The 115,343-nt window shown below is 73.8% G+C and carries 99 protein-coding genes, 2 tRNA genes and 1 riboswitch (2 of these 102 only partly in view); of the genes, 69 read left to right on the forward strand and 32 right to left on the reverse strand.

Annotation, left to right across the window (positions count from 1 at the left end; all coding sequences use genetic code 11):
* From FE634_RS04940 to ettA, 4 genes are all read left to right on the forward strand, one after another.
* On the forward strand, positions 1-1,070 hold the 3' portion of the coding sequence (locus FE634_RS04940; protein ID WP_138875256.1) for a PrsW family intramembrane metalloprotease. Its footprint begins 52 nt before the window's first position; only the last 1,070 of its 1,122 coding nucleotides appear in the window; its start codon lies beyond the left edge, outside the window; the stop codon is at positions 1,068-1,070.
* Positions 1,067-2,935 (forward strand): dynamin family protein, encoded by a 1,869-nt coding sequence (locus FE634_RS04945; RefSeq protein WP_262347582.1) that lies wholly within the window; start codon positions 1,067-1,069, stop codon positions 2,933-2,935. Before FE634_RS04940 ends, FE634_RS04945 begins: the two co-directional genes overlap by 4 nt.
* A complete protein-coding gene (locus FE634_RS20915) occupies positions 2,932-4,593 on the forward strand; it encodes a GTPase (RefSeq protein WP_187366827.1) in 1,662 nt (553 codons plus the stop codon). The genes FE634_RS04945 and FE634_RS20915 overlap by 4 nt, the downstream gene beginning before the upstream one ends.
* A 101-nt stretch (positions 4,594-4,694) precedes the next feature.
* Entirely contained in the window at positions 4,695-6,377 is a 1,683-nt protein-coding gene (ettA, locus tag FE634_RS04955) for an energy-dependent translational throttle protein EttA (protein ID WP_137292551.1), read from the forward strand.
* Between the two features lie 58 nt (positions 6,378-6,435).
* Here ettA and FE634_RS04960 read toward each other — a convergent pair whose 3' ends face one another.
* Both FE634_RS04960 and FE634_RS04965 read right to left on the reverse strand, forming a co-directional pair.
* Positions 6,436-6,933, reverse strand: a complete 498-nt coding sequence (locus FE634_RS04960) for a MarR family winged helix-turn-helix transcriptional regulator (protein WP_137292552.1) — start codon at positions 6,931-6,933, stop codon at positions 6,436-6,438.
* Between the two features lie 89 nt (positions 6,934-7,022).
* Positions 7,023-8,237 (reverse strand): acetyl-CoA C-acetyltransferase, encoded by a 1,215-nt coding sequence (locus FE634_RS04965; RefSeq protein ID WP_138875257.1) that lies wholly within the window; start codon positions 8,235-8,237, stop codon positions 7,023-7,025.
* Between the two features lie 96 nt (positions 8,238-8,333).
* Between FE634_RS04965 and FE634_RS04970 the strand changes: the two genes are divergently transcribed.
* Positions 8,334-9,215 (forward strand): acyl-CoA thioesterase, encoded by an 882-nt coding sequence (locus FE634_RS04970; RefSeq protein ID WP_148240393.1) that lies wholly within the window; start codon positions 8,334-8,336, stop codon positions 9,213-9,215.
* Here FE634_RS04970 and FE634_RS04975 read toward each other — a convergent pair.
* Together FE634_RS04975 and FE634_RS04980 are read right to left on the reverse strand one after the other, a co-directional pair.
* Positions 9,199-9,615, reverse strand: coding sequence for a globin (locus FE634_RS04975; RefSeq protein ID WP_137292555.1), 417 nt, complete (start codon positions 9,613-9,615; stop codon positions 9,199-9,201). The genes FE634_RS04970 and FE634_RS04975 overlap by 17 nt on opposite strands.
* Entirely contained in the window at positions 9,615-10,631 is a 1,017-nt protein-coding gene (locus tag FE634_RS04980; protein ID WP_138875258.1) for a mechanosensitive ion channel family protein, read from the reverse strand. The genes FE634_RS04975 and FE634_RS04980 overlap by 1 nt, the downstream gene beginning before the upstream one ends.
* 64 nt (positions 10,632-10,695) lie before the next feature.
* Here FE634_RS04980 and FE634_RS04985 point away from each other — a divergent pair, with 64 nt between their 5' ends.
* Both FE634_RS04985 and FE634_RS04990 read left to right on the forward strand, forming a co-directional pair.
* Complete coding sequence (locus FE634_RS04985) at positions 10,696-11,082, forward strand: hypothetical protein (protein WP_138875259.1); 387 nt, start codon at positions 10,696-10,698, stop codon at positions 11,080-11,082.
* Complete coding sequence (locus FE634_RS04990; protein ID WP_137292558.1) at positions 11,069-11,449, forward strand: DUF5130 family protein; 381 nt, start codon at positions 11,069-11,071, stop codon at positions 11,447-11,449. The genes FE634_RS04985 and FE634_RS04990 overlap by 14 nt, the downstream gene beginning before the upstream one ends.
* Before the next feature lie 233 nt (positions 11,450-11,682).
* Here FE634_RS04990 and pepN read toward each other — a convergent pair whose 3' ends face one another.
* A complete protein-coding gene (pepN, locus tag FE634_RS04995; RefSeq protein ID WP_138875260.1) occupies positions 11,683-14,250 on the reverse strand; it encodes an aminopeptidase N in 2,568 nt (855 codons plus the stop codon).
* A 180-nt stretch (positions 14,251-14,430) separates the two neighbouring features.
* Between pepN and FE634_RS05000 the strand changes: the two genes are divergently transcribed.
* The 15 genes from FE634_RS05000 to FE634_RS05075 all read left to right on the forward strand — a co-directional run bounded on the left by FE634_RS05000 (position 14,431) and on the right by FE634_RS05075 (position 29,468).
* A complete protein-coding gene (locus FE634_RS05000) occupies positions 14,431-16,107 on the forward strand; it encodes a CHAP domain-containing protein (RefSeq protein WP_187366828.1) in 1,677 nt (558 codons plus the stop codon).
* A gap of 28 nt (positions 16,108-16,135) precedes the next feature.
* Positions 16,136-16,762, forward strand: coding sequence for a mycothiol-dependent nitroreductase Rv2466c family protein (locus FE634_RS05005; RefSeq protein ID WP_138875262.1), 627 nt, complete (start codon positions 16,136-16,138; stop codon positions 16,760-16,762).
* Between the two features lie 84 nt (positions 16,763-16,846).
* Positions 16,847-18,016, forward strand: a complete 1,170-nt coding sequence (locus FE634_RS05010; protein WP_137292562.1) for an N-acetylmuramoyl-L-alanine amidase — start codon at positions 16,847-16,849, stop codon at positions 18,014-18,016.
* A 25-nt stretch (positions 18,017-18,041) separates the two neighbouring features.
* Positions 18,042-18,974 (forward strand): MOSC domain-containing protein, encoded by a 933-nt coding sequence (locus tag FE634_RS05015; RefSeq protein ID WP_222847672.1) that lies wholly within the window; start codon positions 18,042-18,044, stop codon positions 18,972-18,974.
* 9 nt (positions 18,975-18,983) lie between these two features.
* A complete protein-coding gene (gene metG, locus FE634_RS05020; protein ID WP_138875264.1) occupies positions 18,984-20,804 on the forward strand; it encodes a methionine--tRNA ligase in 1,821 nt (606 codons plus the stop codon).
* 343 nt (positions 20,805-21,147) lie between these two features.
* Positions 21,148-21,759: a LysE family translocator gene (locus tag FE634_RS05030; protein ID WP_137292566.1), complete on the forward strand. Its 612-nt coding sequence runs from the start codon at positions 21,148-21,150 to the stop codon at positions 21,757-21,759.
* Between the two features lie 118 nt (positions 21,760-21,877).
* A complete protein-coding gene (locus FE634_RS05035; protein ID WP_148240394.1) occupies positions 21,878-22,447 on the forward strand; it encodes an LURP-one-related/scramblase family protein in 570 nt (189 codons plus the stop codon).
* A gap of 141 nt (positions 22,448-22,588) precedes the next feature.
* Positions 22,589-23,332 (forward strand): alpha/beta hydrolase, encoded by a 744-nt coding sequence (locus FE634_RS05040; RefSeq protein WP_138875265.1) that lies wholly within the window; start codon positions 22,589-22,591, stop codon positions 23,330-23,332.
* 38 nt (positions 23,333-23,370) lie between these two features.
* The gene (locus FE634_RS05045) at positions 23,371-23,874 is read left to right on the forward strand and encodes a ribose-5-phosphate isomerase (protein WP_138875266.1); all 504 of its coding nucleotides are present in this window, start codon (positions 23,371-23,373) and stop codon (positions 23,872-23,874) included.
* Positions 23,867-24,751, forward strand: a complete 885-nt coding sequence (locus FE634_RS05050; protein WP_138875267.1) for an Fpg/Nei family DNA glycosylase — start codon at positions 23,867-23,869, stop codon at positions 24,749-24,751. Before FE634_RS05045 ends, FE634_RS05050 begins: the two co-directional genes overlap by 8 nt.
* 53 nt (positions 24,752-24,804) lie before the next feature.
* Complete coding sequence (locus tag FE634_RS05055) at positions 24,805-25,908, forward strand: PP2C family protein-serine/threonine phosphatase (RefSeq protein WP_262347583.1); 1,104 nt, start codon at positions 24,805-24,807, stop codon at positions 25,906-25,908.
* Between the two features lie 78 nt (positions 25,909-25,986).
* Positions 25,987-26,060: transfer RNA gene (locus FE634_RS05060), tRNA-Gly, on the forward strand.
* Between the two features lie 46 nt (positions 26,061-26,106).
* Positions 26,107-26,179, forward strand: a tRNA-Pro gene (locus tag FE634_RS05065).
* A 38-nt stretch (positions 26,180-26,217) separates the two neighbouring features.
* Entirely contained in the window at positions 26,218-27,654 is a 1,437-nt protein-coding gene (gene tig / locus FE634_RS05070) for a trigger factor (RefSeq protein ID WP_138875268.1), read from the forward strand.
* Between the two features lie 89 nt (positions 27,655-27,743).
* A complete protein-coding gene (locus FE634_RS05075; RefSeq protein ID WP_148240395.1) occupies positions 27,744-29,468 on the forward strand; it encodes a serine/threonine-protein kinase in 1,725 nt (574 codons plus the stop codon).
* Between the two features lie 67 nt (positions 29,469-29,535).
* Here FE634_RS05075 and FE634_RS05080 read toward each other — a convergent pair whose 3' ends face one another.
* From FE634_RS05080 to FE634_RS05120, 9 genes are all read right to left on the reverse strand, one after another.
* Entirely contained in the window at positions 29,536-31,641 is a 2,106-nt protein-coding gene (locus tag FE634_RS05080) for a DUF3488 and transglutaminase-like domain-containing protein (RefSeq protein WP_148240396.1), read from the reverse strand.
* Positions 31,638-32,831: a DUF58 domain-containing protein gene (locus tag FE634_RS05085; RefSeq protein ID WP_138875270.1), complete on the reverse strand. Its 1,194-nt coding sequence runs from the start codon at positions 32,829-32,831 to the stop codon at positions 31,638-31,640. Before FE634_RS05085 ends, FE634_RS05080 begins: the two co-directional genes overlap by 4 nt.
* A 23-nt stretch (positions 32,832-32,854) precedes the next feature.
* On the reverse strand, positions 32,855-33,844 hold the full coding sequence (locus FE634_RS05090; protein ID WP_137295680.1) for an AAA family ATPase: 990 nt from the start codon (positions 33,842-33,844) through the stop codon (positions 32,855-32,857).
* Between the two features lie 64 nt (positions 33,845-33,908).
* Positions 33,909-36,410, reverse strand: a complete 2,502-nt coding sequence (locus tag FE634_RS05095) for an NHL repeat-containing protein (RefSeq protein WP_148240397.1) — start codon at positions 36,408-36,410, stop codon at positions 33,909-33,911.
* Between the two features lie 47 nt (positions 36,411-36,457).
* The gene (locus FE634_RS05100; protein WP_222847673.1) at positions 36,458-40,786 is read right to left on the reverse strand and encodes an FtsK/SpoIIIE domain-containing protein; all 4,329 of its coding nucleotides are present in this window, start codon (positions 40,784-40,786) and stop codon (positions 36,458-36,460) included.
* A 115-nt stretch (positions 40,787-40,901) separates the two neighbouring features.
* Positions 40,902-41,165, reverse strand: coding sequence for a hypothetical protein (locus tag FE634_RS05105; RefSeq protein WP_134764941.1), 264 nt, complete (start codon positions 41,163-41,165; stop codon positions 40,902-40,904).
* Between the two features lie 46 nt (positions 41,166-41,211).
* Entirely contained in the window at positions 41,212-43,029 is a 1,818-nt protein-coding gene (locus FE634_RS20920; protein WP_187366829.1) for a peptidoglycan-binding domain-containing protein, read from the reverse strand.
* Between the two features lie 220 nt (positions 43,030-43,249).
* A complete protein-coding gene (locus FE634_RS05115; RefSeq protein WP_134764939.1) occupies positions 43,250-43,519 on the reverse strand; it encodes a hypothetical protein in 270 nt (89 codons plus the stop codon).
* A 66-nt stretch (positions 43,520-43,585) separates the two neighbouring features.
* Positions 43,586-44,425, reverse strand: a complete 840-nt coding sequence (locus FE634_RS05120; protein ID WP_212721922.1) for a hypothetical protein — start codon at positions 44,423-44,425, stop codon at positions 43,586-43,588.
* A 178-nt stretch (positions 44,426-44,603) separates the two neighbouring features.
* On the opposite strand from FE634_RS05120, the gene FE634_RS05125 reads away from it, so the two are divergent.
* The 5 genes from FE634_RS05125 to clpX all read left to right on the forward strand — a co-directional run bounded on the left by FE634_RS05125 (position 44,604) and on the right by clpX (position 49,106).
* The gene (locus FE634_RS05125; RefSeq protein WP_148240398.1) at positions 44,604-45,806 is read left to right on the forward strand and encodes an esterase/lipase family protein; all 1,203 of its coding nucleotides are present in this window, start codon (positions 44,604-44,606) and stop codon (positions 45,804-45,806) included.
* Positions 45,807-45,829: 23 nt separating this feature from the next.
* Complete coding sequence (locus FE634_RS05130; RefSeq protein ID WP_138875277.1) at positions 45,830-46,318, forward strand: SRPBCC family protein; 489 nt, start codon at positions 45,830-45,832, stop codon at positions 46,316-46,318.
* Positions 46,319-46,439: 121 nt separating this feature from the next.
* Positions 46,440-47,045, forward strand: coding sequence for an ATP-dependent Clp protease proteolytic subunit (locus tag FE634_RS05135; RefSeq protein ID WP_280633633.1), 606 nt, complete (start codon positions 46,440-46,442; stop codon positions 47,043-47,045).
* Between the two features lie 10 nt (positions 47,046-47,055).
* Positions 47,056-47,661, forward strand: coding sequence for an ATP-dependent Clp protease proteolytic subunit (locus tag FE634_RS05140; protein ID WP_137295077.1), 606 nt, complete (start codon positions 47,056-47,058; stop codon positions 47,659-47,661).
* A gap of 143 nt (positions 47,662-47,804) precedes the next feature.
* Positions 47,805-49,106 (forward strand): ATP-dependent Clp protease ATP-binding subunit ClpX, encoded by a 1,302-nt coding sequence (clpX, locus tag FE634_RS05145; protein WP_137295078.1) that lies wholly within the window; start codon positions 47,805-47,807, stop codon positions 49,104-49,106.
* Between the two features lie 195 nt (positions 49,107-49,301).
* Here clpX and valS read toward each other — a convergent pair whose 3' ends face one another.
* From valS to FE634_RS05160, 3 genes are read right to left on the reverse strand one after another with little or no spacing between them, the layout of a single operon-like run.
* Positions 49,302-51,917: a valine--tRNA ligase gene (gene valS / locus FE634_RS05150; RefSeq protein WP_138875278.1), complete on the reverse strand. Its 2,616-nt coding sequence runs from the start codon at positions 51,915-51,917 to the stop codon at positions 49,302-49,304.
* Between the two features lie 56 nt (positions 51,918-51,973).
* Positions 51,974-52,633, reverse strand: a complete 660-nt coding sequence (locus FE634_RS05155; protein ID WP_137295080.1) for a hypothetical protein — start codon at positions 52,631-52,633, stop codon at positions 51,974-51,976.
* Positions 52,630-53,199 carry a SigE family RNA polymerase sigma factor gene (locus FE634_RS05160; RefSeq protein ID WP_137295081.1) on the reverse strand — a complete coding sequence of 190 codons (570 nt, stop codon included), beginning with the start codon at positions 53,197-53,199 and terminating at the stop codon, positions 52,630-52,632. The genes FE634_RS05155 and FE634_RS05160 overlap by 4 nt, the downstream gene beginning before the upstream one ends.
* A 143-nt stretch (positions 53,200-53,342) precedes the next feature.
* Here FE634_RS05160 and FE634_RS05165 point away from each other — a divergent pair, with 143 nt between their 5' ends.
* Together FE634_RS05165 and FE634_RS05170 are read left to right on the forward strand one after the other, a co-directional pair.
* Positions 53,343-54,716, forward strand: coding sequence for a bifunctional folylpolyglutamate synthase/dihydrofolate synthase (locus FE634_RS05165; protein ID WP_137295082.1), 1,374 nt, complete (start codon positions 53,343-53,345; stop codon positions 54,714-54,716).
* The gene (locus FE634_RS05170; RefSeq protein ID WP_246060895.1) at positions 54,713-55,087 is read left to right on the forward strand and encodes a DUF4233 domain-containing protein; all 375 of its coding nucleotides are present in this window, start codon (positions 54,713-54,715) and stop codon (positions 55,085-55,087) included. The genes FE634_RS05165 and FE634_RS05170 overlap by 4 nt, the downstream gene beginning before the upstream one ends.
* Before the next feature lie 4 nt (positions 55,088-55,091).
* Here FE634_RS05170 and pdxR read toward each other — a convergent pair whose 3' ends face one another.
* Positions 55,092-56,426 (reverse strand): MocR-like pyridoxine biosynthesis transcription factor PdxR, encoded by a 1,335-nt coding sequence (gene pdxR, locus FE634_RS05175; RefSeq protein ID WP_138875279.1) that lies wholly within the window; start codon positions 56,424-56,426, stop codon positions 55,092-55,094.
* Positions 56,427-56,495: 69 nt separating this feature from the next.
* Here pdxR and FE634_RS05180 point away from each other — a divergent pair, with 69 nt between their 5' ends.
* The 11 genes from FE634_RS05180 (at position 56,496) to FE634_RS05230 (ending at position 67,783) form a co-directional block, all read left to right on the forward strand.
* The gene (locus tag FE634_RS05180) at positions 56,496-57,191 is read left to right on the forward strand and encodes a pyridoxamine 5'-phosphate oxidase family protein (protein ID WP_262347584.1); all 696 of its coding nucleotides are present in this window, start codon (positions 56,496-56,498) and stop codon (positions 57,189-57,191) included.
* A gap of 214 nt (positions 57,192-57,405) precedes the next feature.
* On the forward strand, positions 57,406-57,816 hold the full coding sequence (gene ndk / locus FE634_RS05185) for a nucleoside-diphosphate kinase (RefSeq protein WP_137295084.1): 411 nt from the start codon (positions 57,406-57,408) through the stop codon (positions 57,814-57,816).
* A 148-nt stretch (positions 57,817-57,964) separates the two neighbouring features.
* Positions 57,965-58,996, forward strand: a complete 1,032-nt coding sequence (locus FE634_RS05190; RefSeq protein ID WP_137295085.1) for a rod shape-determining protein — start codon at positions 57,965-57,967, stop codon at positions 58,994-58,996.
* A complete protein-coding gene (gene mreC / locus FE634_RS05195; protein ID WP_137295086.1) occupies positions 58,993-59,922 on the forward strand; it encodes a rod shape-determining protein MreC in 930 nt (309 codons plus the stop codon). Before FE634_RS05190 ends, mreC begins: the two co-directional genes overlap by 4 nt.
* Positions 59,919-60,437 (forward strand): rod shape-determining protein MreD, encoded by a 519-nt coding sequence (mreD, locus tag FE634_RS05200; RefSeq protein WP_137295087.1) that lies wholly within the window; start codon positions 59,919-59,921, stop codon positions 60,435-60,437. The genes mreC and mreD overlap by 4 nt, the downstream gene beginning before the upstream one ends.
* Positions 60,434-62,566, forward strand: coding sequence for a penicillin-binding protein 2 (gene mrdA / locus FE634_RS05205; protein WP_148240399.1), 2,133 nt, complete (start codon positions 60,434-60,436; stop codon positions 62,564-62,566). Before mreD ends, mrdA begins: the two co-directional genes overlap by 4 nt.
* Before the next feature lie 52 nt (positions 62,567-62,618).
* The gene (gene rodA / locus FE634_RS05210) at positions 62,619-63,782 is read left to right on the forward strand and encodes a rod shape-determining protein RodA (protein WP_138875280.1); all 1,164 of its coding nucleotides are present in this window, start codon (positions 62,619-62,621) and stop codon (positions 63,780-63,782) included.
* A gap of 81 nt (positions 63,783-63,863) precedes the next feature.
* Complete coding sequence (locus FE634_RS05215) at positions 63,864-64,412, forward strand: hypothetical protein (protein ID WP_138875281.1); 549 nt, start codon at positions 63,864-63,866, stop codon at positions 64,410-64,412.
* A gap of 88 nt (positions 64,413-64,500) precedes the next feature.
* Complete coding sequence (locus tag FE634_RS05220) at positions 64,501-65,265, forward strand: YcnI family copper-binding membrane protein (protein ID WP_138875282.1); 765 nt, start codon at positions 64,501-64,503, stop codon at positions 65,263-65,265.
* A complete protein-coding gene (locus FE634_RS05225; RefSeq protein WP_187366830.1) occupies positions 65,262-66,923 on the forward strand; it encodes a copper resistance CopC/CopD family protein in 1,662 nt (553 codons plus the stop codon). Before FE634_RS05220 ends, FE634_RS05225 begins: the two co-directional genes overlap by 4 nt.
* Complete coding sequence (locus FE634_RS05230; RefSeq protein WP_138875284.1) at positions 66,923-67,783, forward strand: hypothetical protein; 861 nt, start codon at positions 66,923-66,925, stop codon at positions 67,781-67,783. The genes FE634_RS05225 and FE634_RS05230 overlap by 1 nt, the downstream gene beginning before the upstream one ends.
* Positions 67,784-67,833: 50 nt before the next feature.
* On the opposite strand, the gene FE634_RS05235 is transcribed toward FE634_RS05230, so the two are convergent.
* The 3 genes from FE634_RS05235 to FE634_RS05245 form a co-directional block, all read right to left on the reverse strand.
* A complete protein-coding gene (locus FE634_RS05235; protein WP_137295094.1) occupies positions 67,834-68,190 on the reverse strand; it encodes a VOC family protein in 357 nt (118 codons plus the stop codon).
* A gap of 56 nt (positions 68,191-68,246) precedes the next feature.
* Positions 68,247-68,699: a hypothetical protein gene (locus FE634_RS05240; protein ID WP_138875285.1), complete on the reverse strand. Its 453-nt coding sequence runs from the start codon at positions 68,697-68,699 to the stop codon at positions 68,247-68,249.
* 68 nt (positions 68,700-68,767) lie between these two features.
* Positions 68,768-69,331, reverse strand: coding sequence for a mycothiol transferase (locus FE634_RS05245; RefSeq protein ID WP_148240400.1), 564 nt, complete (start codon positions 69,329-69,331; stop codon positions 68,768-68,770).
* Between the two features lie 239 nt (positions 69,332-69,570).
* Here FE634_RS05245 and FE634_RS05250 point away from each other — a divergent pair, with 239 nt between their 5' ends.
* The 7 genes from FE634_RS05250 (at position 69,571) to FE634_RS05280 (ending at position 77,975) form a co-directional block, all read left to right on the forward strand.
* Positions 69,571-72,414: a Na+/H+ antiporter subunit A gene (locus FE634_RS05250; RefSeq protein WP_262347585.1), complete on the forward strand. Its 2,844-nt coding sequence runs from the start codon at positions 69,571-69,573 to the stop codon at positions 72,412-72,414.
* Entirely contained in the window at positions 72,414-72,848 is a 435-nt protein-coding gene (locus FE634_RS05255) for a Na(+)/H(+) antiporter subunit C (protein ID WP_137295098.1), read from the forward strand. The genes FE634_RS05250 and FE634_RS05255 overlap by 1 nt, the downstream gene beginning before the upstream one ends.
* Before the next feature lie 64 nt (positions 72,849-72,912).
* On the forward strand, positions 72,913-74,598 hold the full coding sequence (locus FE634_RS05260; RefSeq protein WP_262347586.1) for a Na+/H+ antiporter subunit D: 1,686 nt from the start codon (positions 72,913-72,915) through the stop codon (positions 74,596-74,598).
* Positions 74,595-75,173 carry a Na+/H+ antiporter subunit E gene (locus FE634_RS05265; protein ID WP_138875287.1) on the forward strand — a complete coding sequence of 193 codons (579 nt, stop codon included), beginning with the start codon at positions 74,595-74,597 and terminating at the stop codon, positions 75,171-75,173. Before FE634_RS05260 ends, FE634_RS05265 begins: the two co-directional genes overlap by 4 nt.
* Positions 75,170-75,511 (forward strand): monovalent cation/H+ antiporter complex subunit F, encoded by a 342-nt coding sequence (locus FE634_RS05270; RefSeq protein WP_222847674.1) that lies wholly within the window; start codon positions 75,170-75,172, stop codon positions 75,509-75,511. The genes FE634_RS05265 and FE634_RS05270 overlap by 4 nt, the downstream gene beginning before the upstream one ends.
* Positions 75,508-75,897, forward strand: a complete 390-nt coding sequence (gene mnhG / locus FE634_RS05275; RefSeq protein WP_138875288.1) for a monovalent cation/H(+) antiporter subunit G — start codon at positions 75,508-75,510, stop codon at positions 75,895-75,897. The genes FE634_RS05270 and mnhG overlap by 4 nt, the downstream gene beginning before the upstream one ends.
* A gap of 92 nt (positions 75,898-75,989) precedes the next feature.
* Entirely contained in the window at positions 75,990-77,975 is a 1,986-nt protein-coding gene (locus FE634_RS05280) for a TIGR03960 family B12-binding radical SAM protein (RefSeq protein WP_138875289.1), read from the forward strand.
* Positions 77,976-78,005: 30 nt separating this feature from the next.
* On the opposite strand, the gene FE634_RS05285 is transcribed toward FE634_RS05280, so the two are convergent.
* Both FE634_RS05285 and FE634_RS05290 read right to left on the reverse strand, forming a co-directional pair.
* Positions 78,006-78,743: an SDR family NAD(P)-dependent oxidoreductase gene (locus tag FE634_RS05285; protein ID WP_148240402.1), complete on the reverse strand. Its 738-nt coding sequence runs from the start codon at positions 78,741-78,743 to the stop codon at positions 78,006-78,008.
* Between the two features lie 133 nt (positions 78,744-78,876).
* On the reverse strand, positions 78,877-79,587 hold the full coding sequence (locus FE634_RS05290; RefSeq protein ID WP_137295104.1) for a DUF4190 domain-containing protein: 711 nt from the start codon (positions 79,585-79,587) through the stop codon (positions 78,877-78,879).
* Positions 79,588-79,692: 105 nt separating this feature from the next.
* On the opposite strand from FE634_RS05290, the gene FE634_RS05295 reads away from it, so the two are divergent.
* The 10 genes from FE634_RS05295 to FE634_RS05340 all read left to right on the forward strand — a co-directional run bounded on the left by FE634_RS05295 (position 79,693) and on the right by FE634_RS05340 (position 92,588).
* A complete protein-coding gene (locus tag FE634_RS05295) occupies positions 79,693-80,877 on the forward strand; it encodes a winged helix DNA-binding domain-containing protein (RefSeq protein WP_137295105.1) in 1,185 nt (394 codons plus the stop codon).
* Positions 80,878-80,884: 7 nt separating this feature from the next.
* Positions 80,885-81,628, forward strand: a complete 744-nt coding sequence (locus tag FE634_RS05300; protein WP_138875291.1) for a TIGR03936 family radical SAM-associated protein — start codon at positions 80,885-80,887, stop codon at positions 81,626-81,628.
* 325 nt (positions 81,629-81,953) lie between these two features.
* Entirely contained in the window at positions 81,954-85,613 is a 3,660-nt protein-coding gene (locus tag FE634_RS05305; protein WP_187366831.1) for an Rne/Rng family ribonuclease, read from the forward strand.
* 177 nt (positions 85,614-85,790) lie between these two features.
* A complete protein-coding gene (gene rplU, locus FE634_RS05310) occupies positions 85,791-86,093 on the forward strand; it encodes a 50S ribosomal protein L21 (RefSeq protein ID WP_134765405.1) in 303 nt (100 codons plus the stop codon).
* Between the two features lie 34 nt (positions 86,094-86,127).
* On the forward strand, positions 86,128-86,382 hold the full coding sequence (rpmA, locus tag FE634_RS05315; protein WP_134764904.1) for a 50S ribosomal protein L27: 255 nt from the start codon (positions 86,128-86,130) through the stop codon (positions 86,380-86,382).
* A gap of 121 nt (positions 86,383-86,503) precedes the next feature.
* Positions 86,504-88,045 (forward strand): GTPase ObgE, encoded by a 1,542-nt coding sequence (gene obgE, locus FE634_RS05320; protein WP_137295108.1) that lies wholly within the window; start codon positions 86,504-86,506, stop codon positions 88,043-88,045.
* The gene (proB, locus tag FE634_RS05325; RefSeq protein WP_138875292.1) at positions 88,032-89,156 is read left to right on the forward strand and encodes a glutamate 5-kinase; all 1,125 of its coding nucleotides are present in this window, start codon (positions 88,032-88,034) and stop codon (positions 89,154-89,156) included. Before obgE ends, proB begins: the two co-directional genes overlap by 14 nt.
* A 100-nt stretch (positions 89,157-89,256) precedes the next feature.
* Positions 89,257-90,444 carry a cysteine desulfurase family protein gene (locus FE634_RS05330; protein WP_138875293.1) on the forward strand — a complete coding sequence of 396 codons (1,188 nt, stop codon included), beginning with the start codon at positions 89,257-89,259 and terminating at the stop codon, positions 90,442-90,444.
* A gap of 31 nt (positions 90,445-90,475) precedes the next feature.
* Complete coding sequence (gene mnmA, locus FE634_RS05335; RefSeq protein ID WP_222847721.1) at positions 90,476-91,567, forward strand: tRNA 2-thiouridine(34) synthase MnmA; 1,092 nt, start codon at positions 90,476-90,478, stop codon at positions 91,565-91,567.
* A 7-nt stretch (positions 91,568-91,574) separates the two neighbouring features.
* The gene (locus tag FE634_RS05340) at positions 91,575-92,588 is read left to right on the forward strand and encodes a uroporphyrinogen decarboxylase/cobalamine-independent methonine synthase family protein (RefSeq protein WP_138875294.1); all 1,014 of its coding nucleotides are present in this window, start codon (positions 91,575-91,577) and stop codon (positions 92,586-92,588) included.
* 263 nt (positions 92,589-92,851) lie between these two features.
* Here the strand turns inward: FE634_RS05340 and FE634_RS05345 are convergent, their stop codons facing one another.
* From FE634_RS05345 to FE634_RS05355, 3 genes are all read right to left on the reverse strand, one after another.
* Positions 92,852-94,465, reverse strand: coding sequence for an MFS transporter (locus tag FE634_RS05345; RefSeq protein ID WP_137295112.1), 1,614 nt, complete (start codon positions 94,463-94,465; stop codon positions 92,852-92,854).
* Positions 94,462-95,115 carry a TetR/AcrR family transcriptional regulator gene (locus tag FE634_RS05350; protein WP_246060899.1) on the reverse strand — a complete coding sequence of 218 codons (654 nt, stop codon included), beginning with the start codon at positions 95,113-95,115 and terminating at the stop codon, positions 94,462-94,464. Before FE634_RS05350 ends, FE634_RS05345 begins: the two co-directional genes overlap by 4 nt.
* Positions 95,116-95,203: 88 nt before the next feature.
* Positions 95,204-95,908 carry an alpha/beta hydrolase gene (locus FE634_RS05355; protein WP_222847675.1) on the reverse strand — a complete coding sequence of 235 codons (705 nt, stop codon included), beginning with the start codon at positions 95,906-95,908 and terminating at the stop codon, positions 95,204-95,206.
* Positions 95,909-95,982: 74 nt separating this feature from the next.
* Between FE634_RS05355 and ligA the strand changes: the two genes are divergently transcribed.
* On the forward strand, positions 95,983-98,130 hold the full coding sequence (gene ligA, locus FE634_RS05360) for an NAD-dependent DNA ligase LigA (protein WP_138875296.1): 2,148 nt from the start codon (positions 95,983-95,985) through the stop codon (positions 98,128-98,130).
* Between the two features lie 119 nt (positions 98,131-98,249).
* On the opposite strand, the gene FE634_RS05365 is transcribed toward ligA, so the two are convergent.
* Together FE634_RS05365 and FE634_RS05370 are read right to left on the reverse strand one after the other, a co-directional pair.
* Positions 98,250-99,419: a hypothetical protein gene (locus FE634_RS05365; protein WP_138875297.1), complete on the reverse strand. Its 1,170-nt coding sequence runs from the start codon at positions 99,417-99,419 to the stop codon at positions 98,250-98,252.
* Entirely contained in the window at positions 99,416-99,934 is a 519-nt protein-coding gene (locus FE634_RS05370) for a SigE family RNA polymerase sigma factor (RefSeq protein ID WP_138875298.1), read from the reverse strand. The genes FE634_RS05365 and FE634_RS05370 overlap by 4 nt, the downstream gene beginning before the upstream one ends.
* Before the next feature lie 87 nt (positions 99,935-100,021).
* Between FE634_RS05370 and FE634_RS05375 the strand changes: the two genes are divergently transcribed.
* Positions 100,022-100,540: a MarR family winged helix-turn-helix transcriptional regulator gene (locus FE634_RS05375; protein ID WP_138875299.1), complete on the forward strand. Its 519-nt coding sequence runs from the start codon at positions 100,022-100,024 to the stop codon at positions 100,538-100,540.
* A gap of 2 nt (positions 100,541-100,542) precedes the next feature.
* On the opposite strand, the gene FE634_RS05380 is transcribed toward FE634_RS05375, so the two are convergent.
* Complete coding sequence (locus tag FE634_RS05380) at positions 100,543-101,700, reverse strand: acyl-CoA dehydrogenase family protein (protein WP_138875300.1); 1,158 nt, start codon at positions 101,698-101,700, stop codon at positions 100,543-100,545.
* A 70-nt stretch (positions 101,701-101,770) separates the two neighbouring features.
* Here FE634_RS05380 and FE634_RS05385 point away from each other — a divergent pair, with 70 nt between their 5' ends.
* Entirely contained in the window at positions 101,771-102,511 is a 741-nt protein-coding gene (locus FE634_RS05385; protein WP_138875301.1) for a TetR/AcrR family transcriptional regulator, read from the forward strand.
* A 25-nt stretch (positions 102,512-102,536) separates the two neighbouring features.
* Here the strand turns inward: FE634_RS05385 and wrbA are convergent, their stop codons facing one another.
* The 3 genes from wrbA to FE634_RS05400 all read right to left on the reverse strand — a co-directional run bounded on the left by wrbA (position 102,537) and on the right by FE634_RS05400 (position 104,589).
* A complete protein-coding gene (gene wrbA, locus FE634_RS05390) occupies positions 102,537-103,130 on the reverse strand; it encodes an NAD(P)H:quinone oxidoreductase (protein ID WP_137295641.1) in 594 nt (197 codons plus the stop codon).
* Positions 103,131-103,258: 128 nt separating this feature from the next.
* Entirely contained in the window at positions 103,259-103,966 is a 708-nt protein-coding gene (locus FE634_RS05395; protein ID WP_187366832.1) for an FAD-binding oxidoreductase, read from the reverse strand.
* The gene (locus FE634_RS05400; protein WP_138875302.1) at positions 103,963-104,589 is read right to left on the reverse strand and encodes a sulfite oxidase-like oxidoreductase; all 627 of its coding nucleotides are present in this window, start codon (positions 104,587-104,589) and stop codon (positions 103,963-103,965) included. The genes FE634_RS05395 and FE634_RS05400 overlap by 4 nt, the downstream gene beginning before the upstream one ends.
* Before the next feature lie 41 nt (positions 104,590-104,630).
* Here FE634_RS05400 and gatC point away from each other — a divergent pair, with 41 nt between their 5' ends.
* The 9 genes from gatC to pstC all read left to right on the forward strand — a co-directional run.
* Entirely contained in the window at positions 104,631-104,930 is a 300-nt protein-coding gene (gene gatC / locus FE634_RS05405) for an Asp-tRNA(Asn)/Glu-tRNA(Gln) amidotransferase subunit GatC (protein ID WP_137295643.1), read from the forward strand.
* A gap of 20 nt (positions 104,931-104,950) precedes the next feature.
* Positions 104,951-106,432, forward strand: a complete 1,482-nt coding sequence (gatA, locus tag FE634_RS05410) for an Asp-tRNA(Asn)/Glu-tRNA(Gln) amidotransferase subunit GatA (RefSeq protein WP_137295650.1) — start codon at positions 104,951-104,953, stop codon at positions 106,430-106,432.
* Positions 106,432-107,925: an Asp-tRNA(Asn)/Glu-tRNA(Gln) amidotransferase subunit GatB gene (gene gatB, locus FE634_RS05415; protein WP_148240403.1), complete on the forward strand. Its 1,494-nt coding sequence runs from the start codon at positions 106,432-106,434 to the stop codon at positions 107,923-107,925. The genes gatA and gatB overlap by 1 nt, the downstream gene beginning before the upstream one ends.
* 77 nt (positions 107,926-108,002) lie before the next feature.
* Positions 108,003-108,123: riboswitch (cobalamin riboswitch) on the forward strand.
* A 69-nt stretch (positions 108,124-108,192) separates the two neighbouring features.
* The gene (locus FE634_RS05420; RefSeq protein ID WP_138875303.1) at positions 108,193-109,788 is read left to right on the forward strand and encodes a prenyltransferase/squalene oxidase repeat-containing protein; all 1,596 of its coding nucleotides are present in this window, start codon (positions 108,193-108,195) and stop codon (positions 109,786-109,788) included.
* A 2-nt stretch (positions 109,789-109,790) separates the two neighbouring features.
* Complete coding sequence (locus FE634_RS05425; RefSeq protein WP_187366833.1) at positions 109,791-110,777, forward strand: PT domain-containing protein; 987 nt, start codon at positions 109,791-109,793, stop codon at positions 110,775-110,777.
* A 19-nt stretch (positions 110,778-110,796) separates the two neighbouring features.
* On the forward strand, positions 110,797-111,867 hold the full coding sequence (locus FE634_RS05430) for an energy-coupling factor transporter transmembrane component T (protein ID WP_138875304.1): 1,071 nt from the start codon (positions 110,797-110,799) through the stop codon (positions 111,865-111,867).
* On the forward strand, positions 111,864-113,453 hold the full coding sequence (locus FE634_RS05435) for an ABC transporter ATP-binding protein (RefSeq protein ID WP_187366834.1): 1,590 nt from the start codon (positions 111,864-111,866) through the stop codon (positions 113,451-113,453). Before FE634_RS05430 ends, FE634_RS05435 begins: the two co-directional genes overlap by 4 nt.
* Complete coding sequence (locus FE634_RS05440) at positions 113,450-114,298, forward strand: ECF transporter S component (RefSeq protein WP_246060969.1); 849 nt, start codon at positions 113,450-113,452, stop codon at positions 114,296-114,298. Before FE634_RS05435 ends, FE634_RS05440 begins: the two co-directional genes overlap by 4 nt.
* 234 nt (positions 114,299-114,532) lie before the next feature.
* A protein-coding gene (pstC, locus tag FE634_RS05445; protein WP_246060970.1) for a phosphate ABC transporter permease subunit PstC crosses the window boundary here: on the forward strand, positions 114,533-115,343 show its 5' portion. 215 nt of this gene lie beyond the right edge of the window; 811 of the gene's 1,026 nt are visible here — the first part of the coding sequence; the start codon lies at positions 114,533-114,535; the stop codon falls past the right edge of the window.

Below are 115,343 nucleotides of genomic sequence, written 5' to 3' on the forward strand. Positions count from 1 at the left end.
CGGTGGTGCTCGGCGCCCTCACGATGCTGGCCCTGCTCGCCCTGTCGGGCGCGCCGTCGATGGTGCTCGTCGCGACCCTGCTCGCCGCGCTTCCCGTCGTCCCCCTCGTGGCCTGCTTCGTGTGGCTCGACCGCTACGAGCCCGAGCCGGTCCGGCTGCTGGTCAACGCGCTGCTGTGGGGTGCCTGCGCCGCCACGGCGATCGCTGTCGTGGTCGGCGGCATCGGCGGGATGTTCGGGCCGGTCACCGACCACGTCTCCCTGGCCGTGGTCGCGCCGGTCACCGAGGAGGCCGGCAAGGGCCTGTTCCTCTTCCTGCTGCTGTGGTGGCGCCGCCACGAGATCGACGGCGTCCTCGACGGCATCGTCTACGCCGGCCTGGTCGGCGTCGGGTTCGCCTTCACCGAGAACGTCCTCTACCTCTCCGCCGCCTACGACGGCACCGACGGGGTCGGCCCCGGCGGGGTCGCCGGCGTGACCACGACCTTCCTGCTCCGCTGCGTCGTCAGCCCGTTCGCCCACCCCCTCTTCACCGCCTTCACCGGCATCGGCATCGGCATCGCGGTGGCCTCGCGCAGCCGCTCGGTCACGACGCTGGCGCCGGTGGGCGGGTTCCTGCTCGCCGTCCTCGCCCACGGCCTCTGGAACGCCTCGACCATCTTCGGCGCCGCCGGCAACGCGCTGGTGTACGCCGTGCTGATGGTCCCCGCCCTCCTCGGCATCGCCGCCCTCGCGCTGTGGGCGCGCCGCTCGGAGGCCACGATCCTCACCGCCGCCCTCCAGGACGCCGCCCGCCGCGGGCTGATCCCGGCCACCGACATCGGGTGGGTCGTCGACCTGCGCGCCCGGCGCGCCGCCCGGCGGCACGCCCTCGCCACCGGTGGGCCGCAGGCCGAGCAGGCCGTGGCCGAGTACCAGCAGGCCCTCGTCGAGCTCGGCTTCCTGCACCACCGGCTGCTGCGCGGCACCGCTCCCCACGACTGGCAGGTGCGCGGCGCCGAGCACGTCGAGCGGATCCGCGCCGTCCGCCCCCACGTCGCGTTCCCCGGACAGGTGGTTCCCACGGCATGACACCTCCCAGCACCGACCCGGCCGCCGGCCGCCCCGGCCGGCACGGCGGGTCCGACGCCCCGGGCGGGCCGGCCGGCACCGACGAGGCCTCGACCCGGCTCCAGGACAAGCGCGACGCCGCGATGGTCACCGCGCTGGTCCGGCTGCGCCAGTCGCTGGTCGCCGCGGCCCTGCCGCTCGACCTGCCCGACGTCGAGGAGGCCCGCGCCAGCCGCGGGGAGATGGTCGACCAGCTCGAGGACTACCTCATCCCGCGGCTGATGACGCTCGAGGCCCCGCTGCTCGCCGTCGTCGGCGGCTCCACCGGCGCCGGCAAGTCGACGCTGGTCAACTCGCTCGTCGGCGAGCGGGTCACCACGTCCGGGGTGCTCCGCCCGACGACCCGCTCACCGGTCCTGGTGCACCACCCCGACGACGCGCACTGGTTCGGCCAGGACCGGCTGCTGCCCGGCCTCGTCCGGGTCGACCACACCACCGACGACCCCGACTCGCTGCAGCTGGTGGCGTCGGCGTCGGTGCCGCAGGGCCTGGCGATCCTCGACGCCCCCGACGTCGACTCCGTCGAGGAGCGCAACCGGCTGCTCGCCGCGGAGCTGATGGCGGCGGCCGACCTCTGGCTCTTCGTCACCTCCGCCGCCCGGTACGCCGACCAGGTGCCGTGGGAGTTCCTGCGCCGCGCCGCGGAGCGCACCACCGCCGTCGCGATCATCCTCGACCGCACCCCCGACGAGGCGGTCCAGACCGTCGCGACCCACCTGGCCCGGATGCTCGCGAGCCGCGGGCTCAAGGACTCGCCGCTGTTCGTGGTCGCCGAGGGCACCGTCGGCGACGACGGGCTGCTTCCGGCCCACCACGTCGCCGACGTCCGGTCGTGGCTGGAGTCGCTCGCCGACGACGTCGACGCCCGCACCGAGGTCGTGCGGCGCACGCTCGGCGGCGCGGTCCGCGCGATCACCCACCGCATCCACGCCGTCGCCGACGCCTGCGCCGCCCAGGGGGGCGTCGCGCTCGCCCTCCAGGACGACGTCGACGCCGTCTACGACGACGCGACCGCCGCGCTCACCGCGGCCCTCGGCGACGGCAGCCTGGTCCGCGGCGACCTGCAGGCCCGCTGGGAGGAGTTCGTCGGCAGCGGCGACCTGCTGCGCTCCCTCGACACGCGGGTCGGCGGCCTGCGCGAGCGCCTGGTCAACACCATCAAGGGCAAGCCGCAGCAGGCCGAGCGGGTCACCGTCGCCGTCGACGCCGCGCTCCAGACCGTCGTGCTCGAGCACGCCGAGTCCGCGGCGACCCGCGCGCACGCGGCGTGGAGCGCCCAGCCGCACGGTGCCGCCCTGCTCGCCGGGGCCCCCGGCGACCTCACCCGCGCCTCGCGCGACCTGCGCCGACGCGCCGAGCGGGCCGTGCGCGAGTGGCAGGACGACGTCAACGACCTGGTCCGCCGCGAGGGCGCCGACCGGCGGACGTCGGCACGGTTCCTCGCCTTCGGCGTCGGCGGGCTCTCGGTCGCGCTGATGGTCGAGGTGCTCACCTCCGACGCCGGCGCCGGTGCTGCCGACGCCGGTGCCGCCTCCGAGGGGACCGCCGGGCCGGCGTCCGCGTCGCGGCGGCTGCTCGACGCCGTCCTCGGCCACGACGACGTGGACACCCTCGTCGAGCGCGCCCGCCGGGGGCTCGACCGGCTCGTCGGTGCGCTGATGCAGACCGAGCGGACGCGCTATCTTTCGCTCGTCGAGGCCGTGGTGCTCGAGCCGGCCGCCGCCGAGAAGCTCCGCGGGGCGGCCCGCCGGGTCGACGACCTGCGCTACCAGGCGTCCCAGGAGGACGCCGTCACCGGAGAGAACCCCCCTGGAATGACGTCGTGACATCGCTGCTCGAAGGCGCCCGCCAGCTCGTGACGCGGGGCACCGACATCGGGGCCCGCATCGAGGGCCTGGAGCAGGCCGCCACCGCCGCCCGCGGCCGCCTCGACGACGACGTCGTCGACGTCGCCTCCACCACCTCCGCGCGCGCCGCCGGCCGGCTGCGCCTCTCGGCGCAGCACACGGTCGTGGCGATCGCCGGGGCCACCGGCTCGGGCAAGTCCTCCACGTTCAACGCCCTCACCGGGCTCGAGCTGTCCTCCACCGGCGTGCGCCGCCCGACGACGTCGTGGGCGACCGCGTGCGTCTGGGGCCGCGCCGGCGCCGCGGAGCTGCTCGAGTGGCTGGGGATCCCGCCGCGGCACCAGACCATGCGCGACTCGATGCTCGACGTCGGCAAGGCCGACCGCGACCTCGAGGGCGTCGTCCTGATGGACCTGCCCGACCACGACTCCACCGAGGTCAGCCACCACCTCGAGGTCGACCGGCTGGTGCTGCTCGCCGACCTGCTGGTGTGGGTGCTCGACCCGCAGAAGTACGCCGACGCCGCGATCCACGACCGCTACCTCGCGCCGCTGCGCGGCCACGCCGGCGTCATGGTCGTGGTGCTCAACCACATCGACACCATCCCCGCCGACCGCCGCCAGTCGATGGTCGACGACGTCCGCCGCCTGCTCGACCTCGACGGCCTCCAGTCGGTGCCGATCTACGCCGTCAGCGCGCGCCACGACATCGGCATCGACGAGCTGCGCGCCGAGATCGCCTCGCGGGTCGCCGCCAAGAAGCTGACCGTCGGTCGGATCGAGGCCGACCTCCGCTCGGCCGCCGAGGCGATGGACGCCGCCACCGGCCCGGCCGCGCCGCGCGAGCTCACCGCCGCGCGGGTCCGCGAGCTCGACGACGCGGTCGCCGAGGCCGCCGGGGTGCCGGTCGTGGTCGACGCCGTCGAGCGCTCCACCCGGCAGCGCGCCCGCCGGGCGACGACGTGGCCGGTGCTCGCGCCGTTCTCGCGCCTGGGCTCCGACCCCGCGGCCAGGCTCGAGCTCGACCTCGGCGACGCCGCCGGCGAGCTCAGCGGCGCCGCCCGGTCGACGCCGCGGGCCACCACCGTGCAGCGGGCGCGCCTCGACGCCGAGGTGCGCGCGCTGGCCGACGACGCCTCCGACGGCCTGGGGGCGCCCTGGGTCGCCGCGGTGCAGGGCGCGGCGACGTCGCGCCTGCCCGAGCTGGGCGACCGGCTCGACCGCGACCTCGGGGCCGCCGACCTGGGCCTCGGGAAACTGCCCGGGTGGGTCACCGCGGTGCGGGTGCTGCAGTGGCTGCTCCTGCTCGCGGCGGTCGCCGGAGCCGTGTGGACCGGTGTCCTGGCCGTGGGGGGCACCCTCACCGACGACGCCAACCTCCTCGCCGGCGTCCCGCTGCCGGTGCTGCTGCTGGTCGGCGGGCTGGTGCTCGGCGTGCTGCTCGCCGTCCTGTGCCGGTTCCGGGCCGCCACGCTCGCCCGGGACCGCGCCGGTGACGCCGACGAGCGGCTCCGCGACGCGGTCCACGCCGCCGTCGACGAGCTCGTCGCGACGCCGGTCGCGACCGAGCTGGCGGCGTACTCGACCGTGCGCACGCACCTCGACGCGGTGCTCGACGACCCGGCGCCGACCGCCTAGCGTCCACGCCCGCCCCGCGCGCGGGGTTCTGCGCGGGTCGGGGCCACCGCGGCCCGACCCGGACGGGCGGCGCCGCCCGTGCGGCACTAGGCTCGTCGATTATGGCGGACTATGTCTTCACGCTGCGCAATGTGCGCAAGGCCCACGGTGACAAGGTCGTTCTCGACAACGTCACGCTCTCCTTCCTCCACGGCGCCAAGATCGGCGTCGTCGGCCCGAACGGCACCGGCAAGTCGTCGCTGCTGCGGATCATGGCCGGTCTCGACCACGCCAACAACGGCGACGCGATCCTCGACCCCGGCGCCACCGTCGGCATGCTCCAGCAGGAGCCCCCGCTGACCGAGGGCAAGACGGTGCTCGAGAACGTCGAGGAGGCCGTCGGCGACGTCCTGGCGAAGAAGAAGCGCTACGACGAGATCTCCGAGCTGATGGGCGACCCCGACGCGGACTTCGACACCCTGCTCGCCGAGATGGGCGAGCTGCAGGAGGAGCTCGACGCCGCCAACGTCTGGGACCTCGACAGCCGGCTCGACCAGGCCATGGACGCCCTGCGCTGCCCGCCGCCCGACGCGATCGTCGACCACCTCTCCGGTGGTGAGCGCCGCCGCGTCGCGCTGTGCAAGCTGCTGCTCCAGCAGCCGACCCTGCTGCTGCTCGACGAGCCCACCAACCACCTCGACGCCGAGTCGGTCCAGTGGCTCGAGGGTCACCTGGCCAGCTACCCGGGCGCCGTCCTGGCGATCACCCACGACCGGTACTTCCTCGACAACGTGGCCGAGTGGATCCTCGAGCTCGACCGCGGCAAGACGCACCCCTACGAGGGCAACTACTCCACCTACCTCGAGACCAAGAAGGACCGGCTCAAGATCGAGGGCCAGAAGGACGTCAAGCGCGCCAAGATGCTGGAGAAGGAGCTGGAGTGGGTCCGCTCCAACGCCAAGGCCCGCCAGACCAAGAGCCGCTCGCGTCTCGCGCGCTACGAGGAGATGGCCGCCGAGGCCGACCGGATGCGCAAGATCGACACCTCCGAGATCAACATCCCGGCCGGTCCGCGCCTGGGTGACGTCGTCCTCGAGGCCGACCACCTCGGCAAGGGCTTCGAGGGCCGCACCCTCATCGACGACCTGTCGTTCTCGCTGCCGCGCGCCGGCATCGTCGGCGTCATCGGGCCCAACGGCGTCGGCAAGACCACGCTGTTCCGGATGATCACCGGCTCCGAGGAGCCCGACAAGGGTTCGCTGAACGTCGGCCAGACCGTGAAGCTCTCCTACGTCGACCAGAGCCGCGGCGGCATCGACCCGAACAAGAACGTCTGGGAGGTCGTCTCCGACGGGCTCGACTTCATCAAGGTCGCCAACTTCGAGATGAACTCCCGCGCCTACGTTGCGTCGTTCGGCTTCAAGGGCCCCGACCAGCAGAAGAAGGCCGGCGTGCTGTCCGGTGGTGAGCGCAACCGCCTCAACCTGGCGCTGACGCTGAAGATGGGCGGCAACCTGCTGCTGCTCGACGAGCCCACCAACGACCTCGACGTCGAGACGCTGTCCTCGCTCGAGGACGCGCTGCTCGACTTCCCCGGCTGCGCCGTGGTCACCTCGCACGACCGGTGGTTCCTCGACCGCGTCGTGACGCACATCCTCGCGTGGGAGGGCGACGCCGAGAACCCCGCCAACTGGTACTGGTTCGAGGGCAACTACGCCTCCTACGAGGAGAACAAGATCGAGCGCCTCGGCATCGAGGCGGCCCGTCCGCACCGGGTCACCCACCGCCGGCTCACCCGCGACTGACCCGGCGACCACCAGGCTGCGACGCCGACCCGTCGCTGATCAGCGACGGGTCGGCGTCCTAGCGGATCTCCATCTCGGGGTGCGCGGCGATGAGGTGGTCGGCGACGGTGTTCATCACCCGTCCGAGCGCGTCGAAGTCGTCGGGGTCGGCGAGGTCGACGATGTGGTCGCGGACGCCGTTGACGTGGGTGGGGGCGACGTTCTCGAGCAGCTCCCGGCCGCGCTCGGTCATCACCGCGACCACGCCGCGCCCGTCGTCGGCGGAGCTGGTGCGGGTGACGAGCCCGGCGGCCTCCATCCGCTTGATGGTGTGGGTGACCCGGCTCCGGCTGTGCGCGAGCGACTGCGCCAGCTGCGCCATCCGCATCTGCCCGTCGCGCTCGGAGAGGCGCACCAGGATCTCGTACTCGACGAGCGAGACACCGTGGTTGCGGCGCAGGTCGTCGTCGAGGCGGTCGAGGAGCAGCGTCGTGCCCAGGACGAGGCCGCGCCACGCGACCTGCTGGTCCTCATCGAGCCAGCGCGGTTCGGGACGGAGGGGGAGACGGGCGGCCACCCGCCGAGTGTAGGCTTCCCTACCCCCTGGCCGGGAGGTCCGCGCGACCGCCACCCGCTCGGGGGGTGCGTGCCGCCGCCGCGGGCCGGCTAGAGCCGCTCGAGGATGAGGGCCATGCCCTGCCCGCCGCCGACGCACATGGTGATCAGGCCGGTGGACTTGTCGTGCCAGTCCAGGCTGTTCAGCATCGTGTTCTGCAGGCGCGCACCGGTCATGCCGAACGGGTGGCCCACCGCGATCGCGCCGCCGTTGACGTTGAGCCGGTCGAGGTCGATGCCGAGGTCCTGGTAGGACGGCACGACCTGGGCGGCGAACGCCTCGTTGATCTCGACGAGGTCGATGTCGCCGATGCTCATGCCGGCGTGCCGGAGGGCGTTGCGGGTCGCCTCGACCGGGCCGAGACCCATGATCTCGGGGGAGAGGCCGGAGACGCCGGTCGAGACGATCCGGGCCAGCGGGGTCAGGCCGAGCTCGGCCGCGCGGGAGTCGGACATCACGACGACGGCGGCGGCGCCGTCGTTGAGCGGGCAGCAGTTGCCGGCGGTGACGACGCCGTCGGGCCGGAAGACCGGCTGCAGCTGGGAGGCGGCCTCGTAGGTGACGCCGGCGCGCGGGCCGTCGTCGGCGGTGACGACCGTGCCGTCGGGCGTGGTGACCGGGGTGATCTCGCGGGCCCAGAAGCCGTCGGCGATGGCCTTCTCGGCGAGGTTCTGCGAGCGGACGCCGAACTCGTCGAGCTCCTGGCGCGACAGCCCGCGCAGCCGGGCGACGTTCTCGGCGGTCTGGCCCATCGCGACGTAGACGTCGGGGAGCTCGCCGTCCTCGCGCGGGTCGTGCCAGTCGACCCCGCCCTCGGCGGTCTGCGCGGTGCGGGCCTGGGCCGCCGCGAACCGGGGGTTCTGCGTGTCGGGCCAGTGGTCGGAGGTGCCCTTGGCGAAGCGGGAGACCATCTCGACGCCGGCGGAGATGAACACGTCGCCCTCGCCGGCCCTGATCGCGTGGAACGCCATCCGGGTCGTCTGGACCGAGGAGGCGCAGTAGCGGGTGATCGTCGCGCCGGGGACGTCGTCCATGCCGTTGAGGACGTTGACGACCCGGCCCATGTTGTTGCCGGACTCGCCGCCCGGCAGGCCGCAGCCGAGGTAGAGGTCGTCGACGGTGTGCGGGTCCAGCGAGGGGATCTTGTCGAGCGCGGCGCGCACGATCGTCGCGGTCAGGTCGTCGGGACGCAGGTCCTTGAGCGACCCCTTGTTGGCCCGGCCGATCGGGGACCGGGTGGCAGAGACGATGACGGCTTCGGGCATGCGGAGCTCCGGTTCTCGGGGGACGACGGGCGATCTCCCTGCACGATAGGACACCGCTGCGCGCGCCCGCGGTCGCGGAGGGGGCAGACTGACGCCGTGCGCCACCTGTACCAGTGCCCGATGCGGTGGGCCGACCTCGACCTGCTGGGCCACGTCAACAACGTCGTGTACGTCGACTACCTCCAGGAGGCGCGCGTCGACCTGATGCGCTCGCTCTTCCCGGCCCCGGCCGGGGTCCAGGACGACCTCGCCGACGGCGTCGTCGTGGTGCGGCACGAGGTGACCTACCTCGCGCCGCTGACCCTCACCCTGCGTCCGGTGAGCATCGAGTGCTGGGTCACCGAGGTGCGCGCCGCGTCGTTCACGATGGCCTACGAGGTCTTCCACGACGACCCCGGCAGCGACGGCGGCCGGCACGTCTACCTCCGGGCGACCACGCTGCTGACGCCGTACGTCTTCGCGACCGAGCGGCCGCGACGCCTGCGCCCCGACGAGCGCGCCACCCTCGAGCCCTACGTCGAGCCGGCCGTCGGGATCCCCGCCGCGCCGCTGCCCTCGGTCGACCGGACGGTGGGGCACCGCTACCCGCTGCACGTCCGGTTCTCCGACGTCGACGTCTACCGCCACGTCAACAACGTGAAGTACTTCGAGTACTTCCAGGAGTCGCGGGTGCGGCTGATGGACGACCTGACCCGCGGCACCGCCGCCGCCGAGTCGGGGCCGGGGTTCGTCGTGGTCCAGACCGACGTCGACTACCGGCGGCCGATCCTGCTGCGCCCGGAGCCGTACGACGTCTGGGCAGAGATCGCCCGGGTCGGCACCCGGTCGATGACGATCGAGTCCGAGATCGTCGACGGGGAGACCCTGCTCGCCCGCTCCCGGGTGACGCTGGTCTTCTACGACGCCGACACCGGTCGCTCCACGGAGCCGACGGCGGCGATGCGGGACGTGCTGGCCGGGGCTACTCGAACGAGTTGACCATGAACTGGGCGGCGTGGGTCACGTAGTCCCAGAACTTCGCGTCCTGCTCGGGCGTCAGGTCGGCGGCGTCGAGGCCGGCGCGGAAGTGGTGCAGCCAGCGCTCCTTGGCGGCCGGGGTGACCGCGAACGGCGCGTGCCGCATCCGCAGCCGCGGGTGGCCGCGGGCCTCGGAGTAGGTGGTCGGGCCGCCCCAGTACTGCACGAGGAAGAGCAGGAACCGCTCCTCGGCCGGGCCGAGGTCCTCCTCGGGGTACATCGGGCGCAGGAGCTCGTCGGTGGCCACGCCCTCGTAGAAGCGGTGCACGACGGTGCGGACCGTCTCGAACCCGCCGATCTCCTCGTAGAACGTCACCCCGCCATTGTCCGGCTCGATGGTGACGTCCTGCGTGGGGGGCATCAGGCGCCGCCCTCGACGTCGTCGGGTCGCCGGCGCGCCGGCTCCTCGCGCTGCCACACCACGCGCTGCGGGAAGGGCTTCTCGATGCCCTCGTAGTCGAAGCGGTTCTTGATGCGCTGGCGCATCTCGCGGGCCACGGCCCACTGCTCGCCGGGCGTGGTCTTGAGCACGACGCGCACCGTGACGCCGTCGACGCCGAGGTCCTGGACGCCCCACACGGAGGGCTCCTCGATGACCTGACCCTTGAAGTCGTCGTCCTCCCAGAGGTCGTGCGCGACCTCGCTGAGCACGCGCCGGACCCGGGCCAGGTCCTCGTGGTAGGCCACGCTGACGTCGAGCACGGTGCGGGCCCAGTTCTGGCTCTGGTTGCCGACGCGCACGATCTGCCCGTTCGGGACGTACCAGACGGTGCCGTTGACGTCGCGCAGCCGCGTCATCCGCAGGGTGACGGCCTCGACGGTGCCGATCGCCTCGCCGAGGTCGACGTCGTCGCCGACGCCGTACTGGTCCTCGATGATCATGAAGACGCCGGAGAGGAAGTCCTTCACCAGCGACTGGGCGCCGAAGCCGAGGGCGAGCCCGACGATGCCGGCGCTGGCGATGATCGGGGCGATGTCGACGCCGATCTCGCTGAGCATCATGGTGCCGAAGACGGCGACCAGGAGCCCGGTGACGATGCTCTTGAGCAGGCTCCCCATCGCCTCGGCGCGCTGGCTGCGCCGCTGGCTGGCCCCGAGGGCGACCCGGTCGGGCAGGACGCCGTGGGCGGCGCGCCGCACGATCCGGTCGATCACCTTGTGGACGAGCCAGCGCAGGGTGACGGCGAGCAGCAGCAGCCCCATCAGGGCCAGCGGCTTGCCGATCAGGACGTCGGAGTAGCGCGCGAGGGTGTCGTTGTTGGTCTGGTCGAAGACGGTGTTGCAGACGCTCTCGCCCTCGGCGCACGGATTGGCCACGAGGGCCGGGCCGAAGGGTCGGGGGAGCGCACCGAGCGCGACGATGTCGGGTACGGGCATGGGTGCATGCATAACAGGTACGCCCGCCTCGTTCGACTTCCTGGACGGCGATAGACTGGGCCCCGTGACTGGGACCGTGACGAACCACACCGGCGACCCCCGCGGTCGGCTCCACCGGGCGCGCCGCCTCCTCACCGTGGCCGGCGCCGCCGGTGTGCTGGTGGCGGGATCCGCGGGTGCCGCCTCCGCCGACGTCCCCGAGGGCTGGGACACGCCGCCGTCGATCGACACCGGCTTCGCCCTGCTGATCCTCCTCGGGGTGCCGGTCGGCCTGTTCCTGCTGATCACCCTGCTGACCTACCTGCCGGCGATGATCCGCGGCGAGCGGCTCGCGCCCGGCGGCCAGGTGCCCGAGGACCAGTGGCTCGGGGGCCCGCGCCGGAGCCCGAACGAGCTCGCCGCGCCCGACACCGCCGAGTCCCGGGCCGGGGGATCCAGTGCCCGCTGGTGAGTACCTGAGCGAGGCCGACCGGTCCTCGCTCGACGTGGTGATGCGCAAGGCCGAGCAGACCTGCCGTGCGGAGTTCTCGATCTTCGTCGGCCGCGCCCAGGGCGAGCCCCGCGCGTTCGCGACGAGCCTGCACAACTCGATGGTCGCGCCGGCGCGCAGCATCCTGATCATGGTCGACCCCGACGCCCGCAGCGTCGAGGTCGTCACCGGGGGCTTCGTGCGCGAGACCCTCACCGACGCGCAGGTCGAGCTGGCCACCGCGACGATGGCCGAGGCCTTCGCCGACGGCGACCTCGTCGGCGGGCTGCGCCACGGCATCCGGCAGCTGGGCGAGCACGCCCGCACCGCCCGCCCGCGCAAGGCCTGACCGCTCCGGTTCCGCACGACCGGGATCCGCGACGTCCGGGATCCGCGTCGTCCGGGATCCGGGACGTAGGGGATCCGGGTCGTCGGGGAGCCGCGACGTGCGCGATCCGCGACGTGGGTGATCGCCTGCGTCCAGGAAGACCCGGCGTCCGGGATCGCCGACGGCGGAGACCCGACACGACGGGGACCCCGGTCGTCCGGGGTCCCCGTCGTCGGCGCGTCGTCAGCGCCCGGTCAGCCGGCGTCCTTGGCCTGCGCGGCCAGGGCGCGGGCGACCTCGGCGCGGCCCTCCCGCACGTAGCGCACCGCGCCCGGGTTGGCGGTCGTGGTGGCGAGGTAGGCGTCGACCTTGTCGAGCAGCTCGGCGGAGGCCAGCGGCTTCGGGAAGAAGTGCTCCAGGGCGACCGAGCCCCGGTGGGCGCCGATCCGCTCCCAGGTGCTGTCGACGAGGTCGAGGTACTTCTCGACGTACGGCGCGAGCACCTCCTCCTGGCCCGAGCGCATGAACGAGAGCACGATGCTGCGCGCGGTCTCGTTCGGGGTGCCGGCTTCGAGCATGCCGAGGCGCCAGGCGGTCTCCTTGGCCTCGGCCGTCGGCATCGCCGCGCGCGCCGCTGCCGCGTGCTCCTGCCCGGAGATCGTGTTGTCGGTGGCCAGCACCTCGTCGATGCGGGCGTCGTCGGCACGACCGCGCGCGGCCAGGGCGGTGACGAGGCTCCACCGCAGGTCGTCGTCGACCGCGAGGCCCTCGACCACCAGCGAGCCGTCGAGCAGCGACTCGAGGGCGTCGAGCGCCTCGTCGGTGTGGGCGGCACCGGCGTAGGAGCGGGCGAAGGTGAGCTGGGAGTCGCTGCCCGGCTCGGCCGCGTCGAGGAGCCCGCGCAGCCCGCGCTCCCACTGCAGGCGCAGCTCGTCGCGGTGGGCCGGCGCGGAGTAGGAGTTCACCGCGAGGGCGGCGTAGGCCGGGATCCGGGTGACGCCCCAGGCGTCGGTCTCGCTGCCGATGTTGGCGAGCACGAGGCTCACGAAGTCGGTGGCCGAGAGCTCGGCGTCGCGGGTCATGTCCCAGGTGGCGCCCCAGACCAGGGCCCGGGCGAGCGAGTCGTCGAGGCGGGAGAGCCCGCCGACGACGGTGGCGAGGGAGCGCTCGTCGAGGCGGATCTTGGCGTAGGCCAGGTCGCCGTCGTTGAGGAGCAGCAGCGCGGGCTGCCGCTGCCCGACGGCCGCCTCGATGTCGGTGGACTCGCCCTCGACGTCGACCTCGATGTAGTCGCGTCGCACCAGGCGGGGCTCGCCCTGCTCGTTGGCGACCTCGTCGTACAGGCCGATGCCGAGGCGGTGCCGGCGCAGCGTCGGCTGGTCGGCCGCGGCGGTCTGGCGGACCGCGAGCCGGGTGTAGGCGCCGTCGGCGTCGAGCTCGAACTCGGGGGTCAGCGTGTTGACGCCGGCGGTCTGGAGCCACTCCTCGGCCCAGCTGCCGAGCTCGCGGCCCGAGGAGCGCTCGAGCGCGACGAGGAGGTCGCCGAACTCGGTGTTGCCGAACGCGTGGTCCTGGAAGTACTGCCGCAGGCCGGCGATGAACGGCTCCAGCCCGACCCACGCGACCAGCTGCTTGAGCACCGAGGCGCCCTTGGCGTAGGTGATCATGTCGAAGTTGACCTCGACCGCCTCGAGGTCGTGGTTGTCGGCGGCGATCGGGTGGGTGCTGGGCAGCTGGTCGGCGCGGTAGCCGGTCTGCTTGCGGGCGTTCGCGAAACCGGTCCACGCGTCGGTGAACTCGGTCGCCTCGGCCTCGCACCAGTAGCAGGCCCACTCGGCGAACGACTCGTTGAGCCAGAGGTCGTCCCACCACTTCATGGTCACGAGGTCGCCGAACCACATGTGGGCCATCTCGTGGGTGATCACCGAGCAGCGGAACTCGTAGAACGAGCGCGGCTGGCGCGAGCGGGGGAGGTACTCGTCGCGCAGGGTCACGCAGCCGGCGTTCTCCATCGCGCCCATGTTGTACTCCGGCACGTAGAGCTGGTCGTACTTCTCGAACGGGTAGGGGTAGCCGAACTGGCGCTCGAAGAACTCGAAGCTCTGCCGGGTGATCTTCACCAGCTCGTCGCGGTCGAGGTGCTCGACCAGGGACTGCCGGCAGTAGTGGCCGAGCGGGATCTCGCCGAACTGGCCCTCGTAGGTGTCGAAGACGGCGTGGTACTCGCCGGCGACGACGGCGGTGATGTAGGTCGACATCCGCTTCGTGGGCGGGAAGGTCCACACCGCCGCGCCGCCGTCGAGCGCCTCGGGCTCGGGCGTGGGGGCGTTGGAGACGACCTTCCAGTGGTCGGGGGCGGTGACGCGGAAGGTGAAGACGCTCTTGAGGTCGGGCTGCTCGAAGGTGGTGAAGACGCGGCGGGCGTCGGGGACCTCGAACTGCGAGTAGAGGTAGACCCGGTCGTCGACGGGGTCGACGAAGCGGTGCAGGCCCTCCCCGCTGGTGGAGTAGGTGCAGTCGGCGCGGACGACGAGCAGGTTGTCTGCCTGCAGGTCGGGCAGCGGGATCCGGCTGTCGGCGTAGGTCGCGGGGTCGAGCGGGGCGCCGTTGAGGGTCAGCTCGTGGACGGTGGCGCCGACCAGGTCGGCGAACGTCGAGGCGCCGGGCTCGCGGCAGGTGAAGGCGATCGTGGTCGTGGAGCCGAAGGTGTCGGTGGTGCTGTCGGGTGCCGTCGTCAGGTCCAGGTCGATGGAGTACGACGTCACGTCGAGGAGTGCGGCGCGGGTAGCGGCCTCGTCCCGTGTCAGGTTGGTTCCAGGCATGCCCCTCATCCTGGCACTGCTCGGTGCCGATGGTGCAGGTGGTCGGCCGGGCGGTTCACGGCCCCGCCCGCGCGCCGACTGGAACGACACGCCTGTGATTCGAAATGCGAGCCAAAGTGGCCCCTGTGAATTATGGGGTTGCTGTTGCGAAACGCACCGGATGTGCTTGACAGTGGTCCCGTGCCTCTCCGTCGCAGTCCGTTGACCCGCCGCCCGACCCGTCCTCCGACCCGTCGTCCGAGCGGTCTCCTGGCCCGTCTGGTGGCGCTGGTCGTCCTCGGGTCGCTCGCGGTGGTCGTGCCGGTGGCGAATCCGTCGCCGGCGTGGGCGTCGTCGAGGTACCACTGCTCCGGCTACAGCGGGTGCGCGAACGCCGGCTACAGCGACGACGGCTACGGCCGGGTCAACAACCAGATGTACTGGCGGATGTACTCCGGCCACAACTGCACCAACTACGTCGCCTACCGGATGATCCGGGCCGGGATGTCGACCGAGCGGCCGTGGGGCGGGACGGGGATGGCCTACAACTGGGGCCTCGCCCGCCGCGACGTCACCGACACCAAGCCCGCCGTCGGCGCGGTGGCCTGGTGGAACCGCGGCGTGTCCGGCGCCGGCTCGAGCGGCCACGTCGCCTACGTCGAGAAGGTCGTCTCGTCGACGGAGATCGTGATCTCCGAGGACTCCTGGAACGGCGACTTCCACTGGCGCACCATCTACAAGGACGGCACCGGCTGGCCGACCGGCTTCGTGCACCTCGCCGACAGGGCCCCGGCCCCGACGCCGGCCGTCACGGTGCGCACGGCCCCCTCGATCAGCGACGCCCCGAAGGTCGGCGTCCCCGTGCGCGGCACCTGGGCGGCGTTCACGCCGAAGGCGACCCACACCGTGCAGTGGCTCCGCAACGGCACGGCGATCCCCGGCGCGACCACCAGCACCTACACGCCGACCGGTGAGGACGCCGGCGCGGTCCTGACCTTCCGCGACACCGGGAGCCGCGCGGGCCACACCGCCGCGGTCGCGACGTCGGCGCCCTCGGCGCCGGTCGCCAGCGGCGCGTTCCTGCGCCGGACCTCACCGGTCGTCACCGGTGACCCGACCGTCGGGGCCACGCTCAGCGTCGTCCCGGGTGCCTGGTCGCCGGCGCCGGCCTCGGTCAGCGTCCGCTGGTCGGCCGACGGCGTCTACCTGTCCGGCCGCAACGGCCCGACCCTCGAGCTGACCCGGGGCCTGGTCGGCAAGACCATCTCGGCCGTCGAGGTCGCCCGGGGGCCGGGCCTGCCGAAGGCGTTCGGCTACTCCAACCGGGTCGGGCCGGTCGTCAGCGGCAACGTCGCGGTCGCCCAGCCCTTCGCGGCCTCCGGCACACCGCGCCACGGCTCGACGCTGAGCTTCGCCGGTGCCTCCTGGACGCCGAGGGACGCCGTCGCCACCTACCAGTGGCTGCGCGACGGCGCGGTGGTACCCGGCGCCGTCGCCCCGACCTACCTGCTCGGCGCAGCGGACGTCGGCCGCACCATCGAGGCGCGGGCCACGGTGGCGAAGCCCAACTTCCGGCCCGTCGTCCAGGCGGCGACGTTCGGCCGGGTGACGACCGGGGCCGCGATCACGCTGCGGGCCGGCGGGCGCAAGCGCGCGGTGATGGTCCGGGTCCGGGTCCGCGCCCCCGGCGCCGTCCCGACCGGCAGCGTCGTGGTCAAGGTCCGCAAGCGGACCACGACCCTGCCGCTGGTCGACGGCGTCGCCACCATCCGCGTCGACCGGCTGCCCGCCGGACGGCGCTGGGTCAAGGTCACCTACGCCGGCGACGGCCTCGTCACGGGCTCGGCCGCCGGCGCGTGGGCGACCGTCAAGCCCTGACCACCGCCCTGGTGGTTGAATCCGGAGCATGAGCACCCCCACCACCGCCGACTTCTGGTTCGACCCCCTGTGCCCCTTCGCGTGGATCACCTCGCGCTGGATCCTGGAGGTCGAGCAGGTCCGTGACATCCAGGTCACCTGGCACGTCATGAGCCTGGGCTACCTCAACCAGGACAAGGACATCTCCGAGGAGTACCGCGAGCTGCTCGCGCCGGCCTGGGGGCCCGTGCGGGTCTGCATCGCGGCCGAGCAGAAGCACGGCCGCGAGGTCCTGCTGCCGCTCTACACCGCGCTCGGCACCCGGATCCACGTGGACGGCCGCACGCTCCACGAGCAGGAGGACGCCGGCCGCTCGATCATCGTGGAGTCGCTCGCCGAGGCCGGGCTCGAGCCCGAGCTGGTCGACGCGATGGACGACTCCGGTCTCGACGCCGCGGTGGCCGCGAGCCACCACGAGGGCATGGACCAGGTCGGCAACGACGTCGGCACCCCGACGATCGCGATCGAGGGGGCCGCGTTCTTCGGCCCGGTCCTCTCGAAGATCCCGCGGGGCGAGGACGCCGGCCTGCTCTGGGACGGCTGCGTCGCCGTCGCCAAGGTGCCCTACTTCTACGAGCTCAAGCGCTCGCGCACCGGGGACCTCGACTTCAGCTGAGCCCCGCGTGCCTCGTCCCGTCGCCGGTGGCGGGACGGGGCGGCGTTGTTGTCTCTGTGACGCATGTGGCGCATGATCTTGGTGATGCCTTCTCTGACCACGCCGCCGGGACGCCGTTCTGCCGCGCTGGGCGCCGTCGTCGCGGCCGCGCTCACCGCACCGACGCTGGCGGTGACGGCCGCACCGCCGGGGTCCGGGGCCTCCGCGGCACCCGCGCCCGTACGCGCCGAGCCGCCCGTGCAACGACTCGACCCCGCCGGCGCCGGGCTGCGTGCCGCCGACGTGCCGCTGCCGGCCGACCGCCGCACCGTCGAGACGGCGACGCCGTTCGCGATGGTGGGGGTGACCTGGACCGACGACGGCGCCGACCGCGCGGTCCGGGTCCGCACGCGCTCCGAGGACGGCTGGTCGTCGTGGCGCGGGCTCGAGCAGATCGGGGACGGACCCGACCGCCGCACCCGCGAGCGGTCCGCGGGGGTGGCCGCCACCGACCTGCAGTGGGTCGGCACCGCGGACGCCGTCCGCGTCGACGTGGCCGGGGCACGCCCGGCCGACCTCACGCTCGTCCTCATCGCACCGGACGGCACGCAGGTCCGCAGCCCGGCGCGGCCGCAGCCCCGTCTGCTGGCCCGCGACACCCGCAACCCGTGGTCGCCCAAGCCGGCGATGCGCGGGCGCGCGCAGTGGGGGGCCGACCCCGCGCTGAGGTCCGGGGCCGCGCGCTACAACAGCACGATCCAGCAGGTGCACGTGCACCACACGGTGAACAGCAACACCTACGCCCGCGACGACGTCCCCGGCCTGCTGCGTGGCATCTACCGCTACCACACCCAGAACCTCGGCTGGTCCGACATCGGCTACAACTTCCTCGTCGACCGGTTCGGGCGCACGTGGGTCGGCCGGGCCGGCGGACCCCGCAAGCCGGTGCTGGGGGCGCACACCCTCGGCTTCAACAGCACCTCGACGGGGGTCGCGGTCATCGGCAACTTCGAGGACGCCCGGCCGCGCCGCAACGTCGTCTCGGCGCTGGTGCGGCTCTCGGCGTGGAAGCTGGACCGCTACGACCGCAAGCCCCGCGGTCGGGTGAGCGTCACCTCCTCCGGGTCGGACCGGTTCCCCGCCGGCGAGCGGCCCCGGCTGCCCACCATCGACGGGCACCGCGACACCAACCAGACCGCGTGCCCCGGCGAGAGGCTCTACGCCGAGCTGCCCACGATCCGCCGACGGGCCGCCGCGCGCATCGCCCGCTGGTGAGGTGCGCGGGCCGTAGCCTGTGGCCGTGCCGATCAGCCTGACGTCCCTGCGCCGCTACCCGGTCAAGTCCTGCCGCGGCGAGGAGCTGCCGACCGCGACCGTGCGGCCCTGGGGGCTCGACGGCGACCGCCGCTGGATGGTGGTCGACCACGCCGGCGCGGCGATCACCGCCCGCGAGGTGAACCGGCTGCTCCTGCTGGACCCGCAGCTCACCGCGACCGGCCTGCGCGTCGAGGCTCGCGACGGTGCTGCCGGCGGTGCCGGCGGTGCCGGCGGTGCTGCCATCGCGCCGCTCGAGGTCGCCACGCCCGACCCGGCGCACCAGGTGCCGGTCTCCCTGTGGTCCTCGCGGCTCACCGCGGCCGCGGCGGGGGCCGAGGCCGACGCCTGGTTCAGCGAGGTCCTCGGCACCGACGCCCGGCTGGTCCACCTCGACGACCCGACGCGCCGCCCCACGACGCCCGACTACGGCGACGAGGGCGACGTCGTCTCGCTCGCCGACGGCTACCCCCTGCTGCTCGCGACCGAGGAGTCGCTGGCCGCGGTCAACGACCAGGTCCTCGCCGCGGCGCCGCACGGGCGGGAGCCCCTGACGATGACCCGGTTCCGGCCGAACGTGGTCGTCTCGGGCGCGGCGGCGTGGAGCGAGGACGACTGGCGGCGGATCCGCATCGGCGACGTGGTCCTCCGCGCCGTGAAGGGGTGCGCGCGCTGCGTGATCACGACGATCGATCCCGACACCGCCGTCCGCGAGAAGGAGCCGGTCGCCGCGATGGCCCGCATCCGGCGCTTCGACAACAAGACCTGGTTCGGCACCAACCTGGTCCCCGACGTCCCGGCCGGGGGCGACGGCGTCGTGGTCCGGGTCGGCGACGAGGTCGAGGTGCTCGACGCGGTCGAGCCGGGCGCGGGTCCGTTGCGGGTGCCCACGCGAAACGCGGTGGCGCGGGCTCACTAGCCTGGGGCCATGACCCACGTCCTGTCCGCCGTCGCCTGGCCCTACGCCAACGGCCCCCGCCACATCGGCCACGTCGCCGGTTTCGGTGTGCCCTCCGACGTCTTCAGCCGGTACTCGCGGATGGCCGGACACGACGTGCTCATGGTCTCCGGCTCCGACGAGCACGGCACCCCGATCCTGATCGCCGCCGACGAGGCCGGGGTCTCGCCGCAGGAGCTCGCCGACCGGAACCACCGGATCATCGCCGAGGACCTGGTCTCGCTCGGCTGCACCTACGACCTCTACACCCGCACGACGACGCGCAACCACCACGCCGTCGTCCAGGAGTTGTTCCTCGGGGTCTACGAGAACGGCTACTTCGTCGAGCAGACGACCTACGGCGCCATCTCGCCGTCGACCGGGCGCACGCTGCCCGACCGCTACATCGAGGGCACCTGCCCGATCTGCGGCGCCGGCGGGGCCCGGGGCGACCAGTGCGACACCTGCGGCAACCAGCTCGACCCCGCCGACCTCATCGACCCGGTCTCGAAGATCAACGGCGAGACGCCGGAGTTCATCGAGACCCAGCACTTCTTCCTCGACCTGCCGGCGCTGGCCGACGCGCTGGGGGAGTGGCTCGACGGCCGGGCGGCGACCGGGCTGTGGCGGCCGAACGTGATCCGCTTCAGCCAGAACATCCTCAAGGAGATCCGGCCGCGGGCGATGACGCGCGACATCGACTGGGGCATCGCTGTCCCGCTCGACGGCTGGCGCGAGAACCCCACCAAGAAGCTCTACGTCTGGTTCGACGCGGTGGTCGGCTACCTGTCGGCCTCGGTCGAGTGGGCGCGCCGCTCGGGTGACCCGGAGGCCTGGCGGAAGTGGTGGAACCCCGCGACGGCCGGGGGCGCCGGGGGCAGCGAGGCGCTGTCCTACTACTTCATGGGCAAGGACAACATCACCTTCCACAGCCAGATCTGGCCCGCCGAGCTGCTGGCCTACTCCGGCAGGGGCTCCAAGGGCGGCGAGCCGCGCGAGTACGGCGAGCTCAACCTGCCCACCGAGGTGGTCTCGTCGGAGTTCCTCACGATGGAGGGACGCAAGTTCTCCTCCTCGAAGAAGGTGGTCATCTACGTCCGCGACCTGCTCAGCCGCTACCAGCCCGACGCCTTCCGGTACTTCGTGGCCGCGGCCGGCCCCGAGAACCAGGACTCCGACTTCACCTGGGCGGAGTTCGTGCGCCGCACCAACGACGAGCTGGTCGCGGGCTGGGGCAACCTGGTCAACCGGACCGCCACGCTGATCGCGAAGAACTTCGGCGAGATCCCGCCGGCCGGCGTCCTCACCGAGGACGACGAGCGGGTGCTCGCCGTGGCCGAGCAGGCCTTCACCGTCGTCGGCGACCTGATCGGCCGGCACCGCCAGAAGCAGGCGATCGCGGAGGCGATGCGCGCCGTCGGCGAGGTCAACAAGTACGTGTCCGACACCGAGCCGTGGAAGCTCAAGGGCGAGGATCAGCGCGAGCGCCTCGGCACCGTGCTGCACGTCGTCGCGCAGTGCGTGGCCGACCTCAACCTGGTGCTGGCGCCGTTCCTGCCGTTCTCGGCGAACGCCGTCGACCGCGTGTTCGGCGGCGCCGGCGACGTCGCCCCGATGCCGCGGATCGAGGAGGTCGACGACCTGGACGGGGGCGCGGGCTACCCGATCATCACCGGCGACTACACCACGGCCCCCGCGTGGCAGCGCCGCGCGGTCGTGGTGGGCACACCGGTCGAGAAGCCGACCCCGGTCTTCACCAAGCTCGACGTCGCGGTCGTGGACGAGGAGCTCGCCCGCCTGGCCGGTGGGTGACGCCCCTCGGTGGGCGGCTCAGCCGCCGAGGTCGAACTCCTGGACGTCGGCGCTCCGGGTCGCGGCGCGCTGGTCGTCGTCGGGACCGGAGCCGCGGAACGCCTCGAGCTCGCGGCGGCCGGCCCACCTCTCGTGCACGTTGATCCGCGCCGGGTCGAGCAGGTCCGCGGAGATCGCGAAGTCGAGGCAGCCGTCGGCGGCCCGGCCAGCCGGACGACCTCCTCGCAGCCACGCAGGTAGGCGGCGCGGTCCGCGGGGGAGACGAGGAGGTGTCCGGCGACGATGATCACGGGGGTACCGACCCCTGGCCGGGGCCGCACTCATCGCAGTAGCGTCACCAGCCATGAGCCTGGCCTTCCTGCTCACCACGCTGGTGATCGTCGCGACGCCCGGCACGGGCGCGCTCTACACCCTCGCTGCCGGCCTCACCCGCGGCGGCCGCGCCGCGGTGCTCGCGGCCTTCGCCTGCACCCTCGGCACGGTGCCGCACCTGGTGGCGGCGATCACCGGCCTGGCGGCGGTGCTGCACGCGAGCGGGCTCGCCTTCGCCACGCTCAAGTACGCCGGCGTCGCCTACCTGCTGTGGATGGCGTGGTCGACCTGGCGCGACACCGGCGCGCTCGCCATCGACGAGGACCGTCGGCCGGTGAGCCGTCGCCGCGTCGTGGCGGAGGGGATCACCCTCAACCTGCTCAACCCCAAGCTGACGATCTTCTTCTTCGCCTTCCTGCCCCAGTTCGTGCCGGCCGGGTCACCGGGCGCGGTGCCGCGGATGCTCCTCCTGAGTGGGATCTTCATGGCCGCGACGTTCGTCGTGTTCGCCGCGTACGGGATCGGCGCCGCCGCCGTCCGCGACCGGGTGCTGGCTCGGCCGCGCCTGGTGAACCGGGTCCGGAAGGTCTTCGCGGCGACGTTCGCCGCGCTCGGCGCCCGGCTGGCCCTCGAGTCGCGCTGACGCGGATCCCGGTCGTCATGACGCGGATCCCGGTCGTCGCCGACGCGGATCCCGGTCGTCGCTGACGCGGATCCCGGTCGTCACGACTGGGACCCGGGTCGCTGGGTAGGTTCCGGTCATGACCGCACCCAGCCACGTCCCCCTCTTCTACGTGAAGCAGAAGTTCGCCATGACCACGAACCGCTACGAGCTCGTCGGGGCCGGCGCGGGCGGGGCCGAGGGCCAGTCGCTCGGCGTCGCGCAGCAGAAGCGGATGGCGTTCAAGGAGGAGGTCACCTTCTACACCGACGAGTCCAGGAGCCAGGCCGTCTTCAGCTTCCGGGCGCGCAAGAAGATCGACCTCAACGCCGGCTACGACGTCTTCGACGCCCAGGGCCAGCAGCTCGGCTTCTTCCGCAAGGACTTCGGCAAGAGCCTGCTCCGCTCGACCTTCCACCTCGAGGGCCCCGGCTACCAGGCCGTCGGCCAGGAGCGCAGCCAGGCCGTGGCACTGGTGCGCCGCTTCGCCGACATCCCGTTCCTGCCCATCCACTTCGACTTCACCACCCCCGACGGCCGCACCGTCCTCTCGGTGCAGCGGCAGAGCACGGTGCGCGACCGCTACACGGTCACGGTCGGCGACCCCGCACTCGACTTCCGCGTCGCCGCCGCCGTCGCGGTCGGGCTCGACGCCCTCATGCAGCGGTGACGCTCTACCCGCAGTCCCGGCACCGCGGTCGAGCGGGCCGCGGCCGAGCCGCCGGTCTCCACCCCGGGCTACGACGTCGAGGCCGCCCGGGTCGCGGCCCGCGAGGCCGCTGCCGCGCAGCCGCGCGAGGAGGTCGAGCGCGTGCTGGACCTCGACGCCGGCGGGGTGCCGTGCCGGCTCTACCTGCCGGCGGGGGCCGCGCCCGGCGTCGTCGTGCACGCGCACGGCGGCGGCTTCGTGTTCAACGACGTCGCGGTGCACGACGCCTCGTGCCGGCGACTCGCGAACCGGACCGGGACCGCCGTGCTCAGCGTCGACTACCGGCTGGCGCCCGAGCACCCGTTCCCGGCCGCGGTCGAGGACCTCGACGCGGTCGTGGCCTGGCTCGACGAGCACGGCGAGGGCCACGGGCTCACCGGGCCGACCTACGGCCACGGCGACAGCGCCGGCGCGAACCTCGTGCTCGTCGCGGCGCTCCGCCACCCGGACCGGTTCCGGGCCCTCGCGCTGGTCTACCCGTTCCTCGACCCGACCGCGGCGGGAGCCTCGCACCATGAGGAGGTCGAGGGGTTCGACCCGCGCGACGTCGCCTGGTACTGGGAGCAGTACACCGGCGGCGACGCCCGGCACCACGCCGACCCCGACCTGGCCCCCTTGCTCTCGGACCGGTTGGGCACGCTGCCGCCCACGTTCGTGATGACCTCCGAGCACGACCCGTTGCGCGACGAGGGCGAGCTGCTCGCGGCCCGGCTCGCCGAGACCGGCGTCGAGGTCCTCGGCGTCCGCTACCTCGGTCAGGTCCACGGGTTCTGGCGCCACCCGGACGCGTTCCCGGCGGCCGAGCCGCTGCTGCGCCAGGCCGCGGCCTTCCTGCGCGACCACTGACCGGTCGCCCGGAGCGGGGTTCTGGAACACTCGGGGCCATGCGCGTCCACCTCGGCAGCGACCACGCCGGCCTCGACCTGAAGGCCCACCTGACGACCTGGCTCACCGACCACGGCTACGAGCCGGTCGACCACGGCCCGTTCGTCTTCGACGCCGTCGACGACTACCCCGTCTTCTGCCTCCGGGCCGCCGAGGGGGTCGTCGCCGACCGCGCCGAGGGCCTCGACAGCCTCGGCGTGGTGATCGGCGGCTCCGGCAACGGCGAGCAGATCGCCGCCAACAAGGTCCTCGGGTGCCGCGCGGCGCTGGCCTGGTCGGAGGAGACCGCCTCGCTCGGGCGCGAGCACAACGACGCCAACGTCGTCGCCGTCGGTGGCCGGATGCACTCGCTCGACGACATGACCCGGTTCGTGCAGGTGTTCCTGGAGACGCCGTTCAGCGGTGACGAGCGGCACGTGCGCCGGATCGGCATGCTCTCCTCCTACGACGAGACCCACGTGCTCCCGCCGCTGCCCGCCTCCGCTCGGCCCGGCGATGCCTGAGGGTCACACCCTCCACCGCCTCGCCGGTGAGCTCACCCGGGCCTTCGGCGGCCGCACGGTCGCCGTCAGCAGTCCCCAGGGCCGCTTCGCCGACGCCGCCGCGCTCCTCGACGGCGAGAGGCTCGTCGACGCCCAGGCCTGGGGCAAGCACCTGTTCGTCGAGTTCGCCGGCGAGCGCTTCGTCCACATCCACCTCGGGCTGATCGGCGGCATGGACGTCCGCACCGACGTCGACCCCGACGTCGGGGTGCCCCCGCCGGTCGGACAGGTCCGGCTCCGGATCGCCACCACCGACGGGCCCGACGGGCCCGACGGGCCCGACGGGGGCGCCCTCGCCCTCGCCGACCTCCGTGGTGCGATCACCTGCGCCCTCGTGACGGCCGAGCAGCGCGCCGCGACCCTGGCGAGGTCCGGTCCCGACCCGATCCGCGCCGACGCCGACCCCGACCGTGCGTGGCACCGGATCCGCCGCAGCAACCGCACCATCGGTGCGCTGCTGATGGACCAGGGCGTCCTCGCCGGCGTCGGGAACGTCTACCGGGCCGAGGTGCTCTTCCGCAACCGGCTCCACCCGCTGCGCCCCGGCACCACGCTGCGGGTCGGTCAGTGGCAGGCGATCTGGTCCGACCTGGTGGTGCTGATGGCCGAGGGCGTCGTCAGCGGCCGGATCGACACCGTCCGCCCCGAGCACACGCCCGAGGCGATGGGGCGCCCGCCGCGGCGCGACGACCACGGCGGCGAGGTCTACGTCTACCGGCGCACCGGCCTGCCCTGCCTCGTGTGCGGACGACAGGTCAGCACCGCCGTCCTCGAGGGGCGCAACCTCTTCTGGTGTTCGCGTTGTCAGCCCGTGTTCCGCTCGCGCGCCGTAGGGTGACCCCGGCGCTCCCCCCCACCGAGGCCCCAGCCAGGCCTGCAACGAGGTCCCCCGTGTCCAGCAGCACCCTCCCCTCCCGCGCCGCGCCGGGTCCCTCGCCGTGGCGACGCTGGAGCCGGGCGCGACGCCGCTCCGCGAGCGCCGAGCTGCGGATCGGCGCTGCGCTGTGCCTGTTCTCGGTCACCGTGACGGTGCTGGTGATGCTGTTCCCGTCGCGGACGCCGTTCAGCAGCCTGGTGCTGCCGGTCGTGCTCGGCAGCATCCTGCTCGGGCCGCGCCTGCTGCCGTGGTTCGTCGGGTTCGACATGGTGATGCTGACGATCTGCGTCTCCCGGCAGGAGAGCCTCACCGGCCGCGTGCTCGGCGCCGCGACCGTCCAGCTCGCCGTCGCGTGCGTCGTGCTGCTGGCCAACCTCCAGCGGGCCCGGCTCGGGGTCGCCGGGCTGCGGGGGGAGTCGATGTTCGTCGACCTGCGGGACCGGATCCTCGACCAGGCCCACATCCCCGACCTGCCGGCCGGCTGGCAGGTCGAGTCCGCGCTGCACTCCGCCGGTGGGACGGCGTTCGCGGGCGACTTCGTCGTCGCCTCGCGCAGCGCCGACGGGACGTCGCTGCAGGTCGTCGTCGTCGACGTCTCCGGCAAGGGCGAGGCGGCCGGCACCCGGGCGCTGCTCCTCTCGGGGGCCTTCGGCGCTCTCCTCGGCGCCCTCCCGCCCGCGGGGTTCCTGCCCGCCGCCAACGCCTACCTCCTGCGCCAGGCGTGGGACGAGGGCTTCGCCACCGCGATCCACCTCTGCCTCGACCTCACCACCGGCGCCTTCGAGGTGCGCACGGCCGGCCACCCGCCCGCGGTCCACCGCGCCAGCGGCACCGGGCGGTGGGCGGTGCTGCACACCGAGGGGCCGGTGCTCGGGCTGCTCGACGACCTCGACCTCACCGTCCGGCGCGGCCGCCTCGACCACGGCGACGCCGTGCTGCTCTACACCGACGGCATCATCGAGGAGCCGTGCCGCGACCTCGACCTCGGGATCGACCGGATGATGGGGGAGGCCGAGTCGGTGCTCCGCGGCTCCTTCGTCGGTGCCGCCGGGCGGCTCACGACCACGCTCGGCTCGCGCGACGACGACCGGGCGATGGTGGTGGTGCGCCGCACCTGAGTCGGCGCCGGGTCCCGTTTGGGTGCGGCGCCCGCCGCTGTGGCACGATTCAGGGGTGCTGGGCCTGTCTCAGCGTGCGCGGATGTAGCTCAATGGTAGAGCTCCAGTCTTCCAAACTGATTACGCGGGTTCGATTCCCGTCATCCGCTCCAAGCGGCCTCCTGGCGTCCCCTGTGACGCCCCCCGGAGCCGTCTTGGCGGGGCGTAGCGTAGTGGCTAGCGCGCCTGCTTTGGGAGCAGGAGATCGCAGGTTCGAGTCCTGTCGCCCCGACCGCAACCAGCCACAGACCCAGACGAAGGAGACCACCTGTGAAGAGCGCCGTCGAGACCTTGAGCCCCACGAGGGTCAAGCTCACCGTCGAGGTGCCCTTCGAGGAGCTCAAGCCGAACCTCGACAAGGCCTACCAGCAGATCGCCAAGCAGATCAACGTCCCCGGCTTCCGCCGCGGCAAGGTGCCGCCGATGGTCATCGACCGTCAGGTCGGGCGCGGCGCCGTCCTCGAGCAGGCCATCAACGACACCCTGCCCCAGAAGTACGTGGAGGCCCTGGAGGCCAACGAGCTGACGCCGCTGGCGCAGCCCGAGATCGAGGGCCTCGAGATCGCCGACGACGAGGGCTTCGGCTTCACCGCCGAGGTCGACGTCAAGCCCACCATCACCGTCCCCGACTACACCGGGATCACGGCCTCCGTCGACGACGTCGAGGTCACCGACTCCGACGTCGACGAGCAGGTCGACGCCCTGCGTGAGCGGTTCGCCACGCTGACCGACGTCGAGCGGCCCGCCGCCGACGGCGACTTCGTCGTGCTCGACCTCAAGGCCACCCAGGACGGCGAGGTCGTCGAGGGCGCCGAGGTGACCGGCATGTCCTACCAGGTCGGTCGCGGCGGGATGATCGAGGGACTCGACGAGGCGCTCGTCGGCCTGACCCCCGGCGAGGACAAGATCTTCGACAGCGAGCTCGTCGGCGGCGACCTGTTGGGCGAGCAGGTCCAGGTGGCCGTCTCGATCAGCCAGGTCCAGGAGCAGGAGCTCCCCGAGTACGACGACGAGTTCGCCCAGCTCGCCTCCGAGTTCGACACCGTCGAGGAGCTCACCGCCGACGTCCGCGAGCGCCTCGGCCGGGGCAAGCGCCTCGAGCAGGCGGCCGCGGCCCGCGACGCCGTCCTGGAGGCCCTGCTGGAGCAGGTCGAGATCCCGCTGCCCGAGAGCATCGTCACCGACGAGCTGAACTCGCGCCGCCAGAGCATCGAGCAGCAGCTCGCGATGGCCGGGATCACGATGGAGAAGTACCTCGAGGACGAGAGCCAGACCGTCGAGGAGTTCGAGGCCGACCTCGACCGTCGCGTGCGCGATGCCGTCGCCGCCCAGTTCCTCCTCGACGAGATCGCGAAGAAGGAGGAGTTCGGCATCGACCAGGCCGAGCTCTCCCAGCACCTGGTCCGGCGCGCCCAGCAGTCCGGCCAGGACCCGCAGCAGTTCGCGAACCACATGTTCGAGCACAACCACATCCCGGACCTCGTCCAGGAGATCCTGCGCGGCAAGGCGCTCCAGACGATCGTCGACGCCGCCGTCGTCACCGACGCCTCGGGCAACGCCGTCGAGCTGAAGAACCTCCGCCCCGACGGCACCATCGGTGACCCGGAGGCCGAGGCCGCCGAGGCCGCCGAGGCCGAGGCCGACGTCGAGGAGGCGGACGCCGAGGGCGACGCCGAGTCCGACGACGACGCCGCCAAGGACGCCTGACCCGTCCCGCACGACACCCACGCCGACCCGTCAGAGCATCTTCTGACGGGTCGGCGTCGTCACGGGCGGCGTCCTACTAGGGTTGCCGCATGGTGTCTGGAGGCATGGGGACGTCCGACGGCTCGGACGCCGCGTGGCGCCCGCCCGCGGCGGGACCGGCCACCGTGGAGGAGCTCGACGGCTACACCGACCTGACCGAGGTCGGGCGCGGCGGCGACTCGGTCGTCTACCGCGCGCGCCAGGAGTCGGTGGGCCGCGACGTCGCGATCAAGGTGCTCAGCATCGACACCACGTCCGACCCCGCGCGGTCGGTGCGGTTCAAGCGCGAGATCGACATCACCGTGCAGCTCGGCCGCCAGCACCCCAACATCGTCACCGTGCTCGCCGTCGGCACGACGGCCTCGGGCAAGCCGGCCGTCGTCATGGACTTCTTCGAGGGCGGCACCCTCCACGACCGGCTCAAGGCGCACGGGCCGCTGCCGCCCGAGGAGGTCGGACGGATCGGGGAGGTGCTCGCCGACGCGCTCTCCTTCGCCCACGAGCGCGGCGTCCTGCACCGGGACGTGAAGCCGCAGAACGTCCTGGTGCTGCCCACCTCCTGGGTGCTCGCCGACTTCGGCATCGCGCGCCTGGTCGACTCCGAGCACACCTCGTCGGCGGAGACCTTCACCTACCGTCACGCCGCCCCGCAGATCCTCGACGGCCACCCGCCGACCCCGCTCGACGACGTCTGGTCGCTCGGGTCGACGCTCTACACGCTGCTCGACGGCCGGCCGCCCTTCGCCAGCGACGACCCCGACGAGGACTCCGCCCTGGCCTACCTGCGCCGGGCCCGCACCGAGCCGCACCGGCCCCTGCAGGTCCCCGGCGCGGAGCGGCTCGCGCCGATCATCGACCGGTGCCTCAGCAAGGACGTCGCGGGCCGCTGGGGCTCGGCCGCCGCGCTGCACGACGCCCTGCACGCGCTGCGCGGCTCGGCCTGGGAGCCGGCGGGACCGACGACGCCGCCGCTGCTGGCCAAGGCCGCGCCGCCCCGCACCGCCGGTGACGCGGCGGAGTCGCCGACGCCCACGCCGACCCCCACCCTGCACGCGTCGGCGCCGGCCCCGATCTCACCGGCCCCGATCTCGCCGGCGCCCCTGTCCCCGTCGCCGGCTCGTGGTGCGGAGCCGGCCGAGCCGTCGCCGGTGGCGATCTCGGCGGTCTCGCACGTCGTCCGGGTCGCCGACGCCGCCCCGACCGGCACCGGGTTCCCCGACACCACCGGCGCCGCCCCGGGCCCGTCCGAGCCCACCCCGGAGGCGCCCGAGGAGGAGAAGGCCCCGCGCCGGCGGCTCCCGATCGTCCTCGGCGTCGCGGCCCTCGTCATCGGGCTGCTGCTCGGCCTGCTCGGCGCGGTCCTGCGCGGCCGCGACGACGACGAGACGCCGGTCCGGGCCGCGGTCACGCCGGACGGCAGCGCGGTCGCCCCGCCGAGCGTGGGCGGCACCGTCACCTCCCGCCCCGACACCGACCTCGCGGTCGTCCTGCAGTCCCTGGAGTACGACGGCGTCACGCTGCGGGCGACGTGGACCGACCCGGCCGACGGTGAGGGCTCCTTCGCCCTGCTGGCGACCGACCCGAGCTTCCCGAACGGACGGGTGATCGCGACCTTCCCTGCCGGTCAGACCAGCGGCGAGGCGGCCGTCCGCGGTCTCCCGCCCGGGCGCACCTGCTTCTTCATGGGCGTCTTCCTCGTCGACGGCACCTACGGCCTCAACAACCGGCAGAGCCGGTGCGAGGAGGTCGTCGCGGGCGGCGGCTTCGCCTCCTGACGCCGACCCCGACGCTGCGTCCCACCCCGACCCCGACCCTCGGTCCGGTGCCGGTCGGGCCCGCCGGTCAGCGGCGCCGCCCGAGCACCCGCGGGTCGAGGTGCCACCACCAGCGCCGCCAGGCCGGGACCGTGCGCCGGGCCGCCCGGCGGACCTCGCCCAGCCGGCCCCGCGCGTCGGCCGCGGACCCGGCGTCCCGCCCGCCGGGGGGACCGAACGCGACGGCCTCGGCGCGCGCGGCGATCGGGACCGCCGCGGTGGTGCCCAGCCGGGCGTCGGCGTCGGCGGCGACGAGGTCGGCGGGCTGGTGCGGCGCGGGACGGATGCCGGCCAGCCGCAGGGCGTCGACCACCTCGGCCCACGCCCCCGGGGGGCCCTGCCGGGCGTGCCGGAGCCGCCGTCCGCCCCGCAGGGCGACCAGCCCGAGGAGCAGCGCGGCGAGCGCGGCCGCCGCGACGAGGTAGGGGTCGGGCGCGGCACCGGAGGTGGACGTCGGCGCGGACGCCGTCTCGTCGTCGACCGGTGCGGGGGCGTCGGTGGCCGGCTCCCCGCCCGACGGCGTCGGGACCGGCGCGCCGGTGTCGGCCGGCTCCGGCAACCGCGGCTCCTCGGCCTCCACCGGGCGCGGCCGCCGGAAGGTGTCGTCGTCGGGGGTGGGGGAGAAGGGGACCCAGCCGAGGTCGCGGAAGTAGACCTCCGCCCACGCGAAGGCGTCCTCGCCGCGGATCACCCGGGTGCCGTCGTCCTGGACCTCGCCGGGCCGGAACCCGACCACCACCCGCGTCGGCAGCCCGTTGGCCCGGGCCAGGACCGCGAAGGCGGAGGCGAACTGCTCCGACGTGCCGACGCCGCCGCCGGACTGGGTGCGGTCGCTCAGCAGGAACCGCTCGATGCGCCACAGCGCGGAACCGGAGATGGCGGTGGTCGAGAGCTCGTAGGAGCTGCGCACGAACGTCTCGATCCGGGCGGCACGCTGGTAGGCGGTGTCGGCGCCCTCGCCGACCCGGGCCGCGAGGTCGGCGAGCGCGTTGGAGAGCGGCGGCAGGGCGGTCATCGGCTCCAGCCCGTCCTCGGGGAGCTCGGCGGCGTCGAGCGCCGCCTGCGGCGGGTCGTCGAAGGCGCCGGTCACCTCGTAGACGAGGCCGGCGGTGTCGACGCCGGAGTACAGGGTGCCGGTGCCGGGGTCGACCAGCGCGTCGGCCAGCGCGACCGACGACGGCAGCCCGGGGCTGGGCAGCCAGCTGCCGCCGAGGCGGGAGAACGACACCTGCACGGTGGTCGAGCGCGGGTAGATGCCCGGCTCCAGGCCGGTGCGCCCGTCGGTGGGCAGCGCCTCGTAGCGGGTGGCCGCGGTCCACTGCAGGCCGTCGTAGTCGTCGAGCACCACCAGCCGCAGCGGGCCCTCGTCGCCGCGGACCTCCAGCAGCTCGTCGGTGGGGTTGTTGGCCCAGGCACCGAGCTGGGTGAGCGGGTTGCTGGCGACCACCTCGTAGGTCGGGGGAGCGACCAGGTCGCGCGGCTCGAAGGCCTGCCCCACCGGGAGCGTCGCGAGGGCCGCCAGCGCGCCCACCCCGACGACCGCGACCGGGCCGGCCATCGAGAGCCGCTGGCGCACCGGCTCGGAGTGCTCGTCGAGGAACACCCAGCCGAGCACGGCCACGATCAGGGTCAGGACCGCGACCAGGCCCCACGGGTCGGCGGAGCCGGCGGTCAGCAGCGCCCCGGCGACGTAGAGGACGGCGGCGCCGAGCACCGCCTCGACCCGGAGCCGGCTGTCGACGCGCAGCCCCACGAGCAGCGAGACCAGGGCGGTCAGCAGCAGCGGCCCGGCCAGCAGGTCCGCCTGGACGGCGTAGGGCTGGGGCGAGGTCAGCAGCCGCGGGACGACGTCCTGCACGGTCTGCTCGAGTGTCAGGTCAGCGCCGGTCGTCGCGAGGTAGGCGGCCATCACGGTGAGCAGCAGCAGCAGCGAGGTCGCGAACCACCGCGACAGCCCGGCACGGAGCAGGCCGCGCAGCGCGAGCAGGGGGACGGCGGCGACGGCCGCGAACAGCAGCGAGATCGTCCAGCGGTGCCACGCGGTGGCGAGCACCATCGCCCCCAGGACGACCAGGGCGACCGGCCACGCGAGCTGGAGGGCCCGGGTGGCCGGGCTCGGGGTGCCGTCCCTCATCGCTCCACCGCCTCGTCCCAGCCCAGCGCGAGCGTCACCGAGGTGGCCCCGCGCAGCACGAGCAGACCCGCCTCCTGGTGGGCGCCGACCAGCGGGGCGGGGTCGACGACGGCGAGCACCCGGGTGGGGGCGGTGCCGAGCGCGAGGCCGAGCAGGTGCAGGTCGGCGCCGGGGCCGGTCACGCCGACCGCGACGTCGAGGTCGCGACCGTGCAGCTCGACCTGCGTGCTCGGGCCGGTCAGGTCGATCTCGGCCAGGACCCAGTCGAGCTCCTGGTGCTCGCGGCGGGGGCGGCCGCCGACCGAGCCCGGCACCCGCACCTCGTGCCGGTCGCTCGTCGTGTGCAGCCGGACCGGCGAGCCGGCCTCGATGCCGCTGCGGCACAGCGCGGCGGCCAGCTCGACGGCCTCCTCGAACAGGTTCTCGTCGCCGAGGTAGCTCGAGGCCCGGTCGTCGAGGAGCACGGTCACGTGGGCCTCGGACGGCTCGGCGTCCTCACGGACCATGAGGGTGCCGGTGCGGGCGCTGGTGGCCCAGTGCAGCCGGCGGAGGTCGTCGCCCATGGCGTACTCGTGCAGCCCGACCAGGTCGGTGCCGCCCAGCTCGTGGGCGTCGTCGCCGCCGGAGAGCGAGCGGCGGGTGCCGGCCATCATCGCGCCCAGCGGGATCCGGCGCGGGAGCACGCGCACCTGGTCGACCCGGCCGTGCTCGGCCGAGCGGGCGGCCATGCCGGTCAGCCCGGCCATCCGCACCTGCACCGGACCGACGTCGACCAGACCGCGGCGCGGCGTCGGGACCTGGTAGCGGACCCGGACGGTGGGCTCGCCGGCCACCCGGTCGGCCTCCTCGACCTCGTCGGCCCGGTCCGGCAGGGCCACCGGCACCAGGGTGCCCTGCACCCGGTCGGCGACGTCGAGGCGCACCAGGCCGCGGCGGCGCCGTCCACGCACCGCGATCGTGCCCTCGCACCGCCCCTGCCGCACGACGACCGCCGGCTCGATGGTCCGTTCGACGGCGACCCGGCGCGCCGAGAGCACGGCGGTGACCTCGACGAGCACGAGCAGCACCAGGCACCCGCCGAGGCCGGCGACCAGCAGGTAGCCCCACGCGGTGCCGGCCACGAGCAGGACGAGCCCGAGCGCGAGCATCGCGCGCCCGCGCCCCGTGGTGCTCGACCAGACCGGGAGCATCGTCGTCGTCCTCCCGCCCGCGCTCAGCCGGCGTCGGGCTGGGGCGGGTTCACGACGTCGAGCACCTCGTGGACGACGTCCTGGCTGGTGTGCCCGGCGAGGATGGCGTCGCGGCCCAGCACCGTGCGGTGCGCGAGCACCGGCTCGGCGAGCCGCTGCACGTCGCTCGGCACGACGTAGTGGCGCCCGCGAGCCGCGGCGTAGACCTGGAGGCAGCCGACCAGGGCCTTGAGCCCGCGCGTGCTGACGCCGATCCGCACCCGCGGGTCGCGCCGGATGCCGACCCCGATCTCGCGGACGTAGCGCAGGATCGGGTCGGCCACGTGCAGCCGGGACAGCTGCGCGGTGACCGCGGCGATCTCGTCGGGGGTGGTCACGGTCGGCACGTCGTCGACGCGCCCGGCCGTGCTGCCCGGCCGGAGCACCTCGATCTCGTGCTCGGCGTCGGGGTAGCCCAGCGAGGTCCGGATCAGGAACCGGTCGAGCTGCGCCTCGGGCAGGCGGTAGGTGCCGTCGAGGTCGATCGGGTTCTGCGTCGCGATGACCACGAACGGCGTCGGCACCGGGTGGGCGACGCCGTCGACGGTGACGGTGCGCTCCTGCATCACCTCGAGCAGCGCGGACTGGGTCTTCGCGGCGGCCCGGTTGATCTCGTCGGCGAGGACGACGTTCGCGAACACCGGCCCCTGGCGGAAGCGGATCTGCCCGTCGCGGGGGTCGAAGACGGTGGTGCCCGTGACGTCGCTGGGCAGCAGGTCGGGGGTGAACTGGATCCGCCCGTCCTGGCCGCCCATGGCCCGCGAGATCGCCCGGGCCAGCGTGGTCTTCCCGGTGCCGGGCACGTCCTCGAGCAGGATGTGCCCGCCCGCGAACGTCGCCACCAGGGCGAGGTCGACGACGGCGCGCTTGCCGTGGACGGCGGTCTCGACGGCGTCGCCCAGCGCCTGGTGCAGCCGGCCGAAGCCCGCGATCTCCTGCTCACCGGGAGCAGCGGGGTTGATCAGGGCGGTCATCGGTGGCCTTCCGGTCGGGGCGCGCGGCGGTGCCGCGCGGCATGGGTCGTGCGGGCTGCTGGGCTCACTGCACCTGGCAGGTCGGGGCCGGCGCGGTGGGGTCCGGGTTGGGGCACGGGGGCTGCTCCGGCTCCGGCTGCGGCTGGGGCTGCACCGGCTGCTCGCTGGTGAACTTGAAGGGCGCGCTGCGGGCGACGCCGCCGTCGTTGGTCGCCGCGAACGTGACGACGTGCTCGACGACGCCGGAGGCCGGCTCGAGGATCACGCCGTTGTTGATCGTGATCGTCACCGTGCGCGCGTCGCACTCGACCGGGGTGGCGGTGCCGGCGTACTCGACGGCGCACAGGTCGGGGAAGCGACGCCAGTCGTCGGCCGGCCTCAGCTTCAGCGTGATCCGGCCGGCCCCGTTGAGGTCGGCGGTGGTCTTCTTCACGCTGGTGGGGTCGACGACCTGCTTGCCGGCGTCGGGCAGCGGGTTGGGCGGCCGGGTGGGCGCGGGCCCGCTGAAGGTGCCGATCGCGCCGGTCCCCAGGACGCTGCTCGCGGTCACGCTGGCGTTGAAGGCGCCGCCCACGGTGCACCCGGCGTCGGCGCGGCGGTCGCAGGACCACTCGAAGGAGACGCTGCGGTCCTCGCCGGTGGTGCGCTCGCTCTCGGTGCGGTCGGCGGTGCGGACCGAGACGTCGTAGGCGGTGACGGGCTCGCCGTTGGCCGCGGCCTCCTGCCAGGTGATGGTGACGGTGAACCGGAGCTCGTCGTCGTCGATCTCGTAGGCGGCCGTGCCGGCCACGACCGGGGCACCCGGACGGGCGGTCGAGACGACCGCGTTGCTGGGCAGCGACACCGCCTCGCCGTTCTCGAGGATCGCGGTGACGGTGAAGGAGTTGGACTGACCCGGGACGACGTCGACGAACGCCTGGCGGACCCAGCCCTTGTAGGAGCCGATCACCTTGCCGGTGGCCGAGCGGATCACGAAGGAGTCGGCCTTGGGGAACCCGGAGTGGCGCCAGGTGACCTGCACCTGGCCCTCCGGCATCGCGGTCGCGACGACCGAGTAGGGGGCGTCGACCGCCTGGCCCGCGGCGGTCGCCCCGGTGGTGGGGCCGCCGGGGCCGTCGGTGCTGATGCCGGTGCAGCCACCGCCCTGGCCGCCCTGGCCGGCGCCCTGGCCACGGTCGTCGTCGCAGCGCGGACCACCGGTCTGCCCCCCGCCCGGGTTCCCCCCCGAGGTCGGCGGGCCTCCCGGCGACGGGGAGCCCGAGCCCTCGGGGGCGAGCGTCGGCGGGTTGCTCGGGGCCGGGGGCGCCGGCGGCGGGCCGGGGTCGGTCGGGGGAGGCGTCTGGTTGCCCAGGTTCTCGAGGAGCTCGTCGACGAGGTCGGGCGACGGCGGCGGCGGGGGCGCCGAGGACGAGCCGAGCCCGCCGGCCTCCACGGCGTCGTCCTCGCGCACCACGGCCGAGGTGTGGCCGTCGGCGTGCACGACCACGCCCTGGGCGGCGCCGGGGGCGTTGACGATCAGGTTGTCGTCGTCGACGACCAGCTCGGGGTCGCGGCTGCCGGGGGTGAGGATGTCCTCGTTGGAGCGCGTGCCGTCGGGGCCGAGGCGGACGACGCGACCCTCACCGCGGCAGGGGACGAAGACCTCGTTGCGGAAGACCTCGGGTGTGCCGGGCTCACCGCAGGCGACCGGGGTCATGTCGACCTCGATGAGGCCCTCGGGCGTGAGCAGCACGACGAAGCCGTTCTCGGTGGCGACCGGGACCAGGCCGGAGGGGGCGCTCTCGGGGGCGAAGACCTTGCCGCTCACCTTCGGGGCGTCGGCGCTGACCTCGCGGTCGGTGCCGACCTGCTCGGCGCGACCCTCGTCGGGCGAGAAGACCGTCACGCCCCGGTCGTGGGCGACGAGCACGGAGCCCGGTCCGCCACCGCCGACCTCCTGGGGATCCTCGTCGTCGAGGGTGAGCTGCTCGGAGTCCCACTGCAGCCGGTGCAGGACGCCGTTGTCCTCGATGGCCCAGATGGTGCCGTCGGCGTCGACCGCCGCGTCGGCGAGGCCGGCGGGGGCGATCCAGACGTTGCCGATCACGTCGGTGGTCTGCGGGTCCATCGCGGAGATCGTGGACTGCTCCGAGTCGACGAGGAACATCCCGTCCTGGGTGGCGAGGGTGTCGATCGCGCCGCCCGCGCTCACCCGGCGCTGACCCGACACCAGGATGCTGGTGAGGTCGAAGGCGAGGAGCTGGCCGGTGGTGCGGTCGGTGACGTACAGCTGGCCGTTGTGCTCCTCGAGCACGTCGACGTCGTCGCCGGGGTTGCCGACGACCTGCTTGAGCTCGAGCTTCCCGGTGGCCGGGTTCACCTGGATGATCTGGCCGTTCTGGTCGTCGCTGAGCCAGGTCAGGCCGTCGGCCACGTCGACCGCCGTGCGGCTCAGGCCGGTGCCGAAGAAGACGCCGGCGACGAGCGAGCCGGTCACCACCAGCACGGACAGCTCGGCGGCACCGCGGGATCGTCGCTTCGACGCCGCCGCCGAGCGCAACCGGGTGGGCGAGAGCCCGCCCGTCACGGCACGCAGCCGTCCCCGCCATCCGCGACCAGCCGAGCCCTGATCCGTCACGACATCTCCTGTCCGGCCCGGACGTCACCTGGGGTGCCGTCTCGTCGGGCGTTGATGAGCTGTGCCACCCATGCGGTGCCGTTGTCGCACCACACCCCACGTCCGGGACCGGTGAGCGGTTCGGTGGTCTTGGTCGGGACCGACACCCCGAGCGCGTCGCCGTCGGTCCACTCCGGGCTGAGGAGGAACCCACGCCGCGTGCGGCGGGCGGTCTCGACCAGGCCCTCCGGACCGCTCCGTGCCTTCGCCTGGGCGCTGTCGGCAGTGATCACCACACCGATGCGGCGACCATGGGTGCCGAGGTCACCCAGGAGACGGTCCCGAGCGGAACGTCGTGCTTCGTCGACTCCGACGCCAGCATCCCAGAGATGCGCGTCGTCCACCATGACCAGCGCCCATCCGGCAGGGGAACGTTCCGGTGCGGCCGCGGCGGCGGGATCGGCCAGCCAGGCCCGGACGGCGTCCGCGGTGGCCTCGTAGGAGGCCTCCCGGATCACGTGCGGCGGGGTGTCGCCCCGCGCCACGAGGTCCTGGAGACCGTCGAGGGCGCCGGTGCGACCGGTCCGGCTGCGGCCGGCGAGGAGGATCGGCCCGGCGAGCAGGTCGACCTCGAGGACGGCGACCGCGTCGGCGTCCACGGCGATCGCGACCCGCGAGCCCCGCGGCGCGGGCAGCGAGGACTGGTCGAGGCGGGCCGGCATCGGCGGCACCGCGGCTCGGGAGCGACCCTCGACGCGCGGGAGCAGGAGCCGGTTGACGGTCTCGATCCGCTCGGCCTGCAGCGGCGTGCCCGCCCCGCCCGTGGTGTGGACCTGCACGCTGCGCTTCCCGAGCAGGCCCGAGCCCGGCACGCTGTCGGAGTCGAGCACGTTGCCGGGGACGCCGAGCATCAGGTAGTCGTCGGCGGTCGTCATCCGCAGCACGACGCGGCGGCCGAACGACGACCCGAGGGCCGTGGGGACCCCGGTGCGTCCGGGCGCGGTCGCGATCACGTGGATGCCGACGCGCCGACCGTTCTGGAGCACGGTCTGGAGCCTCTCCACATGTTTCGGCGCTACACCTCCGCTGGTCTCCAACGTGTCGACGAGGCTCGGGAGGTTGTCGATGAGCACGTAGACGCGGGGCAGCGCGGCTCCCTGGCGGGCCAGGTCGTCGAGGTCGGCGCACCCGCGCGCGGCCAGGGCCTGGGCCCGCTCGTCCATGGTCCGGCGCAGCAGGCGGATCAGCCGCATCACCCGCCCGAGCTGGGCCTCGCCGACGATCGCCTCGACCGTGGGGACGCCGCTGATGGCCGCGAGACCACCGCCGGCGAAGTCGATGCCGTAGACGTAGGGGGCGACGCCGTAGCGGCCGAAGGTGTCGGCCAGCGACGCGCTCAGCGCCGCGGAGCGCAGCAGCTCGGTCTTGCCCGAGCCGGACGCGCCGTGGACCAGGAGGTGCCCGACGGCGGCGAAGTCGATGGTGAGCTCGGGCTGGCGCTGCGCCTCCGGCTCGTCGATCCGGCCCAGGGTGACCTGGCCGCTGGTGCGGCCCTCGGCGCCGGCGACCAGGGCGTCGGAGTCCAGGAGCAGCTCGGCGGGCAGCGCCGGGAGCCACGGGCGCTTGGGCGGGTTCGCCCCGGAGACCAGGAACGCCTCGTTGATCGTGTGGACGCACCGCTCGAGGTCGGTGCGCGGGTTGAGCCGCTGGTCGGGGCCGCCGCCACCGGACGCCGACGACGTGACCGCGCTGAACGGGTTGACGAGCACCGGGACCTCGGAGCCGGCCATCGGCTCGCGGGCGCCGGTCCACGCCGACTGCACGAGCTCGGCCGTGCCGTGCCCGGTGCGCCGGATCCACGCCCGGCCCGGCGTGCGCCGGGAGATGCGGGCGGCCTCGGGGGAGTCGATGACGTCGCGCGAGTCGTCGGGGGAGGAGACGCGCAGCGAGATCCGCAGGTCGGCGTTGGCCTTGATGTTGCCGGTCACGACGCCCGCGGGTCGCTGGGTGGCCAGGAGCACGTGCATGCCGAGCGAGCGGCCCCGCTGGGCGATGTTGACCATGCCGTCGACGAACTCCGGCACCTCCGAGGTCAGGGCGGCGAACTCGTCGACGCAGATGAGCAGGCTCGGTGGGGCGACGTCGGGGCGCTCGCGCTCGAGCTGGACCAGGTCCTTGACGCCGTACTCGCCGAGCAGGTGCTCGCGGTAGTTGATCTCGGCGCCGATGGAGGTGAGGGCGCGCTGCACCAGGGCGGGGGTGAGGTCGGTGATGTAGCCGACCGTGTGGGGCAGGTCGGCGCACTCGCGGAACGCCGCGCCGCCCTTGTAGTCGACGAGCAGGAAGTTCATCCGGCTCGCCGGGTTGTTCAGCGCCAGGGAGCACAGCAGCGACTGCAGCAGCTCGCTCTTGCCCGAGCCGGTGGTGCCGGCGACCAGGCCGTGCGGGCCGTCCTCGCGCAGGTCGATGGTGGTGACGCCGTCGATGCCGGAGCCGATCTGGGCCCGCAGCCCGTTGGACTGGCCCCAGCGCCGGGTGACGGCGCCGACGTCGTCGAGGTCCTCGAAGTCGCTGGCCACCTCGGGCAGCCGCACGACCGACGGGATGGCGGTGCTCGGCGGCAGCACGGCCGCCTCGTCGACGTACCCGGTCATCAGCCGGGCCGCGCGCCAGGCCTGGTCGAGCGTCACGTGGTCGGGGTGCTCCACGCGGGTGATCCCCCTGCGGTCGGCCTTGCCGACGCGACCGGACTCGAGGTCGATCAGCAGCGACGTCGCCGCGGGCACCGCACTGGCGTCGCGGCCCAGCCAGACCAGGCGCAGGCCGCGCTCGCCGGCAACGGCGGCGACCGCCTCGACGGTGCGGCGCGCGATCCCGGCCTCCTCGTCGACGAAGCAGATGGTGTGGCCGCGGCCGGTGTCCTCGCTGACCAGGACGTCGAGCAGGGCGGTCGCGGCGCGCGCCCCGACCGCCACCGGCGGCTCCCCGCCGAGCCGGGCCGTCGCGTGCGGCAGCCAGCGCAGCCAGGCCTCGTGGCCGGCGCGGCCGCGCCCGAAGCAGCCGGCGACCGACAGGTCGGTGGGGGAGTGGTCGAAGGCCAGGCGCAGCATCAGGGACCGGACCAGGCCGTCGACCTGGTGCGGGTCGCCGGTGATCGCCACCAGCGGGTGCTCGGTGAGGTCGGCCAGCACCGGCATGTCGGTCATCTCGTCGCGCTGGGTGAACTCCTGCGACACCTCGCGCCGGGTCGCCCGGTCGCCGCCGTCGGTGATGGCGCCGCGCAGCATGGCCGGGACGGTGCCGATGCCGAGCCGGGTGACGAGGAAGGCCTGCCGGGTCTCGGAGCGCGCCCAGAGGTAGGGGTCGCGGTTGGCGGCGCGGGTCCGCAGGGTCTCGGCGTCGGGGTAGTCGTCGTGCATCTGCCGGCGCTGGCGCACGGCGTGCTCGTCGATCGTGGTGAGGAAGTCGTCGACGTCCTGGCGCCAGTCGGCGAGGTCCTCCTGGAACTGCTTCTCGGCCGCCCGCTTCTGCTGGCGCCACCCCAGGAACCCCAGGAGCGGCCAGGCCAGCATGTAGATGATCGCGTAGGAGCTGCGGGCCCGCATGAACAGCGCGACGCCCATCACCATCGGCAGCATCAGCATCGCCCACGGCATCGGGGTCGGCCGGTTCCTGGTCGGCGGCGAGGGGATCTCGAGCACCGACTCGGTGAGCGGGTCGCCGAACCGGGGCGGGCGGAAGACCGCGACGGCGGGCGCCTCGGTGGGCACCTCGCCGGGGTCGATGACCAGGGTGCTGCGACCCAGCCGGATCGGGGTGCCCCAGTCGATCTCGCGTCCGGAGACCACCCGCTCGCCGCCGACGATGGTGCCGTTGGCCGACCCCTCGTCGTACACGGTGGGGCGGGTGCCCAGGACGATCCGGGCGTGCCGCTGGGAGACCAGCGGGTCGGTGAGCCGCATGGTGCAGGACGGACCGCGTCCGAGGGTGAGCGAGCTGCCCCGCACGTGCAGGCGCTGGCCGCGGTCGGGGCCGTCGGTCACCCGCAGCACCGCGCGCGGACGGGCCGAGGACGACACCCGGCTCAGCCACGACGCCGGCGCGGTGACGACGTCCAGCAGGTCGCCGGTGTTCAGCCCGCACTCCGAGACCAGCCGGTCGGCCGGCCACGGGTGGGTGCCGTCGACCGGCACCAGCAGCAGGTGGGCCTGGTCGGGCGCGACGTGGCGCCCGATCGCACGGGCCAGGTCGGCGACCGTCGCCTCGTTGCGGGCCAGCACGGCCACGTCGACCGACGGCAGCCCGGTCTCGGCCGGGGTCCGCAGGGACAACATCCAGGTCTGCACGGGGTGCCTCGTCTCAGGACGTGCGGGGGAGAGGGGGTGGGACGGCGACGGCCGCCGGGGCGGGAGCCCCGGCGGCCGTCGAGGAGCCGCAGGCGTGGAACGCCCGCAGATCGGCTCAGTTGGAGACCTGCTCCTGCTCCTGGGCCTGCGTGTTGATCAGCGTCGAGAACTCCTGGAGGGACTGGGTGACCCGCTGGAGCATGGTCACGTAGTCGCCCTTCCAGGTCTCGCGCGTGCGGTCGGCGTCGGGGCCGATCCAGTCGAAGCCGTCGATGACCTGCGTCATCCGACCGGTGAGCGTCTCGAGCTCCTGCGAGCCCTGGTTGATCTGCTGGGAAGCCTGGCGGCCGGCCTCGACATCCATACCCTTCATGGCCATGGAACTGCTCCTTCTCTGTGGTGGTTGCTGCTGCTAGCGGATGTGATCAACTGCCGCCGGCGCCCATGCGGGCCCGGACGTGTGCGGTGGCCTCTGCGGCCGTGATGACGCCGTTGCGGTTGGCGTCGAGCTCGCGGTTGGGGCCGTAGCTCCGGTCGCCCTGGGTGAACAGGGCCTCGTCACCGGAGTGCGGGCTGCCCGCGAGGATCGAGGTGTAGACGCTCTCCAGGTCGCCGAGGCGACCGCGGTGCGGCTCGAAGTACCGCTCGACGTAGTCGAGCTGGTCGATCGGCGACATCTGCGCCAGGTCGGCGGTCGTGGTCCCCATGCCCCGGGCGGTGTCGCTCATGAACTGGATGAGGCCGGTGGCGCTGCTGCGCGGGTTGCGCGTGTCGCTGGCGAACTCGCCGCCGGTCTCGAAGCTCATCGCGGCCATGAGGTGCTCGGGCTGGGCGCCGATGCGCTGGGAGATGCCCTCGACCTTGCGGAGGAACTCCGGCGTCACGTTCGGGTTGCCGTTGACCCCGCTGATCTGGTTGTAGTCGTAGCCGCTCGGCGAGGTGTAGCCCGAACCGTGCTGGACCGCGAGCGGGTTGTCGGCGCGGTAGGCCTCGTAGGCGGCCTGCGTGTTGCCGCCCCACACCCCGTCGGCGCCCTTGGTGTCGTAGCCGGCGGCGGTGAGCTTGTCCTGCAGCAGCTTGACGTCCTCGCCGCGCGAGCCGCGGCCGTTGGTGCTGGCCAGCTTGTCGATGGCCGGGTCGTGGGAGGAACCGCCGCCGGCCCGGCTCGCGAGGGCCGCGCCGCCGAGCCCGAGGGCCGCGGCGCCACCGGCGATCCCGGCCGCCGCGCCGTAGGACGCCCCGCCGTCGGCCGCCTCGCCGGTCGGCGTGGCCGAGCCCATGCTCGAGGCGCCCAGCGACTCCGCACCGGGCGCGGCGCCGCCGAGGCCGCCGTCGGCCACGGGGCCGCTGTGGCCGCTCGGGCTGCCACCGATGCTGCTGCCGCCCAGCTGCGACTCGCCGCCGCCCGCGGGGCTCCCGCCGCCGACCGGACCGCCGCCGCCCCCGCCGGAGGAGCCGCCGGACGAGCCGCCGGCGTCGGCACCGAGGCCGCCGCCGCCGAGGCCGCCCCCGCCGATGCCGCCCGCGGAGCCGAGGCCGTGGTCACCGCCGGCCGGACCACCGGCCGGACCGGCGCCCGCCGGGGAGAGGTCGCTGCCCCGCAGCTCGGGGCCGACCGTCGCCGACCCGATCTGGGTGGGCGCACCCGCGCCGGCACCGGCGCCGGCCTCGGGGGCCTTCACGCCGTCGCCGTCGAGGTCGATGCCGGTGTCGATCATCAGGTGACCGTTCTCGCCGATCGACAGGCTGGGACCGGACGTCGTCGCGCTGCCGCCGAGCGGGGTGCCCACCGACGGGGAGCCCGACGAGGGCGAGGTGCCCGCCGGCGAGGAGCCCGAGCCGGCGTCGGTGCCCGAGGCGATCGGGGCGTTGGCGCCGCCGGCGAGCGGCTCGCCCTGGTAGGGCTGGATCGGCTCGGGCAGGGCCGGGGACTGGTAGGAGGGGAGCGAGCCGTAGTCGACGGTGCCGCCGTTGGACGCCTCGTCCTGCGCGTCGGCCTGGGCGCCGAGGACCTTGGCGAACATGCCGAGGGCCATCGAGATCTTCTCCAGCCACGGCACGACCGTGGTCTCGAGGTAGGTGGCGTAGGCGAGGCTGGCGCCGCCGCTGAAGAACGAGGCCGCCTTCAGGATCGCGATCAGCGCCTTGAGGAACATGATGACCTGGTCGGTGGTCTCCTTGCCCTCCTGGAACTCCTGACCGACCTCCCGCAGCTCTTCGGTGTCTGCTCCGAGAAACGCCATGGTCCTGCTCCTGTCCGAGATCCGAGTGCCTGCCGTCTGGCCCGCTGTCGAGGAAACTAGGTGCGCCGCGCGGCAGCGGTACAGGGGCCGCCGGGTGGAAACTTCCGCCCCGTCGGGCGCTCCGGCCGCACGTCCTGCGGCCCGGACGGCCGGACGGCGGGCGACCTCCGGACGCGCCACGAGCCACCGGGGTCACCGGTGGCTCGTGGAGGTGCGGGGGTCAGGAGCTGACGGCGTCCTGCTGGTCGGCCTTGGCGATGAGGTAGCTCGCCTGCTGCTTGATGTCCTCGCAGGCGGCGTTGGCGTTGGGGATGAAGGAGTTGCCGATGTCGTCGGCGATGCGGTCCTTGTCCTGGCCGACCCAGCTGGTGCCCTGGATGCGGGCCAGGAGCCGGGCGCAGACGTCGCCGACCACGGCGGCGTTGGAGTCCATGTTCTGGGCCACCGAGCGGGCCTCCTCGGTGTCCATGCCCTGCATGTTGGCGCTCATGGGTGTGTCTCCTCGCGAAGCGGCTGGTCTGGTCCTGCGACCGTAGGTCGCCCCGCGCGCCGACCGCTAGGAGACCGCCGGTGGAACCTTCCGGCCCGCGGCGGCCCGTTCGACGGCGTCGAGGTCCTCGACGGTCACCAGGCGGACCTCCGCGGTGCGCCGGCCGATCGCGAAGCGGACGTTCTGGGCGCGACCGCGCCCGGCGTTGAAGGGGTCCTCGCGCGGACCGAACGCCAGCGCGGAGATGACCCGGATGGCGTCGTCGACCCGCTGGGCGCGCTCGAGGTTCCAGGCGTAGCCGTGCCAGTGCAGGACGCGCTCGTAGATCTCGCGGTTGGACGGCGGGCGCGGGTAGTCGTCGGTGCCGCTGAGCCAGGGCTCGGCCAGGGCGAGGGCGACGAACCACTCGCGCGACCGCTCCGGCAGCTGGGGCGCCGGCGCGGTGACGGCGGCGTCGAGCTCGCCGGTGTCGTCGGTCGAGCGCGGTCGGGGCGGGACCGCGGGCGTGGAGGTGGCGACGTCGACGACGATGGAGAGGTCGTCGAAGGTGTCGGGCCCGGTCTGGCGCCCGCGCATCAGCACCAGCATGTTCTCGCCCTCGTCGAGGAGCAGGGACATGCCCTCGGCGAGGGTGACCCGGCGGGCGCCGCCGGGGGCGTCGAACAGGCTGGAGACCTGGGTTTCGCCGGAGCCGTGCCAGCGCAGCCGGGCGATCTCGTCGCCGACCACGAGCTCGCCGAGCAGGCGGCTGACGTGGGGGGCGCAGCGTGGCAGGTCGATCGCGGTGACCCGCAGCGCGTCGCCGGGGTCGTCGTCGGGCAGGGCGTGGTGCGGGGACCGACCGAAGAGCAGGGTCTCGCCGGAGCCGAGGGTGACCGTGGGGAGCCCGGACCCGCGCAACGTCACTCGGAGCATCGAGCCCCCGACGCGTCGCTGGTCCCACGAGTCCCCATGCGTGGCATCCAACCACAGGGGCGCCGCGGCGAGGCGCTGTTCAGACAAGCGTCACCTGGCGGTCACGCCGTACCCAGGGGGGTGTGGAGCTTCGGTGAACATCCGTTCACTGGACGGGTAGGCTCGGTGCGTGCCCCCGTCGTCTGCTCCCCGCCTGCTCGACGCGCTCTCCCTGCTGGGCGTCGTCGCCGACGAGCTGGTCGTGCGCAGCGTGCGCGACACCCACCTCGCGTGGGCCGGGCGCGCCCACGGGCTCACCGAGGGCGTGGCCGGGAGGGTGCCGGGTGCGCTGCACCGGGGCACCGCCGGCGCCGTCTACGGCGGGCTCGGGCTCGGGCTGCGCTCGGTGGCCTCCGGCCTCGACCGCGCCGCCGCGGCCGGGCTCGGTCCGGAGCTCGAGGCGACCCGCCCCGGGCGCTTCCTGGCCGCCGCGGTGAACGGGCTGATCGGCGACCGGCTGCTCGAGGAGCGCCCCCAGCTGGCCATCGCGATGGCCGTGCGCCGCGACGAGGTCGACGTCGACCTCGAGCGCCCCGCGCTGGCCGCCGCGTTCCCGGACGCCGGTGGTCGTCTGGTCCTGTTCGTCCACGGGCTCTGCGAGGACGAGACCCACTGGGCGCGCCACCGCGAGCGCACCGGCACGACCTACGGCGAGGCGCTGGCCGCCGACGGCTGGACGCCGGTGTTCCTCCGCCTCAACACCGGCCTGCCGCTGCGCGAGAACGGCGTCGCCCTGGCCGCCCTGGCGCAACGGCTGGTCGAGGAGTGGCCGGTGCCGGTCGAGCGGATCGCGCTGGTCGGGCACTCGATGGGCGGGCTGGTCGTGCGGGCGGCCGGGGCCGTGGCCGGCGGGGCCGCTGTCGGCGGGCCCGACGGGGTCGACGGGGCCGGGTCGGCGCCCGGCGACTGGAACGCGCTGGTCACCGACGTGGTCACCCTCGGGACGCCGCACCTGGGTGCGCCGGTCGCGCGCGGCGTCGGGCACGGCAGCCGCGGGCTGGCCCGGCTGCCCGAGACGGCGGCGTTCGGGCGGATCCTCGACTGGCGCTCGGCCGGCGTCCACGACCTCGTGGCCGGGCTGACCGACGACGTCGCGCCGCTGCCGCACGCCCGCTACCGCCTGGTCTGCGCCACCCTCACCTCGTCCGAGCGGCACCCGGTGGGCCACCTCGTCGGCGACCTGCTCGTGCAGCCCGGCTCGGCGGCCGGGCGGGACCGGTGGGGCGGCGAGCTGTTCCCGGGCGCCGACGTCCTGCACGTCGGCGGCGCCGACCACTGGGCGCTGCTCAACCACCCCGAGGTCCTGGCCTCGCTGCGGACGTGGCTCGCCTGACCCAGCGGTGCGACGATGCGGCCATGAGCGCCGCCGACGCCGCCCGCGAGCTCCGTGCCGAGACGGTCGTCGCGGCCCGGCCGTACGAGGTGTGGGCGGTGCTGACCGACCTCGCCCGGATGCCGGAGTGGAGTCCCGAGCTGCTCGCGATGCGGCCGCTGCTGCGGGGCGGGCTGCGGCTCGGCCAGCAGTACGTCGGCGTCAACCGGCGCGGGCTCGTCGTCTGGCCGACCCGCTCGGTGGTGACCGCGCTGGACGCCGGCCGCGTCGTCGCGTGGGACACCCGGTCGAGCGGGGCGCGCTGGGTGTGGGAGCTCGAGCCCACCGCCGACGGGCGCACCCGGGTGGTGCACCGTCGTCCGGTGCCGCGCCGGCTCACCGCGCTCAGCGGGGTCTTCGCGACCGTCCTGCTCGGCGGGACCGCCTCCCACGCCGACGAGCTCGAGGCCGGGATGGGGGCCAGCGTCGAGCGGCTGCGGGCCGCCGTCGAGGACGGCGCCGCGAGCGCCTGACACGCCGCTTCAGGGCGGGCTTCTGCTGTCCGCGAACACCACCCCGTCTCCCGTGGATGTGTCGGTGTCACGGGCTAGGGTCGACGACGTGAACCAGAACTCCACTCACCCGGCCCCGATGATGGGTGGCGGCGGCGGGCTCAACGTGCTCGACGACCACATCTACCAGCGACTCCTGCGCGAGCGCATCGTCTTCCTCGGCTCCGAGGTCCGCGACCAGAACGCCAACGCGATCTGCGCCCAGCTCCTGCTGCTGTCGGCGGAGGACCCCGAGGCCGACATCTTCCTGCACATCAACTCACCCGGTGGCTCGGTCGACGCCGGCATGGCGATCTACGACACCATGAACTACATCCCCAACGACGTCGCGACCGTCGGCATGGGCCTGGCCGCCTCGATGGGCCAGTTCCTGCTGTGCGCGGGCACCAAGGGCAAGCGCTACGCCCTGCCGCACGCGCGCATCATGATGCACCAGCCGTCCTCCGGCATGGGTGGGTCGGCCTCCGACATCAAGATCCAGGCCCAGCAGTCGCTGCACATCAAGAAGGTGCTGCTCGACCTCATCGCCGAGCACACCGGCCAGCCGGTCGAGCAGGTCATCGCAGACGCCGACCGCGACCGCTGGTTCACCGCCGACCAGGCCCAGGAGTACGGCCTCGTCGACCAGGTCATCAAGAGCGCCCGCGAGGCCGCCGACGACGGGCGCCCGGCCCGAGTGAAGGACTGAGGTAGCAGCTGTGAACTACTACATCCCCCAGTGGGAAGAGCGCACGTCCTACGGCTTCCGGCGCATCGACCCGTACGGGAAGCTGTTCGAGGAGCGCATCATCTACCTCGGCACGCCGATCTCCGACGACGTCGCGAACGCCGTCATCGCCCAGCTGCTGTGCCTGCAGTCGATGAACCCCGACCAGGACATCAGCATCTACATCAACAGCCCCGGTGGCTCGTTCACCGCGCTGACCGCGATCTACGACACGATGCGGTTCATCAAGCCCGACGTGCAGACCGTGTGCCTGGGCCAGGCCGCCTCGGCGGCCGCGATCCTGCTCGCGGCCGGGGCCCCCGGCAAGCGCCTGGCGCTGCCCAACAGCCGGATCCTGATCCACCAGCCCTACACCGAGGGCACGTTCGGCCAGACCTCCGACATCGAGATCCAGGCCAACGAGATCCTCCGGATGCGCGACCTGCTCGAGAAGATGATCAGCGACCACAGCGGCCGCCCGATCGAGGAGGTCAGCCGCGACATCGAGCGCGACAAGATCCTCACCGCCGAGCAGGCCGTCGAGTACGGCCTGATCGACTCGGTGCTCGAGTCGCTCAAGACCCCGGCCCTGGCCTGAGTCCTGCATGACCGCCGTCGGTCCGCCGTGTCCGTCCCCGTCCGGGGACGGCGCGGGGTACCGTCGGAGGGTTCCGGCCCCGGCCGGTTCCCGTTCCCGCACCACCCCCGGCTCGACTCGTCGCACATCTGGAGGATCCACCCGTGGCACGCATCGGTGACGGAGGCGACCTGCTCAAGTGCTCCTTCTGCGGGAAGAGCCAGAAGCAGGTCAAGAAGCTCATCGCCGGACCCGGCGTCTACATCTGCGACGAGTGCATCGACCTCTGCAACGAGATCATCGAGGAGGAGCTCAGCGAGGGCACCGAGGTCAGCCTCGACGAGCTGCCCAAGCCGAAGGAGATCTTCGACTTCCTCAACTCCTACGTGATCGGGCAGGAGCAGGCCAAGAAGTCGCTCGCCGTGGCGGTCTACAACCACTACAAGCGGGTCCAGGCCGGCCTCCAGCCCAACTCCGGCCAGGGCGGCAAGAGCGGCAAGCACACCAAGGACGAGGTCGTCGAGGTCGCCAAGTCCAACATCCTCGTGATCGGGCCCACCGGCTGCGGCAAGACCTACCTGGCCCAGACCCTGGCCCGGATGCTCAACGTGCCCTTCGCGATCGCCGACGCCACCGCGCTCACCGAGGCCGGCTACGTGGGCGAGGACGTCGAGAACATCTTGCTCAAGCTGATCCAGGCCGCCGACTACGACGTCAAGAAGGCCGAGACGGGCATCATCTACATCGACGAGATCGACAAGGTGGCCCGCAAGTCGGAGAACCCCTCGATCACGCGCGACGTCTCCGGCGAGGGCGTGCAGCAGGCGCTGCTGAAGATCATCGAGGGCACCACCGCCTCGGTGCCGCCCCAGGGCGGGCGCAAGCACCCGCACCAGGAGTTCATCCAGATCGACACCACCAACATCCTGTTCGTGGTCGGTGGCGCCTTCGCGGGGCTCGAGCACATCATCGAGCAGCGGGTCGGCAAGAAGACGCTCGGCTTCACCGCCGAGGTCCGCGGCGCCGAGGAGCGCGCCCAGGAGGACCTGCTCGCCATGGTCCGCCCCGAGGACCTCACCAAGTTCGGCCTGATCCCCGAGTTCATCGGCCGGCTGCCCCTGATCGCGAGCGTCAACAAGCTCGACCAGGAGGCGCTGGTCCAGATCCTCGTCGAGCCGCGCAACGCGCTTACCAAGCAGTACCGCAAGCTCTTCGAGCTCGACAACGTCGAGCTCGAGTTCACCGACGACGCCATCGCCTCGATCGCCGACAAGGCCCTCGAGCGGGGCACCGGTGCCCGCGGGCTGCGCGCCATCATCGAGGAGGTCCTCCTCCACGTGATGTACGACGTCCCCTCCCGCGGCGACGTCACCAAGGTCATCATCACCGAGCAGGTCGTGCTGGGCGAGGAGTCCCCGACCCTCGTGCTGCGCGAGGCCGAGCCGAAGAAGAAGAAGTCGGCCTGAGCTGACTGCCCGAGCCTGCGAGGGCGAGCCAGCTCGTCGAGACCTCTGGCCAACCGAGGCCAGCCCGAGTCCGGCGACCGGGTGCCGGCGTCACCGCCGTCGAGCACACTGCTCGCTGACCCGTCAGTGATCACTGACGGGTCAGCGGCGCGTCCGGGCCGACCCGTCAGTGATCACTGACGGGTCGGCGTCCGGTCAGGCCTCGGTGGGGGCGAGCTCGGCGGAGACGGTGATCTCGGTGGCGGCCTCGTCGGTGGTGAGGACCAGGTCACCGGTGATCCGGCCGACGGCGCGCAGGTCGGCCTCGGCCCGGCGGACGGCGTCGACGGCGGCCGCGGGACCGGTGACCTCGACGCGCGCGAGCGGCGCCTTCATGCCGACCTTGGCCTGCGACTTCGCCCCGCGGATGCCGCCCAGCGCGGCGGCGACGGCGTCGACCATGGCGGGGTCGGAGGCGGCGGCGGAGCCGAGCTCGGTCGCGACCGGCCAGGTGGCACGGTGGATCGAGCCCTCCTGCCACCACGACCAGACCTCTTCGGTCACGTAGGGCAGGAACGGCGCCAGCAGGCGCAGCTGCACCTGCAGCGCGAGGGACAGGGTCGCGCGGGCCGACTCGCGGGCCGTCGACTCCTCCTCGGCGTAGGCGCGCTCCTTGACCAGCTCGAGGTAGTCGTCGCAGAACTCCCAGAAGAAGCGCTCGCTGACCTCGAGGGCGGTGGTGTAGTCGTAGGCGTCGAACGCGTCGGTGGCCCGGTCGATGACCACGGCGAGCCGCCCGAGCAGGGCGCAGTCGATCGGCTCGACGACGCGCACCGGGTCGAGCGAGCTCGCGCCGACGTTGCCGAGCACGAACTTGGAGGCGTTGAGCACCTTCATCGCCAGCCGGCGCCCGACCTTCATCTGCGTCTCGTCGAAGGGCGAGTCCAGACCCGGGCGGGCCATCGCGGCCCGCCAGCGGACGGCGTCCGCGCCGAACTTGTCGAGCACCTCGGTCGGGACGACGACGTTGCCCTTGGACTTCGACATCTTCTTGCGGTCGGGGTCGAGGATGAAGCCCGAGACCATGGCGTGCGACCAGGGCGCGGCGTGGTTCTCGAAGTGGGCGCGCACGACGCGGGCGAAGAGCCAGGTGCGGATGATGTCGTGGGCCTGGGTGCACAGGTCCATCGGGAAGACCCGCTCGAACAGGTCGGGGTCCTCCTCCCAGCCGCCGGCGATCTGCGGGGTCAGCGACGACGTCGCCCAGGTGTCCATGACGTCGGGGTCGCCGAGGAAGCCGCCGGGCCGGCCGCGCTGCGCCTCGTCGTACCCGCGGGGGGCGTCGGTCGAGGGGTCGACCGGCAGCTCGGCCTCGGTCGGCACGAGCGGGTGGGCGTAGTCGGGCTCGCCCTGCTCGTCGAGCGGGTACCAGACCGGGAACGGGATGCCGAAGAACCGCTGCCGCGAGATCAGCCAGTCGCCGTTGAGGCCGCCGACCCAGTTGTCGAAGCGGCTCTGCATGTGGGGCGGGAGCCACTGGATCTCGGTGCCGCGGTCGATCATCTCGGTGCGCAGCGCGGTGTCGCGGCCGCCGTTGGTGATGTACCACTGGCGGGTCGCGACGATCTCGAGCGGCTTGTCGCCCTTCTCGAAGAAGTTCGTCATCCGCTGGGTCGAGCGAGGCTCGCCGTCGAGGTCACCGCTCTCGCGGAGCGCGGCGACGACGGCCTCCCGGGCCGAGAACACCGTCTTGCCCTGGAGCTCGGCGTAGGCCGCCGAGGCGGTCTCGCCGGCGAGCCACTCCGGCGTCTCGCGCAGGAAGCGGCCGTCGCGACCGATCACGGTGCGCACCGGCAGCTGCAGCTCGCGCCACCACGTGACGTCGGTGAGGTCGCCGAAGGTGCAGCACATCGCGATGCCGGCGCCCTTGTCGATCTCGGCGGCCGGGTGCGCCAGCACCGGGACCTCGACGTCGAAGACCGGCGAGGTCACCGTGGTGCCGAACAGCGCCTGGTAGCGCTCGTCGTCGGGGTGCGCGATCAGCGCGACGACGGACGGGATCAGCTCGGGACGGGTCGTCTCGACGTGGAGCGGCTCGCCGTCGGGGCGGTGGAAGGCCACCCGGTGGTAGGCACCGGCGTACTCGCGCGCCTCGAGCTCGGCCTGCGCGACGGCGGTCTGGAAGGTGACGTCCCAGAGGGTCGGCGCCTCCTGCAGGTAGGCCTCGCCGCGGGCGAAGTTGCGCAGGAACGCGCGCTGGCTGGCCACCTGGGCCTTGCGCCCGATGGTCGTGTAGTGCTGCTTCCAGTCGACCGACAGGCCGAGCGTGCGCCACAGCGACTCGAAGACCTCCTCGTCCTTCGCGACCAGCTCGGAGCAGAGCGCGACGAAGTTGGGCCGGCTGATCGGCACCTGCTTCTTCGGGTCCGGCTTCTCCGGCGGCGTGAAGTCGGCGTCGAAGGGCAGCGAGGGGTCGCAGCGCACGCCGTAGTAGTTCTGCACGCGCCGCTCGGTCGGGAGACCGTTGTCGTCCCAGCCCATCGGGTAGAAGACGGACTTGCCGCGCATCCGCTGGTAGCGCGCGACCAGGTCGGTGTGGGTGTAGGAGAAGACGTGGCCGACGTGCAGGCTGCCGCTCACCGTGGGCGGCGGGGTGTCGATCGAGTAGACGTTCTCGCGCGGCTGGGTGCGGTCGAAGGCGTAGGTGTCGTCGGCCTTCCACTGCTCGGCCCACTTCGTCTCGAGGCCCTCCAGAGCGGGCTTGTCGGGTACGACGAGCGAACGCTCGGGCGCGCTCGTCGTGTCCGTGGCCTGCTCGATGATCTCGGTCATGCCCGAAATCCTAGGGCGGGTGCCTGACCGCCGACGCATCGGCGCAGGTGGGAGGCTCAGGAGCCGGCGGCGAGCGCCTCGGTGGCCAGGGCGAGGACGGCCTCGACCTGGCGGTCCTGCCCGGCGACCGGGACGGTCCCGCAGGCGGTGACGCTGGCGCCGATCGTCGCCGTCCCGCCGTTGCCGTCACCGACGACGAGGGCCCACGCCGAGGGCTGGACGAGCATGGTCGCGCACTCGGGGCGCAGCTCCTCCAGGCGCGGCAGCGCCTCGATGTCGGCGACCAGCGCGGTGGCCTGGTCGCCGACGAGCACCGCGCCCATCTCCTCCTCGCCGAGGTCGGCGGCCCCGCCGACACCTGAGGTGGCCGGGCACAGACGGGCCCAGGCGGCGTCGTCCGGGAGGTCGCCCGGTCGGAGCTGGTCGACGGCGACCGGCGCGTCGGGGCACGGCTGCGGGGCCGGGAGGGCCGGCTCCTCCGGCGCGGGGTCGTCGGCCACCTGCTGCCGGCTCGGGGCGTCGTCGCCGTCGAGGGCGAGCGGGACGGCGACGCCGACACCCACGACCGCGACGGCCGCGAGGGCGACCAGGGCGCGGTGGCGCCGGGTCACGGCGCGGGAGCGCTCGGTGACGGCGGCGGCGCGGGCCGCGGCCGGGAGGTCGGGCTGGTCGGGGGCGGTGCTGTCGAGCAGGTCCTTGAGGTGACGGTCGGTCATGACGGGTCTCCTTCGAGTGGTGTGGGCAGGTGGCCGCGCAGGGCGGGGGAGGAGCGCAGGCCGGACGTCGCGCGGGAGGCCTGGCTCTTGACGGTGCCGACCGACACCCCGAGGGCGTCCGCGGTCTGCTGCTCGGTGAGGTCGTCGAAGTAGCGGAGCACCAGCACCGCGCGCTGCCCGCGGGGCAGGTCGGCGAGGGCGGTGAGGACGTCGTGCCGGGTCGCGGCCCGCGCGGCGACGTCGGGCTGGTCGGGGCGGTCGGGCCGGTCGGGGAGCTGCCCGGTCGGCCGCTCGCCGTTCCAGCGGCGCCGCCACCAGTCGGTGTAGGTGGAGACCAGCGCGCGGCGCACGTAGGCCTCGGCACCCTGGTGCCGCGTGATGGTGTCCCACTTGCGCCACGTCTTCACCAGCGCGGTCTGCAGCAGGTCCTCGGCCTTCTGGGCGTCTCCTGTCAGCAGGAACGCGCTGCGCCACAGCGCCGTGGACCGGGCCGCGACGAAGTCCTCGAACGAGTCCCCGGTGCCGTGCTGCGGACTCGTGGCGGTCTCACTCACTCCGGTGTCCATGTCTCACCCCTCCACCCTCCACGACGAGGTGGGCCGGCGCGAGGGTTGTCACCGGGCCGGAGGTTTCTGGGTGGGGCGGCGCACCGGGGCGCCGCCTCGGCGTTGGGGGCGGGCGCGGGGCGACGCCCTAGACTCGGGGTGACATGAGTGAGACCCCGGACGTACCTGACGCACCCCGCCTGGCCGAGAGCTTCGAGGAGGTCGAGGACGCGCTGCTGTCGCGCTGGCCCGAGTCGAGGCTGGAGCCCTCGCTCGACCGGATCCGGGCCTTCACCGAGATCCTCGGCGACCCCCAGACGTCCTACCGCTCGGTGCACCTGACCGGCACCAACGGCAAGACGTCCACCGCGCGGATGATCGACACCCTGCTGCGGGCGCTCGACCTGCGCACCGGGCGGTTCACCTCGCCCCACGTCGAGCGGATGACCGAGCGGATCAGCATCGACGGCGAGCACCTCGACGACGAGGCGTTCGTGCGCGCGTTCAACGACGTCGCGCCCTACACGCACCTCGTCGACGCCGACCAGCCGCACCCGCTGAGCTTCTTCGAGACCGTGGTCGCGATGGCCTACGCCGCGTTCGCCGACGCCCCTGTCGACGTCGCGGTGGTCGAGGTCGGCATGGGCGGGGCCTGGGACGCCACCAACGTCATCGACGCCGACGTCGCGGTGCTGCTGCCGATCGCCGTCGACCACTCGCGCTACCTCGGTGACACGCCGGCCTCGATCGCGCAGGAGAAGGTCGGCATCATCAAGCCCGGCTCCGTGGTGGTCTCGGCCACCCAGGAGCCGGACGTCGCCGCCGTGATCGCCGAGCGGGCCGCCGAGGTGGGGGCCAGCGTGCTGCGCGAGGGCACCGACTTCGGGGTCGCGGCCCGCTCCGCCGCCGTGGGTGGCCAGGTCGTCTCGCTCCAGGGGATCCGCGCCCGCTACGACGACGTCTTCATCCCGCTGTTCGGGGCGCACCAGGCGCAGAACGCCGCCGTGGCGCTCGCCGCCGTGGAGGCGTTCGGCGGCGACCAGGCCCTCGACGACGACATCGTGCGCGCGGCCTTCGCCGAGGTCAGCTCGCCCGGGCGGCTCGAGGTCATCCGGCGCAGCCCGACCGTCATCCTCGACGCCGCCCACAACCCGCACGGCGCCGAGGCCACCGCCGCGGCGCTGGAGGACTCCTTCCAGCTCGACCCGATCATCGGCGTCGTCGGCGTGATGAACGACAAGGACGCCGAGGCGCTGCTGGCGGCCTTCGAGCCGCACCTCGACCACGTCGTGTGCACCCAGAGCTCGACCGAGCGGGCACTCGCGGCCGCCGACCTCGCCAAGATCGCCGTCGAGGTGTTCGGCGAGGACCGAGTCACCGTCGAGCCGCGGCTGGCCGAGGCGATCGAGCAGGCCGCGACCCTCGCCGAGGCCGGGGAGGTGCTGAGCAGCTCGCTGAGCTCCGGCGCCGTGCTGGTCACCGGATCGGTCGTCACCGTCGGGGAGGCCCGCGCGCTGCTGAAGGGCCGGTCGGCGTGAGCGAGCGCACCCGCTCACCGCGGCGCGGCATGTGCGCCGCCGTGCTGTCGCTCGAGGCGATCACGCTCGGGCTGAGCACGCCGGTGATGATCACCGTCGCCGACGTCGCGCCCGGCACCGCGCTGCCGATCGGGATCGGCCTGGCCGTCGCGTCGCTGGTCGTGGCCGGGATGCTGCGCAAGGAGTGGGGCTACGCGCTCGGGTGGGCGATCCAGGTGGCCGCCGTCGGCCTGGGGTTCCTGGTCGCGACGATGTTCTTCCTCGGTGGGCTGTTCGCCCTGCTGTGGGCGACCGCGTACTTCCTGGGCGTGAAGATCGAGCGCGAGCGGGCGGCCGCCTACGCCGCGTTCGACGCCCAGCAGGGCAGCTGACCCCTCACCCGGCCTCGAGGCCGCGGCGCAGGGCCGCCAGCGCCCGGTCGAGCTCGGCGTCGGTGACGCCGCCGAAGCCGACGACCAGGCCGGTCAGTCCCGAACCCCGCGTGTAGTCGGTGAGCAGCGGGACGTCGAAGCCGGCCCGCCGCGCCGCGTCCCGGGCGGCCAGGGCGCGCCGCTGGTCGACCAGCCAGGTGGAGTACATGCCGGCGCTCGGTCCGGCCGGCATCGCGCACGGTGCCAGCACCTCGGCCACCCGGGGGGCGCGCTCGGCGTAGACCCGGCGGGCCGAGCGGACCACCTTGTCGACGTACCCGTCGCGCAGCAGCGCCACGAACGCCCGCTGCACCGGCCACGAGACGCCGTCGTGCCGGGCGCTGCGCCGACGGCAGACGGTGTCGAGCAGGTCGGGCGGCGGGACCACCCAGCCCAGCCGGAGGCTGGGCGCGACCGACTTCGACGCCGTCCCGACGTAGGCGACGCGGCGACGGTCGAGCGCGGCCAGGGCCGGCACCGGGGCCACGTCGTAGCGGAACTCGGAGTCGTAGTCGTCCTCCACGACGACCGCCGCGGCGGTGTGCGCCGAGGCGAGCAGGGTGAGCCGGTCCGGGGCCGACATCACCAGGCCCAGCGGGTGCTGGTGGGCCGGGGTGACGTAGGCGGCCGCGCTGCCGCGCAGGTCGGTGACCGGACGTCCGGCGGGGAGGTCGACGACGTCACGACCCGCGGCGCGCACCGTCTCGACGGCCGCGCGGTAGCCGGGGTCCTCGAGCGCCACCGAGCCGGGCGCCAGGACGTCGAGGAGGTGGCGCAGCCCGTCGGTGGTGCCGCCGGTGACCAGCACCTCGTCGGGGTCGACGCGCAGGCCGCGGGTCCGGCCGATCCGCTCGGCGAGGGCGGCGCGCAGCTCGGGCAGCCCGCGGGCGTCGTCGTACCCGCGGGGCGGGGTGGCCGCCGACACCTCCCGCCACGCCCGCCGCCAGCCGGCCCCGTGGCGCGGGTCGATCCACGGGGTGCCGGCGTCGAGGCGGACCAGCGGCGGTGCGGCCGGGGCGGACCGGCGCGGGGGAGCAGCCGCGGTCGCGTGGCCGGCCGTGGCGACGTAGGTGCCCGAGCCGCGGCGCGTCTCCAGCCAGCCCTCGGCGAGCAGCTGGTCGTAGGCCTGTTCGGTGACCGAGCGGGAGACGCCGAGGTCGGCGGCGAGGGCGCGCGAGCTCGGCAGCCGGGCGCCGCGGGGCAGGACGCCGTCGGCCACCAGGTCGCGCACCCGGGCCGATAGCTGGCGGTGCAGCGGGTCGGACGTCGTGCGGTCGAGGACGACGGGGAGGTCGGGCACGGAGTGTCCTGTTCGACTGGCGGGGAAGTGGCCCGTTCGTGCAGGCCACTTCGGTGTCACCCTAGACCCGTGAGCACGCCCCCGCCGACCAACCCGTCACCGCCCCTGTCCCCGACCGAGCGCACCACCGTGCGCCGCGGCAACAACCGCGCGCTGGCCGACCGTGCCGAGATGTTCGCCCTCCTGGACGACGCCCTCGTCGCCCACGTCGGGGTCAACGTCGGCGACCACCCGGTCGTGCTGCCGGTCGCGTTCGCGGTCGACCCGGACGGCCCCGACGACGAGGGGACCCTCTACATCCACGGCTCGGTCGCGGCGCGCTGGCTGACCGGTGCGGAGTCCACGACGATCTGCGTCACCGTCACCGAGCTCGACGGGCTGGTCGCGGCCCGCTCCGGGTTCCACCACTCGATGAACTACCGCTCGGTCGTCGCGATCGGTCCGGCTCGCATCGTGCGGGACCCGGACGAGAAGGCGCACGCGCTCGCCCTCACGGTCGACCACATGGTGCCGGGCCGGTCCGCCACGCTGCGGGCGAGCACCCGCAAGGAGCTGGCCGCCACCTCGGTGCTCGCGGTCGCGCTGCGCGAGGCGTCGATGAAGAAGCGTGCCGAGGGTCCGGTCGACGACCCCGAGGACGTCGAGGCCGGCGTCTGGGGCGGCGTGATCCCGCTGCGCCGGGTCTCCTCCGGTCCGGTCTCGGGCGCGGACTCCCACGCCGACGTCCCGGCCGACGTCGTGGCCCGCGCCGCGTCCTTCGCCTAGCGCCTCCGCCACGACCGGGATCCGCCACGACCGGGATCCGCCACGACCGGGATCCGCCACGACCGGGATCCGCCACGACCGGGATCCGCCACGACCGGGATCCGCCACGACCGGGATCCGCCACGACGGGGATCGCCACGACGGGGATCCGCCACCACCGGGATCCGGATCACCGCGTCACGGTGCCCGGAGGGGGAGCACTACGCTGCCCGGTATGACGCAGCGCACCCTCGTCCTCCTCAAGCCCGACACCGTCCGCCGCGGACTGGTCGGGGAGGTCCTGTCGCGGTTCGAGGCCAAGGGCCTGACGATCGTCGCGATGCAGCACCGCGCCATCGACGGCGAGATGGCCGACCAGCACTACGCCGAGCACGTGGAGCGCGACTTCTACCCGCCGCTGCGCGCGTTCGCCACCAGCGGCCCGCTCGTCGCGCTCGTGCTCGAGGGCGACGAGGCGATCGACGTCGTCCGCGCGATCAACGGCGCCACCGACGGCCGCAAGGCCGCTCCGGGCACCATCCGCGGCGACCTGTCGCTCTCCAACCGCGAGAACCTGGTGCACGCCTCCGACTCGACGGAGTCGGCCGAGCGCGAGATCGCGCTCTGGTTCCCCACCCTGGGCTGACCGCGCGCGACCACGCCGGTCGCGACACACCCCACGCGCCTCCGGCGTCACACCCGTCCCACTGCTTACGCTCGCTACCGGGTAGGGCGTCCGTGCGCGCGTCCTGCCTCCTTCCCCGGATCGCGCACGAGCAGTGAGGCGCGCGCGCATGGCGAACAGCATCATCGGCCGCGACATGGCCGTCGATCTCGGCACCGCCAACACGCTGGTCTACGTCCGGCGCAAGGGCGTGGTCCTCGACGAGCCGAGCGTGGTCGCGCTCAACGACACCACCGGCGAGGTGCTGGCCGTCGGCCACGAGGCCAAGCGGATGGTCGGGCGCACGCCCGACAACATCACCGCGCTGCGCCCGCTCAAGGACGGCGTCATCGCCGACTTCGACGCCACCGAGCAGATGCTGCGCCACTTCATCCAGCGCGTGCACCGCCGCCGCTACTTCGCCAAGCCCCGCATGGTCATCTGCGTGCCCTCCGGCATCACCGCCGTCGAGCAGCGCGCGGTCAAGGAGGCCGGCTACCAGGCCGGCGCCCGCCGGGTCTACATCGTCGAGGAGCCGATGGCCGCCGCGATCGGCGCCGGGCTGCCCGTGCACCAGCCGACCGGCAACATGGTCGTCGACGTCGGTGGCGGCACCACCGAGGTCGCGGTGATCTCGCTCGGCGGGATCGTCACCAGCCTCTCCATCCGCACCGCCGGCGACGAGCTCGACCAGGCGATCGTGAGCTGGATGAAGAAGGAGCACTCGCTGATGCTGGGGGAGCGCACCGCCGAGGAGGTCAAGATGACCCTCGGGTCGGCCTTCCCCGCGACCGACGAGCCGGTCGCCGAGGTGCGCGGCCGCGACCTGGTCAGCGGGCTGCCCCGCACCATCGAGGTCAGCGCGACCCAGATCCGGCACGCGATCGAGGAGCCGCTGCACGCCATCGTCGACGCCGTGCGCGTGACCCTCGACCAGACCCCGCCCGAGCTGGCCGGCGACATCATGGACCGCGGCATCGTGCTGACCGGCGGCGGCGCGTTGCTCCGCGGCCTCGACGAGCGGTTGCGCCACGAGACCGGGATGCCGGTCCACGTCGCCGAGAAGCCCCTGCTCGCGGTCGCGCTCGGTGCCGGCCGGTGCGTCGAGGAGTTCGAGGCGCTGCAGCAGGTGCTCGTCGCCGACAACAGGCGGCACCGATGAAGCCCTTCCCCCAGCGCCGCTACGGCCTGGCCCGCAACGAGGGCGGTGAGCCCGGGCGCGGCACGCCGCCGCGCTCGCTCGTCCTCGCGCTGGTCCTGGCCTGCGCCAGCCTGATGGTGCTCGACCAGAGCGGCTCGGTGCTCGACCCGGCCCGCCGCGCCGTCGGCGAGGTCGTCGGACCCGCGCAGTCCTTCACCGCCGGGGCCGTGCGCCCGTTCGTCGAGCTGCCCGGGTGGTTCGAGGACAAGGACCAGATGCGCGGCGAGCTCGCCTCGCTCGAGGCCGAGAACGACCAGCTGCGCTCGCAGGTCCGCACCACCGACCTCGACCGCAACCGGCTCGCCGAGTTCGAGGGCCTCACCGCCGCCGCCACCGACCTCGGCACCGCGCTCGTGCCGGCCCGCGTCATCGGCATCGGCGCCTCCCAGTCCTTCTCGGCCACCGTCACCATCGACGCCGGCTCCAGCTCGGGCATCACCCCCGACCTGACCGTCCTCAACAACGACGGCCTGGTGGGCCGCGTCCTGCGCGTCACCAGCACCACCGCCACCGTCCTGCTCGTCGTCGACCCCGACTCCGCCGTCGGCGCGCGGGTCGCGGCCGACATGGAGCTGGGCTTCCTCACCGGCCGCGGCGAGCTCGGCGACGACGCCCGTCTCGACCTGGAGCTCGTCGACCAGACCGTCGTCCCGCGTGAGCGGGACGTCGTGGTCACGTGGGGGAGCCGCAACGGCGACAGCCCCTACCTGGCCGGCGTCCCCGTCGGCGAGGTCGTCTCGGTCTACAACAGCGTCCGCGAGACCAGCCAGCGCGCGGTGATCGACCCGTTCGTGGACTTCGCCGCGCTCGACCTCGTCGGGGTCGCGGTGCCGTCGGGCACCCGCAGCGACCGCGCCGTCGTCGAGGCCGACGGGAGCCTGCGATGACCGGCCTCTCCACCGTGCGGGTCGCCTTCGTCGCGCTCGCCGCGGCCGTGGCGCTCGTGCTGCAGACCACCGTCTTCCCGCACCTGGCCTGGCACGGCGTCGGGCCGAACGTCGTCCTGCTCGTCGTGGTCGCCGCGGGGCTCGCCCGCGGCGCGCACTTCGGGATGGTCCTCGGCTTCGGTGCCGGCCTGCTGCTCGACCTCGCGCCCCCCGCCGACCACGCCGCCGGCCGGTGGGCGCTGGCGCTGCTCGTCGTCGGCTACGTCGCCGGCCGGGTCCGCCAGGACGCGCCGGCCGGGGTGGGCGGCGCGCTCGCCGCCGTCGCCGCCTGCTCGTTCCTCGGCTCCTCGCTGTTCGCGCTGACCGGGTTGCTGCTCGACCCGGGCGCCGGGGTGCCGGACCTGCTCGAGGTGGTGCTGGCCGGCGTCGTGTGGGACCTGGTCCTCGCCGCGTTCGTGGTCCCGGTCGTGATGCGCGCCCTGACCCGCCTCGACCCCGCGGCGCTGGCCACGTGAGCGCCGCCGCGTCCTCCGCGAGCCGCAGCCGGCTGCGGCTGATCGTCATCCAGGCGCTGGTCTTCTCGCTCTTCGCGACGCTCCTGGTGCGCCTGTACTACCTGCAGGTCGTCAGCGGCGCCGAGTACCAGGGCCGGGCCGCCGCGCAGTCGGTGCGCGAGATCGTCGTGCAGCCGACCCGCGGCCTGATCGTCGACGACCAGGGCCGGCCCCTCGTCACCAACCGCCTGACGTGGGTCGTCTCGCTCGACCGCAACGTGCTCGACAAGCTCGACCAGAAGGACCGTCGGACCCTGGTGCGGCGGGTGGGCCGGGTGATCGACGTCAAGCCGGGCCGGATCGAGAAGAAGCTGGTCAGCTGCGGTGCCGAGGGCTCGGAGCCGGGCGTGTGCTGGAACGGCTCGCCCTACCAGCCGGTGCCCGTCGCCGAGGACCTCGCCCAGCCCCGGGCCCAGCAGCTGCGCGAGCAGCCCGAGGACTACCCGGGCGTCGTCGTCGACCAGCAGAGCGTGCGCGCCTACCCGCAGCCCTTCGGGATCAACGCCGCCCACCTGCTCGGCTACCTCAGCCCGATCACCGAGGAGGAGCTCGACACCGCCGAGGGCAACGGCGACCGCTCGGTCAACGGCGCCTCGGTCGTCGGGCGCGCCGGCATCGAGCAGCAGTACGACCAGTGGCTGCGCGGCATGCCCGGCTACGACCGGGTCGAGGTCGACTCGATGGGGCGCGTGATGGGCGACGAGGAGCGGGTCGAGGCCCAGCCGGGCGACACCCTGGTCACCTCCATCGACGCGAAGGTCCAGGGCGTCGTGGAGCAGCAGCTTCACGAGACCATCACCACCGCCCGCGCCACCCGCGACACCGTCACCGGCCGCAACTACGTCGCCGACGCGGGCGCCGCGATCGTGCTCGAGGCCGACACCGGCCGGGTCGTCGCCGCGGCCAGCCAGCCGACGTACGACCCCTCGGTGTGGGTCGGCGGCATCACCAAGAAGCAGCTCGCCGAGCTCTACTCCGAGAAGGCCGGCACGCCGCTGCTCAGCCGGGCCACGCAGGGCCAGTACGCGCCCGGCTCGACGTGGAAGCCGTTCATGACCGCCGGCGCGCTCACCCACGGCTACGACGAGGACACCCGGCTCAACTGCTCCTCCTCGCTGGCCGTCGGCAACCGCGACTTCAAGAACTACGAGTCCGGCGCCTACGGCTACATCTCCTTCGCCAAGGCGCTCGAGGTCTCGTGCAACACCTTCTTCTACCGGATCGGGCTCGACTACTGGCAGCGCTACGGCTCCGACGTCGACGACGTCGACGCCCAGGACCCGCTGGTCGAGGAGGCCAAGAAGTTCGGCTTCGGCCGCGAGACCGGCATCGACCTCCCCGGTGAGGCGCCCGGCCGGATCGCCGACCGCCGCTGGAAGCGGGCCTACTACCAGTCGATGAAGAAGTACTACTGCGGGATCGCCGACAAGCCCCAGGACGCCGACACCTCCGACTTCGTCTACACCTTCGCCCGCGAGTTCTGCGTCGAGGGCTTCGCCTACCGCGCCGGCGACGCGGTGAACTTCGCGATCGGGCAGGGCGACACCATCGTCACCCCGCTCCAGCTCGCCCGGGCCTACGGCGCGATCGCCAACGGCGGGACGCTCTACGAGCCGCGGGTCGCCCGGGCGGTCGTCGCCGCCGACGGCACCGTCGTGCGCGACATCAAGCCGCGCAAGGCCGGGACCGTCGACGTCCCCGACCGCGTGATCGGCTACATCGACGACGCCCTCAAGGGAGTCACCCGCCAGGGCACGATGGCGTGGCGGATGGCCGGCTTCCCGCTCGACGAGGTCGAGATCCGCTCCAAGACCGGCTCCGCCGAGGTCTACGGCAAGCAGTCGACCTCGTGGGTCGCGTCGTACTCCGACGACTACGTCGTGGTGATGATGGTCAGCCAGGGCGGCACCGGCTCGGGCACCTCCGGCCCGGCGGTCCGCAAGATCTGGGAGTCGCTGTACGGCGTCCAGGAGGACCGCGTCGTGCCCGACCGGGCCGCCGTGCCCGGCACCACGCTGCCGCGCGACCTGCCGGTCTTCCAGGACGACGGCTCGATCCTGCCGCCCGCGATCCGGACCGACGACCAGTGAACCGACCAGCAGTGAACCGACCGCCAGTGAACCGACCAGTGGGGGACGACCAGTGAAGACCGTGCCCGGCCTCGACCGGCTGCTGCTCGTCGCCGTCGTCGCGCTCAGCGTGGTCGGCTGCGTCCTGGTCTGGTCGGCGACCAGCGCCCGGGCCGACCTCACCGGCGGCGACCCGCGTGCCTACCTGCAGAAGCAGATCGTCAACGTCGCCATCGGGCTCGGCCTGCTGGTCGTCGTCCTGATGACCGACCACCGGTGGGTGCGGATCGTCGCGCCGCTGGTCTACGTCGCCTCGGTCGGCGGGCTGGTGCTCGTGCTCACGATGGGCTCGGTCGTCAACGGCTCGAAGTCGTGGCTGATGGTCGGCGGGATGTCGATCCAGCCGTCGGAGTTCGCCAAGCTCGCCGTCGTCATCGGCATGGCCCTGGTCGTCGCCGAGCGCTCGGAGGGACGCCGCCGCGGGCGGATCGGCCTGGGCGACGTCGTCCTGCTGCTGCTCATCGCCGGTCTGCCGGCCGTGCTGATCCTGCTCCAGCCCGACCTCGGGACCATGCTGGTGCTCTCCGCGACCGTGTTCGGCGTGCTGGCCGCGATGGGGACGCCGCGGCGCTGGCTCGCGATGCTCGGCGCCGGCGGGGTCGTCGGGGTCGTCGCCGCGGTCACGGCCGGGGTCCTCGAGGACTACCAGGTCGACCGCTTCCTGGCCTTCATCGACCCCGACCTCGACCCGCGCGGGGCCGGCTACAACGTGGAGCAGGCCCGGATCGCCGTCGGCAACGGCGGGCTGTTCGGCCAGGGCCTGTTCAACGGCTCGCAGACCCGGTCCGGCTTCGTCCCCGAGCAGCACACCGACTTCGTCTTCACCGTCGCCGGCGAGGAGCTCGGCCTGGTCGGGGCCGGCTTGATCATCGCGCTGCTCGGCGTCGTGCTGTGGCGCGCGCTGCGGATCGCCCAGCGCACCGACGACGTCTTCGGCCGGGTCGCCGCCGCCGGCATCGCCTGCTGGTTCGGGTTCCAGGCCTTCCAGAACATCGGCATGTGCCTGGGAATCATGCCGGTCACCGGCGTCCCGCTGCCCTTCGTGTCCTACGGCGGCAGCTCGATGTTCGCCTCGATGCTCGCCGTGGGCCTCCTGCTCAACATCTCCCGCCGCACCGCCGAGGCGCCCGCCGCCCGGCTCCGGCCGACGGCGCGGACCCTCGTCGCCGCCCGGTGAGCACCACACCCGCGCGGCCCGGGGCGCCGGGAGTTCCGCCCCGACGCAGCGCGACGGCGTCCGAACGGGCAGAATGAGCGGGTGCTGACGGTCCGGGTCCTGCCGCGCGAGGGTGTCACCCTCCGCGCCGCGGTGACGACCGTCGAGGTCACCGGCGTCCTGGCCCTGGGCCACGTGTGGGCCGGCGGCACCCTGCCCTCGGCGACCTGGCTCGCCGCGATGGCGGTCGTCGTCCTCGGCGCCGGGCTGCTGGTGCTGCGGGGCCGCGTCCGCCCGCTGGTGGCGCTGCCCGCCCTGGTCGCCGCGCAGCTGCTGCTGCACGCGTGGATCACCGCGCTCACCCCGACCGCGACGACGGGGGGCGACCCCCTGCACCACCACGTCCACGCCGTGCTCGACCCGCGGATGCTGGCCGTGCACGTCGCGGGGGGTCTGGTCACCGCCGTCGCCTGGGAGCTGCGGACCCGCGCGGTCGAGGTCGTCGTCAGCTGGACCCGTCAGCAGCTGCCCCCGCTCCCGTCGCTGCGCCTGGTGCCGGCGCCGGTGCCGGCCCCGGCCGCGCTGCTCACCCGCTTCGTCGTCTCGGCCGCGCCGCGGCGCGGCCCACCGGTGGTCCCCGCCCCCGCCTGACCTCCGCCGCCGCGTCGACGGACGGTCAGGTGCTCCCCGCCCGACCATCCTCCGCAGCGTTCGCTGCACCCTCGACGAAGGAACCACCATGACCACCCGACGCACCCTCGCGCGCCTCGGCGCCACCGCCGCCGGCACCTCCGTTCTCGCCCTGGGCCTCGTGGCCCCGGCCTCCGCCCACGTCACCGTGACGCCGTCCGACACCGCCGCCGGCGCCTACACGGTGCTGACCTTCAGCGTCGGCCACGGCTGCGAGGGCTCCCCGACGACGTCGATCGCGATCCAGATCCCCGAGGGGATCAACGCCGCGACCCCGACCCGCAACGACTACTACGACGTCGAGAAGACCGTCGAGAAGCTGGACCCGCCGGTCACCGACGCCCACGGCAACGAGCTCACCGAGCGGGTCTCGACGGTGACCTACACCGCGAGGACGCCGCTGCCCGACGGCTACCGCGACACCTTCGATGTCCAGGTGCAGCTTCCCGAGGACGCCGAGGGCGCCGACCTGGCCTTCCCGACGATCCAGACGTGCGAGAAGGGCGAGACGCCCTGGACCGAGATTCCGGCCGAGGGCCAGTCCGAGGACGACCTCGAGAGCCCGGCCCCGGCGTTCGTCGTGACCGCGGCCGGCGCCGACGCCCACGGCGGTGGCGACGAGGCGGCCGACGAGACCGCCGAGGAGACCTCCGCGGAGACCTCGAGCGACACCGAGGCCTCCGGCGAGCCGGCCGCCGAGGCGTCGGGCGACGACTCCGGCAACGGCCTCGCGATCGCCGGCCTGGTCGCCGGCGTCGCGGGCATCCTCGTCGGTGGCTTCGCGCTCCTGCGCGGACGCAGCACCACCGCGTGAGTCGAGGACCGGTCCCGCGGCTCCTCGGAGCCGCGGGACTGGTGCTCGCCGTCCTCCTGCTGGTCGTGGGGACGGCGGCACCGGCCTCCGCCCACGCCACGCTGGTCAGCAGCGACCCCGCCGAGGGTGAGGTGCTGGCGAGCACGCCCGACGTCGTCACGTTCATCTTCGACGAGGCCGTGTCGCTGCCGGCCGACGGCGTCCTGGTCTTCGACGCCGCCGGCGACCCCGTCGACGCCGAGGCCTCCAGCAGCGACACGGAGGTCGTCGCCGACCTGCCCGACACCCTCGACGACGGCACCTACGTCGTGGTGTGGCGGGCGATCTCGGCCGACGGCCACCCGATCGCGGGATCGCTGACCTTCTCCGTCGGGTCCGCGAGCCCGGAGGTCGCGGCACCCAAGGTGCCGGAGACCGACCCCGGCCAGGTCCGGACGGTGCTGAGCGTCGTCCAGGGCCTGGGCTACGTCGGGCTGCTGACCGCGGCCGGTCTCGTGCTGTTCCTGGCGTGGGCCCTGGCCGGCGTCCGGGTCGACGAGGCCGTGCGCCGCCGGCTCACGACGGTGCTGTGGTCGGCCGCCGGGCTCGCCGTCCTGGCCGCCACCGCCGCCGTCCCGCTGGCCGGTGCCTACCAGCAGGGCCTGGGGCTCCACCAGCTCGGCGAGTCCACCGCCGTCGACCTCGAGTTCGTCGGCGACGACCTGCTGGTCCTGGCCCTCCAGGCCGGCGGGCTGCTGGTCGCGCTCACCGGCCTCGGGGTCACCGCGACCCGGCGCCGAGTGGCCGTCCTCGCCGCCGCCGTGGCGGTCCTGTCACCGGCCCTGGTCGGGCACTCCCGCACCATCGAACCGGTCTGGCTGGTCACCACGACCGACCTGCTGCACCTCGCGGCCGGCTCCACCTGGCTGGGGGGCCTGGTCGGCCTGGCCCTCACGCTGCGCTCGCTGAGCGGGCGCGAGCGCGACGCCGCTCTCGTCCTGAGCCGGTTCTCGACGGTGGCCGCGGGCCTGCTCGGCCTGCTCGCGGTGACCGGCGCGCTGATGGGCTGGCGGATCCTCGGCGGGTGGGGCCCCCTGTTCGACACGACGTACGGGCGGCTGCTGCTCGTCAAGGTGGCCGTCGCCGCCGTCGTCGCGCTGGTCGCCGGCTACAACCGGTTCCGGCTCCTGCCGGCCGTCGTCGGCGGGGTCGGCCACTCCGCCCGCCGCGGTGCGGTGCTGCACGTGGGCCGCGCCGTGCGCGTCGAGACGGCGCTGCTCGTCGTCCTGCTGGGGGTGACCGGGTTCCTGACGAACCAGTCGCCCCGCGAGGACGCGACGACCCGCGCACCGGTGGCCTCGCGCGTCGAGGTCGGCGTGCTCGCCGACGCGAAGGTGCTCGCCACGATGGTCCCGGGCACCCGCGGCCCCAACACGGTCACGGTCCAGGTGCAGGACCAGGCCGGCGACCCGGTCGACGGCTTCGCTGCGCCCTCGGTGGCCATCCGCTCGGCCGACGGCGCCGTCGACCTCGGCGAGCAGCCGGTGCTGCCGGTCGCCGCCGGCACCTACGTGGTCGAGACGGTCGTGCCGTCGGCCGGCACGTGGGAGGTGCAGGTCAGCCTGCGCGCCAGCGAGTTCGAGAACCCCGTCACTACTGTCACCTTCGAGGTGGGCTGATGAGCAGGACATGGTCAGGACGCGCCGTCGCGGCGCTCGCGGTGCTGGTGCTCGGGGTGGCCGGCTGCTCCGGCGAGCCGGAGGTCGAGGAGGGCCGCCAGGTGCTCTCCCCGGCCGAGGCCGGCCAGCAGCACACGCACACGACGCTCGTCGGCGACGGCACCACCGCCGACGCCGGCGGGTACCGCCTCGCCGAGCTCCAGTTCCCCGACGTGTCCCGCGAGCCCGGCGACCTGACCTTCCGGATCCTCGACTCCCGGGGCGACGCGGTCACCGACTACGTCGAGGAGCAGACCAAGCTGCTGCACCTGTACGTGGTGCGCGACGACCTGACCGACTTCCGCCACCTGCACCCGGTGCTCGGGGACGACGGCACCTGGAGCGCGCGGGTCGACGTCGCCGACCCCGGCGAGTACCGGGTGGTGGCGGAGTTCCTGCCGGCCGCGCAGGAGGACGGCAGCCACGTCGTCCTCGGGGCGCGCGCCCTGGTCGAGGGGACGCCGCCGCCGACCGGCCAGGCACCCGCCAGCACCGCCTCCGACGGCGTGGTGACCATCGCCGGCCCGGAGACGCTCCCGGCGGGGGTGGACTCGCAGTTCGTGATGACCGTCAGCGACGGCGCCTCCGGGGTGCTGAACCTGGGGACCTACCTCGGCTCCTACGCCCACCTCACCGGCTTCGACGTCGAGACCGGCGCCTTCGTGCACGCGCACCCGATCGGGGCGCCGACCACGACCGACGCCGGCAGCGAGCTCACCTTCCACACCTCCTTCGACCTCCCGGGCACCTACCGGCTCTTCGTTCAGGTGCGCGCGGACGGGTTCGTGCACACGGTGCCGCTGACGACCATCGTCGGCTGAGGCCCGCCCCGGCCCGCCCCGGCAGGGGCAGGTCGGCCAGGTCGGTCAGGTCAGCCCAGGCACAGGCAGAACGGGTGCCCGGCCGGGTCGAGGAAGACCCGGAAGGTCGTGCCGGGCTGGTGCGGGTGGAGGGTCGCGCCGAGGTCGACGACGGCCCGCTCGGCGACGTCGAGGTCGTCGACCACCACGTCGAGGTGGCTCTGCTGCGGCACCTCCTGGCTCGGCCAGGTCGGACGGCGGTAGTCGTCGACCCGCTGGAAGCACAGGCACGCGCCGTAGTCGGCCCGCACCTCGAACCAGTCGCCCTCGTCGCGCACCTCCCAGTCGAGCAGGGCGCCGTAGAACCGGGCGAGGACGCCGGCGTCCGGGCAGTCGAGGACGGTGGTCGGGAAGCGGGCGATGGCCATGACCGCACGCTACGACCGAACCCGGACGGACGGCGTCCGCGGAGGGAGCGGTCGGCTCAGGGGTTGCGGCGGACCCGGATCGTCGGGCTCACGTCGCCCCGGCAGCCGGGCCGGGGGCCGACCTTGGCGAAGAACCGGCCCTCGGTGCCGGTGTTGCCGGTCGACCAGACCCAGCTGGTGCCCTGGAGGCTGGTGGTGTCGGAGGCCCACAGGTGCGGCTCGCCGTCCACGAGCTTGAAGACCTTGACGGTCCGGTCGGCCGCGCAGAGCCCCGGGCGGGTGCTGCTCACGACGCCGGACATGTCGGTGCCCTCCGCGGTGATGGTCACGGTGACGGCGGCGCGCGCCGGCGCGGCCTGGGCGGCCTGGGCGGCCTGGGCGGCCTGGGCGGCCGGGCCCGGGCCCACGACGGCGAGCGCGACCCCGCCGGTCACGACGGCGGCGAGGGTGGGGGCGAGGACGAACGACCTCACGACCGACGTGACGGCTGACTTCTCGGATGACTTCACGGGTGCCTTCCCGGGGACGAGTCTCGCCCCCTCCACGGGGAGGAGCGCCGAGGTCGGGCCGGGATACCTCAGGAGCCCGGCGGGGTCCAGGCGGGGTCCGGGTCCTCGCCGGTGCGGCCGTCGACGGCCTCGCGCAGCAGGTCGGCGTGGCCGGTGTGGCGTCCGTACTCCTCGAGCAGGTCGCACAGCAGCCGCCGCAACGAGGCGTGGTGACCCTCGCCGTCGCTCGCGTGCACCGGCTGGTCGGTGCCGCCGGCCCGCAGCGCCGCCGCGAACCGCTCCCGCGAGCGGGCCACCGCGCCGTCGTACAGCGCGAGGAGGACGTCGGGGGCGTCGTCGGCGGCACTGGTGAAGTCCCAGTCGTTGCTCCCGTCCCACCCGGTGCTCGCCCACGGCTCGCCGAGCGGCTCCCCGCTCAGCTTGACCGTGGAGTGGAAGTCCTCTGTGACCGCCAGGTGCTTGAGCAGCCCGCCCAGGGTGAGCGACGAAGCGCCGATGGTCGTGGCGAGCCCGGCCGCGTCGAGGCCGTCGGTCTTCCAGCGGAACGTCGCCCGCATCCGGTCGATCGCGCCGACCAGCTGCTCGGCCTCGGAGCCGGCCAGCGGCGGCTCCCACGGGGGAGGGGTCGTCATGGGACGACGCTACGGCGCCTCGCGGACGGAATCCGTCCGCGTCCCGCCGCGGTGGGCGACGTCGGGAGCGCACCCGCGCTCCTTGTAAACTGACCTCGTGGTCGCTGGGAACCCCGGCGGCCTCCTCCCGCGCCCAGCACCGTCCCCGGGCAGCGCGTCCGATCGACCTCTGGAAGGCCGACCCCCTGCTCGCTCTCGTCCTGGCCCACGGCGTTGCTGCGGCCGTCGCGCCCGGGTTGGTGCGGTGGCTGGGCCGTCGCGCCTTCCTGGTGCTCGCCCTGGTCCCGCTCGTCGCGGTGGCCTGGGCGGTCGCGCAGGGCCCCGAGGTGCTCGACGGCGGCGTCCTGACCGAGACGACGCGGTGGATCCCCTCCCTCGGGTTCGGGGTCGACCTGACCCTCGACGCGCTGCGCTGGCTGATGGTCCTCATCGTCGCCGGCGTCGGGGTGGTCGTGCTGGCCTACTGCGCCTGGTACTTCGACGACGGCGCCCCCGGCCTGGTCGGCTTCGCCAGCAACTTCGCGGCGTTCGTCGGCGCGATGCTCGGGCTGGTCCTCTCCGACAACCTGCTCCTGCTCTTCGTGTTCTGGGAGCTCACCACGATCTCCTCCTTCCTGTTGATCGGGTTCAACCCGACCCACCGGGCCAGCCGGCGGGCCGCCATCCAGGCACTGCTCGTCACCACGCTGGGTGGGCTGGCGATGCTGGTCGGGATGCTGCTGCTGGGCTCCGAGGCCGGCTCCTTCTCCCTCGCCGAGATCGTGGCCGACCCGCCGTCGGGCACCGCGACCACGGTGGCGGTCTGGCTGGTCCTGGTGGGTGCGCTGAGCAAGTCGGCGATCGTCCCGTTCCAGTTCTGGCTGCCCGGTGCGATGGCGGCGCCCACCCCGGTGAGCGCCTACCTGCACGCGGCCTCGATGGTGAAGGCGGGGCTGCTCCTCGTCGCGCTGCTCGTCCCGGCCTTCGCCGACGTACCCGGCTGGCGCCCGGTGCTGCTGACCCTCGGCGTCGTGACGATGATCTCCGGCGGCTGGCGCGCGCTGCGCCAGATCGACGTGAAGCTGCTGCTGGCGCACGGCACCGTCAGCCAGCTGGGCTTCCTGCTCGTCGTGCTGGCCATCGGCAGCCGCACCGCCGCCCTGGCCGGCACCGCGCTGGTGCTGGCGCACGCGCTGTTCAAGTCGACCCTGTTCCTCACCGTCGGCGTCGTCGACAAGCTCACCGGCACCCGCGACCTGCACGTCCTCAGCGGTGTCGGACGCCGCCTGCCGGTGCTCGCCGTCGCCGCCGCGCTGGCCGGCGCCTCGATGGCCGGGCTGCCGCCGCTCGTCGGCTTCCTCGGCAAGGAGACGATGTGGGCCGCGCTCCTTGAGCTCACCCACGCGGGCAACCCGGTCGGCGTCGCGCCGTGGGCCGGCTGGCTGCTGCTCGCCGGCGTCCTGGTCGGGTCGAGCTTCACCGTCGCCTACACCCTCCGCTTCCTGTGGGGCGCGTTCGCGACCAAGCCCGGCGTCCCCCCGACACCGGTCGCCGGGCTCCCCGCGCCGTTCGCGGCGGGGCCGGTGCTGCTCGCCACGCTCGGCCTCGGCCTCGGCTTCGCCGGTGCCGCGCTCACCTCGGCGCTCGACCCCTACGTCGTGCAGCTCGTCGCGGGCGACCACGAGGAGTACCTCGCGCTGTGGCACGGCCTCGAGCTGCCCCTGCTCCTGACCGCCGCCACCGTGGCCGTCGGCCTCGCCCTCTTCGCGGTGCGCGACGGGCTCTGCGCGTTCCAGCAGCGCGTCGAGCTGCCGATGTCCGGCGGGCGCGTGTACCGCGCGATCCTGCGCGACATCGACCGGCTGGCCGTCGAGGTCACCGGCACCGTGCAGCGCGGCTCGGCGGCGGCCTACCTCGCGATCATCCTGCTGGTGCTCGTGGCCGGCCCCGGGACCGCGCTCGTGCTCGCCCTCCTCGACGGGCCCGACCTGCGCGTGGTCGCCTGGGACGGCTGGGGCCAGCCCGTCGTGGGCCTGGTGATGGTCGTGGCGGCGGTGATGACGGTGCGCTCGCGCCGGCGGCTGCGCGCGTTCATCCTCGCCGGCGTGACCGGCTACGGGTGCGCGCTGCTGTTCGTCCTGCACGGCGCCCCCGACATCGCGCTCACCCAGATCCTGGTCGAGACCGTCGCGCTGGTGGTCGTCGTCCTCGTGCTGCGGCGGCTGCCCGACTACTTCACCGACCGGCCGCTGCGGCCGGTCCGCTACGCGCGGATGGCCCTGGCCGGCGTCATCGGCGCCGTCGTGTCGGGGATCCTCGTCGTCGCCGGCAGCTCACGCACCACCGAGGCCGTCTCGACGCGGTTCGCCAAGGCCGCCTACGAGTTCGGCTACGGCCGCAACGTCGTCAACGTGACCCTGGTCGACATCCGGGCGTGGGACACCTTCGGGGAGATCTCGGTGCTCGTCGTCGCCGCCACCGGCGTCGCGAGCCTGATCTTCCTCGACACCCGCAGCGGCGGCGTCCGACGCCTGGCCGAGGCAGACCCGCAGACCGTCGAGACGACCGGTGCGCCCGGCGCGACCCGGGTGCGCCGCACCTGGCTGCCGGCCCCCGGCACGCTGAGCCCCGACCGTCGCTCGATCGTCTTCGAGGTCGTGACCCGGCTGGTCTTCCACAGCATCATGGTCTTCTCGGTCTACCTGCTCGTCGCCGGGCACAACCTGCCCGGGGGCGGGTTCGCGGCCGGCATGGTCGCCGGCCTCGCGCTGATGGTGCGCTACCTCGCCGGCGGCCGCTACGAGCTCGCCGAGGCGCTGCCCGTCGACGCCGGCGTCATCATCGGCACCGGCCTCTTCGTCGCCGCCGTCTCGGGCCTCGGCCCGGTCGCCTTCGGGGGCGAGGTGCTGCAGACCGCCGACGTCTACGTGGACCTGCCGCTGCTCGGCGAGCTGCACCTGGTCTCGTCGGTCGGCTTCGACATCGGCGTCTACCTCGTCGTGACGGGGCTGGTGCTCGACCTGCTGCGCACCTTCGGCGCCAACCTCGACCGCCAGATCCTCCGCGCCCAGCGCGAGGCCGAGAGCCAGGAGGTGGACGCCTGATGGAGGTCAACCTCACCCTCGTGCTCGTCGCCGGCGCCCTCGTCGGCTGCGGTGCCTACCTGCTGCTCGAGCGCAGCCTGACCCGGGTCCTGGCCGGGCTGGTGCTGCTGAGCAACGGCGTCAACATCGCCCTGCTCTCGACCGGGGGCCGGGCCGGTGACGCCGCCTTCTACGGCTCCACCTCGGTCGACGAGATGTCCGACCCGCTGCCCCAGGCGATGATCCTCACCGCCATCGTCATCACCCTGGCCACCCTGGCGTTCCTCCTGGCCATGGCCCACCGCAGCTGGCAGCTCACCGGCCACGACGACGTCCAGGACGACACCGAGGACGCCCGGATCCGCAGCCTCGCCGTCGACGACGCGACGTCCGACAGCTACGGCCTCACCGCCGACGGCCAGGACGACGACGACCCCCGAGAGGAGGGCTCGTAGTGGACCACCCCGCCCGGGTCCCGACCTCGACCCGCCTCCGCCCGACCACCGTCCGGGGACCCCGATGACGATCACCTCCCTCGTGCCGCTCCCGGTGCTGCTGCCCCTGCTGGGGTCGGGCGCCGCGCTGATGCTGTTCCGCTACCCGAAGGCGCAGCGGCTGGTCAGCGTCGTCGTCCTCGCGCTCGTCGTGGTCGTGGCCGCCGTGCTCCTCGTCGTCGTCGACCAGGAGGGACCGCAGGTCGTCTGGCTCGGCGGCTGGAGCGAGCTCGGGGTCGCGCTGGTCGCCGACCGGCTGGCCGCGCTGATGCTGCTGGTCTCGGCGATCGTGACCCTCGCCGTCCTGCTGTACTCGCTCGGCCAGGGCATCTCCGACAGCAACCGCTCGGCGCCGGTCTCGATCTACCACCCGACGTTCCTGACCCTGGTGGCCGGCGTCAGCAACGCCTTCCTCGCCGGCGACCTGTTCAACCTCTTCGTCAGCTTCGAGATCCTGCTCTTCGCCAGCTACGTGCTGCTGACCCTCGGCGGCACCGGCGGCCGGATCCGCGCCGGCACGATCTACGTCGTCGTCAACGCGCTCTCCTCGATGCTGTTCCTCATCACCATCGCCGCGATCTACGCCGCGGTCGGCACGCTCAACCTCGCCCAGATCGCTGTCCGCCTCGACGACCTGCCCGACGCCACGCAGCTGATGCTGCACCTGCTGCTGCTGGTGACGTTCTCGATCAAGGCCGCGGTGTTCCCGCTGTCGCTGTGGCTGCCCGACAGCTACCCCACCGCGCCCGCGCCGGTCACCGCCGTCTTCGCGGGCCTGCTCACCAAGGTCGGCGTGTACGCCATCATCCGCACCGAGACGCTGCTCTTCCCGGGCGGCGAGCTGCGCACCCTGCTGATGGTCTTCGCGATGGCCTCGATGCTGATCGGCATCCTCGGCGCGATCGCCCAGTCCGACATGAAGCGGCTGCTCTCCTTCACCCTGGTCAGCCACATCGGCTACATGATCTTCGGCATCGGCCTGGCCAGCGGTGCCGGCATGGCGGGCGCGGTGTTCTACGTGGCGCACCACATCACCATCCAGACCGCGCTGTTCCTCGTCGTCGGCCTCATCGAGCGGCAGGCCGGCAGCACCGCCCTGCTCCGGCTCGGCGGGCTGGCGCGGCTCTTCCCGCTGCTCGGCGTGCTCTTCTTCGTCGCCGGCATGAACCTGGCCGGCATCCCGCCGCTGTCGGGCTTCATCGGCAAGGTCGGCCTGCTCGAGGCCGGCATCGCCGACGGCGGCGCGATGGCCTGGACCCTCGTCGTCGCGGGCACCGTCACCAGCCTGCTCACCCTGTACGCCGTCGCGAAGAGCTGGTCGCTGGCGTTCTGGCGCTCCCCGCAGGAGGCGCACGCGATGGCCGAGGAGCTCGCCGTCGCCGACGGCGTCCAGACCGCCGACTCACCCAGCGTCGGCCGGCGCGGCCAGGTGCGGCTCGACACGACGTCCTACGACGCCGGCGAGGTGCGCGAGGCCGGTGCGATCGTCGACGGCGACCGGCCCGACCGCGACCTGCACCAGCGGCTCGAGGACGACGGCATGCCGACCCGGCTGCCGGTGCTGATGACCGCGCCCGCGGCCGCCCTGGTCGCGGTCAGCGTCGCGATCACCGTGGTCGCCGGCCCGCTCTACGCCTACACCGAGCGCGCGGCGCTCGACCTGATGGACCGCGGCAGCTACACCAGCGCGGTCGACGAGGCCGCCCGGTGAACGCCGCGCGTCGCCGCCGGGTCTCCCAGCGCGCCCGCCGGCACGTCCAGTGGCCGATGGTGCTCTGGCTGACCCTGGTGTGGTGGGTGCTGTGGGGCACGTGGTCGGCGATGTCGCTCGTGGGCGGCGTCCTGGTCGCCACCGCCGCGCTGCTGCTGTTCCCGCTGCCGCCCCTCGACCTCGACGTGCGGGTCCGCCCGATCGGCACGCTGGTGCTCGTCGGGCGCTTCCTCGTCGACGTCGTCACGGCGAGCCTGCAGGTCGCCTGGACGGTCCTGCGGCCCCCGCGCGACCTGCGCAACGCCCTGGTCCGGGTCCCGCTGCGCAGCGAGTCCGACCTGGTGCTGGTGATGGTGGCCGAGCTCGTCTCCCTGGTGCCCGGCACCGTCGTGGTCGAGGTGCACCGCTCCTCGTTCACGCTCTACCTGCACGTGCTCGACGTGCGCGAGCCCGCGGACGTCGAGCCGGTCCGCGAGCGGGTCTGGGCGCAGGAGGCGCGGGTGCTCAGGGCGCTCTCGCCGCGTCCGGCCGAGGTGCTCGCCCAGCCTGTCGGTGGGACGGAGGAGGCGCCGTGACCGCGCTGCTCGTCGTCGCCGCCGTCGTCCTCGGGATCGCGGCCGTGCTGGTCGTCGTCCGGATGGCGATCGGCCCGACCATGCTCGACCGCGCGATCGCCTTCGACGTGATCGTCGCGATCTCGATCGCCGCGGTCTCGCTCGACGCGGCCCACCGCCGCACGGCCGAGAACCTGCCGCTGCTGCTCGTGGCCACCCTGCTCGGCTTCGTCGGCTCGGTCAGCATCGCCCGGTTCAGCCCGGGCAGCGACGACGTCGAGGAGTCCGACGACGACTCCGACGACCAGACCGACCAGACCGATCAGTCCACCGACCGGTCTGCGGGGGAGGCGCGATGAACGAGGTGCTCGACGTCGTCGGCGCGGTCTGCCTGCTGGTCGGCTCGCTGCTCGGCCTGGTCGCGGCGATCGGCGTCCTGCGGCTGCCTGACCTGCTCACCCGCATGCACGCCGCCACCAAGCCGCAGGTGCTCGGCCTGATGCTCGTGGGCCTGGGGCTCTCGCTGGTGCTGCGGTCGCCGTCGGCCGCGGCGCTCGCCGCCGTCGTCGTCCTCGCGCAGATGGTCACCGCCCCCGTCGCCGCCCACATGGTCGGGCGCGCGTCGTACCGCGCCGGGCAGGTCCGCGACGACCTCCTCGTCGTCGACGAGCTCACCGGCGAGATCGACCCCGACCTGGGCCGTCGTCCCGGCCCCAGCCCCCTCGAGGCCGACCCCCCACGCTGACCCCCCACGCTGACCCGTCGCTGATCACTGACGGGTCAGCGGGGATGGTGAGGAATCGGAGCAGCCGTGGAGGCGCTCGTAGACTCGAGTCCATGTCCGCCAGCGTCTTCCCCCGTCTCGAGCCCCACCTGCCCTCGGTCTCCAAGCCGATCCAGTACGTCGGCGGCGAGCTCAACTCCACGGTCAAGGAGTGGGACTGCGGCGCGGACACCGAGCTGGGGGAGACCGTGCGCTGGGCGCTGATGTACCCCGACGCCTACGAGGTCGGGCTGCCCAACCAGGGCGTCCAGATCCTCTACGAGGTGCTCAACGAGCGGGACTGGATCGTCGCGGAGCGCACCTACGCGGTGTGGCCCGACATGGAGGCGGTGATGCGGTCCGGCGACGCGCTCGGCCCGATCCCGCAGTTCACCGTCGACGCCCACCGCTCGGTGCGCGACTTCGACGTCTTCGGCCTCAGCTTCTCCACCGAGCTGGGCTACACCAACATGCTCAACGCCCTCGACCTCGCCGGCATCCCGCTGCACGCCGTCGACCGCGGCGCCGAGGACCCCGTCGTCCTCGCGGGCGGCCACGCGGCGTTCAACCCCGAGCCGATCGCCGACTTCATCGACGCCGCCGTCCTCGGCGACGGCGAGGAGGTCGTGCTGGCGATCTCCGAGGTCGTGCGCGAGTGGAAGCTGCAGGGCCGGCCCGCGGGGGAGATGGCGTCCGGGCGCGAGGAGCTGCTGCGCCGGCTCGCCGTCACCGGCAACATCTACGTGCCGCGCTTCTACGACGTCTCCTACGGCGACGACGGCGCCATCACCGCCGTCGTCCCCAACCGGCCGGGCATCCCGCACCGCGTCACCAAGCACACGCTGATGGACCTCGACGCCTGGCCCTACCCCGCCAAGCCGCTGGTGCCGCTCGCCGAGACCGTGCACGAGCGGTTCAGCGTCGAGATCTTCCGGGGCTGCACCCGCGGCTGCCGGTTCTGCCAGGCCGGGATGATCACCCGCCCCGTTCGCGAGCGCTCGATCGAGACGATCGGCGCGATGGTCGAGAACGGCATCCGCAAGAGCGGGTTCGAGGAGGTCGGCCTGCTCTCGCTCTCGAGCGCCGACCACACCGAGATCGGTGAGGTCGCCGCGGACCTGGCCGACCGCTACGAGGGCACGAACGTCTCGCTGTCGCTGCCCTCGACGCGCGTGGACGCCTTCAACATCACCCTGGCCAACGAGTTCTCCCGCAACGGACGCCGCTCCGGCCTCACCTTCGCCCCCGAGGGCGGCAGCGAGCGGATGCGCAAGGTCATCAACAAGATGGTGACCGAGGAGGACCTGATCCGGACCGTCGCGACGGCCTACTCGCACGGCTGGCGCCAGGTGAAGCTCTACTTCATGGTCGGGCTGCCCACCGAGGAGCTCGAGGACGTCCTCCAGGTCGCCACGCTCGCCAAGGCCGTCATCGCCAAGGGCCGTGAGGTCACCGGCCGCAACGACATCCGCTGCACCGTCTCCATCGGTGGCTTCGTGCCGAAGCCGCACACGCCGTTCCAGTGGGCGGCCCAGCTCGACGTCGAGACCACCGACGACCGCCTCAAGCAGCTGCGCGACGTCGTCCGCGACGACAAGCGGTTCGGCCGCGCCATCGGCTTCCGCTACCACGACGGCAAGCCCGGCATCATCGAGGGCCTGCTCTCGCGCGGCGACCGCCGCGTCGGCCGCGTGATCGAGGCCGTGTGGCGCGACGGCGGCCGCTTCGACGGCTGGAGCGAGCACTTCTCCTACGACCGCTGGATCGCCGCCACCGAGTCCGGGCTCGCCGGCACCGGCGTCGACCTGGCCTGGTTCACCACCCGCGAGCGCGGCTACGAGGAGACGCTGCCCTGGGACCACCTCGACTCCGGCCTCGACAAGGACTGGCTCTGGGCCGACTGGGAGGACGCCCTCGCGGTCGCCGACGGCTCCTCCGACGTCGAGGTCGAGGACTGCCGCTGGACGCCGTGCTACGACTGCGGCGTCTGCCCGGAGATGAACACCGAGATCCAGATCGGCCCCACCGGACGCCGCCTGCTCCCGCTCGCCGTCGTCTGAGCGGCGCCGGCCGCCGGCCCAGCGCCCGGCTCAGCCGCGTCCCAGCAGGGTGCCGCCGTTGACCTGGACGATCTGGCCGGTGGTCCACCCGGCGTCCTCGGCGGCGAGGTAGGCGACAGCGGCGGCGACCTCCTCCGGGGTCCCTGGCCGGTTCATCGGGATCGGGCCCACGCGGGAGGCGTAGAGCTCGTCGGTCATCCGCGCCGACCAGAACTCGGTGTCGGGCACGAAGCCGGGCGCGACGACGTTGACCGTGATCTCCTCCGGGGCGAGCTGGGTCGCGAGCCCGAGTCCCCAGCCGTGGAGCGCCGCCTTGGCCGCGGCGTAGGGTCCAGCGCCGCGCAGGCCCGCGATGGAGGACATCAGCACGATCCGCCCACCAGGGCGGGCGATCCGGGGCAGGAGCGCCTCGGTGGTGAGCACCGCGGTGATGACGTTGCCCTCGAAGTCGGCCCGGAACCCGTCGGCCACGGCGGCGAGGTCGTCCCGGCCGGCGGCGTAGTTCCCGCCCGCGTTGTTGACCAGGACGTGCACCTGCTCGGGCGCGGCCTCGGCCAACCCGGCGACGGCATCGGGGTCGGTCAGGTCGGCGGAGTAGGCGCGGACCGCCGCTCGTCCGAGGCCCGCGTTGACGGCGTCCGCGGTCTCGTTCAGGGGCTGCTCGCGCCGCCCCACGACCAGGACGTCGCACCCGTCGGCAGCCAGCCGCGCCGCGATCGCCCTGCCGAGCCCCGTCCCGCCCCCGGTCACCACCGCGTTCCTCGTCATGGGGTGAGCCTAGGCACCGGGAGTCCCCGGGAGTCGCGCGGCGCCCGGGTGCCGCCCACGCGGGCACCGCGCCGCTACGTCGTCGTGCTGTACGTGCTTGTACGAGACCGGACCAGGCTGTGGTCAGCCGGGGTCAGAGGATCCGCTCGGTGAGGTCGGCACCGCCGCCGTCCTCGGCGTAGCAGATGAACTTGTCGCCGGTGGAGATGTCGGTGGGGTCGTTGATGACGGCGTTGATGCGGTACCCGCCGTCGGTCAGGGTCGCGGCGTCCTCCGGGTCGAGGCGCTCGACGCAGACCCGGCCGGCCTCCGACTCGAGGGCGCTGGCGTCCTCGCCGGCCTTGCCGACGTAGACGATCTCGGCCTCGTGCTTCTCGTCGCACTCCTTCTTCGACATGCTGACGTTGTCGTCGTCGTCGGTGTCGACGTTCACGCACTGGCCGGCCTCGGCGTTGTCGGGCGTGACGACCGTCTTCGCGGCGACGACGACGACGACGATGATGCCGGCGAAGGCCAGCGTGCCGAGGACGCCGATGATCGCGGCGGAGACCGCTGCCCAGCGGCCCTTGCGCCGCCCGCCCTTGGTGCGCCCGAGGCCGATGAAGCCGAGGATCGCGCCGACGACGGAGAGGCAGCAGGTCAGGCTGAGCACGAAGCCGGTGATCGAGACGGCGTCGGTCTTCCGGGGAGCCTCGCCGTAGGGGTTCGGCGCGCCGCCGCCGTACGGGTTGCCGTACCCGCCGCCGCCGTACCCCCCGCCGTAGCCGCCCTGGCCGCTGCCGGCCTCGGAGCCGTGGGGCTGCTGGCCCTGGTTCGGGGTGTAGGGGTCGTAGGGGTTGCTCATCGTGGTTCCTCGGGGTCCGGCGGTCGGCCCGGTACGGCCGGCGCGGTCGGCAGGTCTGGCGCACAGTGTCGCAGCACCGGGCCGCGGTTCGGGCAGGATGTCGGCGTGCGCCACCTCCCCGACGACGAACGACGTCGCCGCCTGGCCCGGCGGCACGCGCTGGCCCCGTGGTCGCGGGTCGCGACGCCCGAGGCCGCGACCCGGGCGATGACGGTCCTGCACTCCACCGAGCCGGCGACCGTCTACCTCTCCCTGGCCGCCCGCGTGCCCGGCCTCACCGTCGCCGACGTCGACCGCGCGCTGTACGTCGACCGGTCGCTGGTCAAGCAGCTCGCGATGCGGCGCACCCTCTTCGTCCTGCCGCGCGACCTGCTGCCGGCCGCGTGGGGGAGCGCCTCGGCCCGCGTCGCCGAGGTCGAGCTGCGGCGGATGGCGAAGGACGTCGAGAAGGCCGGCATCGCCACCGACGGCACGGCGTGGGTGCGCGACGCCCGGGACGCCGTCCTCGGCGCGCTCGCCGAGCGCCCCGACGGGTTGACCGCGGTCGAGGTGCGCGAGCTGCTGCCGGAGGTCGCGGTGAGGTTCGACGTGACGGCCGGGTCGGTGTGGAACCACGGCCGCGTGCTGACCCACCTCGGCCTGACCGCCGACGTCGTGCGCGGCACCAACACCCAGCACTGGCGGCTGTCGCGACCGCGGTGGACGCGGATGGCCGACTGGCTCGGCGAGCCTCCCGCGGCACCGGCGTCGGTCGACGACGGGTACGCCGAGCTCGTGGCCGGCTGGCTGCGCACCTTCGGCCCGGGCACGACCGAGGACGTCGTGTGGTGGCTCGGTGGCACCAAGGGCGCGGTCCGCGCGGCGTTCGCCCGCCTCGGCGCCGTCGCGGTCGGGCTCGACGGCGGCCGGACCGGCTGGGTGCTGCCCGACGACGTGGAGGAGGAGCCGGCCGCGGACGACCACTGGGTCGCGCTGCTCCCGGTCCTCGACCCCACCGTGATGGGCTGGAAGGAGCGCGACTTCTACCTGGGTGAGCACGGCCCGCACCTCTTCGACCGCAACGGCAACGCCGGCACGACGGCGTGGGTCGACGGCCGGGTCGTCGGCTGCTGGGTCCAGGACGACGCCGGCACCGTCGTCGTCCGGCTCCTCGAGCCGGTGTCGCCAGCGGCCCGGACGGCCCTCGACGCGGAGGCCGTCCGGCTGACCGAGTGGCTCGCCGGGCAGCGGGTCGGCACGGTCTACCCGTCCGCCCTGATGAAGCTCGCGCGTGAAAGCCTGGCCCCGTGATGCAGTCGTGAGCCGCCAGCAGCCCGAGCAGCAGGCACCGCCGGTCCAGCGGCTGCGGATCCGCTACGCCAAGCGCGGACGGCTCCGCTTCACCAGCCACCGCGACTTCAGCCGCGCCTTCGAGCGCGCCGTCTTCCGCGCCCGGGTGCCGATGGCCTACTCGTCCGGCTTCAACCCGCACCCCCGGATCTCCTACGCCGGCGCCGCCCCGACCGGGTCGGCCAGCGAGGCCGAGTACCTCGAGATCGGGCTCGCGCAGGTCGTCGACCCGGCCGACGTCCACGCCCAGCTCGAGGAGGCGCTGCCCGACGGCCTCGACGTCCTCCAGGTCGTCGACGCGACCGTCCCGCTCGGCACCCCCAGCACCGGCCTCGCCGACCTGCTCCAGGCCAGCCGGTGGGTCATCGGCCCGCTCGCCGTCCCCACGGACGTGGCCCAGGAGTGCGTCGCGGCCTTCCTCGCCGAGGAGTCGGTCGTGGTCGAGCGGATGACCAAGAAGGGCCTGCGCGAGTTCGACTGCCGCGCCGCCGTGCTGCGGCTCGCGGCGGTGCCGGGGGACGGCGACACGCCCGGCGTCCGCCTCGACCTGGTGCTGCGCCACACCGTCCCCGCCGTCCGGCCCGACGACGTCCTGACCGGCATCAGCCGGCTGACGGACCTCGACCCCGGCCCGGCCCCGCTGCTCACCCGCACCCAGCAGGGCCCGCTCGACGAGGACACCGGCGAGGTCGGCGACCCCTTCGCCGGCTGACTCGCGAATCTCCCGGCGGATCGCGGTGTGCGATACTCCCCGTGGTGGCCGAACGGTGCTCCCCAGCCTCGTGAGGCCACTCGACGATGAACTTGTCGGCCCAGCACAGGGGTCGGCACGGTGGAGCAGGTCGTCGCCAGACCGCGACGCGGTCCGGGGTCGGTGACAGCGACCCGGGCACAGCGACCGCGGCAGGTGACGGGTCAGGTCCAGCGCCGCGCCGCGGAGGGTGTCGCCGCCGACCAGACTTCGTGTTGCCGGCCCTGACCACCCCGGCGCGGCAGCACCAGACCCCGGCTCCGCCGGGTGGAGGAGCAGCACTCTCATGGCTGACGACGAACTGCAGAGCACCGACGACCAGGTCTCCGGCACCGACGGCCCCGCCGCCGACGCGCCGGTCAAGAAGACCGCCGCGCGCAAGACCGCCGCCAAGAAGGCCGGCGCCGCCAAGAAGGCGCCCGCCAAGCGGGCCACCAAGAAGGCCGCTGCCGCCGAGGCACCCGCTGAGGCGCCCGTCGGGGCCGCCGCGGACGCACCCGTCGAGGCCCCCGACCAGACCTCCGGGGAGGCGGCCGAGCCCGGGGCCAAGCCGGCCAAGAAGGCCGCCGCCAAGAAGACGACGGCCAAGAAGGCCGCCGCGAAGAAGACCACCACCCGCAAGGCCGCCACCAAGAAGTCGGTCGAGTCGGTGCCCGACGAGCCCGCCGCCGACGAGACCGCGAGCCCGGCGGCCGAGCCCGCGCCGTCCGGCACGATGCCGCTGTTCCAGGTTCCCGAGACCGGGGAGAAGTCGGCCCGCAAGCGCGCCGCCGCCAAGAAGGCGCCCGCGAAGCGCTCGACCGTGCGCTCGCGCGCCGCCGAGGCCGCCGCCGCCGAGGCGCTCGCCGCCGAGACGGCCGCCGCCGAGCTCGAGGAGCCGACCGAGGAGCCGGTCGACGAGACCGCCGTCGACGCCGCCCCCGAGGTGGCCGTCGAGAGCGTCGAGGCGACCGAGGCCGCCGAGCAGGACCCGACCGAGGTCGACACCACCGACGAGTCCGAGAGCACCGACGAGAGCACCGACGAGAGCTCCGACGACGCCGACGACAGCTCCGACGACAGCTCGGACGACGAGGGCGACGACACCGGTCCGCGCCGGCGTCGTCGTCGTGGCGGACGCCGCCGTCGTCGCAGTGGTGACGGAGGGGGCGACGGAGGGGGCGACGGAGGTGGCGACGCCGCGGCGGAGGCCGGCAACGGCAACGACGGTGCCGAGGGCGACGCCCCCGCCGAGGCCGGCGGCCGTGGTGGCCGTGGTGGCCGTGGTGGCCGCGGTGCGGCCAAGTCCGACGCGAGCGCCGACCGCGGCGAGACCGCCGGCGACGCCCCCGAGGGCGACGGCGACGCGAGCGGCGAGGGCGGCACCGACAAGAACGACGACGACAGGAACGACGGCTCCGAGGGTGGCACCGGCACCCGCCGCCGCCGCAAGCGCCGCCGCGAGGGCGACTCGGGTGACGGGGGCGGCGACGACCCCAGCAACACCACGACCCGGGTCCGCCGCACGCGCTCGCCCGAGGACGAGATCACCTCGATCGCCGGCTCGACCCGCCTCGAGGCCAAGAAGCAGCGCCGCCGCGACGGCCGCGAGGCCGGTCGTCGACGCGCCCCGATCGTCAGCGAGGCCGAGTTCCTCGCCCGCCGCGAGTCGGTCGAGCGGGTCATGGTCGTGCGCCAGCGCGACGAGCTGACCCAGATCGGCGTCGTCGAGGACAAGGTCCTCGTCGAGCACTACGTCGCCCGCGAGTCGCAGACCTCCCTCATCGGCAACGTCTACCTCGGCCGGGTGCAGAACGTGCTGCCCTCCATGGAGGCGGCGTTCATCGACATCGGCAAGGGCCGCAACGCGGTCCTCTACGCCGGCGAGGTCAACTGGTCGCAGCTGGGCCACAAGGACGGCAACCCGCGCAAGATCGAGTCGGTGCTGTCCTCGGGCCAGACCATCCTGGTGCAGGTCAGCAAGGACCCCATCGGCAACAAGGGCGCCCGGCTGACCAGCCAGATCAGCCTGGCCGGCCGGTTCCTGGTCTACGTGCCGGACGGCACGACGTCCGGGATCTCGCGCAAGCTGCCCGACACCGAGCGCAACCGCCTCAAGACCCTTCTCAAGGAGGTCGTCCCCTCGACGGCCGGCGTCATCGTGCGCACCGCCGCCGAGGGCGCCAGCGAGGAGGAGCTGACGCAGGACGTCGAGCGCCTCAAGTCGCGCTGGGAGGAGATCGAGGGCAAGGCCAGGGGCAAGGGCGGCAACCCGCAGCTCCTGCACGGCGAGCCCGACCTGACCCTCAAGGTCGTGCGCGACCTCTTCACCGAGGACTTCGCCAAGCTCGTCATCCAGGGCGACGACGCCTGGGACCTCGTCCGCGGCTACGTGCGCGACGTCGCGCCCGACCTCGAGGACCGTCTCGAGAAGTACGACGCCACCGAGCACCACGACGTCGACCTGTTCTCGGCCTACCGGATCGACGAGCAGATCGCCAAGGCCCTGGACCGCAAGGTGTTCCTGCCCTCAGGCGGCTCGCTGGTCATCGACCGCACCGAGGCGATGACCGTCGTCGACGTCAACACCGGCAAGTTCACCGGCTCCGGCGGCAACCTCGAGGAGACCGTCACCAAGAACAACCTGGAGGCGGCCGAGGAGGTCGTGCGACAGCTCCGGCTGCGCGACATCGGCGGCATCATCGTCGTCGACTTCATCGACATGGTCCTCGAGGCCAACCGCGACCTCGTCCTGCGCCGGATGGTGGAGTGCCTGGGCCGCGACCGGACCCGTCACCAGGTCGCCGAGGTGACCTCGCTCGGCCTGGTGCAGATGACGCGCAAGCGGATCGGCACCGGCCTGCTGGAGTCGTTCAGCGAGAACTGCGAGCACTGCCAGGGCCGCGGCGTCGTCATCCACGACGCGCCGATCGAGCCCCGGCGCGGCCAGGACGAGCGCGGCGGCAACGGCGGCGGCGGGAACCACGGCGGTGGCAACAGCGGTGGCAACAGCGGCGGCGGCAACGGGGGCGGCAACGGGGGCGGGAGCAACGGCGCCGGCGCCGGCGCCGGCGCCGACGGCGAACGACGCACCGGACGTCGTCGCGGCGGCCGCGGTCGCTCCGGCGACGACGCCCCGGCAGCCCCGGCGGCCACCCCCGCGCACAAGCCGACCCCGGCCGAGTTCGCGGCGATGGCGAGCGCCGAGCTGCTCAAGGACGACGTCGAGCCCGCGTCGCCCGCCACCGAGACCCCCGACGTCGAGACGCCGGCCGTTGAAACGCCGGCGATCGAGACACCGGCAGTCGAGACCCCGGCCGCCGAGCCGGCCGCCCCGAAGGTCGTCACCCGGACCCGTCGCGGCGTGAGCCGCACGGTGGCGCCGACCACCGAGACGGCGGCCGAGATCGCCGTCGAGGCACCGAGCCCCGTCGCCGAGCAGCCCGAGACGCCCGAGCAGCCCGAGGCGCCCGTGGAGGCACCGGCCGAGCCGGCCGCCCCGAAGGTCGTCACGCGGTCGCGCCGCGGCGTGAGCCGCACCGTCACCCCGGCGCCCGAGGCCGTCGAGCCGGCCGCCGTGACCACGGCGCCGACCCCCGAGCCCGTCGAGCCCGCCGCGGCGGCCGAGGCGCCCGCGGAGGCGCCGGCCGAGCCGGTCGCCCCGCAGGTGGTCACCCGGTCACGTCGCGGCGTGACGCGCACGGTGGCGAGCACCACCGCGGCCACCGCCGTCACCACCGCGCCGCCGGTGGAGCAGCCCGTGGCGGCCGAGGAGGTGCCGGTGGCACCCGAGCCGCCCCAGGTCGTCACCCGGACCCGCGGCCGGTCCGCGAGCCGCGTCGCCGGCCCCCCGGCCGAGGAGACGGCGTCCACGGAGGCCGCCGCGCCGACCGAGGACGACGCCACCGAGCCGGCCGAGGACACGGGGCTGCACGTCCCGGTCAAGCGCAAGGGCCGCAAGCGCTGAACCCGGGTCAGGCGGCGGGGGAGGCCCGTTTTGCTCCTCCGCTCCCTGATCCGTACGATTGACCCTCGTGCGTCCTCACCGGACGCACCACTCCTGTTCCGGCACCCCCCTCGTTCCCGAGAGTGGTCGGCCGTGCCGCAGGACCCGCTAGCAGTGAAGACGACGAAGGAGACCGCGGTGTACGCGATCGTGCGCGCAGGCGCCAAGCAGCAGAAGGTCGCTGTCGGCGACGTCATCGAGATCGACAAGGTCTCGACGCCGGTCGGTGACACGCTGGCCCTGCCGGTCGTGATGGCCGTCGACGGCGAGACCGTCACCGCCACCGGCCTCGACAAGGCCGCCGTGACCGTCGAGGTCCTCGGCGCCACCAAGGGCCCGAAGATCGTCATCCAGAAGTACAAGAACAAGACCGGTTACAAGAAGCGCCAGGGTCACCGCCAGAAGTACACCCAGGTCAAGGTCACCGACATCACGCTCTGAGTCTCTCGACTCACCCACCCGAGAAGGAACTGAGATGGCTCACAAGAAGGGCGCCGCGTCCACCAAGAACGGTCGCGACTCCAACTCCCAGCGCCTCGGCGTCAAGCGCTTCGGCGGCCAGGCCGTCAACGCCGGCGAGATCATCGTCCGCCAGCGGGGCACGCACTTCCACCCGGGCAGCGGCGTCGGCCGCGGCGGCGACGACACCCTCTTCGCGCTGATCCCCGGCGCCGTCGAGTTCGGTCGCAAGCGCGGCCGCAAGGTCGTCAACATCACGCCCGTCGACTGAGCGTGCGACACCCGGGCGAGTGACCTGTCGCTCACCCAGCACCATCCCAGGCTTCACCACGAGAGGGCGTCCCGTGCCGGGGCGCCCTTCGTGTTTTACCTAGCTGTTCAGGAGCACCACCATGGCCGTCCCCACCTTCGTCGATCGCGTCACGCTGCACGTCACGGCCGGGCGCGGCGGTCACGGCGTCGCCTCCGTCCACCGCGAGAAGTTCAAGCCCCTCGGCGGTCCCGACGGCGGCAACGGTGGCCCCGGCGGCTCGATCATCCTGCGCGTCGACCCCGACGTCACCACGCTGGTCGACTACCACCACAGCCCGCACCGCAAGGCCGAGCACGGCGGCCAGGGCGCCGGCTCGCACCGCAACGGCGCGCACGGCGCCGACATGGTGCTCTCGGTCCCCGACGGCACCGTGGTCAGCATCAGGAGCACCGGCGAGGTCGTCGCCGACCTGGTCGGTCCGGGCACCGAGCTCGTGGTCGCCCAGGGCGGCCGCGGCGGCCTCGGCAACGCCGCGCTGGCCAGCGCCAAGCGCAAGGCCCCCGGCTTCGCGCTGCTCGGCGAGCCCGGCGACGAGGTCGAGGTCGTCCTCGAGCTCAAGGTCGTCGCCGACATCGGCCTGGTCGGCTTCCCCAGCGCCGGCAAGTCGAGCCTGATCGCCTCGATCTCGCGCGCGCGGCCCAAGATCGCCGACTACCCGTTCACGACCCTGGTGCCCAACCTCGGCGTCGTCACCGGCGGCGAGACCACCTTCACCGTCGCCGACGTCCCCGGCCTCATCGAGGGCGCCAGCGACGGGCGCGGCCTGGGCCACGACTTCCTGCGCCACGTCGAGCGGTGCGCGGCCATCGTGCACGTCCTCGACACCGCCACCTTCGAGCCCGGCCGCAACCCCGCCGACGACCTCGACATCATCGAGAACGAGCTCGCGCGCTACGGCGGCCTCGAGGACCGCCCGCGGCTGGTCGCGCTGAACAAGATCGACGTGCCGGACGGCCGCGACCTCTCCGACATCGTGATCGACGACCTCCGCGAGCGCGGGCTGCGGGTCTTCCCGGTCTCCGCCGCGTCGGGGGAGGGCACCCGCGAGCTCGTCTTCGCGATGGCCGAGATCGTGCTGGCCGCGCGCGAGGAGAAGGCCGTCGAGGTCGCCGAGCGGATCATCCTGCGCCCCCCGAGCATCGACGGCGCCGACTTCACCGTCACCGAGACCGACGACGGCTGGCGGGTGCGCGGCACCAAGCCCGAGCGCTGGGTGCGCCAGACCGACTTCAGCAACGACGAGGCCGTCGGCTTCCTCGCCGACCGGCTCAACCGGCTCGGCGTCGAGAAGAAGCTCATCGAGGTCGGCGCGGTGGAGGGCGACACCGTCCTCATCGGGCACCCCGACGACTCCGTCGTCTTCGACTTCCGCCCGCACCTCGACGCCGGCGCGGAGAACCTCGCCCGCCGCGGCGAGGACGACCGGCTCAAGGAGGAGCGGCCCGCCCACGGTCGTCGCAAGGCGATCCAGGAGGCGCTGCCCGACCGCGGGGAGAACGAGACCCGCGCCGACGTGGCCCGCCGCATCGACAAGCCGGAGGTCTACGGCCCGTCGTCCTACGAGATCGGTTCGGCCGAGGACCCCGACTGGGCCGAGAGCGATCCCGGTGACCAGGTCTGAGACCCGGCCCGAGGTCGCGGCCGCCCGGCGCGTCGTCGTCAAGGTCGGCTCCTCCTCGCTGACCACCGCCCACGGCGGGATCGACCCGGAGCGCCTGCGCGCGCTCGTCGACGTCCTGGCCGCAGCCCGGGCACGCGGCGTCGAGGTGGTGCTGGTCTCCTCCGGCGCGATCGCGGCCGGCCTCGCCCCGCTGGGGATGAGGCGCCGACCGGCCGGCCTCGCCGCCCAGCAGGCCGCCGCGTCGGTCGGGCAGGGCCTGCTGGTGCACCGCTACACCGACGAGCTCGCCCGGCACGAGCTGGTCGCCGGCCAGGTGCTGCTCACCGCCGACGACGTCACCCGCCGCAGCCACTACCGCAACGCCCACCAGACCTTCGCCAAGCTCCTCGAGCTCGGCGTGCTGCCGATCGTGAACGAGAACGACACCGTCGCCACGACCGAGATCCGCTTCGGTGACAACGACCGGCTCGCGGCCCTGGTCGCCCACCTCGTGCACGCCGACCTGCTCGTGCTGCTCTCCGACGTCGACGGCCTCTACGACGGCAACCCGGCCGAGCCCGGCACCACCCTGCTCGAGGTGGTCGCGGGCGACGCCGACCTCGACGGCGTCCGGATCGGGCGGACCGGTGCGGCCGGCCTCGGCACCGGCGGCATGCAGACCAAGGTCGAGGCGGCCCGCATCGCGACCGGGGCCGGCATCCCCGTCGTCCTGACCTCCGCGCCGCTCGCCGGAGCCGCGCTGGCCGGGGAGAACGTCGGCACGCTGTTCCGGCCTACCGGTCGGCGTCAGCCCACCCGGCTGCTCTGGCTGGCCCACGCCACCGAGGCCCACGGCACCCTCCAGCTGGACGCCGGTGCGGTGCGCGCCGTCGTCGACCGGCGGGCCTCGCTGCTGCCCGCCGGCATCACCGGCGTCACCGGCACCTTCGTCGCCGGCGACCCGGTCGACCTCACCGACCCCGACGGCGTCGCGGTGGCCCGCGGCCTGGTCAACTTCGACGCCGACGAGGTGCCGGCCCTGCTCGGCCGCTCGACCCACGACCTGAAGCGCGAGCTCGGCGCGGGCTACGAGCGCGAGGTCGTGCACCGCGACGACCTCGTCCTGCTCTGAGGGTCAGGACCACCGCACGGGGTGCTGCGCGGGCGTGGCGAGGAGCACATGCTGGTCACCGGTGGCTCGCGGAGACCCGAGCCGTAGTCTGGAGGATGCGATGAACACGCCCGTCCACTACCTCGACCACGCCGCGACCACGCCCATGGTGCCCGCGGCGCTCGAGGCGATGACGGCGCACCTCGCGAACGCCGGCAACCCGAGCTCCCTGCACGCCTCCGGGCGGCAGGCGCGGCGGGTGGTCGAGGAGTCCCGCGAGACGATCGCGCAGGCGCTGGACTGCCGGCCCGGCGAGGTCGTCTTCACCTCCGGAGGCACCGAGTCCAACAACCTGGCCCTCAAGGGCCTGTTCTGGTCGCGTCGGGCCGGCGACCCCGGCCGCCGCCGGATCCTCACCACCGCGATCGAGCACCACGCCGTGCTGGACCCCCTCGACTGGCTCGCCGCGAGCGAGGGCGCCGAGGTCGAGCTGCTGCCGGTCGACCGCTCCGGCCGGCTCGACGTCGAGGCGTTCCGCGCCACGCTCGAGCGCGACCCCGCCTCGGTGGCGCTGGTCTCGGTCATGTGGGCCAACAACGAGGTCGGCACCCTGCAGCCGATCGACGAGGTCGTCGCCCTGGCCGGCCCGCACGGGATCCCCGTCCACACCGACGCCGTGCAGGCCCTCGGGTCGGTGCCGCTCGACTTCGCCGCCTCGGGCGTCGACGCGATGACGATCACCGGCCACAAGGTCGGCGGCCCCTTCGGCGCCGGCGCGCTGGTGGTGCGCCGCGAGCTCGACCTGGTTGCGCTCGCGCACGGCGGCGGCCAGGAGCGCGACATCCGCAGCGGCACCATCGACACCCCGGCGATCGCCGGGCTGGCCGCGGCCGTCGAGCTCGCCGTCAAGCACCAGGACGAGCACGCCGCCCACGTGGGCGCGCTGCGCGACGAGCTGGTCCGCCGGGTCGTGGAGGTCGTCCCCGACGCGCACCTGCACGGCGCCCCGCTCGAGCCCCGCAGCCTCCGGCTGCCGGGCAACGCCCATCTCGGCTTCCCCGGCTGCGAGGGCGACTCGCTGCTGATGCTGCTCGACGCCCGCGGCATCGAGTGCTCCACCGGGTCGGCCTGCTCGGCCGGCGTCGCGCAGCCCTCCCACGTGCTGCTCGCCATGGGCTGCACCGACGACGCCGCGCGGCACTCGCTGCGCTTCTCCTTCGGCCACACCTCCACCGAGGCCGACGTCGACGCCGTCGTCGAGGCCATCGGACCGGTCGTGGAGCGCGCCCGCGCCGCGCGGAGGGTCTGACGTGCAGGAGTCGCCCCACGAGCAGGCGCCGCTGCGGGTGGTGGCCGCCATGTCCGGCGGGGTCGACTCCGCGGTCGCGGCGGCGCGGGCCGTCGAGGCCGGCCACGACGTCACCGGCATCCACCTGGCCCTCGCGCGCAACCCGAAGTCCTACCGCACCGGTGCGCGCGGGTGCTGCACCATCGAGGACGCCAACGACGCCCGCCGGGCCGCCGACGTGATCGGCATCCCCTTCTACGTCTGGGACCTCTCCGAGCGGTTCCACGAGGACGTCGTCGAGGACTTCATGGACGAGTACGCCGCCGGCCGCACACCCAACCCGTGCCTGCGGTGCAACGAGAAGATCAAGTTCGCCGCGGTCCTCGAGCGCGCGCTCGCGCTCGGCTACGACGCCGTCGCGACGGGCCACTACGCCCAGCTGCGGCCGGGTCCGGACGGCAGCGGCGGCGCCGTCGAGATGCACCGCGCGGTCGACCACGGCAAGGACCAGTCCTACGTGCTCGGCGTCCTCGACCAGCACCAGCTGGCCCACTCGCTGTTCCCGCTCGGCGACTCGACCAAGACCGAGGTGCGGGCCGAGGCGGCGACGCGCGGGCTGCTGGTCGCCGACAAGCCCGACAGCCACGACATCTGCTTCGTCGCCGACGGCGACAACGCCGGGTGGCTGCGCGACAAGCTCGGCGACCGGGCGCCGAACCACGGCGGCCCGATCCTCGACGACGCCACCGGCGAGGAGCTCGGCCGCCACGACGGCACCTACGGCTTCACCATCGGCCAGCGCAAGGGGCTGCGGATCGGCCGGCCGGCGCCCGACGGGAAGTCGCGCTTCGTGCTCGACATCGAGCCCGTCTCCGGCACCGTGACCGTCGGACCCCACGAGCGGCTGGCGGTGCGCCGGCTGACCGCGATCAAGCCCCGCTGGTGCGGCACCGTCCCGTCCCGGGTCGACGGCACCGTCCAGCTGCGCGCCCACGGCGCCGAGCTGCCGGCGACCGTGGTCGTCGCCGACGACGTCCGGATCGAGCTGCACGAGCCGGCCTACGGGATCGCGCCCGGCCAGGCCGCCGTCGTCTACGACGGCACCCGCGTGGTCGGCTCCGCGACGATCGCGGCGACGGCGTGAGGCGCTGATGGCGGCGGCCAGCGGCGTCGGCTCGATGCCGGGGGAGTCGTTCGACGAGGCTCAGCGCGCGGTCCTCGGCGTCCTCGGCGAGGCCGCCGGCGGCGTCCCGCACCTCGTGGAGGTCCCCGGTCGCGGCATCACCGCCGGCATGCTCGGGCGAGCCCTCGGCCTGGTCAGCGACCTCGGCATCGACCTCCAGCCCGCCGGGTGGCGCCTGCTCGGCGACTCCGGCTCCTCCGGCGTCGACCACCGCCGCGCCCGCAGCCTGCTCGCCCAGGACCTCGACGGCCTCGAGGAGCTCGCCCAGGGCTACGCCGGCGCGTTCAAGCTGCAGGTCGCCGGGCCGTGGACGCTGGCCGCGACGGTCGAGAAGCCGCGCGGCGACAAGGTGCTCAGCGACGTCGGCGCGCGCCGCGACCTCGCCCAGGCGCTCGCCGAGGGCGTCCGCACCCACGTGCGCGACGTGCGCCGGCGGTTGACGGGGGCCGACCGGCTCGTCGTCCAGGTCGACGAGCCGTCGCTGGCGGCCGTGATGGCCGGGCAGATCTCCACGGCGTCCGGCTTCGGGCGGCACCGCACGGTGCACCCGCCCGAGGCCTCCGAGGCGCTGGGCTGGGTGCTGGCGGCGATCGCCGCGGAGGGCGCGGAGCCGTGGGTGCACTCGTGCGCGCCGGGCACCCCCCTCGACCTCGTCCGCGGCGCGGGGGCGCGCGGCCTCGCCGTCGACCTCGCCACCGTCGACGCGGCCGGCCACGACGTCCTGGCCACCGCGCTCGAGGCCGGCGAGACCGTCGCGCTCGGCATCGTCGCCGCGACCGACCCCGGCGCGGACGACGGGGTCACCGACACCGCGCTCGTCGAGCAGGTGCTCCGCTGGCTCGACATGCTCGGCCTCGACCCCGAGGTCGTCGGCGCGCAGGTCGTCGTCACGCCGTCCTGCGGGATGGCCGGCGCCTCCGGCGCCTGGGCCCGCCGGGCCCTCTCCCTCGCCGCCGCCACCGCCGGGCACCTGCCCGGCTGAGTCGGGCCGGGGGCGGGATTTCCCCGGTCGACCGGGGATACCTGAACTTGGGGGCCGGGATCCCGGCCCCCAAGTTCAGGTATCGGCCCCCCAGTGGGCCGCGCCGGCCGGTGGGCGGGCCTGCGGCGGCCGGTGCGCCCGCGCCGGTAATGCGCCCGCGCCGCCCAGCGCGCCCGTGCCGGACGACGGCGCACGGCCCGCAATGAGACCGGCCCCGCAGCGACGTGGTGTCGGTGCGGGGCCGGTGGTGGAGCGGGTGGTGATCAGCCGACGTGGATGCCCTCGGGGCCGTCGGTGGCGAGCTCCTCGTGCTTGACGTTGAGGAACGTCCAGATGGCGGCCGAGCCGATCGCGATCAGGATCGCGCCGACCAGGAAGGCGGCCGTGGCGCCCTCGGTGAAGGAGCCGATGAAGGCCAGCTGGCCGGCGTCGGCGGGCGGGAGGCCCTGGGCCGTCAGGTCGCGGGCCAGGTCGGTCTTGGTGCCGTCGGCGAAGTGCAGCGACACGGTGGCCAGGATCGCGAGGCCGAGGGCGCCGCCGACCTGCTGCATCGTGTTGAGCACGCCGGAGCCGATGCCGGAGTCCTCGGAGCGGAGGTGGTGGACCGCGGTGAGGGTGAGCGGCACGAAGACCGCGCCCATGCCGACCGACATCAGGACGATGAACGGGAAGATCGACGTCCAGTAGTTCACGTCGGCGCCGAGGAAGACGTCGCCGCCACCCTGCGCGACGGCGAGCAGGTCGCCGGTGCCGGTCGGGACCTCGAGCCGGGAGAAGCCGTAGAGCGCGGCGGCGGCCATCAGCGTGCCGACGCCGGCGATGAAGCGCGGGTCCATCCGGTTGACGAGGTTGGAGGAGACGCCGGCGCCGATCACGATGCCGACCGAGAACGGCAGGAACGCGAACCCGGTGTGCAGCGGGCTGTAGCCCACGACCAGCTGGATGAAGAGGCTCAGGAAGTAGAACATCGCGAACATCGCGGCCGGGACGATCATCATCACCAGGAAGCTGGTGGCGCGGGTGCGGTTGGCGAAGACGCGGACCGGGAGGAGCGGGTGCTTCACGCGGGACTCGATGACGGCGAACGCGACGAGCAGCACGACGCCGGCGACCAGCGAGGCGATCGTCCAGGTGTCACCCCAGCCGTGCGCCTCCTCGCCGGCCCGGCTGAACCCGTAGACCAGGCCGAGCAGGCCGAGGGTGCCGGTGATGGCGCCGGGGACGTCGAGCTCACCGGGGTGCGACTCGGACTCGTGCAGGAAGCGCGGCGCCAGCGAGGCGGCGACCAGGCCGATCGGGACGTTGATGAGGAAGGTCAGGCGCCAGCCCTCGAGGCCGATGACCGGGTCGAGGCCGGTGAGCCAGCCACCGAGGATGAGGCCGACGGCGGCACCCGCGCCGGACATGGCGGCGTAGACCGCGAAGGCGCGGTTGCGGGCCGGACCGGCCGGGAACGTCGTGGTGATCAGCGCCAGCGCGGCGGGGGAGGCGAGCGCGGCGCCGAGGCCCTGGAGCCCGCGCGAGCCGAGCAGCATGGCCTCGTTCTGCGCGAAGCCACCGATGAGCGAGGCGATCGCGAAGACCGCGAGTCCGATCATGAACACGCGGCGGCGGCCGTAGAGGTCGCCCAGTCGGCCACCGAGCAGCAGCAGTCCACCGAAGGCGAGCGCGTAGCCGGTGACGATCCACGTGAGGTTGGCGTCGTTGATCTTGAGGTCCTCGCCGATGAACGGCAGGGCGATGTTGGCGATGGAGGCGTCGAGCACCACCATCAGCTGGGCGATCGAGATCAGGACGAGCGCCCACCCGAGGTGGAGCTCCTTCTTCTCTCGCGCCGGCTCGGGAGCCACGGGCTCCGTCAGGGTCTGGTCGGTCATCGGTCTTCCTTCGTCTCGGGTGAGGAGGTGGTGCTGGTGTCGTGGGGCCGGCCGGCGACAGCGACGGCAGGCAGGATGATCTGGTCGATGACCCGCTCGATGGCGGAGGCGTCGATGGCCTCGCCCATCAGGAACTGCCGGTGCAGCAGCAGTCCCGGCAGGGCGGGGACGATGAGGTCGAGGTCGACGTCGTCGCGGATCTCGCCCCGGTCGCGGGCGCGGACGAAGACCTCGTGGTTCATGGCCGCCTTGGGGCCGATGAACTGCTCCCGGAAGGCCTGGGCGAAGTCCTGGTCGCGGCCGATGGCGGTGAGGACGCTGGCGAGGATGGCGATCTGCCGCTCGTCGGTGAGCCCGCCCATGCCGCAGAACATCGAGAGCAGGTCGCCGCGCAGCGTGCCGGTGTCGGGCATCGCGTGCGGCTCCTTCATGGAGCAGAGGGAGTCGATGACCAGGGCCGACTTGCTGCTCCAGCGGCGGTAGAGCGTGGCCTTCGAGGCGCGGGCGCCCGCGGCGACCGCGTCCATGGTGAGCCGGTCGTAGCCGACGTCGGCGAGGACGGCGAGCGTCGCCTCGTGGATCTCCTGCTCGCGGTCGCCCTCGACGCGGGGTCGGGCCACGACCTCGGTGCTCGGGTCGGTCGGTGTCACGTGTGTCCTCGGTCACTCGATGGAACGGTACGGTTTCGTACTGCCCAAGAGAGTACGGATCCGTTCCATTCCCGGCAACCCAGATAAATCATGAGAAACTTTTCCGAGCTGCCCTCCCGCGACGGCCGAGGACGACCGGGGGACAGGACCGGGGAGACGGCCGGGCGGGGTCAGGCAGCAGGCGCAGGCACTCCGAGGCCGCGACGTCGTTCCAGGCCGCGACCCGGCGGAACAGGTAGTGCCCGACCCGTCCCATGTCGTGGAAGCGGACCTCGCCGGCCGTCGGCTCGGCGCGGGCCAGGAAGCGTCGCGTCATCCGGGCCGAGGTGATCTTGTCGCTGCGCCCGTGGGCGGCGACCACGGGCTTGCCGAGCAGCGCGTCGACCGGGTCGTCGGGCTGCCACCACGGGGCGAGCGCGACGACGCCGACCACCGAGGCGTCGTCGGCGACGTGCGCGGCGGTGCGGCCGCCCATCGAGTGGCCGAGCAGGACGACGGGCAGGTCGCCGTGCGTGCGGCGCACCTCGTCGAGCGCCCACCGGGCGTCGGCGACGGGCGCGCCGCCGTTCCAGCCGCGCACGCGGTAGCGCAGCAGCCAGGTGGCGACGCCGGCGTCGTGCAGGGTCGGGGTGATCGCGCGCTGCAGTGCCGCCATCCGGCGCCACGACGCACTGCGCGCGTCGACCGGGGCGCGGCTGGACTGCTTGCCGCCGTGCAGCAGGAGCACGAGCGCCCGCGGTGCCGCGGGCTCGAGCCGCGTGAGGGCGTGCGGCAGCGCGGTCCCGGTCGTCACGACAGGGATTCGGAGCAGCACGCCGGGCCGGATGGGTGGCGTGGGTTGTCGGTGGGGCGCGGCAAGATGGTGCCGTGCCCGAGGAGACGAAGCCAGACGAGCCGGGTGACCCGACGCCGGTCACCGACGCCGCCCGCGACGAGCACCGCGTGCTGGCCGAGGAGATCGACGACGCCCGGTACCGCTACTACATGCTCGACGCGCCGACCCTCGACGACGCCGACTTCGACCGTCGGATGCGCCGGCTCGAGGCGATCGAGGAGGAGTTCCCCGAGCTCCGCACGCCCGACTCGCCGACCCAGAAGGTCGGGGGAGCGGTCTCGACCGACTTCGACAAGGTCGACCACCTGCAGCGCATGGAGAGCCTCGACAACGCCTTCTCCTACGACGAGCTCGCCTCCTGGCACGCCCGGCTGGCCCGCGACGGCGTCGAGTCGGCCGACCTGCTGTGCGAGCTCAAGGTCGACGGGCTGGCCATCAACCTCCTCTACGAGCACGGCCGGCTCGTCCGGGCCCTGACGCGCGGCGACGGCCGCACGGGCGAGGACGTCACCCACAACGTCAAGACCATCGACAGCGTCCCGCACCGGCTGGAGGGCTCGCAGGAGTACCCGGTCCCTGAGCTCCTCGAGGTGCGCGGTGAGGTGTTCATGCCGGTGGCGGCCTTCGAGCGCCTCAACGAGGCGATGACCGAGGCCGGCAAGCCGCCGTTCGCCAACCCCCGCAACGCCGCCGCCGGCTCGCTGCGCCAGAAGGACCCGCGCGTCACCGCCACCCGCGCCCTCGGCATGGTCTGCCACGGCATCGGCAGCCGCCGCGGCTTCGAGCCGCGGGCCCAGTCCCAGTCCTACGAGGCGCTCGCCGCCTGGGGCCTGCCGACCTCCGACCAGGTCCGGGTCGTGCCGGCGCTCGCCGACGTCGAGGCCTACGTCGAGCACGCCGGCGCCCACCGCCACACGATCGTGCCCTACGAGATCGACGGCGTCGTGGTCAAGGTCGACGACGTCTCCCTGCAGCGCCGGCTCGGCTCGACCAGCCGGGCCCCGCGCTGGGCGATCGCCTTCAAGTACCCGCCGGAGGAGGTCAACGCCAGGCTCCTCGAGATCCGGGTCAACGTCGGCCGCACCGGCCGCGTCACCCCGTACGGCGTCATGGAGCCGACCCGGGTCGCCGGCTCCACCGTCGAGAACGCCACCCTCCACAACGCCCACGAGGTCAAGCGCAAGGACGTCCGACCCGGCGACACCGTGGTGCTGCGCAAGGCCGGCGACGTCATCCCCGAGATCGTCGGGCCGGTGCTGCCGCTGCGCCCGAAGGGACTGCGGCCCTGGCGGATGCCGACGCGGTGCCCGGCCTGTCGCACGCCGCTGGCGCAGCAGAAGGAGGGCGACAAGGACCTGCGCTGCCCCAACCACGAGCGCTGCCCCGCCCAGGTCCGCGAGCGCGTCTTCCACGTCGCCGGCCGCGGCGCCTTCGACATCGAGGGGCTCGGCTACGAGGCCGCGGTCGCGCTGCTCGACGCGGGCGCGATCGGCAACGAGGGCGACGTCTTCGACCTCGACGCCGACCGGCTGCTCCGGGCGCCGCTGTTCACCCGGGCACCGCGGAAGGGCGAGGAGGGCCCGCAGCTCTCCGCCAACGGGCAGCGGCTGCTCGACAACCTCGGCAGGGCGACCGGCGCCCCGCTCTGGCGCGCCCTGGTCGGCCTCTCCATCCGCCACGTCGGCCCCACGGCGGCGCGCGCGCTGGCCCAGGAGCTCGGCTCCTGGGAGGCGATCCTCGAGGCGTCCGAGGAGCAGCTCGCCGGCGCGGAGGGGGTCGGCCCGACCATCGCCGCCGCCGTCGTCGAGTGGCGCGAGGTGCCCTGGCACCTCGAGATCGTGCAGAAGTGGGCCCGGCACCTCGCGCTCGCCGACGAGCGTGACGAGTCGGTGCCCCGCACCCTGGAGGGGCTCACGGTCGTGGTCACGGGCTCGCTCGTCGACTTCAGCCGCGACTCCGCCAAGGAGGCGATCCTGGTCCGTGGCGGCAAGGCGTCCGGGTCGGTGTCGAGGAAGACCGACTACGTCGTCGTCGGCGACAACGCCGGCTCCAAGGCCGAGAAGGCCGAGCAGCTCGGCGTCCCCGTGCTCGACGAGGACGGGTTCAAGGCGCTGCTCGCCGACGGCCCGCCTCCGGCCGAGGAGTCCACCGACCTGCCGGGCGACACCGCCGGCGGGTGAGGCTCAGCGTGCCCGGTAGGTGAGGCGGTCGGCCGCGTCGGCGCCCGAGCGGACCTCGACGCTGGGGACGCCGAGCACCGCAGCCGGTTGTCGTGGACGCAGTCCCGGCCGGTGCCGGCTCAGCTCCAGCCGGTGCTGCCCCCGAGGGCGAGGTCGTCGTCGTGGTTCTCGGTGCGCTCCGTCGTGCACTCCGAGCTGCCGTCGGCGAACTCGTGGCAGACCTCCTCCCCGACCTCGTCGGGGTACTGGTTCGGGAGGACCTCGAGGTCGAGCCGGGTGGTCGTGCACGGTCCCGACCCGCAGACGACCAGGTCGCCGAGGTCCGACACGGTGAACGGTCGCCCGTCGGCGGTCCAGCCCCAGCTGCCGGGACTCCCCGGCAGCGTGGTCGACGTCCCGGTCGCGAGGTCGTAGAGCTCGAACCGGCGCTGCGACCGCACCTGGTCGACGTACCGGGCGAACCGGCCACCGGGGGAGAGCTGGAAGTAGCCGGCCGAGTCCTGGGTGACGTCGCGCGCGACGATCTCCTCGCCGGTCGCGACGTCGATGACGGCGATGTGGCCGCCGTAGCCCAGGTTGCTCCGGCCCCCGGCGACCTCGTCGACGACCTCGAGGTCGGGGGCGACGGTCACCTCCTCGGTCCGGAGGTCCACGTCGAGGACGCCGGCGTCGCCGCCGCCGACGTAGACGTGGTCGCCGTCGAGGCGGGCGGGGGCGAAGCCGCCCGGGTGGTCCGGGAGCGGGACCTCGGCGACGCGTTCGTCGGTTCGCACGTCCTGGACCACGAGGGTCACCACGCCGTCGTCCTCGGTCGTCCACGCGAGCAGCGACGAGCCGGGGTCCGACGTGGCGCTCGGGGGCACGTCGAGGTCGATCACGGTGCCGTCGGCCGCCACCAGGTGCGTGCCGAGCGGTTCCTGGTCGGCGTCGTAGGCCTGCACGACGACGCCGACCGAGGTGTAGCTGAGGTTGCCGACGCGCGGGGCGGCGAGCGTCACGCTCACCGCGCCGTCGCGCAGGTGGACGGTGCTGCCGACGGCGAAGGCGGCGCCGAGGTCGGCCGTGGGCAGGCCGGCCGGCTCGACGGCGTCCCGGTCCGACGAGCCGGGGTCGAGCAGCGCGTAGCCGCCCCCGAGGGCGACGACGGCGGCCAGGGCGGCCGCGCCCGTCGTGGCCCGGCGGCGCCCGCGCCGCCGCCGTCCGTCGGCGAGGATGCCCGACGCCGGTGCCCGCGGGACGTCGAGGCCGCCGGCCTCGCGGGCCAGGAGGTCGTGCAGGTGGTCGCTCATCGGGAGGCTCCGTTGGTCTGGGGGAGGACGTCGTCGCCGAGCAGCGCGCGCAGCTTGGTCAGGGCGTCGGAGGTCTGGCTCTTGACGGTGCCCTCGGAGATCGCGAGGGCGGAGGCGGTCTCGGCGACGCTGAGGTCGTCGTAGTACCGCAGGACGACGACGGCTCGCTGCCGCGGCGGCAGCTGGGCCAGCGCGGCGAGCAGGGCCGGCCGGTCGCTGGGGTCCGAGCCGACCGTGCCGGGGTCGGGCAGCGTCTCGGTCGGTCGCTCGTTGCGCCACGACCGGCGCCGGAACCACGAGGTCGCGGTGTTGACCAAGGTGGTGCGCGCGTAGGCCGGCGCCGCCTCCAGCGAGCGCACCCTGCCCCACGACGCGTAGGTCTTGGCCAGCGCGCTCTGCACCAGGTCCTCGGCCTCGGCGCGGTCGCCGAGCAGGAGGTAGGCGGTGCGGTACAGCGACGGCCAGGCCGCGTGCACCAGCTCGGTGAAGTCCTCGTCCGAGGGTGGTCGGGTCATCTGCGAGCTCCTGCGGGCGGGTGGTGGGTCACCCTGACAGATGCGGCCGCGCACCGATCGGTTGGTCGGTCAGTAGCATTCACGCCGATGACCATCCGCCGGAGCAGCCCCACCGGGCGCGACCCGATCGCCGAGGCCCGGCGTCAGTGGTTCGCGCACGGCTGGGACGACGCCGCCGACGGGATGGCCGCCGTGACCTCGGTGATGCGGGCGCAACAGCTGATGCTCACCCAGATCGACGCCTCGCTGCGTCCCTTCGGGCTCACCTTCGCCCGCTTCGAGCTGCTGCGCCTGCTGAGCTTCGCCTCCGAGCAGCGGATGACGATGCTGCGCGCCGGCCACCGGCTCCAGGTGCACCCGACGTCGCTGACCAGCCTGGCCCGCCGGCTGCGCGACGACGGCCTCGTCGACCGGGTCTCCAACCCCGACGACGGCCGCTCGGCGATCCTGGAGCTGACGCCGGCGGGGCTGGCGCTGGTCGAGCAGGCCACCGAGGCGCTCAACGCCGAGGTCTTCGAGGACGTCGGGCTCTCCGGCGACGACATCGCGACCCTGGTCGACGTGCTGGGCCGCTTCCGCGCCGGCCGGGGCGACTTCGCGGGCTGACGTCAGCCGAGGAGCTTGCGGGCCACGACCACGCGCTGGACCTGGTTGGTGCCCTCGTAGATCTGGGTGATCTTGGCGTCGCGCATCATCCGCTCGGCGGGGAAGTCCTGGGTGTAGCCGTAGCCACCGAGCAGCTGGACGGCGTCGACGGTGATGTCCATGGCTGCGTCGGAGGCCAGGCACTTGGCGGCGGCGCCGAAGAAGCCGAGGTCGGGGTCGTCGCGCTCGGACTTGGCCGCCGCGACGTAGACCATCTGGCGCGCCGACTCGAGCTTCATCGCCATGTCGGCGAGCATGAACTGGATGCCCTGGAAGTCGGCGATCCGCTTGCCGAACTGCTGGCGCTCCTTGACGTAGCCGACCGCGAGGTCGAGGGCGCCCTGGGCGATCCCGACGGCCTGGGCGCCGATCGTGACGCGGGTGTGGTCGAGGGTGCGCAGCGCGAGCGGCAGGCCCGTGCCGGGCTCGCCGATCATCCGGTCGGCGGGGATGCGGACGTCGTCGAGGAGCAGCTCGCGGGTGGGGGAGCCCTTGATGCCGAGCTTGCGCTCCTTCTCGCCGAACGTGAACCCCTCGTCGGACTTCTCGACGATGAAGGCGCTGATCCCCTTGCCCCGCGGGGCGTCGGGGTCGGTCACGGCCAGGACGGTGTAGAACTCCGAGACGCCGGCGTTGGTGATCCACGACTTCTGGCCGTTGAGCACGTAGTGGTCGCCGTCGCGGACCGCGCGGGTCCTCATCGAGGCGGTGTCGGAGCCGGCGTCGCGCTCCGAGAGCCCGTAGGAGAAGCCCTCGCCGGCCGCGAGCCGGGGCAGGTAGCGCTGCTTGAGCTCGGGGGAGCCGCCGAGGATGAGCGGCAGCGAGCCGAGCTTGTTGACCGCGGGGATCAGCGACGACGACGCGCAGCCGCGGGCGACCTCCTCGATGACGATGCAGGTGGCCAGCGCGTCGGCGCCGACGCCGTCGTACTCCTCGGGCACGTGCGGGGCGTGGAAGTCGGAGGCGACCAGCGCGTCGTGCGCGGCCTGCGGGTACGACGCGGTCTCGTCGACCTCGGCCGCGTACGGTGCGACCTTGTTCTCGACGAGGTCGCGGACGGCGGCTCGCAGCTCCTCGTGGTCGTCGGAGGTGCGGAAGAGGTCGAACTGCGTGCCGGTCATGTCGGGCCCCTGAAACTCGGTATCGTCCTGATGGAACTCAGTGTCACACAAGGGAGAGGGAGAGCCCAACATGGCTGCGAGCACGCGTGAGCGACTGGCCGACGCGGCGTTCGCGCTGTTCGACGAGCAGGGCTACGACGCCACCACCGTGGAACAGGTCGTGGAGCGGGCGGGGGTGAGCCGCTCGACGTTCTTCCGGGCGTTCGGGAGCAAGGAGGACGTGATCTTCCCGCGCCACGACGACCTGCTGGCCCGGATCGGGGCGCGGCTGGGCACCGGCACGGCGCAGACCTACCTGCACGCGATCCGGGAGGGCGCCGCGCTGGTGCTGGCGCAGTACCTCGCGGAGGGCCACGTCGCGCTCAGCCGCTACCGGTTGACCCGGTCGGTGCCGGCCCTGCGCGACCGCGAGATCGCGAGCACCCTGGGCTACCAGCGGCTCTTCCGGGAGCACGCCCGCCACTGGCTCACCGAGCTCGGCGGCCCGGACGTCGAGCTGCACGCCGAGCTGCTCGCGGCGTCGGTGGTCACGGCGCACAACGTGGTGCTGCGGCGCTGGCTGCGGGGCGAGACGACCGAGCCGTGGCGCGAGTTCGAGGACGCGATGGACACCGTGCTCGTCGGCCCGGGCGGCGGGCCCAGCGGCGGGCCCAGCGGCGGGCCCAGCGGCGGGCCCAGCGGCGGGCCGGGCGGCGGGCCGGCGGCCGCGGGGCCGGCCGGGAGCGCCGTCGTCGTCGTGCGCACCGACCTCCCGGCCGACGAGGTCGCCGCGCGGGTGGCCGCAGCGCTCGAGGGGACGTCGCCCGGTTGACCCGGACGACGCCCCCTCGTTCGCGTCAGGCGGAGAGCTTGCCGGCCACCGTCAGCACCCGGGTGACCAGGTGGTCGAGGGCGGCGTTGTCGGTGTCGTCGAGCTCGGAGCCGTTGCCGGTGACCTTGCCGACGCCGTACGGGTTGCCGTCGGCGAACTTCACCGGGTCGGTGTAGCCGGGCGGCACGATGATGCCGCCGAAGTGGGCGAACGTCGTGTTGAGCGCCTCGAGGGTCGTCTCCTGCCCACCGTGCAGCGTCTGGCTGGAGGTGAAGCCGGCGTAGACCTTGTCGGCGAGCTTGCCCTGGCCCCACAGCGGGCCCAGGGTGTCGATGAACGACTGGAGCTGGCTGGTGATGTGGCCGTAGCGCGTGCCGGAGCCGAAGATGACGGCGTCGGCCCAGTCGAGGTCGTCGGGCGAGGCGACCGGCTCGCCCTCCATCTCGGCGACGTGGGCGGCCCAGGCCTCCTGGCTCTGCACCGCCTCGTCGGGGGCGGTCTCCCGCACGTGCCGCCGGCGGACCTCAGCGCCCTGCGCCTCGGCGGTCGCGGCGAGTCGGTTGGCCATCGCGTGCGCGGTGCCCATGCCGGAGTAGTAGATGATCGCGAGTTTCGTCATGCCGGAGGAACCTCCATCGTCGGAACGGTCGGTTGACAGTTCAACCACCCACTGTAGGCAGCCCTGGGCCGCGCCCGCTCACCCCGCCGGAGACGATCGGCGCCCGGAGGCCCGACGGTGGCGCGGGCTCAGCCCGTGGCGCCGAACTGCTCGACCCGCACCTCCGAGGCGCGCATCCCGGCCTCGCCCAGCACCCGCTGGGCGAACGAGGCGAACCCCACCGACCCGCACACGTAGGCCCGCTCGGCCGGCGTCGGGAGGTCGACGAGGTCGCGGACCTCCTCGGGGTAGGGCGGCGCGGCGACCCGGCTGCCCAGGTTCTCCCGGGTGAGGGCGACGAAGGCGCCCGCGGCGATCAGCTCCTCGGCGTAGGGGAGCTCCTCGAGGGTGCGGCCGACCGCGACGACGCGCAGCCGGTCGGCGATGCCGAGCCGGCGGGCGTGCCGCAGCATCGAGACGAGGGGGACGACGCCGGCGCCACCACCGATCGCCACCGCGGTGACGTCGCCGGTCCAGGTGAACCAGCCGCCGATCGGGCCGCGCACCTCCAGCACGTCGCCGACCTCGGCGACGTCGTGCAGGTGGGCCGACACCTCGCCGTCGGGCAGGCACTCGACCATCAGCTCGACGAGCGGGTCGGTGGGGTCGGACGCGGTCGAGTACGACCGCTGGGCGGTGTAGTCGTCGGAGGCCCGCAGCCGCACGACGTAGTGCTGGCCCGGCAGGTGCTCCTGGCGCCCGTCGACGTCGAGGCGCAGCCGGACCAGGCGGGTGCCGTCGCGCTCGACGGCGGCGATCCGGGCCGTCGTCCAGCGCGTCTCCACCGCGGCCGTCACGGGTCGCCCTGGTAGCGCTGCTCCAGCCACGGGTCGCCGCGGTCGTGGTAGCCGTTCTGCTCCCAGAACCCCGGCCGGTCGCTCGCCATCAGCTCGAGCCGGGTGACCCACTTGGCCGACTTCCAGAAGTACAGGTGCGGCACGAGCAGGCGCACGGGGCCGCCGTGGTCGGTGCTGAGCGGCCTGCCGTCGAAGTCCCACACCACCCACGCCCGGCCGCCGGTGACGTCGGCGAGCGGCAGGTTGGTCGTGTAACCCGTGGTCGAGTGCGCCATCACGTAGGCCGCCTCGGGCAGCGGCCCGGCCGCCTCGAGCAGGGTGTCGACGCTGACACCGGTGAAGGTGGTGTCGAACTTGCTCCACGTGGTGACGCAGTGGATGTCGCCGCGGTACGACGACCCCGGGAGGTCGTGGATCTCGCGCCACGACCACGACCGCGGGGTCTCCACGAGCCCGTCGACGCGCATCGACCAGCGCTCCACGTCGACGTCCGGCGTCGCCTCGGCGGTGAGGGACGGCCAGTCGCTGCCGGTGTCGTACTGGCCGGGTGGCAGGCGCTCGGCCCGCTGCTGGTCGGCGGCGGCGCCGCGGCGCTTGCCGGTGAAGCCACGGGTGACAGGCATGCGGCCCATTCTGCCTCCGACCCCGGCACTAGGCTGACCCCATGCCTGAGATCACTCGTGACGAGGTCGCCCACCTGGCGACGCTCGCCCGGATCGACCTGGACGACGCGGAGCTCGACCACCTCGCGCCCCAGCTGTCGGTCATCCTCGAGTCGGTGGCCTCGATCGCCGGTGCCGCCGGCGACGACGTCCCCGCCACGTCGCACCCGCTGCCGCTGACCAACGTCTTCCGCGACGACGTCGTCGTCCCGGGCCTGAGTGCCGAGCAGGCGCTGTCGGGGGCCCCGGCGCAGGAGCAGCAGCGCTTCGCCGTCCCGCGGATCCTCGGGGACGAGCAGTGATCCGCGGGAGTGCCGCCTCGATGGCGGCGGCCCTGGCCGACGGCACGACCACCTCGGTCGCGCTCACCCAGGCCCACCTCGACCGGATCGCCGCGGTCGACGGGGCCGTCCACGCCTTCCTGCACGTCGACGCCGAGGGCGCGCTCGCCGCGGCCGCGCGCTCCGACGAGCGCCGGGCCGAGGGCGCGACCGCCTCCCCGCTCGACGGCGTCCCGATCGCCGTCAAGGACGTCCTGGCCACCGAGGGCCTGCCGACCACGTGCGGGTCGCGGATCCTCGAGGGGTGGATCCCGCCCTACGACGCCACGGTGGTCACCCGCCTGCGCGCGGCGGGCCTGCCGATCCTCGGCAAGACCAACATGGACGAGTTCGCGATGGGCTCCTCCACCGAGCACTCGGCCTACGGCCCGACCCACAACCCGTGGGACCTCGACCGGATCCCCGGCGGCTCCGGCGGCGGCTCGGCCGCGGCCGTCGCCGCCTTCGAGGCGCCGCTGGCCCTCGGCACCGACACCGGCGGCTCGATCCGCCAGCCCGGCGCGGTCACCGGCACGGTCGGCGTGAAGCCGACCTACGGCGGCGTCTCGCGCTACGGCCTGGTCGCGATGGCCAACTCCCTCGACCAGGTCGGGCCGGTGACCCGCACGGTCATGGACGCCGCGCTGCTCCACGAGCTGATCGGCGGGCACGACCCGCGCGACTCGACCTCGGTCGACCAGCCGCTGCCCGACCTCGTCGGTGCCGCCCGGCGCGGCGCCGAGGGCGACATGTCCGGCGTCCGCGTCGGCGTGATCCGCGAGCTCACCGGCGAGGGGTACCAGGACGGCGTCCTGGCCCGCTTCGAGGAGGCCGCCGACGTGCTGGTCGCCGCCGGCGCCGAGCTGGTGGAGGTCTCCTGCCCCAGCTTCGTGCACGCCCTCGCGACCTACTACCTGATCATGCCGTGCGAGGCCTCCAGCAACCTCGCCAAGTTCGACGCCATGCGCTACGGCCTGCGGGTGCTGCCCGAGGGCGTCGACTCGCCCTCGGCCGAGGACGTCATGCGCGCCACCCGCGACGCCGGCTTCGGCGACGAGGTCAAGCGCCGCATCATCCTGGGCACCTACGCGTTGTCCAGCGGCTACTACGACGCCTACTACGGCAAGGCTCAGAAGGTGCGCACCCTGATCCAGCGCGACTTCGCCGCCGCCTTCGAGCAGGTCGACGTGCTGATCTCGCCGACCTCGCCGACCACGGCGTTCAAGCTGGGCGAGAAGCTCGACGACCCGCTGGCGATGTACCTCAACGACCTCGCCACCATCCCCGCCAACCTGGCCGGCGTGCCCGGCATCTCGGTCCCGAGCGGCCTGGCCGACGGCCTGCCCGCCGGGATCCAGGTGCTCGCGCCCGCCCTCGCCGACGACCGCCTCTACCGGGTCGGCGCCGCCCTCGAGGCGGAGCTGACCGGACGGTGGGGCGGTCCGCTGCTCGACCGGGCCCCGGCCCTGGAAGGAACCCCCTGATGGCTGACGCCCTGGTCGACCTCGACGACGTCCTCGCGGCCTACGACCCCGCCATCGGGCTCGAGGTCCACGTCGAGCTCAACACCGCCACCAAGATGTTCTGCGGCTGCCCCGCCGTCTTCGGCGGCGAGCCCAACACGCAGGTCTGCCCGACCTGCCTGGGCCTGCCCGGCGCGATGCCCGTGGTCAACGGCAAGGCCGTCGAGTCGGCGATCCGGATCGGCCTCGCGCTGAACTGCGACATCGCCGAGTGGTGCCGGTTCGCCCGGAAGAACTACTTCTACCCCGACATGCCGAAGAACTTCCAGACCTCCCAGTACGACGAGCCGATCGCGTTCGACGGGTGGATGGACGTCGACCTCGACGGGGAGACCTTCCGCGTCGAGATCGAGCGCGCCCACATGGAGGAGGACACCGGCAAGTCGCTGCACATGGGCGGCGCGACGGGCCGGATCCACGGCGCCGACTACTCCCTGGTCGACTACAACCGCGCCGGCATCCCGCTCATCGAGATCGTCACCCGCCCGATCATGGGCGCCGGCGAGCGGGCGCCGGAGATCGCGCGCGCCTACGTCTCGCAGCTGCGCGACCTGATCGTCGCGCTCGGCGTCTCCGAGGCCCGGATGGACCAGGGCAACCTGCGCGCCGACGTCAACCTCTCGCTGGCGCCGAAGGGCACCGGCACCCTCGGCACCCGCACCGAGACCAAGAACGTCAACTCGTTCCGGTCCGTCGAGCGCGCCGTCCGCCACGAGATGCGGCGCCACGCCGCCGTCCTCGACGGTGGGGGGTCGATCCTCCAGGAGACCCGGCACTGGCACGAGGACACCGGCGTCACCACGTCGGGCCGCGAGAAGTCCGACGCCGAGGACTACCGTTACTTCCCCGAGCCCGACCTCGTGCCGGTCGCCCCGTCGCGGGAGTGGGTCGACGAGCTGCGCGGCACCCTGCCCGAGAACCCCGTCGCACGCCGGGCCCGGCTCCAGGCCGACTGGGGCTACACCGACCTCGAGATGCGCGACGTCGTCGCCTCCGGGGCGCTCGTCGTCATCGAGGAGACCGTCGCCGCGGGCGCCTCGGCCCAGGCGGCCCGCAAGTGGTGGCTGGCCGAGCTCGGGCGCCGGGCCAACGACGCCGGCGTCGAGCTGACCGAGGTCGGGGTCACGCCGGCCCAGGTGGCCGCCGTCCAGGCCCTCGTCGACGCGCGGACGATCAACGACAAGCTCGCCCGCCAGGTCTTCGACGGCCTGATCGCCGGCGAGGGCACGCCGGAGGAGATCGTCGCGCAGCGCGGCCTGGCCGTGGTGTCCGACGACGGCGCCCTCGGTGCCGCCGTCGACGCGGCGATCGCCGCGAACCCCGACGTCGCCGCCAAGATCCGCGACGGCAAGCACGCCGCCGCCGGTGCACTGATCGGCGCGGTGATGAAGGAGATGCGCGGCCAGGCCGACGCCGCCCGGGTGCGCGAGCTGGTGCTGGAGAAGCTGGCCTGACCGAGGCGGCTGAGCCGCTGCGGTGTGACGATCGCGATACCGGCGCTGCAGCACCTGGGCGATACGCTGCGCGGACACATCAAAGTCACGCCCGTGGTGGGGAAAGCCGGTCCGAGTCCGGCGCTGACCCGCAACCGTAGGTGGACCCGAGCGATCGGGTCCGCGAGCCGGAACACCCGCCCGGGGCGTCCTCACCATTCGCTGTCGTGGAAAGCAGTGGGGTGCGTCCTCGGACGGTCCCCGCTGAGCTGCAGCGGGAAGGAACCCATGTCCAGCAAGATCGTGCGCGGCGCAGCCGTGCTCGCGGGCTCCACCCTGGCTCTCTCCCTGAGCCTCTCGGTGCCGAGCGCCCAGGCCGACGTCGTGCCGGCCCCGGCCGGCGCCGACCCCGGCCCGGCGGCGGGCGCCGCGGCGTTCCTCGCCGCCCAGCCCGGGGCCGACGGCATCATCAAGACCTTCTACGAGTTCCCCCCGGGCACCTTCGACAGCTACGTCGACTACGGCCTCACCGTCGACGCCGGCTACGCGCTGGACGCCGTCGGCGGCCAGGGCCCCGCCCTCACCGCGATGACCGACGCCCTCCAGGCCGGCATCGGCAGCTACGCCACCAGCGGCGGCGCCCGGGCCAAGCTCTCGTCGTTCCTGCTCTCCCAGGGGCGCACCGGCGCCGCCGTGGACGCCCTCGTCGACGACCTCGAGGACGACATCGCGACCTCCGCCCCGCTCACCGGGCGCCTGGTCGACCCCGACCCGAACGACTACAACACGCCGCTGACGCAGGCCTACGCCGTCTCGGCGCTGCACGACGCCGGCTCGTCGCTGGCCGCCCCGGCGCTCGACTTCGCGCTGGCCCAGCAGTGCGCCGAGGGCTTCTTCCGGTCCTCGTTCGCGGACAAGTCCGCGGCCGACCAGAGCTGCGACGCGAACCCGAGCGCCTCGGGCAGCGTCGACACGACCGCGCTGACCGTCCTCATGCTCCAGGACCAGAAGTCCGCGCCCGCCGTCCAGGCCAGCATCACCGAGGCGCTGGACTGGCTGGAGGACCACCAGGCTCCCGACGGGTCCTTCTCCAGCGGCAACGCCAACGCCACCGGCCTCGCCGGCTGGGCGCTCGGCGTCTCGGGTCGCACCGCGCCGGCGCAGCAGGCCGCCGGCTGGCTGCGCGCCCACCAGCTCGTCAACGCCGGGTCGTGCGCGCCGTACGCCGCCGCGACCAACGGCGCGGTCGTCCTCGACGACCTCGGTCTGCTCAACGCCTCCTCCGGCCCGCTGGACCAGGTCGACAACAGCGTCGCGACCCGGGCCACGACCCAGGCGCTGCCGGCCCTGCTGTGGGCGGCCGGTGGCCGCAAGGCCGGCGCCTCCACGCTGACCGGCACGACGTCCTACGTCGCCGACAAGAGCAAGCAGACCGTGACGATCCAGGGCGCGCCCGGCAACACCCTGTGCGTCAAGCCCGGCGGCAAGGCCGCCCAGCGCGTCGTGCTCGGGGCCGACGGCCGCGCCTCGGTCGCGGTGACCCTCCCGCAGGGCACCCGGAGGACCGTCGTCTCGTCGGTCGACGCCGCTGGCCGCACCGCCACCACGACCTTCCGCGCCCTCGGCGCGACCCAGCTCAGGGTCGACGCCCCCAAGAACGTCAAGCGCGGCGCCAGGGCCGGCGTCAAGGTCACCAAGCTCGCCGCCGGCGAGAAGGTGAAGGTCTCCTTCCGGGGCAAGGTCGTCGCACGGGGCACCGCCAACGCGCGCGGCGTCTTCCGCACCAAGATCGTCGCCAAGGGCAAGCCCGGCAAGGTCCGGGTCAAGGTCGTCGGGCAGCTCGCCGACCGCAGGGGCTCGACGGCGATCCTCGTCAAGCGCTGACCGTGGTCCTCCGCTCGCTCACCCGGCTCGCCGCCGCGGTCGTCGCGACCGCGGCGGCGGGCCTGGTCCTGCCCCTGGCCGGCCCGGCCGCCCCCGCGGCGGCCGCCACCTGCACCAGCAGCGGCGGCGTCACCGTCGTCGTCGACTTCAACGAGCTCGGGGGAGGGGTCCAGGGCAGCTGCGTCGCCGGCGGTGCCGGCAAGGCGGCGTCCTCGCTCTTCCCGAGCGCGGGATTCACGCTCACCCCCGTGACCGGCAACCCGGGGTTCTTCGTGTGCCGGGTCTCCGGACTTCCCCAGGGCTCGGAGGAGGCCTGCAACGAGACCCCGCCGGACACCGCGTACTGGGCCCTGTGGTGGTCCGACGGCACCAGCGGCCGGTGGACCTACGCCAACTACGGCGCCAACGGCCTCAAGGTGCCCGACGGCGCCTGGGTCGGTTTCTCGTGGAAGGAGGGCACCGGCTCGGCCGACGCCCCCGGCGTCTCCCCGCGCACGCCGGCGCCCCCGGCGCCCACCTCGCAGCCGTCCAGCCAGCCGTCGAGCCAGCCCTCCAGCCAGCCGTCGAGCCAGCCGTCGAACCAGCCGTCCGGGCAGCCCTCCGACCAGGGACCGGGCGGCGGTGGCGGCGGTAGCGGCGGCGGGAGCGGCGGCGGCACCGACCCGTCGGCCGACCCCACGGCCGACCCCTCGACGCCGGCACCCGACGCGACGACCGCCCCCGGCACGGAGGCACCGACCACACCCGCCACGACGTCGCCCGGCGCGTCGCCGTCCGGAACACCGACGGAGGGCGCCACGACCCCCGGCCCGACCGCCTCCGACACCCTGCCCCCGGCCTCGACGGTGACGGAGCCGACGGAACCGGTCGCCGCGCCGTCCGAGGACGGCGGCCTGCCCGGCTGGGTCGCACCCGGCGTCATCGTGCTGCTCTTCGCGGGGGCCGGCGTCGCGCTGGTCGTCCGGCGGCGGGGCACACCGGCACCATGACCACCCCCCTCACCACCCCGTGACGGCGCTGCCGCGCGACCTGCACCCCGTGGCCTGGTGGCTGTGGGCGATCGGTCTCGCGACGGCGGCGTCCCTGACCACCAACCCCTGGGTGCTGCTCATGATCGTCGGCGTCGTCGCGGTGGTGGTGACGCTGCGCCGCACCGACCACCCGTGGGCCAGGTCGTTCCGGTTCTACGTGTGGCTCGGCGTCGCGGCGGTCGTGCTGCGCGTGCTGTGGCGCGTCGTCCTCGGCGGCGGCTACCCCGGCGAGGTGGTGCTCGACCTGCCCGAGGTGCCGCTGCCCGACTTCGTGCTCGGCATCACCCTGCTCGGCCCGGTCACGGGCGAGGCGCTGCTGGCCGGTCTCTACGAGGGCCTGCGGCTCGCGACGCTGGTGATCTGCGTCGGGGCCGCCAACTCCCTGGCCAACCCCAAGCGCCTGCTGCGCAGCCTGCCGCCGGCGCTCTACGAGATCGGGACCGCACTGGTGGTCGCGGTGACGGTGCTGCCGCAGTTCACCCAGAGCATCCAGCGGGTGCGGGCCGCGCAGGCGCTGCGCGCGGGTGACACCGGGCGGGTCCGGCGCCTGCGGCGGTTCCTGGTGCCGGTCCTCGAGGACACCTTCGACCGGTCGCTGGCGCTCGCCGCCGGGATGGACACCCGTGGCTACGGCCGCTCCGGCACCGCCTCGCCGGGGGAGCGGCGCACCACCGGCGCGCTGCTGCTCGGCGGGCTCTGCGGCGTCGCGGTCGGCGTCTACGCCCTGCTCGACCAGACCGCCCCGCGGCTGCTGGCCGGTCCCATGCTGGCGCTCGGGGCCGCCGTCGCGATCGCCGGGCTGGTCAGCGCCGGACGCCGGGTCGAGCGCACCCGCTACCGCCCCGACCGCTGGCAGGGCCCCGAGCTGGCCGTGGTCGCGGTCGGGCTCGGCGTCGCCGTCCTCGGCTGGTGGGTCAGCCACCACCAGCTGCTCGTCGCCTACCCGGCCCTCGGCAGCGCGCCCGAGGTCAGCCTCACCGCGCTCGCCGCCGCGCTCCTGGGCCTGGCCGCCGTCGCCGTCACCCCGCCCCCGGCGGTGACCCGGTGACCGACCTCCTCTCGCTGCGCGCGATCACCTTCGGCTACGAGGCCGGTGCGCCGATCCTCGACGACGTGCACCTCGACGTCGACGAGGGCGAGCTGCTGCTCGTCTCGGGGCCGACCGGCGTCGGCAAGTCGACGCTGCTCGGCGTCGTGACGGGGCTCGTCCCGCGCTTCAGCGGGGGAGTGCTGCGCGGGGACCTGCTGCTCGACGGCACCAGCATCATCGACACCCCGCCGCGCGAGCGGGCCCACGCCATCGGCTACGTCGGCCAGGACCCCGTCGCGGGGTTCGTGACCGACAGCGCCGAGGAGGAGCTCGCCTACGGGATGGAGCAGCTCGGGCTCCCGCCGGAGACGATGCGCCGCCGCGTCGAGGAGACCCTCGACCTCCTCGGCATCGCGCACCTGCGCCGCCGCGACCTGCACACCCTGTCCGGTGGGGAGCAGCAGCGCGTCGCCATCGGCTCGGTGCTCACCATGCACCCCCGGCTGCTGGTGCTCGACGAGCCCACCTCCGCGCTCGACCCCACCGCCGCCGAGGAGGTGCTGGCCACGATCACCCGGCTGGTCCACGACCTCGGCGTCTCGGTGCTGCTCGCCGAGCACCGCCTCGAGCGGGTGGTGCCGTTCGCCGACCGGATGGTCCTGCTCACCGGCGCCGGACGGGTCGACGTCGGCGCGCCGGCCGACCTGCTGGCCACCTCGCCGGTCGTGCCCCCGATCGTCGCGCTGGGCCGCGCGGCCGGCTGGTCGCCGCTGCCGCTGAGCGTCCGCGAGGCCCGCCGTCCGGCCCGCGCGCTGGTGCTCACCCCGCCCGCCGAGGTGCCCCCGCCCGCCCCCGACCCGCTGCTCACCGCGAGCGGCGTGGGGGTGAGCGTCGGCGGCACGGTCGCCCTGCGCGGCGCCGACCTCACCCTGGACGCCGGCCGCGTGACCGCCCTCATGGGCCGCAACGGCGCCGGCAAGTCCACCCTGCTCTGGACCCTCCAGGGCACCCGCAAGCGGCAGGCCGGCCGGGTCCGGGTGGGTCGCGAGGACGCCGCCGCCGACCCGGCCGCGCTCGACGCCGCCGGGCGCCGCGGCCTGGTCGGGCTGCTGCCGCAGACGGCGTCGGACCTGCTCTACCTCGAGACGGTCGCCGAGGAGTGCGCCGCCGGGGGAGCGGGCGCCCGGGCGATCCTCGACCGGCTCGCGCCCGGCATCGACGACGAGCACCACCCGCGCGACCTGTCCGAGGGCCAGCGCCTGGCCCTCGCCCTCGCGCTGGTGCTCGCGCCCGAGCCGCGCGTCGTCCTGCTCGACGAGCCGACCCGCGGCCTCGACTACGCCGCCAAGGGCGAGCTCGCCCGGATCCTGCGCGACCTCGCCGGCCGCGGGCACGCCGTCCTGGTGGCGACGCACGACGTCGAGTTCACCGCGATCGCCGCCGACGACGTCGTCGTGCTGGCCGAGGGCGAGGTCGTCTCGGCCGGCCCGACCCGGCGCGTGGTGGCCGAGTCGCCGGCCTTCGCCCCCCAGGTGATGAAGGTCCTCGGCAGCCCGTGGCTGCGCGTCGACGAGGTCGTGGCCGCGATGGGGACGCGACCGTGAGCGCCGCCGAGAAGATCGCCCTCGACCCCCGGGCCCTCCCGCTCGGCGGGCGCACCCGGGTGACCCTGGCGCTCGCCTCCCTCGTCGGGCTGATGATGCTCTGCTGGCCGCTCCTGGTGCGGGTCGCGCCGGGCTCGGAGTCGCGGATCGACCCGCCGTTCCTGTTCCTCGTGCTGCTGCCGGTGGTGATCGCCGTCGTGCTCGCGGAGATGAGCGAGGGCGGGATGGACTCCCGGGTGCTCGCCGTCCTGGGGGTGCTCGCCGCCATCAACGCGCTGATGCGGGTGCTCTCGGCGGGCACCGCCGGCGTCGAGCTGGTCTTCTTCCTGCTGATCCTGTCCGGGCGGGTCTTCGGCGCCGGGTTCGGCTTCGTGCTCGGCGTGACGTCGCTGTTCGCCTCCGCGCTGATGACCGCCGGCGTGGGTCCGTGGCTGCCCTTCCAGATGCTGTGCGCCGCGTGGGTCGGGATGGGGGCCGGGCTGCTGCCGCGCCGGGTGCTCGGTCGGGAGGTCCGGGGACGCGGGGAGATCGCGGTGCTGGCCGTCTACGGCGTCGTCGCGGCCTACCTCTTCGGTGCCCTGATGAATCTCTCGAGCTGGCCGTTCCTCCTCGGGGTGGCCGTGCCCGGACACGAGGGCAACCTCTCCTTCGACCCGGCGGCCGGCGTCCTGGAGAACCTGCGGACCTTCGGCGTCTACACGCTGATCACCTCCACCGGCAGCTTCGACACCGGTCGCGCCATCACCACCGCGGTGGCCGTCGTCGTCCTCGGCCCGGCGGTGCTGGCGACCCTGCGGCGGGCCTCGCGGCGGGCGATCGTGCAGCAGGTCCAGACCGCTCCCTGACCCCTCGGGCGGGTCACCTGGCCCGGTCGGGCCAGGCGGGATGGTCACTCCGGGCCAGGCTCCTCCCCAGGGTCCGGCCTTGTTGGTCGAGGGCGGCCGTGCTGTTCGTCCGTCGTTCACGGGCGACGCCCTCGGCGTTACCCCGGCCTCCCGAGACTGCTCGCGGCTCGCCGGGTGGACCCCGCGCGGACCAGTCAGCAGACCTTTCTCCACCGAGCGGGGACAGCAACACAGGTGACGACCACACTGCCCGACCTCGACCGCACCGAGCGGTCCGAGGCCGACGACCAGCCGCGCCGGCTCTCGCGGCGCAGCACCGGCGCGGACGCCGCGTTCGTCTGGAGCGTGCGCGTCGTCGGCGCCTCGGTGCTCGTCATCACCGGCGGGGTGGCGATCTTCCTCGGCGCCCAGCTGAAGCCGACCCTGGACCGCTACGGCCTCGCCTTCTTCACCACCCAGGAGTGGTCGCCCGACACCGACGTCGTCGGGATCGCCGCGGTGATGGTGGGCTCGATCGCGATCGGCCTCACCGCGATGGCGATGGCCTTCCCGCTGGCGGTGCTGATGGCGCTCTACGTCAGCGAGTACGCGCCGGCCCGGCTGCGCAGCACGCTGGTCTCGGTGATCGACCTGATGGCGGCCGTGCCGTCGATCGTCTACGGCCTGTGGGCCAAGGACCTGATCATGCCGCACTCCTCGGCACTGGCCCGCTGGATGCACCAGCACCTCGGGTGGATCCCGCTGTTCGACGTCCCCGGCACCGACCCGAGCGCTCCGATCCCCGACGCCACGCGCTACATCTCCTCCTCGTTCTGCGCCTCGATCGCGGTCGCGATGATGGTGATGCCGATGGCGTGCGCCGTCATGCGGCAGGTCTTCTCCCAGACCCCCCAGGGCGAGAAGGAGGCGGCGCTGGCCCTCGGCGCCACGAAGTGGGGCGTCGTCACCAACGTCGTGCTGCCCTTCGGGCGCGGCGGCATGATCGGCGGGACGATGCTCGGCCTGGGCCGCGCGCTCGGCGAGACGATCGCGGTGCTGCTCATCA

This window comes from Nocardioides sp. S-1144, assembly GCF_005954645.2.
In the GTDB taxonomy this organism is placed as follows: domain Bacteria; phylum Actinomycetota; class Actinomycetes; order Propionibacteriales; family Nocardioidaceae; genus Nocardioides; species Nocardioides dongxiaopingii.

Excerpts from the sequence above, each read along its gene's own strand:
- FE634_RS05305 (WP_187366831.1), top strand. The coding sequence starts at position 81,954 with ATGGCTGACGACGAACTGCAGAGCACCGACGACCAGGTCTCCGGCACC.
- FE634_RS05370 (WP_138875298.1), bottom strand. The coding sequence starts at position 99,934 with ATGACCCGACCACCCTCGGACGAGGACTTCACCGAGCTGGTGCACGCG.
- FE634_RS05190 (WP_137295085.1), top strand. The coding sequence starts at position 57,965 with ATGGCGAACAGCATCATCGGCCGCGACATGGCCGTCGATCTCGGCACC.
- wrbA (WP_137295641.1), bottom strand. The coding sequence starts at position 103,130 with ATGACGAAACTCGCGATCATCTACTACTCCGGCATGGGCACCGCGCAC.
- obgE (WP_137295108.1), top strand. The coding sequence starts at position 86,504 with ATGGCCGTCCCCACCTTCGTCGATCGCGTCACGCTGCACGTCACGGCC.
- FE634_RS05050 (WP_138875267.1), top strand. The coding sequence starts at position 23,867 with ATGCCTGAGGGTCACACCCTCCACCGCCTCGCCGGTGAGCTCACCCGG.
- FE634_RS05105 (WP_134764941.1), bottom strand. The coding sequence starts at position 41,165 with ATGGCCATGAAGGGTATGGATGTCGAGGCCGGCCGCCAGGCTTCCCAG.
- FE634_RS05285 (WP_148240402.1), bottom strand. The coding sequence starts at position 78,743 with ATGACGAGGAACGCGGTGGTGACCGGGGGCGGGACGGGGCTCGGCAGG.
- FE634_RS05030 (WP_137292566.1), top strand. The coding sequence starts at position 21,148 with ATGAGCCTGGCCTTCCTGCTCACCACGCTGGTGATCGTCGCGACGCCC.
- FE634_RS05115 (WP_134764939.1), bottom strand. The coding sequence starts at position 43,519 with ATGAGCGCCAACATGCAGGGCATGGACACCGAGGAGGCCCGCTCGGTG.
- FE634_RS05090 (WP_137295680.1), bottom strand. The coding sequence starts at position 33,844 with ATGACCGCCCTGATCAACCCCGCTGCTCCCGGTGAGCAGGAGATCGCG.
- FE634_RS05035 (WP_148240394.1), top strand. The coding sequence starts at position 21,878 with ATGACCGCACCCAGCCACGTCCCCCTCTTCTACGTGAAGCAGAAGTTC.
- FE634_RS05155 (WP_137295080.1), bottom strand. The coding sequence starts at position 52,633 with ATGACCGACCGTCACCTCAAGGACCTGCTCGACAGCACCGCCCCCGAC.
- FE634_RS04975 (WP_137292555.1), bottom strand. The coding sequence starts at position 9,615 with ATGCCCCCCACGCAGGACGTCACCATCGAGCCGGACAATGGCGGGGTG.
- FE634_RS05005 (WP_138875262.1), top strand. The coding sequence starts at position 16,136 with ATGAGCACCCCCACCACCGCCGACTTCTGGTTCGACCCCCTGTGCCCC.
- pepN (WP_138875260.1), bottom strand. The coding sequence starts at position 14,250 with ATGCCTGGAACCAACCTGACACGGGACGAGGCCGCTACCCGCGCCGCA.
- FE634_RS05255 (WP_137295098.1), top strand. The coding sequence starts at position 72,414 with ATGGAGGTCAACCTCACCCTCGTGCTCGTCGCCGGCGCCCTCGTCGGC.
- FE634_RS04945 (WP_262347582.1), top strand. The coding sequence starts at position 1,067 with ATGACACCTCCCAGCACCGACCCGGCCGCCGGCCGCCCCGGCCGGCAC.
- FE634_RS05075 (WP_148240395.1), top strand. The coding sequence starts at position 27,744 with ATGGTGTCTGGAGGCATGGGGACGTCCGACGGCTCGGACGCCGCGTGG.
- FE634_RS05385 (WP_138875301.1), top strand. The coding sequence starts at position 101,771 with ATGGCTGCGAGCACGCGTGAGCGACTGGCCGACGCGGCGTTCGCGCTG.
- FE634_RS04980 (WP_138875258.1), bottom strand. The coding sequence starts at position 10,631 with ATGCCCGTACCCGACATCGTCGCGCTCGGTGCGCTCCCCCGACCCTTC.
- FE634_RS05380 (WP_138875300.1), bottom strand. The coding sequence starts at position 101,700 with ATGACCGGCACGCAGTTCGACCTCTTCCGCACCTCCGACGACCACGAG.
- FE634_RS05235 (WP_137295094.1), bottom strand. The coding sequence starts at position 68,190 with ATGGCCATCGCCCGCTTCCCGACCACCGTCCTCGACTGCCCGGACGCC.
- FE634_RS05045 (WP_138875266.1), top strand. The coding sequence starts at position 23,371 with ATGCGCGTCCACCTCGGCAGCGACCACGCCGGCCTCGACCTGAAGGCC.
- rpmA (WP_134764904.1), top strand. The coding sequence starts at position 86,128 with ATGGCTCACAAGAAGGGCGCCGCGTCCACCAAGAACGGTCGCGACTCC.
- mreC (WP_137295086.1), top strand. The coding sequence starts at position 58,993 with ATGAAGCCCTTCCCCCAGCGCCGCTACGGCCTGGCCCGCAACGAGGGC.
- FE634_RS05230 (WP_138875284.1), top strand. The coding sequence starts at position 66,923 with ATGAGCAGGACATGGTCAGGACGCGCCGTCGCGGCGCTCGCGGTGCTG.
- FE634_RS05130 (WP_138875277.1), top strand. The coding sequence starts at position 45,830 with ATGAGCGCCGCCGACGCCGCCCGCGAGCTCCGTGCCGAGACGGTCGTC.
- FE634_RS05010 (WP_137292562.1), top strand. The coding sequence starts at position 16,847 with ATGCCTTCTCTGACCACGCCGCCGGGACGCCGTTCTGCCGCGCTGGGC.
- FE634_RS05340 (WP_138875294.1), top strand. The coding sequence starts at position 91,575 with ATGGCGGCGGCCAGCGGCGTCGGCTCGATGCCGGGGGAGTCGTTCGAC.
- FE634_RS05260 (WP_262347586.1), top strand. The coding sequence starts at position 72,913 with ATGACGATCACCTCCCTCGTGCCGCTCCCGGTGCTGCTGCCCCTGCTG.
- ndk (WP_137295084.1), top strand. The coding sequence starts at position 57,406 with ATGACGCAGCGCACCCTCGTCCTCCTCAAGCCCGACACCGTCCGCCGC.
- FE634_RS05330 (WP_138875293.1), top strand. The coding sequence starts at position 89,257 with ATGAACACGCCCGTCCACTACCTCGACCACGCCGCGACCACGCCCATG.
- FE634_RS20920 (WP_187366829.1), bottom strand. The coding sequence starts at position 43,029 with ATGGCGTTTCTCGGAGCAGACACCGAAGAGCTGCGGGAGGTCGGTCAG.
- FE634_RS05290 (WP_137295104.1), bottom strand. The coding sequence starts at position 79,587 with ATGAGCAACCCCTACGACCCCTACACCCCGAACCAGGGCCAGCAGCCC.
- mnhG (WP_138875288.1), top strand. The coding sequence starts at position 75,508 with ATGAACGAGGTGCTCGACGTCGTCGGCGCGGTCTGCCTGCTGGTCGGC.
- valS (WP_138875278.1), bottom strand. The coding sequence starts at position 51,917 with ATGACCGAGATCATCGAGCAGGCCACGGACACGACGAGCGCGCCCGAG.
- FE634_RS04965 (WP_138875257.1), bottom strand. The coding sequence starts at position 8,237 with ATGCCCGAAGCCGTCATCGTCTCTGCCACCCGGTCCCCGATCGGCCGG.
- FE634_RS05375 (WP_138875299.1), top strand. The coding sequence starts at position 100,022 with ATGACCATCCGCCGGAGCAGCCCCACCGGGCGCGACCCGATCGCCGAG.
- mreD (WP_137295087.1), top strand. The coding sequence starts at position 59,919 with ATGACCGGCCTCTCCACCGTGCGGGTCGCCTTCGTCGCGCTCGCCGCG.
- FE634_RS05345 (WP_137295112.1), bottom strand. The coding sequence starts at position 94,465 with ATGACCGACCAGACCCTGACGGAGCCCGTGGCTCCCGAGCCGGCGCGA.
- ettA (WP_137292551.1), top strand. The coding sequence starts at position 4,695 with ATGGCGGACTATGTCTTCACGCTGCGCAATGTGCGCAAGGCCCACGGT.
- FE634_RS05085 (WP_138875270.1), bottom strand. The coding sequence starts at position 32,831 with ATGCTCCCGGTCTGGTCGAGCACCACGGGGCGCGGGCGCGCGATGCTC.
- FE634_RS05135 (WP_280633633.1), top strand. The coding sequence starts at position 46,440 with ATGGGTGGCGGCGGCGGGCTCAACGTGCTCGACGACCACATCTACCAG.
- metG (WP_138875264.1), top strand. The coding sequence starts at position 18,984 with ATGACCCACGTCCTGTCCGCCGTCGCCTGGCCCTACGCCAACGGCCCC.
- FE634_RS05220 (WP_138875282.1), top strand. The coding sequence starts at position 64,501 with ATGACCACCCGACGCACCCTCGCGCGCCTCGGCGCCACCGCCGCCGGC.
- FE634_RS05165 (WP_137295082.1), top strand. The coding sequence starts at position 53,343 with ATGAGTGAGACCCCGGACGTACCTGACGCACCCCGCCTGGCCGAGAGC.
- FE634_RS05420 (WP_138875303.1), top strand. The coding sequence starts at position 108,193 with ATGTCCAGCAAGATCGTGCGCGGCGCAGCCGTGCTCGCGGGCTCCACC.
- gatC (WP_137295643.1), top strand. The coding sequence starts at position 104,631 with ATGCCTGAGATCACTCGTGACGAGGTCGCCCACCTGGCGACGCTCGCC.
- FE634_RS05400 (WP_138875302.1), bottom strand. The coding sequence starts at position 104,589 with ATGCCTGTCACCCGTGGCTTCACCGGCAAGCGCCGCGGCGCCGCCGCC.
- gatA (WP_137295650.1), top strand. The coding sequence starts at position 104,951 with ATGGCGGCGGCCCTGGCCGACGGCACGACCACCTCGGTCGCGCTCACC.
- FE634_RS05280 (WP_138875289.1), top strand. The coding sequence starts at position 75,990 with ATGTCCGCCAGCGTCTTCCCCCGTCTCGAGCCCCACCTGCCCTCGGTC.
- FE634_RS05365 (WP_138875297.1), bottom strand. The coding sequence starts at position 99,419 with ATGAGCGACCACCTGCACGACCTCCTGGCCCGCGAGGCCGGCGGCCTC.
- FE634_RS05160 (WP_137295081.1), bottom strand. The coding sequence starts at position 53,199 with ATGGACACCGGAGTGAGTGAGACCGCCACGAGTCCGCAGCACGGCACC.
- gatB (WP_148240403.1), top strand. The coding sequence starts at position 106,432 with ATGGCTGACGCCCTGGTCGACCTCGACGACGTCCTCGCGGCCTACGAC.
- FE634_RS05080 (WP_148240396.1), bottom strand. The coding sequence starts at position 31,641 with ATGAGGGACGGCACCCCGAGCCCGGCCACCCGGGCCCTCCAGCTCGCG.
- FE634_RS05245 (WP_148240400.1), bottom strand. The coding sequence starts at position 69,331 with ATGACGACCCCTCCCCCGTGGGAGCCGCCGCTGGCCGGCTCCGAGGCC.